103 protein-coding genes, 2 tRNA genes and 1 pseudogene (1 of these 106 running past the window's edge) are annotated in these 115,343 nt (G+C 35.1%); 67 read left to right on the top strand and 39 right to left on the bottom strand.

Features of this window, described 5'->3' with window-relative positions; all coding sequences use genetic code 11:
• From FJ651_RS09300 to FJ651_RS09285, 4 genes are all read left to right on the top strand, one after another.
• Positions 1-700, top strand: partial view of a pectin acetylesterase-family hydrolase gene (locus tag FJ651_RS09300; protein WP_140990242.1) — the 3' portion only. Its footprint begins 413 nt before the window's first position; only the last 700 of its 1,113 coding nucleotides appear in the window; the start codon falls outside the window, past its left edge; it ends in the stop codon at positions 698-700.
• A 42-nt stretch (positions 701-742) separates the two neighbouring features.
• Complete coding sequence (locus FJ651_RS09295) at positions 743-1,810, top strand: T9SS type A sorting domain-containing protein (protein ID WP_140990241.1); 1,068 nt, start codon at positions 743-745, stop codon at positions 1,808-1,810.
• Between the two features lie 207 nt (positions 1,811-2,017).
• Positions 2,018-3,184: a cadherin domain-containing protein gene (locus FJ651_RS09290; RefSeq protein WP_140990240.1), complete on the top strand. Its 1,167-nt coding sequence runs from the start codon at positions 2,018-2,020 to the stop codon at positions 3,182-3,184.
• A 5-nt stretch (positions 3,185-3,189) separates the two neighbouring features.
• On the top strand, positions 3,190-3,981 hold the full coding sequence (locus FJ651_RS09285; RefSeq protein ID WP_140990239.1) for a sterol desaturase family protein: 792 nt from the start codon (positions 3,190-3,192) through the stop codon (positions 3,979-3,981).
• A 149-nt stretch (positions 3,982-4,130) separates the two neighbouring features.
• Here the strand turns inward: FJ651_RS09285 and mnmE are convergent, their stop codons facing one another.
• Positions 4,131-5,519: a tRNA uridine-5-carboxymethylaminomethyl(34) synthesis GTPase MnmE gene (gene mnmE, locus FJ651_RS09280; RefSeq protein ID WP_140990238.1), complete on the bottom strand. Its 1,389-nt coding sequence runs from the start codon at positions 5,517-5,519 to the stop codon at positions 4,131-4,133.
• 139 nt (positions 5,520-5,658) lie between these two features.
• Between mnmE and FJ651_RS09275 the strand changes: the two genes are divergently transcribed.
• Positions 5,659-6,810, top strand: coding sequence for a TlpA disulfide reductase family protein (locus FJ651_RS09275; RefSeq protein ID WP_140990237.1), 1,152 nt, complete (start codon positions 5,659-5,661; stop codon positions 6,808-6,810).
• A 53-nt stretch (positions 6,811-6,863) separates the two neighbouring features.
• On the opposite strand, the gene FJ651_RS09270 is transcribed toward FJ651_RS09275, so the two are convergent.
• A complete protein-coding gene (locus FJ651_RS09270) occupies positions 6,864-7,514 on the bottom strand; it encodes a rhomboid family intramembrane serine protease (RefSeq protein WP_140990236.1) in 651 nt (216 codons plus the stop codon).
• 57 nt (positions 7,515-7,571) lie between these two features.
• Between FJ651_RS09270 and FJ651_RS09265 the strand changes: the two genes are divergently transcribed.
• Positions 7,572-8,462: a lysophospholipid acyltransferase family protein gene (locus FJ651_RS09265; protein WP_140990235.1), complete on the top strand. Its 891-nt coding sequence runs from the start codon at positions 7,572-7,574 to the stop codon at positions 8,460-8,462.
• Positions 8,463-8,468: 6 nt separating this feature from the next.
• Here FJ651_RS09265 and FJ651_RS09260 read toward each other — a convergent pair whose 3' ends face one another.
• Both FJ651_RS09260 and glmM read right to left on the bottom strand, forming a co-directional pair.
• Entirely contained in the window at positions 8,469-9,974 is a 1,506-nt protein-coding gene (locus tag FJ651_RS09260) for an aminotransferase class V-fold PLP-dependent enzyme (protein ID WP_140990234.1), read from the bottom strand.
• A 23-nt stretch (positions 9,975-9,997) separates the two neighbouring features.
• On the bottom strand, positions 9,998-11,386 hold the full coding sequence (gene glmM, locus FJ651_RS09255) for a phosphoglucosamine mutase (RefSeq protein ID WP_140990233.1): 1,389 nt from the start codon (positions 11,384-11,386) through the stop codon (positions 9,998-10,000).
• 205 nt (positions 11,387-11,591) lie between these two features.
• Between glmM and FJ651_RS09250 the strand changes: the two genes are divergently transcribed.
• The 5 genes from FJ651_RS09250 (at position 11,592) to FJ651_RS09230 (ending at position 18,786) form a co-directional block, all read left to right on the top strand.
• On the top strand, positions 11,592-12,212 hold the full coding sequence (locus tag FJ651_RS09250; protein ID WP_140990232.1) for an acyl carrier protein phosphodiesterase: 621 nt from the start codon (positions 11,592-11,594) through the stop codon (positions 12,210-12,212).
• A complete protein-coding gene (ggt, locus tag FJ651_RS09245) occupies positions 12,209-13,924 on the top strand; it encodes a gamma-glutamyltransferase (RefSeq protein WP_140990231.1) in 1,716 nt (571 codons plus the stop codon). The genes FJ651_RS09250 and ggt overlap by 4 nt, the downstream gene beginning before the upstream one ends.
• A 216-nt stretch (positions 13,925-14,140) precedes the next feature.
• Positions 14,141-17,377, top strand: a complete 3,237-nt coding sequence (locus FJ651_RS09240) for a S41 family peptidase (protein ID WP_140990230.1) — start codon at positions 14,141-14,143, stop codon at positions 17,375-17,377.
• Between the two features lie 8 nt (positions 17,378-17,385).
• The gene (locus FJ651_RS09235; protein WP_140990229.1) at positions 17,386-18,099 is read left to right on the top strand and encodes a hypothetical protein; all 714 of its coding nucleotides are present in this window, start codon (positions 17,386-17,388) and stop codon (positions 18,097-18,099) included.
• Between the two features lie 12 nt (positions 18,100-18,111).
• A complete protein-coding gene (locus tag FJ651_RS09230) occupies positions 18,112-18,786 on the top strand; it encodes a M24 family metallopeptidase (protein WP_140990228.1) in 675 nt (224 codons plus the stop codon).
• Positions 18,787-18,905: 119 nt separating this feature from the next.
• On the opposite strand, the gene pckA is transcribed toward FJ651_RS09230, so the two are convergent.
• Positions 18,906-20,507 (bottom strand): phosphoenolpyruvate carboxykinase (ATP), encoded by a 1,602-nt coding sequence (gene pckA, locus FJ651_RS09225; RefSeq protein WP_140990227.1) that lies wholly within the window; start codon positions 20,505-20,507, stop codon positions 18,906-18,908.
• Positions 20,508-20,714: 207 nt separating this feature from the next.
• Between pckA and FJ651_RS09220 the strand changes: the two genes are divergently transcribed.
• The 8 genes from FJ651_RS09220 (at position 20,715) to FJ651_RS09185 (ending at position 29,461) form a co-directional block, all read left to right on the top strand.
• Positions 20,715-21,458, top strand: coding sequence for a DUF2490 domain-containing protein (locus FJ651_RS09220; RefSeq protein ID WP_140990226.1), 744 nt, complete (start codon positions 20,715-20,717; stop codon positions 21,456-21,458).
• Between the two features lie 11 nt (positions 21,459-21,469).
• On the top strand, positions 21,470-22,894 hold the full coding sequence (locus FJ651_RS09215; RefSeq protein ID WP_140990225.1) for an SLC13 family permease: 1,425 nt from the start codon (positions 21,470-21,472) through the stop codon (positions 22,892-22,894).
• An 11-nt stretch (positions 22,895-22,905) separates the two neighbouring features.
• Positions 22,906-25,623, top strand: coding sequence for a cation-translocating P-type ATPase (locus FJ651_RS09210; protein ID WP_140990224.1), 2,718 nt, complete (start codon positions 22,906-22,908; stop codon positions 25,621-25,623).
• Positions 25,624-25,711: 88 nt separating this feature from the next.
• Positions 25,712-26,368 (top strand): hypothetical protein, encoded by a 657-nt coding sequence (locus tag FJ651_RS09205; RefSeq protein WP_140990223.1) that lies wholly within the window; start codon positions 25,712-25,714, stop codon positions 26,366-26,368.
• A complete protein-coding gene (locus tag FJ651_RS09200) occupies positions 26,358-27,413 on the top strand; it encodes a sensor histidine kinase (protein WP_140990222.1) in 1,056 nt (351 codons plus the stop codon). The genes FJ651_RS09205 and FJ651_RS09200 overlap by 11 nt, the downstream gene beginning before the upstream one ends.
• Positions 27,414-28,109, top strand: coding sequence for a LytR/AlgR family response regulator transcription factor (locus FJ651_RS09195; protein ID WP_140990221.1), 696 nt, complete (start codon positions 27,414-27,416; stop codon positions 28,107-28,109).
• 30 nt (positions 28,110-28,139) lie between these two features.
• A complete protein-coding gene (locus tag FJ651_RS09190; RefSeq protein WP_140990220.1) occupies positions 28,140-28,622 on the top strand; it encodes a hypothetical protein in 483 nt (160 codons plus the stop codon).
• A 71-nt stretch (positions 28,623-28,693) separates the two neighbouring features.
• Entirely contained in the window at positions 28,694-29,461 is a 768-nt protein-coding gene (locus FJ651_RS09185) for a hypothetical protein (RefSeq protein ID WP_140990219.1), read from the top strand.
• Positions 29,462-29,519: 58 nt separating this feature from the next.
• Here the strand turns inward: FJ651_RS09185 and FJ651_RS09180 are convergent, their stop codons facing one another.
• Both FJ651_RS09180 and holA read right to left on the bottom strand, forming a co-directional pair.
• Complete coding sequence (locus FJ651_RS09180; RefSeq protein WP_246085341.1) at positions 29,520-29,822, bottom strand: cupin domain-containing protein; 303 nt, start codon at positions 29,820-29,822, stop codon at positions 29,520-29,522.
• Positions 29,823-29,888: 66 nt separating this feature from the next.
• Positions 29,889-30,893, bottom strand: a complete 1,005-nt coding sequence (gene holA, locus FJ651_RS09175) for a DNA polymerase III subunit delta (RefSeq protein ID WP_140990218.1) — start codon at positions 30,891-30,893, stop codon at positions 29,889-29,891.
• A 105-nt stretch (positions 30,894-30,998) separates the two neighbouring features.
• Between holA and FJ651_RS09170 the strand changes: the two genes are divergently transcribed.
• From FJ651_RS09170 to FJ651_RS09160, 3 genes are all read left to right on the top strand, one after another.
• Positions 30,999-31,448, top strand: a complete 450-nt coding sequence (locus FJ651_RS09170; RefSeq protein ID WP_140990217.1) for a type I restriction enzyme HsdR N-terminal domain-containing protein — start codon at positions 30,999-31,001, stop codon at positions 31,446-31,448.
• Between the two features lie 9 nt (positions 31,449-31,457).
• The gene (locus tag FJ651_RS09165; RefSeq protein ID WP_140990216.1) at positions 31,458-32,447 is read left to right on the top strand and encodes a glycosyltransferase family 2 protein; all 990 of its coding nucleotides are present in this window, start codon (positions 31,458-31,460) and stop codon (positions 32,445-32,447) included.
• A 93-nt stretch (positions 32,448-32,540) separates the two neighbouring features.
• Positions 32,541-33,401, top strand: coding sequence for an OmpA/MotB family protein (locus FJ651_RS09160; protein ID WP_140990215.1), 861 nt, complete (start codon positions 32,541-32,543; stop codon positions 33,399-33,401).
• Between the two features lie 73 nt (positions 33,402-33,474).
• On the opposite strand, the gene FJ651_RS09155 is transcribed toward FJ651_RS09160, so the two are convergent.
• Both FJ651_RS09155 and FJ651_RS09150 read right to left on the bottom strand, forming a co-directional pair.
• On the bottom strand, positions 33,475-34,095 hold the full coding sequence (locus FJ651_RS09155) for an L-threonylcarbamoyladenylate synthase (protein WP_140990214.1): 621 nt from the start codon (positions 34,093-34,095) through the stop codon (positions 33,475-33,477).
• A 2-nt stretch (positions 34,096-34,097) separates the two neighbouring features.
• Positions 34,098-36,416 (bottom strand): ATP-dependent helicase, encoded by a 2,319-nt coding sequence (locus FJ651_RS09150; RefSeq protein WP_140990213.1) that lies wholly within the window; start codon positions 36,414-36,416, stop codon positions 34,098-34,100.
• A 150-nt stretch (positions 36,417-36,566) separates the two neighbouring features.
• Between FJ651_RS09150 and FJ651_RS09145 the strand changes: the two genes are divergently transcribed.
• Together FJ651_RS09145 and FJ651_RS09140 are read left to right on the top strand one after the other, a co-directional pair.
• The gene (locus FJ651_RS09145) at positions 36,567-37,835 is read left to right on the top strand and encodes an amidohydrolase (RefSeq protein WP_140990212.1); all 1,269 of its coding nucleotides are present in this window, start codon (positions 36,567-36,569) and stop codon (positions 37,833-37,835) included.
• Positions 37,836-37,887: 52 nt separating this feature from the next.
• Complete coding sequence (locus FJ651_RS09140) at positions 37,888-38,409, top strand: DUF7935 family protein (RefSeq protein WP_140990211.1); 522 nt, start codon at positions 37,888-37,890, stop codon at positions 38,407-38,409.
• A gap of 2 nt (positions 38,410-38,411) precedes the next feature.
• Here FJ651_RS09140 and FJ651_RS09135 read toward each other — a convergent pair whose 3' ends face one another.
• Together FJ651_RS09135 and FJ651_RS09130 are read right to left on the bottom strand one after the other, a co-directional pair.
• A complete protein-coding gene (locus FJ651_RS09135; RefSeq protein ID WP_140990210.1) occupies positions 38,412-39,317 on the bottom strand; it encodes a patatin-like phospholipase family protein in 906 nt (301 codons plus the stop codon).
• A 12-nt stretch (positions 39,318-39,329) separates the two neighbouring features.
• Complete coding sequence (locus FJ651_RS09130; RefSeq protein WP_140990209.1) at positions 39,330-41,321, bottom strand: M1 family metallopeptidase; 1,992 nt, start codon at positions 41,319-41,321, stop codon at positions 39,330-39,332.
• 116 nt (positions 41,322-41,437) lie between these two features.
• Between FJ651_RS09130 and recG the strand changes: the two genes are divergently transcribed.
• A complete protein-coding gene (gene recG / locus FJ651_RS09125; RefSeq protein ID WP_140990208.1) occupies positions 41,438-43,579 on the top strand; it encodes an ATP-dependent DNA helicase RecG in 2,142 nt (713 codons plus the stop codon).
• 1 nt (position 43,580) lies between these two features.
• On the opposite strand, the gene FJ651_RS09120 is transcribed toward recG, so the two are convergent.
• Positions 43,581-44,792, bottom strand: coding sequence for a peroxiredoxin family protein (locus tag FJ651_RS09120; RefSeq protein WP_140990207.1), 1,212 nt, complete (start codon positions 44,790-44,792; stop codon positions 43,581-43,583).
• 117 nt (positions 44,793-44,909) lie between these two features.
• Between FJ651_RS09120 and pheT the strand changes: the two genes are divergently transcribed.
• The 7 genes from pheT (at position 44,910) to ribB (ending at position 54,520) form a co-directional block, all read left to right on the top strand.
• Positions 44,910-47,336 carry a phenylalanine--tRNA ligase subunit beta gene (gene pheT / locus FJ651_RS09115; RefSeq protein ID WP_140990206.1) on the top strand — a complete coding sequence of 809 codons (2,427 nt, stop codon included), beginning with the start codon at positions 44,910-44,912 and terminating at the stop codon, positions 47,334-47,336.
• Positions 47,337-47,352: 16 nt separating this feature from the next.
• Positions 47,353-47,850, top strand: coding sequence for a thiol peroxidase (gene tpx, locus FJ651_RS09110; RefSeq protein ID WP_140990205.1), 498 nt, complete (start codon positions 47,353-47,355; stop codon positions 47,848-47,850).
• Between the two features lie 12 nt (positions 47,851-47,862).
• Complete coding sequence (locus tag FJ651_RS09105) at positions 47,863-48,231, top strand: diacylglycerol kinase (RefSeq protein ID WP_140990473.1); 369 nt, start codon at positions 47,863-47,865, stop codon at positions 48,229-48,231.
• A gap of 64 nt (positions 48,232-48,295) precedes the next feature.
• Entirely contained in the window at positions 48,296-50,677 is a 2,382-nt protein-coding gene (locus tag FJ651_RS09100; protein WP_140990204.1) for a DNA translocase FtsK, read from the top strand.
• Positions 50,678-50,687: 10 nt separating this feature from the next.
• Positions 50,688-51,329, top strand: coding sequence for a LolA family protein (locus FJ651_RS09095; protein ID WP_140990203.1), 642 nt, complete (start codon positions 50,688-50,690; stop codon positions 51,327-51,329).
• Positions 51,330-51,370: 41 nt separating this feature from the next.
• Positions 51,371-53,344, top strand: a complete 1,974-nt coding sequence (locus FJ651_RS09090) for an LptF/LptG family permease (protein ID WP_140990202.1) — start codon at positions 51,371-51,373, stop codon at positions 53,342-53,344.
• A 27-nt stretch (positions 53,345-53,371) separates the two neighbouring features.
• Positions 53,372-54,520 carry a 3,4-dihydroxy-2-butanone-4-phosphate synthase gene (ribB, locus tag FJ651_RS09085; RefSeq protein ID WP_140990201.1) on the top strand — a complete coding sequence of 383 codons (1,149 nt, stop codon included), beginning with the start codon at positions 53,372-53,374 and terminating at the stop codon, positions 54,518-54,520.
• Here the strand turns inward: ribB and FJ651_RS09080 are convergent.
• On the bottom strand, positions 54,517-55,710 hold the full coding sequence (locus tag FJ651_RS09080) for a DegT/DnrJ/EryC1/StrS family aminotransferase (protein ID WP_140990200.1): 1,194 nt from the start codon (positions 55,708-55,710) through the stop codon (positions 54,517-54,519). The two genes, ribB and FJ651_RS09080, sit on opposite strands and share 4 nt — an antisense overlap.
• A gap of 12 nt (positions 55,711-55,722) precedes the next feature.
• Positions 55,723-56,352, bottom strand: coding sequence for an NAD(P)H-dependent oxidoreductase (locus FJ651_RS09075; protein WP_140990199.1), 630 nt, complete (start codon positions 56,350-56,352; stop codon positions 55,723-55,725).
• 236 nt (positions 56,353-56,588) lie between these two features.
• On the opposite strand from FJ651_RS09075, the gene FJ651_RS09070 reads away from it, so the two are divergent.
• Positions 56,589-56,676 (top strand) — tRNA-Ser (locus FJ651_RS09070).
• Between the two features lie 220 nt (positions 56,677-56,896).
• Here FJ651_RS09070 and FJ651_RS09065 read toward each other — a convergent pair.
• The 20 genes and pseudogenes from FJ651_RS09065 to FJ651_RS08970 form a co-directional block, all read right to left on the bottom strand.
• Positions 56,897-57,889 (bottom strand): phospholipase D-like domain-containing protein, encoded by a 993-nt coding sequence (locus FJ651_RS09065; protein WP_140990198.1) that lies wholly within the window; start codon positions 57,887-57,889, stop codon positions 56,897-56,899.
• A gap of 107 nt (positions 57,890-57,996) precedes the next feature.
• A complete protein-coding gene (locus FJ651_RS09060; RefSeq protein ID WP_140990197.1) occupies positions 57,997-59,502 on the bottom strand; it encodes a nucleotidyltransferase domain-containing protein in 1,506 nt (501 codons plus the stop codon).
• A gap of 16 nt (positions 59,503-59,518) precedes the next feature.
• Entirely contained in the window at positions 59,519-60,535 is a 1,017-nt protein-coding gene (locus tag FJ651_RS09055; protein WP_140990196.1) for a CBASS cGAMP-activated phospholipase, read from the bottom strand.
• Positions 60,536-60,553: 18 nt separating this feature from the next.
• On the bottom strand, positions 60,554-63,796 hold the full coding sequence (locus FJ651_RS09050) for an Eco57I restriction-modification methylase domain-containing protein (protein ID WP_140990195.1): 3,243 nt from the start codon (positions 63,794-63,796) through the stop codon (positions 60,554-60,556).
• 897 nt (positions 63,797-64,693) lie between these two features.
• On the bottom strand, positions 64,694-65,287 hold the full coding sequence (locus FJ651_RS09045; RefSeq protein ID WP_140990194.1) for a hypothetical protein: 594 nt from the start codon (positions 65,285-65,287) through the stop codon (positions 64,694-64,696).
• A gap of 12 nt (positions 65,288-65,299) precedes the next feature.
• Positions 65,300-65,569: a hypothetical protein gene (locus tag FJ651_RS09040; protein ID WP_216746113.1), complete on the bottom strand. Its 270-nt coding sequence runs from the start codon at positions 65,567-65,569 to the stop codon at positions 65,300-65,302.
• A 29-nt stretch (positions 65,570-65,598) separates the two neighbouring features.
• Positions 65,599-65,793, bottom strand: coding sequence for a hypothetical protein (locus tag FJ651_RS09035; RefSeq protein ID WP_140990192.1), 195 nt, complete (start codon positions 65,791-65,793; stop codon positions 65,599-65,601).
• A complete protein-coding gene (locus FJ651_RS09030) occupies positions 65,774-66,121 on the bottom strand; it encodes a hypothetical protein (RefSeq protein ID WP_140990191.1) in 348 nt (115 codons plus the stop codon). The genes FJ651_RS09035 and FJ651_RS09030 overlap by 20 nt, the downstream gene beginning before the upstream one ends.
• 263 nt (positions 66,122-66,384) lie before the next feature.
• A complete protein-coding gene (locus FJ651_RS09025; RefSeq protein ID WP_140990190.1) occupies positions 66,385-67,386 on the bottom strand; it encodes a DUF262 domain-containing protein in 1,002 nt (333 codons plus the stop codon).
• Positions 67,387-67,499: 113 nt separating this feature from the next.
• The gene (locus tag FJ651_RS09020) at positions 67,500-68,246 is read right to left on the bottom strand and encodes a HEPN domain-containing protein (RefSeq protein ID WP_140990189.1); all 747 of its coding nucleotides are present in this window, start codon (positions 68,244-68,246) and stop codon (positions 67,500-67,502) included.
• Positions 68,247-68,595: 349 nt separating this feature from the next.
• A complete protein-coding gene (locus FJ651_RS09015) occupies positions 68,596-68,994 on the bottom strand; it encodes a hypothetical protein (RefSeq protein ID WP_140990188.1) in 399 nt (132 codons plus the stop codon).
• A 1,202-nt stretch (positions 68,995-70,196) separates the two neighbouring features.
• Positions 70,197-74,576 carry an AAA domain-containing protein gene (locus FJ651_RS09010; protein ID WP_140990187.1) on the bottom strand — a complete coding sequence of 1,460 codons (4,380 nt, stop codon included), beginning with the start codon at positions 74,574-74,576 and terminating at the stop codon, positions 70,197-70,199.
• 106 nt (positions 74,577-74,682) lie between these two features.
• The gene (locus FJ651_RS09005) at positions 74,683-75,648 is read right to left on the bottom strand and encodes a DUF6371 domain-containing protein (protein WP_140990186.1); all 966 of its coding nucleotides are present in this window, start codon (positions 75,646-75,648) and stop codon (positions 74,683-74,685) included.
• Between the two features lie 218 nt (positions 75,649-75,866).
• Positions 75,867-77,180, bottom strand: coding sequence for a DUF3987 domain-containing protein (locus tag FJ651_RS09000; protein WP_140990185.1), 1,314 nt, complete (start codon positions 77,178-77,180; stop codon positions 75,867-75,869).
• Positions 77,181-77,255: 75 nt separating this feature from the next.
• Positions 77,256-77,453, bottom strand: coding sequence for a hypothetical protein (locus FJ651_RS08995; protein WP_140990184.1), 198 nt, complete (start codon positions 77,451-77,453; stop codon positions 77,256-77,258).
• 60 nt (positions 77,454-77,513) lie between these two features.
• Positions 77,514-77,801, bottom strand: coding sequence for a helix-turn-helix domain-containing protein (locus FJ651_RS08990; protein WP_140990183.1), 288 nt, complete (start codon positions 77,799-77,801; stop codon positions 77,514-77,516).
• Between the two features lie 86 nt (positions 77,802-77,887).
• A complete protein-coding gene (locus FJ651_RS08985; protein WP_140990182.1) occupies positions 77,888-78,934 on the bottom strand; it encodes a hypothetical protein in 1,047 nt (348 codons plus the stop codon).
• A gap of 52 nt (positions 78,935-78,986) precedes the next feature.
• Positions 78,987-80,246: a tyrosine-type recombinase/integrase gene (locus tag FJ651_RS08980; protein ID WP_140990181.1), complete on the bottom strand. Its 1,260-nt coding sequence runs from the start codon at positions 80,244-80,246 to the stop codon at positions 78,987-78,989.
• A gap of 811 nt (positions 80,247-81,057) precedes the next feature.
• Positions 81,058-81,354 (bottom strand): Hsp70 family protein, encoded by a 297-nt coding sequence (locus FJ651_RS08975; RefSeq protein WP_140990180.1) that lies wholly within the window; start codon positions 81,352-81,354, stop codon positions 81,058-81,060.
• Positions 81,355-81,369: 15 nt separating this feature from the next.
• A pseudogene (locus tag FJ651_RS08970) lies at positions 81,370-81,936 on the bottom strand (phospholipase D-like domain-containing protein); the annotation flags it as partial.
• A 306-nt stretch (positions 81,937-82,242) separates the two neighbouring features.
• Here FJ651_RS08970 and FJ651_RS08965 point away from each other — a divergent pair.
• The 27 genes from FJ651_RS08965 (at position 82,243) to FJ651_RS08835 (ending at position 103,607) form a co-directional block, all read left to right on the top strand.
• Positions 82,243-82,446 carry a dodecin family protein gene (locus FJ651_RS08965; RefSeq protein WP_140990178.1) on the top strand — a complete coding sequence of 68 codons (204 nt, stop codon included), beginning with the start codon at positions 82,243-82,245 and terminating at the stop codon, positions 82,444-82,446.
• Positions 82,447-82,631: 185 nt separating this feature from the next.
• Positions 82,632-83,789, top strand: a complete 1,158-nt coding sequence (locus FJ651_RS08960; protein WP_140990177.1) for a baeRF7 domain-containing protein — start codon at positions 82,632-82,634, stop codon at positions 83,787-83,789.
• A 307-nt stretch (positions 83,790-84,096) separates the two neighbouring features.
• Positions 84,097-84,561 (top strand): hypothetical protein, encoded by a 465-nt coding sequence (locus tag FJ651_RS08955; RefSeq protein WP_140990176.1) that lies wholly within the window; start codon positions 84,097-84,099, stop codon positions 84,559-84,561.
• An 86-nt stretch (positions 84,562-84,647) separates the two neighbouring features.
• Complete coding sequence (gene proC / locus FJ651_RS08950) at positions 84,648-85,448, top strand: pyrroline-5-carboxylate reductase (protein ID WP_140990175.1); 801 nt, start codon at positions 84,648-84,650, stop codon at positions 85,446-85,448.
• 31 nt (positions 85,449-85,479) lie between these two features.
• Complete coding sequence (locus FJ651_RS08945) at positions 85,480-85,872, top strand: DUF2721 domain-containing protein (protein ID WP_140990174.1); 393 nt, start codon at positions 85,480-85,482, stop codon at positions 85,870-85,872.
• A 70-nt stretch (positions 85,873-85,942) separates the two neighbouring features.
• Complete coding sequence (locus FJ651_RS08940) at positions 85,943-86,287, top strand: DoxX family protein (RefSeq protein ID WP_140990173.1); 345 nt, start codon at positions 85,943-85,945, stop codon at positions 86,285-86,287.
• A gap of 2 nt (positions 86,288-86,289) precedes the next feature.
• Positions 86,290-86,634: a DoxX family protein gene (locus FJ651_RS08935; RefSeq protein ID WP_140990172.1), complete on the top strand. Its 345-nt coding sequence runs from the start codon at positions 86,290-86,292 to the stop codon at positions 86,632-86,634.
• Between the two features lie 31 nt (positions 86,635-86,665).
• On the top strand, positions 86,666-87,598 hold the full coding sequence (locus FJ651_RS08930) for a mechanosensitive ion channel family protein (protein WP_246085340.1): 933 nt from the start codon (positions 86,666-86,668) through the stop codon (positions 87,596-87,598).
• Between the two features lie 199 nt (positions 87,599-87,797).
• Positions 87,798-88,703: a hypothetical protein gene (locus FJ651_RS08925; protein ID WP_317130884.1), complete on the top strand. Its 906-nt coding sequence runs from the start codon at positions 87,798-87,800 to the stop codon at positions 88,701-88,703.
• A gap of 127 nt (positions 88,704-88,830) precedes the next feature.
• On the top strand, positions 88,831-89,487 hold the full coding sequence (locus FJ651_RS08920; protein ID WP_140990171.1) for a TetR family transcriptional regulator C-terminal domain-containing protein: 657 nt from the start codon (positions 88,831-88,833) through the stop codon (positions 89,485-89,487).
• 15 nt (positions 89,488-89,502) lie between these two features.
• Complete coding sequence (locus FJ651_RS08915) at positions 89,503-90,825, top strand: ABC1 kinase family protein (protein WP_140990170.1); 1,323 nt, start codon at positions 89,503-89,505, stop codon at positions 90,823-90,825.
• Entirely contained in the window at positions 90,812-91,450 is a 639-nt protein-coding gene (locus tag FJ651_RS08910; protein WP_140990169.1) for a flavin reductase family protein, read from the top strand. Before FJ651_RS08915 ends, FJ651_RS08910 begins: the two co-directional genes overlap by 14 nt.
• 124 nt (positions 91,451-91,574) lie before the next feature.
• Positions 91,575-93,002, top strand: a complete 1,428-nt coding sequence (locus FJ651_RS08905) for an SDR family oxidoreductase (RefSeq protein WP_140990168.1) — start codon at positions 91,575-91,577, stop codon at positions 93,000-93,002.
• Positions 92,999-93,130: a DUF2256 domain-containing protein gene (locus tag FJ651_RS08900; protein WP_140990167.1), complete on the top strand. Its 132-nt coding sequence runs from the start codon at positions 92,999-93,001 to the stop codon at positions 93,128-93,130. Before FJ651_RS08905 ends, FJ651_RS08900 begins: the two co-directional genes overlap by 4 nt.
• Entirely contained in the window at positions 93,112-94,419 is a 1,308-nt protein-coding gene (locus tag FJ651_RS08895) for a DASH family cryptochrome (RefSeq protein ID WP_140990166.1), read from the top strand. Before FJ651_RS08900 ends, FJ651_RS08895 begins: the two co-directional genes overlap by 19 nt.
• 63 nt (positions 94,420-94,482) lie before the next feature.
• On the top strand, positions 94,483-95,307 hold the full coding sequence (locus tag FJ651_RS08890) for a KilA-N domain-containing protein (protein ID WP_140990165.1): 825 nt from the start codon (positions 94,483-94,485) through the stop codon (positions 95,305-95,307).
• The gene (locus tag FJ651_RS08885) at positions 95,304-96,791 is read left to right on the top strand and encodes a cryptochrome/photolyase family protein (RefSeq protein WP_140990164.1); all 1,488 of its coding nucleotides are present in this window, start codon (positions 95,304-95,306) and stop codon (positions 96,789-96,791) included. Before FJ651_RS08890 ends, FJ651_RS08885 begins: the two co-directional genes overlap by 4 nt.
• Positions 96,781-98,271 (top strand): cryptochrome/deoxyribodipyrimidine photo-lyase family protein, encoded by a 1,491-nt coding sequence (locus tag FJ651_RS08880; protein WP_140990163.1) that lies wholly within the window; start codon positions 96,781-96,783, stop codon positions 98,269-98,271. The genes FJ651_RS08885 and FJ651_RS08880 overlap by 11 nt, the downstream gene beginning before the upstream one ends.
• Positions 98,272-98,380: 109 nt before the next feature.
• Positions 98,381-98,809, top strand: a complete 429-nt coding sequence (locus FJ651_RS08875; RefSeq protein ID WP_140990162.1) for a hypothetical protein — start codon at positions 98,381-98,383, stop codon at positions 98,807-98,809.
• Positions 98,806-99,081 (top strand): TIGR03643 family protein, encoded by a 276-nt coding sequence (locus FJ651_RS08870; protein ID WP_140990161.1) that lies wholly within the window; start codon positions 98,806-98,808, stop codon positions 99,079-99,081. The genes FJ651_RS08875 and FJ651_RS08870 overlap by 4 nt, the downstream gene beginning before the upstream one ends.
• Before the next feature lie 55 nt (positions 99,082-99,136).
• Positions 99,137-99,838: a GTP cyclohydrolase I FolE gene (gene folE, locus FJ651_RS08865; protein ID WP_140990160.1), complete on the top strand. Its 702-nt coding sequence runs from the start codon at positions 99,137-99,139 to the stop codon at positions 99,836-99,838.
• Positions 99,839-99,841: 3 nt separating this feature from the next.
• A complete protein-coding gene (locus tag FJ651_RS08860; protein WP_140990159.1) occupies positions 99,842-100,066 on the top strand; it encodes a hypothetical protein in 225 nt (74 codons plus the stop codon).
• Between the two features lie 73 nt (positions 100,067-100,139).
• Positions 100,140-100,823, top strand: a complete 684-nt coding sequence (locus FJ651_RS08855) for an SDR family NAD(P)-dependent oxidoreductase (RefSeq protein ID WP_140990158.1) — start codon at positions 100,140-100,142, stop codon at positions 100,821-100,823.
• Positions 100,824-100,826: 3 nt separating this feature from the next.
• A complete protein-coding gene (locus FJ651_RS08850; RefSeq protein ID WP_140990157.1) occupies positions 100,827-101,366 on the top strand; it encodes a glutathione peroxidase in 540 nt (179 codons plus the stop codon).
• Positions 101,363-101,824, top strand: a complete 462-nt coding sequence (locus FJ651_RS08845; protein WP_140990156.1) for a TspO/MBR family protein — start codon at positions 101,363-101,365, stop codon at positions 101,822-101,824. Before FJ651_RS08850 ends, FJ651_RS08845 begins: the two co-directional genes overlap by 4 nt.
• 4 nt (positions 101,825-101,828) lie before the next feature.
• Positions 101,829-102,299: an SRPBCC family protein gene (locus FJ651_RS08840; protein ID WP_140990155.1), complete on the top strand. Its 471-nt coding sequence runs from the start codon at positions 101,829-101,831 to the stop codon at positions 102,297-102,299.
• Positions 102,300-102,308: 9 nt separating this feature from the next.
• Positions 102,309-103,607, top strand: coding sequence for a cryptochrome/photolyase family protein (locus tag FJ651_RS08835; protein ID WP_140990154.1), 1,299 nt, complete (start codon positions 102,309-102,311; stop codon positions 103,605-103,607).
• 162 nt (positions 103,608-103,769) lie between these two features.
• On the opposite strand, the gene murA is transcribed toward FJ651_RS08835, so the two are convergent.
• The 3 genes from murA to FJ651_RS08820 form a co-directional block, all read right to left on the bottom strand.
• Positions 103,770-105,077 carry a UDP-N-acetylglucosamine 1-carboxyvinyltransferase gene (murA, locus tag FJ651_RS08830; RefSeq protein WP_140990153.1) on the bottom strand — a complete coding sequence of 436 codons (1,308 nt, stop codon included), beginning with the start codon at positions 105,075-105,077 and terminating at the stop codon, positions 103,770-103,772.
• A 5-nt stretch (positions 105,078-105,082) separates the two neighbouring features.
• Positions 105,083-105,721, bottom strand: coding sequence for a DUF4290 domain-containing protein (locus FJ651_RS08825; RefSeq protein ID WP_140990152.1), 639 nt, complete (start codon positions 105,719-105,721; stop codon positions 105,083-105,085).
• Between the two features lie 78 nt (positions 105,722-105,799).
• Positions 105,800-106,093, bottom strand: a complete 294-nt coding sequence (locus FJ651_RS08820; protein ID WP_140990151.1) for a DUF493 family protein — start codon at positions 106,091-106,093, stop codon at positions 105,800-105,802.
• A gap of 91 nt (positions 106,094-106,184) precedes the next feature.
• On the opposite strand from FJ651_RS08820, the gene FJ651_RS08815 reads away from it, so the two are divergent.
• The 5 genes from FJ651_RS08815 to FJ651_RS08795 all read left to right on the top strand — a co-directional run bounded on the left by FJ651_RS08815 (position 106,185) and on the right by FJ651_RS08795 (position 110,725).
• Positions 106,185-106,730: an AAA family ATPase gene (locus FJ651_RS08815; protein ID WP_140990150.1), complete on the top strand. Its 546-nt coding sequence runs from the start codon at positions 106,185-106,187 to the stop codon at positions 106,728-106,730.
• Positions 106,727-108,628 (top strand): RecQ family ATP-dependent DNA helicase, encoded by a 1,902-nt coding sequence (locus FJ651_RS08810; protein WP_140990149.1) that lies wholly within the window; start codon positions 106,727-106,729, stop codon positions 108,626-108,628. Before FJ651_RS08815 ends, FJ651_RS08810 begins: the two co-directional genes overlap by 4 nt.
• A gap of 2 nt (positions 108,629-108,630) precedes the next feature.
• Positions 108,631-109,584, top strand: a complete 954-nt coding sequence (gene fmt / locus FJ651_RS08805) for a methionyl-tRNA formyltransferase (RefSeq protein WP_140990148.1) — start codon at positions 108,631-108,633, stop codon at positions 109,582-109,584.
• Positions 109,585-109,773: 189 nt separating this feature from the next.
• Positions 109,774-110,046, top strand: a complete 273-nt coding sequence (locus tag FJ651_RS08800; RefSeq protein WP_140990147.1) for an HU family DNA-binding protein — start codon at positions 109,774-109,776, stop codon at positions 110,044-110,046.
• Positions 110,047-110,164: 118 nt separating this feature from the next.
• Positions 110,165-110,725 (top strand): YqgE/AlgH family protein, encoded by a 561-nt coding sequence (locus tag FJ651_RS08795; RefSeq protein WP_140990146.1) that lies wholly within the window; start codon positions 110,165-110,167, stop codon positions 110,723-110,725.
• Here FJ651_RS08795 and FJ651_RS08790 read toward each other — a convergent pair.
• Together FJ651_RS08790 and FJ651_RS08785 are read right to left on the bottom strand one after the other, a co-directional pair.
• Complete coding sequence (locus FJ651_RS08790; protein ID WP_140990145.1) at positions 110,722-111,570, bottom strand: aminotransferase class IV; 849 nt, start codon at positions 111,568-111,570, stop codon at positions 110,722-110,724. The two genes, FJ651_RS08795 and FJ651_RS08790, sit on opposite strands and share 4 nt — an antisense overlap.
• Before the next feature lie 56 nt (positions 111,571-111,626).
• Positions 111,627-112,019, bottom strand: a complete 393-nt coding sequence (locus FJ651_RS08785; protein ID WP_140990144.1) for an START-like domain-containing protein — start codon at positions 112,017-112,019, stop codon at positions 111,627-111,629.
• 126 nt (positions 112,020-112,145) lie between these two features.
• Between FJ651_RS08785 and FJ651_RS08780 the strand changes: the two genes are divergently transcribed.
• A tRNA-Met gene (locus FJ651_RS08780) sits at positions 112,146-112,219 on the top strand.
• 471 nt (positions 112,220-112,690) lie between these two features.
• A partial coding sequence (locus tag FJ651_RS08775) for an HYR-like domain-containing protein (RefSeq protein ID WP_449406380.1) occupies positions 112,691-115,343 on the top strand: 2,653 nt, incomplete at its 3' end.

The following is a 115,343-nucleotide window of genomic DNA, read 5'->3' as shown; positions in this document are numbered from 1 at the left end:
CCCTACTTCAAATTTCAATTTGGGTTATGTACCCTACTGTGATGGCAGCGCTATGATAGGAGATGTCGATGTTGATAGCAATGGAGATGGTATTGACGACCGCTTTTTTAGAGGGGTTCAAAATTTGTCAGCCTCTTTAGATGTGATTGCAGATAGATACCCGATGCCAGACAAAATAGTGCTTGCAGGAAATAGCGCCGGTGGTTTTGCTGTTCATCACGCTTTGCCTTTGGTTAGAAAGTTATACCCCGATGTAGCTATAGATGTCATCAACGATTCTGGCACAGGAATTATCAACCCTAGTGGCTGGCTAATGAATTTGGATTATTGGAATGGCGGTTCGTTTTATCCTAATAGCTGCACCGATTGCATTGGGACGGATGGTAATCTTACCGAATACCATAAATACCAGTTGCTACAAGACCCCAATATAAGAATGGCTTACATCAGCTCTAAGCAAGACGATACTTTTGCACAACTAACACAAGGCGGTGGTGCAGCATTTGAAGAGCAATTGCTTGCAGCTGCCAATGAATTAAAAAGCGAATTTCCAGAGCGTTTTAACAGTTTAATTCCTAATGGAACAGACCATACATTTATTATCAGAGATTACATTTTTGAGGTTAGTAATACCAATGTACGCTCTTGGATTAGTGATATGATTAATAATAATAATAATTGGATTTCAGTAACTGAATGAATTCACTTTAAAATGGTAAACAATTGAATAAACTATAATCCTATGAAATTCAAACTTATAACATCATCAGTAGTAGTATTTGTCGCATTTTCTAATTTTGCTTCATCACAAGAAAATAATGCTCTTGTATCAGCCTTTTTTGGCCTTGATAGCTCAATGCCATTTCAAGCAAATTTTCTTTGCCCTGGAGCACAAGGGATGGATGGAATGCCGGTAAATTTCAAATACCCTATTGATGCAAGTAGTTTATCAGCTTCTGATTTTGAAGTCGTGGATAGCCTTGGCAACATAAACATACCTTTGTGTGCTGTTTTAGCACCAGCGAATGAAAACGGAGAAAATCGAACAGTACTTTTAATAGGTGAGTTTGGCACTGCTGTTACCAATCCACCCAGAGAGGTAAGAGTTGTAGATGATTTATTTACTGCCGAAACTTTAGAAGGTGAGTCGGCCTGTTCAGAAATCATAAACCTGAATGGAATCTCTACCACAAATGTAGTTCCGCTTGCTGATGGGCCAAGTTTGTTTTTTGCTCAAAGATTAGATGGCAGTCTGAATGAATGCACTACAGGCGTTCAAACGATACAAGTAGCTTGGAATGGTGGCATCACACCCCACATAAGTGGTGATACAGAAGCTGACTTATTTCAATACTATATTGGTTATACTGAAGAAAGTTCAGGAGCCCTTATTCCGCATGTACCTATTTCGATAGCTGATATAAATGACAACGACAACTTCCACCAACTATGTTTTTCCACGAGTGATGAAATTGTTAAAATTTCAATGATGGCTAACACAGTCCAAGACCCAAACCAAGATCCAAATCTTTATAGTGAAATAGATGTTACTTATTGCAGCCCTTTGAGTGTAGGAGCAACTATTTTCGAAAAAAGGTATGAAATTTATCCAAATCCGTTCTCCCAAGAAATTTTTATAAAAAACCTACTTGGTGATGAATACTTCATCATTTATGACTCTTTAGGAAGAAGTATTATTGAAGGTAAATGTTTTGAAACCGTAAGAATACCTGAAACAAAATCAGGGATATACTATTTAACTATCGGAAATAATACAAATCAGGCAACTTACAAGTTGATTAAAAAATAATTGCTTTCAACAATGGTCATAATGAATGCAAGTAAAAGTGTTGCAAGGGGAATAAATACATTAAATAAATTAAAAGCAAAACAGCTGAAAAAAAATCTTTTGAAAGCTGAAATAATAACCAAAAAAGAGTCAATCTTATTCAGTATAGTATAAGTTTTAGTCTTTATTACAAAAAATACATTTATCACAATTTTAAAAATTTGAATTATGAAAAAATATAAGATAGCATTTTTAATAGTATTATCACTTCTGCTGATGAATTGCTCAGAAGATGATTCAACAAATACTGCTCCTTCAATTACAAGCCAGACCTTTAACATTCCGGAAGACACTCCAATAGGTACAATTATTGGCACAATTGAAGCTTCTGATAGCGATGGCGACCAGTTAACTTTCAATGTTTTATCTGGTAATATCGATGATACTTTCACAGTTGATAGCTCTACGGGAGAAATTACGCTCATTGGAATGCTAGAATTTGACAATGTCGATTCTTATGTGTTTGAAATCGAGGTAACAGATGGACAACTGAACTCCAGCAGCACCATAACTATACAGATAATAGAGGGTATCGAAACAGGTCTTAAAGAGAAAACAATTATGCACGATGGTATAGAAAGAAAATATCTACTCTACCTCCCTGAAGATTATACCGGTAACGAAGCTTTACCACTCGTGTTTAGCCTACACGGTGCTGGTGGTTCAAAAGAAAGTCAATATGCGTTGAGTGAATTTAACCTATTAGCTGAAAGTGAAAATTTTATTTTGGTTACACCTGAAGCTTTAGCTGTAGTAGGCAATATCAGAATTTGGAACCAACAAAGTTCTCCAAATGCCGCTGATGATGTGGGTTATATTGACGCACTCATAGATGAAGTGAGCTCAGATTATAATGTTGATTTAGACAGAATTTACATAGCAGGTTCGTCAAACGGGGCATTCATGGCTTTAGAAATAGCTTGCAAATTAAGCGAGAAGATTGCTGCAGTAGCCGCGGTAAAAGGCTATATGTCACCGGAACAAATCGCAAATTGCAACCCAACCACCCCAACGGCCATTATTCAAATGCACGGCACTAATGATCCGCTTGTAACTTACGAAAGTGTAGAGGTCACTATTCAGTTTTGGAATACTTTTAATAACACCAATTCTACCGCAATCGTATCTACGCGCCCAGATTTAGACCCCAATAATGGCAATGTCACCAACTCCTATCTCTACTCCGATGGCACAAATGGCTTTGAGGTTGAACATTTAGAAGTTATAAATGGTGTTCACGATTGGTTTGGCGAGCCGGGCACTAATTACGATATAAATGCCAGTGAAGAAGCTTGGATATTTTTTAAAAAATTTAATATTAACGGAAAAATATAAAAACAATGGATACAAAATTAGAATTACTTTTAGGTGGTATTGTTTTAATGGCATTAATAGCAGAAATCATTTGGTCAAGTCTAAAACAAAAAAATGTTTTTAATTTAAATGAAAGCCTAGGAAATTTTGCAATCTTTATTGGAAACAATATCATGAAACCTATTTCCCTTGGGTGGAAGTATTTGGTATTTGGATGGGTGGAGCAATTTCAGTTTTTTACAATTCCTACCAATGTATTTACAATTGTACTAACATTTTTTGTGGCCGAGTTTGGTTTTTACTGGTACCACAGGCTAAGTCACGAAACACCAATTTTATGGACCATGCATCACACCCACCATTCAGGTATGCAGATGAATTTATCTACAGCTGTAAGGCTTAACTGGCTTGGTGCATTTGTGAGTCCTTTATTTTATTTACCGTTTGTGCTTTTAGGCTTTTCAGCAGAAGTTTTGATTATTTGTATTTCTCTAGGGCTGTTTTTTCAGTATTTTTTACATACCGAAACCATAGGCAAATTGGGTGTTTTTGAAGGAAAAATATTCAATACACCATCGGCACATCGAGTACACCACGGTTCTAACGAGATTTATATTGATAAAAATTACGGTGGTACCCTAATTATTTTCGATAGAATTTTTGGCACCTATCAACCCGAAACCGAAAAGGTAAACTATGGAGTTACTACCGGATTCTTCAGCAATAACCCAATCAAATTAAATTTTCTTCCCATTTATCTGTATATAAAAGGGAATTGGAGACGAGAGAAACAACGTAATAATGAACAAAATCATTAAGTTTTGTGTTATTTTATAAACTCAATTTATTAACAATTAGTTTAAAATAGAAATATTAAAGGAAGAGATTGATGATCTTGTTTTTCCCTTATTATAAATTCAAAATAATTCTACCATTATTTATTACCGTTTGACTTAGATTATGCAAGTTACTTCCCGATACAAAAATTAGCAAAAATATTACCAAGCAACTCATCGTTAGATACTTGACCTGTTATTTCACCAAAATAATACAAGGCCTGCCTGATGTCTATAGCCATTAAATCGCCCGAAAGTCCGGATTCGAGTCCGTGCCTGACCTTTAAAATTTCTTCAAGGGCTTTTAACAAAGCATCGTAATGGCGCGTATTCGTAACTATAGTTTCATTATTGCGCAAGGCACCACTATTAATCATGGTCAATAACTTATTGGTTAGTTGTTCCACACCAAATCCGGTTTTAGCCGACAGTAACAACACATCGGGAATTGTTTTATTGATCTCGGCTAGTTCGGTATCGGTTAAAACATCTATTTTATTGGCAATGGTAATTAATGGTTTTTGCGGATATTTGTTTCTGATTTTTGCCAGTTCTATGGCTACGTCGTCTAATTTTGCCTTGGCAGTACTGCCGTCAAACAGATAAATAACTACTTGCGCCTGCTCTATTTTTTCAAAGGTTTTTTTAATACCAATACTTTCAACAACATCTTTGGTTTCTCTAATTCCGGCGGTGTCAATAAATCTAAAACCCATCCCGCCAATGGTTATTTCGTCTTCAACCGTATCGCGAGTGGTTCCGGCAATTTCAGACACTATGGCGCGTTCTTCATTTAACAACGCGTTTAATAAGGTTGATTTCCCCACGTTCGGTTCGCCCACAATCGCTACCGGAATGCCGTTTTTAATGACGTTTCCTACAGCAAACGAATCGATTAATCGTTTCAAAACCTGCTCAATTCGTTCCAATAAGATTTTAAACTGGGAGCGGTCGGCAAATTCAACATCTTCTTCAGAAAAGTCCAGTTCGAGTTCAATTAGAGATGCAAAATTGAGTAATTCCTCGCGCAGCATGGCAATTTCATTAGAAAATCCACCACGCATTTGCTGCATGGCAATTTGGTGTGAGGCCTCGTTTTCGCTGGCGATTAAATCTGCCACAGCTTCGGCCTGACTTAAATCTAACTTTCCGTTCAAAAAAGCGCGTAAGGTAAATTCGCCTGCATTGGCCATTTTACATCCTTTTTTTAAGAACAGTTGAATAATTTCTTGCTGAATGTACAAACTACCATGGCAGGATATTTCAATGACATCTTCGCCCGTGTAAGAATTTGGATTTTTAAAGATGCTTACTAAAACTTCGTCTATAATTCTGTTGTTGTCAACAATATGACCTAAATGAATGGTATGCGTTTTTTGTTCAGACAAATTCTTTCCTGAAACCGATTTAAAATGCGTTGCGGCCATCTCTATGGCTTTTGGTCCGGAAAGTCTAATCACTGCAATAGCACCGGCACCCGAAGGCGTTGCCAAGGCAATGATAGTTTCGTCTAAAATCATAGGTTTTATTTTTTTACAAAAGTATGGCAAAATTAAGGATAGATTTAATTTTGTTATCAGAACATGCCTTTAACAGCATTTTAAAGAGCATTATGTTCGAGTTATGTATATTTGCACAACCTAAAAAGCGATCACAATTATGAAACAAATTTTTATTATCAGTCTTGTTGTTTTAAGTCTGTTTTCTTGCAAAGAAGAACCAAAACCCGAAGGATACGTTATAAATGGTACAGCAACAGACGTTTACAATGGCATAAGAGTTTTTCTACAAACTTCAAATGAACAAGGAAGACCAGTTGATAAAGATACCGCCATTGTAATGGATGGAAAATTTAAATTTGAAGGAAAATTAGAAAATCCCGAAATGCTTTACATCAAGGTCAACAGCGTTACAGGTAACCTTCCAATCATACTTGAAAATGCCGTTGTAAGTATAGATATTAACAAACAAAATATTGCAAAATCTGAAGTAAAAGGTTCTAAAAGTCACGATGACTATGTGGCATTTATCGAAGGTAGAAACAAAGCTCAAATGGATGTGCAATCCTTGAGTGTAAAACTTGACGAAGCTAAATTTTTAAAAGACCAACCTAATATTGAATATTATAACGAAGAATTAAACAAAGCTGTAGATAACAACACAAATTTTGCGGCCGACTTTGTAAAATCACATCCCGACAGCTATGTAAGTTTGTTTATTGTTGATGCCCAAACCAATTTGAGAGATGTTGATCTGGAACTTTATCAAAATGCCTTTAATAGTTTATCGAACGAACTTAAAAACAGTGAATACGGAAAGAACGTACAAACCAAAATGGACCAAGTACGCGAATTTCAAGAAAAATCTCAACGCTTAGCCATCGGCCAAAAAGCTCCCGATTTTACCGCTCCCGATCCAAATGGTAAGCCCGTTTCTTTATACGACATCAAGGGAAAGGTAACCATTATTGATTTCTGGGCGGCCTGGTGCGGACCATGCAGACGAGAGAATCCAAACGTAGTTAAAGTATATGAGCAATTTCACGATAAAGGATTAGAAATTATTGGCATTTCATTAGATGGTACACCAACTCAACCCGATGCAAAAGCCGCCTGGCTTAAGGCTGTTGAAGACGATCAATTAACCTGGCACCATGTTTCTAGTTTGCAATATTTTAATGACCCGGTTGCAAAAATGTACGATATTAATGCCATTCCTGCTACTTTCATTATTGACGAAGAAGGTACCATTATAGCGAAAAATTTAAGAGGTATAGCATTAGAAAGAAAAATTGCCGAATTATTAAACTAAGCAATTTAAAGTGTTACATTATAAAGCTGTTAGATAAATCTGGCAGCTTTTTTTTAGAGCTTACCGGTTTTATGCATAAAGAATAAAATACCAATAGGCAAAGCTAATAAAAGCACCATCAGTAAATTGGTTTGCAATAAAATTGGGAACATCAACAATGTGGCAACATAACCACCTACAGCGCCACCAAAATGAGCGTCGTGACCAATATTTCCAATACTCTTTTTTATACCGTAAATAGAATACAGTAAATAACCTATTCCAAATACATAAGCGGGAATTGGAATGGGTATTAAAAAGAAATACAAACTCATATCGGGTCTCAATAGTATGGCCGAGTAAAGCACGCCCGTTATCGCACCGCTGGCACCAACAGCCGTGTAGTTATATTCATCTTTATGAAAATAATAACTCAACAAACTACCTAAAATTAAGCTTACAATATAAATAATGATAAATCTAAAATCGCCCAAATAGGCTATCACTACAGGAGCAAAAAAATAAAGCGTGAACATATTAAAAAATAAATGCAATGTATTAACATGCAAAAATCCCGAACTGAACATTCTAAATTTATCACCACCTTTAATGGAACCAATGTGAAATTTATAACGATCAAAAAAATTAAGGTCGCCTAAACCTTTATAGGTAATGATAACGTTAGCCGCAATGATGATAATAGTTATAAAACTGAAACTTGCCATAAAAAACCTGTATTGAAAGTTTAAATTATATCTTTACAGCGCAAATGTAACCATTCTATGCAACTTATTGCTTACCTCATAGTGTATCCTATTTTATGGCTGGTTTCTATACTGCCATTCAGATTGCTATATGCATTTTCTGACCTGCTTTATTTTTTTATTTACAAGGTTTTTGGCTACCGAACTAAAACTGTTAAACAAAATCTTAAACTGGTATTTCCTGAAAAGTCTGACAAAGAATTAAAGGCTATTATGTCTAAATTCTATCATCATTTATGCGATATGATTTTGGAAGCCATTAAATCAATGACTATTTCAAAAGCAGAACTAATTGAACGCTATAAATTTTCAAACATCGAAGTCATCAACGAAATTGAAAATCATGAAAGAAGTATTGTCTTAATGTGTGGCCATTACGGAAGTTGGGAATGGATTTTCATCCTTCAGCATTACATAACCCACAAGGGGTTTGCCATATACAAACAATTAGCGAATAACTATTTCGATAAACTGGCCAAGCGTATTCGTGCCAAACATGACACTTTTTTAATTACCACGAAGGAAGCCTTTAAGATTTTGGCAGAGTCTCAGGCTAACGGCGAATTAAGTATTACAGGGTTTGCCTCAGACCAATCACCAAAAGCCAATAAAGCCTTTCACTGGCAAGATTTTATGGGTATTAAAGTACCGGTTCATGTTGGAGCCGAAGTGATTGCTAAAAAATATGATATGAGCGTGGTGTTTTTCGACGTAAAACGAATAAAACGAGGTTATTACGAAACCACTTTTAAAAAAATAACCGATACCCCAAATAATTTTAAAGACTACGAAATCACCGATACCTTTTTAAAATTGGTAGAACAACAAATCAAGGAAGCTCCTGAATACTATTTATGGACGCACAAGCGCTGGAAACACAGAGATAAAGTTCCGACAGAATTTAAATAATGTTATTTAAAGGTCAAACCAGCTTTCAACGTCATTATCTGATTTCCTCAAAGGGTGGTAATTTTTAAAAATAAACTCATTACTTTCTCTATCATAATGATAGTCTTCTTTCCAAACTTGATGATGTTTTGATAATTCAATAATGGCATTACAAACAAATTCAATTTCAGCATTGGTAGTTGTTGGATGGATAGACATCCTAATCCAACCCGGCTTTCTAACCAAATCGCCAATGGTAATTTCGTTGGTAAGTTCGTGAGAGGTGTCGTAATCAACATGTAACAGATAATGACCATAGGTACCGGCACAACTACAACCACCTCGGGTTTGAATACCAAATTTATCATTGAGCAATTTCACGCCTAAATTGTAATGTAAATCATCTATGTAAAACGAAATAACTCCTAACCTATCCTCATGCTGGTCTGCGAGAATATGAATATTTTTGTATGGTTTTAACCTTTTAAAACAGTAGTTAACCAATTCGTGTTCGCGTTTTAAGATGTTATCAACACCCATTTGCTCTTTTAAATTAATAGCAAGTGCTGTTTTAATAGTTTGTAAAAAACCTGGTGTGCCACCATCTTCGCGTTCTTCTATATTATCAATATATTTATGTTCACCCCAAGGATTGGTCCAGCTAACGGTACCACCACCCGGACAATCGGGAATCATATTCTTGTACAATTTTTTATTGAACACCAAAACGCCGCTAGTTCCGGGGCCACCTAAAAATTTGTGAGGCGAAAAGTAAACCGCATCTAAATACGCTTCTTCATCTTCAGGATGCATATTGATGTTGACATAAGGTGCTGAACAGGCAAAATCCACAAAACACACGCCATTGTAGCGGTGGATTAATCTGGCAATGTCGTAATAAGGTGTTTCTATGCCCGTCACGTTGGAACCTGCAATAACAGCTGCAATTTTTAGCGGACGGCTTTTGTATTGCTCCAATAACTTTTGAAGATTTCTTAAACTGAACAAACCTTCCTTTCCCGGGGGAATCACCTCAACCGTTGCCATAGTTTCTAACCATGACGTATGGTTGGAATGGTGTTCCATGTGAGACACAAACACAACCGGCTTTAACTCATCAGGTACATTGGTGAAGGCTTTTAAATTTTCAGGAATTTTTAAACCTAAAATTCGCTGGAATTTGTTGACCACTGTGGTCATTCCACTACCCGATACAATTAAAACGTCATCTTCACTGGCGTTGACATGTTTCTTTATAATATGTTTTGCTTTGTGATATGCGCGGGTCATGGCCGTTCCGGAAACGGTAGTTTCGGTATGGGTATTTGCCACAAACGGACCAAATTGGTTTAAGAGTTTTTCTTCAATAGGACGGTACAGTCTGCCAGAAGCTGTCCAGTCTGTATAAACAATAGGCATTTTGCCATAAGGAGAAGTAAAGGTTTGATCAATACCAACAATATGCTTCCTGAACTTTGAAAAATAGGTTTCCAGTTCTCTTGAAAGTGGCGGAGCGTCAATAACAGACTTCATAGTTGGCAATTTTTACAAAGTTATTAAATATTTGCTACGGCTTTGATCTTTGCAATTATTTGTTCTGCCAAATCATCAGCTTGTTGTTGGCTTGGTGCTTCGGTATAAATTCTGATAATAGGTTCTGTATTGCTTTTTCTAAGGTGAACCCAACTATTTTCAAAGTTAATTTTAACACCATCGATGGTTGAAATATCTTCTGTTTTGTATTGTTCGGCAATAGCTTCTAAAATACCATCGACATCTAATCCTTCGGTGAGTTCAATTTTGTTTTTACTCATGTAGTATTGCGGATAGCTTTGTTTTAAGGCACTCACCGACAATTGTTTTTCGGCTAACAAACTCAAGAATAGCGCCACACCAACCAAGGCATCTCTGCCGTAATGCAATTCAGGATAGATAATACCACCATTTCCTTCGCCACCAATAACCGCATTGGTTTGTTTCATTAGCGCCACCACATTCACCTCGCCAACAGCACTGGCCTGATAGCTGCCACCGTGTTTTTCGGTAATATCTTTTAAAGCTCTGGTAGAACTCATATTGCTCACTGTATTCCCGGGAGTGATTCCTAAAACATAGTCGGCACAAGCCACAAGTGTATATTCTTCACCAAACATGTCGCCATTTTCATCAATAAAAGCCAAGCGGTCTACATCGGGGTCAACCACGATTCCAAAATCGGCTTTATGATTAATAACAGCTTGAGACAAATCGGTTAAATGTTCTTTTAAAGGCTCGGGATTATGAGGAAAATGCCCGGTTGGGTCGCAGTATAATTTAACCGCTTCAACTCCTAGCCTTTCTAAAAGTAATGGAATTGCAATGCCTCCCGTAGAATTAACACCATCAACAACAACTTTAAATTTTGCTTTTTTTATGTCGTCGGTATTGACTGTTTTGAGCTTTAGTACTTCATCGATATGTAAATCTATATAAGCATCATTTCGGGTTATTTTACCCAAATGATCAACCTCTGCAAAATTGATTGAATTACCTGAGGCAATCTCAAGAATGCGTTCGCCTTCTTCAGCATTTAAAAATTCGCCTTTAGCATTAAGTAATTTTAGTGCATTCCATTGTTTTGGATTATGACTGGCGGTTAGAATAATGCCACCATCGGCATGTTCCATAGGTACGGCAATTTCAACAGTTGGCGTGGTGGATAATCCCAAGTCAATCACGTGAATTCCCATGCCAACCAGCGTTTGCATCACTAAAGCCTGTATCATTTCACCTGAAATCCTGGCGTCTCTGCCAACCACAACCCTGTAGTTTTCTTTATTGCGTTGTTCTTTTATCCATGTGCCATAAGCCGCAGCAAATGTAACCGCGTCAATAGGTGTAAGATTATGGCCAACGGCACCTCCAATGGTACCTCTAATTCCTGAAATTGATTTAATAAGTGTCATGAATTGATTTTTTATCTTCTATAACTTAATTGATAGCAAAGTTAAGCTTATCTTTTGTAAATCCACGTGAAGATTGATTCAAGTGAAAAAACATCATAATATAAGTTACAGATCATCATAAAATTAGAGCGTTTCTTTTAAATTTCAATCTTACGAAGCTGCAAAAACTTCAATAATATTAATCAAAATAACTTATTTTTATAGAATGAATTTTCTGTCTCATATTTACCTTTCGGGCAATAACAACTTAATTAAAATTGGAAATTTGGTGGCCGATGGCATACATGGTAAATCTTATCTCAATTATCCCGAAGCGATGCAGATTGGCATTTTGCATCATCGGGAAATAGATACTTTTACAGACGCCCATCCCCTATTTAGACAATGTACAAAGAGGTTGCACTACAAATACAGCCATTACAGTGGTATTGTGATTGATATTTATTTTGACCATTTTTTGGCTAAAAACTGGTCTCAATATCACGACCTACCCTTAGAAATATTCGTAAATGATTTTTATGAGATGATTCAAAAGCATGAAGAAATTTTACCTGAAAAATTTAGGCGACTTCTACCCTTTATGGTTGCTCAAAATTGGTTGCTAAGTTATGCCTCCATAGAAGGTATTCAAGAAGTCTTTAATGGTATGCACCGACGAACCAAACAGCAAGCCGCATTAAACGAAGCTGTAACAGAACTTAAGCTATATTATAAAGCATTTGAAGCTGATTTTAAATTGTTTTTTGAAGATTTAAAAGTATTCAGCCAGATAAAATTGAACGAACTCATTTCGAACTATCAACTTAAATCTAATTTTGGTTTATGAGGCATTTTTTAAAAATAGGAGGCTTAACAATTTTACTGGGAATTACACTAGTTGCTTGTAAAAAAGAGAATGCGCATCAAATTTTAGAAGAAACCAAACGCGGCGTCATCACCCAAAAAGCCATGGTTGTTAGTGCCCGCGAAGAAGCCTCGAAAATAGGAGTTGCTATCATGCAACAAGGCGGTAATGCTTTTGATGCCATGATGGCCACTGAAATGGCACTGGCGGTATGCTACCCATTTGCAGGAAATTTAGGCGGTGGCGGTTTTTTGGTTTACAGACTGGCCGATGGCACTAAAGGCAGTTTAGACTACCGAGAAAAAGCGCCAATAGCAGCCACAAAAGATATGTACTTAGATGCCAATGGTAATGTGATACCGGGAAAAAGTACCCTAGGTGCCATGGCGGTTGGTGTGCCCGGAACTGTTGCAGGCATCTTTGAAGCTCATGAAAAATTCGGTAATTTAGATGTTAAAACTATTTTACAACCGGTTATTGAACTGGCACAGAAAGGCTTTGTAGTTACGTCAGACCAAGCAATACAATTTAATAGCTTGGACAGCTTGTTCACCGCCGTTAACGGTCAAACCATTCTTTATAATAAAACGGTTAAAACAGGTGACACCCTTAAAAACATGGCCTTGTCTAACACACTTAAGCGCATTGTTATCAACGGAAAACGTGAATTTTATGAAGGTGAAACAGCTGATTCACTCATTGCATTTCTCCAAAGAAAAGGCGGTATTATAACACATGAAGATTTAAAGCGATACGAGCCCGTTTGGCGAGATCCAATCACTTTTCAGTATAAAGATTACGGCGTTACCTCAATGGCACCGCCATCGTCTGGTGGCATTACCTTAGCGCAAATTATGGGAATGTTGCAGCATTTCGATTTAAAAGAATTTGATCATAATTCGCTTAAATATATTCAAGTGCTGGTTGAGGCCGAAAGACGCGCCTACGCCGACAGAAATTATTATCTCGGTGATCCTGATTTTGTAGAAATTCCGTCCAACTATCTTTTAAGTGATGTTTATTTATTAGATAGAATATCCGATTTTAGTTTTGAATCGGCCACTTCTTCAGAATCTGTTCAAAAAGGAAATATCCAAATTTATGAAAGTGATGAAACAACCCACTACTCTATTGTTGATCCGTTTGGCAATGCCATTGCAGTAACTACCACACTTAATGGTGCTTATGGCAGCAAATTATTCAGCAGTGAATTGGGATTTTTTCTAAATAATGAAATGGACGATTTTAGCAGCAAACCCGGAGAACCCAATATGTTTGGTCTTATTGGCGCCGAAGCTAATAGCATTATGCCCGAAAAACGAATGCTCAGTTCGATGACACCGACCATTGTTGAAAAAGATGGGGCATTATTCATGACACTGGGCACACCCGGTGGGTCAACCATTATTACATCTGTTTTACAAACAATATTAAACGTGATTGAATTTGATATGACCATGCAAGAAGCTGTGAATGCACCTAGGTTTCACCATCAATGGTTACCGGATGAAATTCGGTTGGAATCTGATAAATTCAATGACAAATTAAAAGCTAATTTAGAGGTTCTAGGCTACAAACTCAGTGAAGAACCTAATCTTATCTTAGGAAGCGTGAATGGTGTTTTAATATTAGAAAACGGCTCTCTTGAAGGTGGTTCAGACCAACGACGTGGTGACAAAGCCGTTGGATTTTAGAAACTGAACTAAGAGAAGAGAGAAGAGAAAAGAGAGAAGAGAGGAGAATGGGAAGATATTAGAAGTAAAAAATAGAAAATGAAAATGAAAAATTATCTAGAAATTTTTTTTAATCTATTATAATCAAGCACTTAAAATTATCTAACATTTAAGTCAAACACGAAATTAAAACCATAAAATTAATAACTCAATACCCAATAACTAAATAACTAAAATATGAAAATTATCACAACCTTAATCCTTGCCTGCTACAGTTTAGTCTCTGTGTCGCAGGGCACACAGCTTTTAAGACAGCCAACCATCTCAAACGATGAAGTTGTTTTTGTTTATGCCAACGATTTATGGAAAACATCGATTAACGGCGGAAATGCCATTAGACTAACCAGCAATGACGGTTATGAGCAAAATCCGCATTTCTCACCAGATGGAAAATGGATTGCTTTTACCGCCGAATACGACGGTAATGTAGATGTATATGTAATGCCTTCAGAAGGCGGAGAACCCAAAAGACTCACCTATCACCCCGATGGCGACTACGTTCAAGGATGGACACCCAATGGTGAAATTTTATTCAGATCGGGTCGAGACAGCAAACCCACACAAACTACCAAGTTTTACACCGTAAATCCTAAAGGCAGTTTCCCAAAAGTGATAGATTTAGAGCGCGCTGCTTATGGCGACATATCAGAAGACGGCAAATACATTGCCTACACGCCTATTATGAGTTGGGATGCAGAATGGCGCAACTATCGTGGTGGCCAGGCCATGCCTATTTGGATTGTTGATTTAAAAACAAAAGAGTTAATTACCACGCCTCAAAAAGATAAGGAAAGACACTTAGACCCTGTTTGGTTAGATGGCGATGTTTACTATTTATCTGAACGCGATTACACCAGCAATATCTGGCGCTTCAATGTGAAAACCAAAACCGAAGAGCAAATTACCTTTCACAAAAAATTTGATGTTAAAAGTCTTGATGCTCACAACGACAAAATAATTTACGAACAAGGTGGCTATTTGCATGTAATTGACATTGCTACTAAAACAACCAAACAACTGGACATTAATGTTGCAGGAGATCTCAGTTTTTCAAGACCACGCTGGGAGAATGTTACTGCTAATAATCTCATCAACGGAAACATCTCGCCAACAGGCAAACGTGCTCTATTTGAATATCGCGGAGAAATTTTTAGCATTCCTAAAAAAGACGGTAGCTGGATAAATTTAACCAACAGCCCCGGCTCAGCCGATAGATATCCTGTTTGGTCACCCAAAGGCGATAAAATAGCTTGGTTTTCAGATACAGGTGGCGAATATCAACTATCAATTGCCGATCAAAACGGACAAAACCAAATACAAATACCACTGCCTAATCCCACTTTTTATTTTAGACCCGATTGGTCGCCTGATGGTAAACATTTAGCTTTTACAGATACCGATTACAATATCTGGATAGTTAATTTAGAAACTAAAAAAGTTACAAAAGCCGACACAGATCGCTACGCACATCCCAATCGCAGCATGAATCCGGTTTGGTCGCCCGATTCTCAATGGATTGCCTACGCCAAACAGTTAGACAGTCATTTTAAAGCAGTTTTTGTTTACAATATTAATACTAATAAAAGCCATCAAATTACAGACGGCATGGCCGATGTTATTAGTCCGGTATGGGATGAAAGCGGCGACTATATTTACACACTTGGAAGCACCAATTATGGTTTATCAACCGGTTGGCTTGACATGAGTTCTTACGATCCTAAAACAGTGCGCAGTTTATACGCCATTGTTTTGAGTAAAACAGGGAAAGCACCAAACCTGCCAAAAAATGATATGGAAGCCGCAGATGAATCTGAAAAAGACAAGAAAAAAGACGAAAAAGATACAGCTGTTAACGTAAAAATTGATGTAAACGGAATTTTAGACCGCGTGATTCCACTAAAATTAGAAGCCAGAGAATACATGGCGCTGGCGGCAGGTCCAAAGCATAAAGTTTTTGTGGCCGAACAAGTACCTAACGAACGCAACTTGCTGTTGCATAGTTACGATGTAGCTGAAGAAAAAGCCACAGAATTCGCTAAAGGTGTACAAAGTATGACTACCAGTGCCGATCGAAAAAATATACTTTTAAAACAAAATGGGAGTTGGTTAATTGTCGACACAAAGGCAAGCCCGAAACCCGGCGATGGTAAATTAGACACTAACTTAAAAATGCTGGTAGACCCAAAAGCCGAATACCACCAAATGTTTAAAGAAGGTTGGCGCTTTATGAGAGATTTTCTGTATGTCAATAATGTACACGGCGCTCCGTGGGATAAGGTTTACGAATGGTATGCTCCCTGGATTGACCATGTACGTCACCGAACAGACCTCAACTATGTTATTGATATTATGAGTGGCGAAGTAGCCATTGGCCACTCTTATGTTTCTGGTGGCGATATGCCAAATTTAGAACGCGTACAGGTTGGGTTATTGGGTTGTGATTACGAGACAAAAAACAACCACTACCAAATTTCAAAAATTTACGGTGGTGAACGTTGGAATCCTAATATTGAAGCACCTTTGGGTTTACCGGGAATTGATGTTAAAGAAGGTGATTACATTTTAGCAGTCAACGGAAAAAGTTTTACGGCCGAGCAAAATATTTATCACTTATTTGAACAAACTGCAGGCAGAACCACACAAATAACAGTCAATAGTAAACCCAATCTAATCGACTCCCGAGTTATAACGGTTAAGCCTGTAAGCAATGAACGTGGGTTGAGAACTATTGACTGGGTTGAAGGTAATCGTCGACGAGTTGATGAACTTTCAAAAGGACAATTAGCTTACGTGTATGTACCAAATACTTCCAACCCTGGTTTTACCTCATTCAATCGCTATTACTTTGCACAACAAGATAAAAAAGGTGTGATTGTAGACGAGAGAAACAATGGCGGTGGTTCGGCAGCCGATTATATGATTGATATTATGAGTAGAGAATTGTTTGGTTATTTTAACAGCAGAACCGAAGGTAACAGACCATGGACAACACCAATGGCAGGCATTTGGGGCCCGAAAGTAATGCTTATCAACGAACGTGCCGGCTCAGGTGGCGATTTGTTACCCTATATGTTTAAGGCCAAAAATTTAGGTCCGTTAATCGGAACCAGAACCTGGGGCGGTTTGGTTGGAACCTGGGATACGCCACCATTATTAGATGGCGGGAGAATGGTAGCACCACGAGGCGGATTTTACGATGCATACGGCAACTGGGCTGTTGAAGCCGAAGGGGTTGCTCCTGACATTGAAGTGATTCAGCATCCAAAATTAACTTCAGAAGGCCGAGACCCGCAACTGGAACGCGGTGTGGAAGAAGCCTTAAGATTGTTAAAAGAAAATCCGTTTCAATTAAAACCCGAACCGGCACCACCAATTAGATGGAAACGCCCGGCGGGTTACGACAAAGAAGATTAATTTTTATAATGAAGTTTAAGAAAATACTTAAAATAACAGCGGGCGTGGTGGTGTTTTTAACGTTGCCATCACTCCTGCTGTTTGCGTTTTTATACTTTAAATACAATGAGCCAATACCATCAGGTGAAACAGGTAGAGAAGCAGACTTACTGGCTGAAAAAATGTTGAATGCTCTAAATTATGAAGCATACCAAAACACGAATTATGTTGAATTTAGCTTTAAAAATATGCACCACTACAAATGGAATAAAGCAGAAAATAAGTGCGAAGTGATTTGGAAAGACTTCAAAGTAAATCTCAATTTAAACACACCTCAACAATCTGAAGTATTTGTAGCTAATAATCTTTACAAAGGAAAAGACAGAGAAAAACTCATCAATAAAGCTTTGAGTTATTTTAACAACGATTCGTTCTGGTTGGTAGCCCCTTACAAAGTTTTTGACCAAGGAACCGAACGACGGGCGGTAACCACAGACGAAGGTAAACAAGCACTTTTAATTACTTACACCAGTGGCGGCAGCACTCCCGGCGATAGTTATCTATGGCATTTAAATAACGAAGGAGTACCAGAGAGCTTTCAAATGTGGGTTTCTATTTTGCCAATTGGCGGATTGGAAGCGTCTTGGAATAATTGGACTACTTGCGAAACCAATGCTCAGTTACCTACTTTTCATAAAATGCTGATTTTAGGTATAGAACTTGAAAATATCACTTGTAAATAATGTAAATTAAGAATGACCGAAACACTCAAAAATTTAATAGTAGCCGAAAAAAAAGCTACACAGCTCTTTTCAGAAATAGAAAATAAAAAAATCATTTCGGCCGGTAAAACCGAAAAGCAAGTTAATACCGAAATCTTTGATCTGGCCTTAGAAATGTTTGGCATCAAAAAGTATTGGCATAAGCGAATTGTTAGAGCCGGTGAAAACACTTTAAGACCTTACGATGACAATCCGCCGGATTTGATTATTCAGGAAAATGACATTGTTTTTTTAGATTTTGGACCCATTTTTGAGGATTGGGAAGCCGATTTTGGAAGAACATTTGTCATAGGTAACGACCCTTATAAAATAAAACTCAAAAACGATATTGAAACCGCCTGGTACGAAGTTAAAGACTGGTTTGAACAACAAAAAGAACTGACTGCATCTCAATTTTTTCATCACATAACAGCAACAGCCAACAAATACGGTTGGGAGTATGGTGGACCCATAGGCGGTCATTTAATAGGGCAATTTCCTCATGAACGTATTGAACCCAATAGTTATTTATTGTACATTCATCCGGAAAATCATAACAGCATGTTCGCTTTAGATAAGGATGGTAAGAAGCGTCACTGGATATTAGAAATACACTTTGTAGACAGAGAGAAAAAAATTGGTGGATTTTTTGAGCAGTTATTGACTTAAATTATCTCAAATATAAAAACATATCTTAATATTAATATAAAAATAGCTTTAAGAGATTAACCAACAACAAATAAAAGAAGCCGCAATGTGCGGCTTCTTCAATTTTAAAAAGATATTAATTACAACTGTGGGCCGGCAGAAACAAGTTTTTTACCTTCTTCGGTATCCGTATATTGTTCAAAGTTTGAGATATACTTCGCTGACAGACTTTTTGCCTTACTTTCCCAATCAGAGACGTTTTTGTAAGTGGTTCGCGGATCTAAAATATCGCTCACTCCTTCCAGTTTTTTTGGAATTGTCAGGTTTAAATATGGAATGTGCATGGTTTCTTCCTTATCAATATCGCCTGTTAATATGGCATCAATGATAGCTCGAGTATCCTTCAAGGAAATACGTTTTCCTGTACCATTCCATCCAGTATTAACCAGATAGGCTTTGGCATTGTGTTCTTTCATTTTACCTATCAATGTTTTTGAATACATGGTTGGGTGCAGCGATAAGAAAGCTTCGCCAAATGCCGGAGAAAATGATGGTTGTGGTTCTGTAATGCCACGCTCTGTACCCGCTAATTTAGAAGTATAACCGCACAAGAAGTGATATTGCGCTTGTTCATCGTTTAAAATGGAAACAGGAGGCAAAACGCCAAAAGCATCGGCTGATAAGTAAATAATTTTATTAGCGTGACCGGCTTTAGAAGGTAATACAATTTTATTGATATGATAAATAGGATAAGATACTCTCGAGTTTTCTGTAATAGAGTGATCAAAGAAATCTACTTCACCATATTCGTTTACCACGACATTTTCCAATAAGGCGTTGCGTTGAATGGCGCGATAAATATCGGGCTCATTTTCTTCGGTTAAATCAATAACTTTCGCGTAGCAACCACCTTCGTAATTAAAAACACCATGATCATCCCAGCCGTGTTCATCATCACCTATTAAATATCGTTTTGGATCGGCAGACAAAGTGGTTTTACCTGTGCCCGATAATCCAAAGAACAAGGCCACATCACCCTCTTCACCCACGTTCGCTGAACAGTGCATTGAGGCAATTCCTCTTAAAGGTAAATAGTAATTCATCATAGAGAACATACCCTTTTTCATTTCGCCTCCGTACCAACTTCCTCCAATGACTTGAATTCTTTCGGTGAGGTTAAATACTACAAAATTTTCAGAATGAAGTCCGTGTTCTCTCCAATTAGGATTGGTTGTTTTAGAGCCATTCATAACGATAAAATCTGGTGTTCCAAAGTTTTCCAATTCATAATGAGACGGGCGTATAAACATATTTGTAACAAAATGCGCTTGCCATGCCACTTCCATCACAAATCTTACTTTTAATCTGGTATCGGCATTGGTGCCACAAAAAGCATCAACAACATATAATTTTTTAGAAGCAGACAATTGATCTAGCACTAATTTTTTCAAATCATCATATACCTCCTTAGTTGTTGGTTTATTAACATTTCCGTCCCAGTGAATGGTATTTTTCGAGACATCATCCATAACTATAAATCTATCTTTAGGCGAACGTCCTGTAAATACGCCCGTTTTAACAGCCACAGCTCCCAAATCGGTTTGTGCACCTTTTTCAAAACCCTGACATCTGGATGACATTTCGGCTTTGTACAGTTCTTCATAACTTGGATTGTATGATACCTCATGGTAACCTGTAATTCCCATGTCGTGCAACTCTTGGATAACTCTGATATTTTTCATGTTAGTAAATTTAAATGTTTGTATTATAACAACTCAAAGGTCTAAAAAGTTTAGTATTTAATAACTGACAATAGTCATGTTTAGAAGACAATTTTTCACTATAACGATTTCGTAAAAAACGTTTATTTTCAAATGCTTACATGACATATATCACTTTTTTATCAGCGAGTTTATAAGTACCTTTGTGGGTATATTTAATTTCACTAAATGAAACTAATTTACCGACTAATATTATTCTTATTAATAGGTAGTTTTACGCATCATCTTTCTTCTCAAGAAGATTTTATCTACGAAAATCAGGTTTGGGTGGGTTATCTTACCAGTTCTAGGGTGAGCGATAGAATTTCAATTTGGAACGACGCTCATTTTGTACCTGAAAGTTTTTTGATTGTTAGAACAGGCGTTACTTACCATTTTAACTATAGTGAAAAAGTGAAAGGAAGTAGTACATTAGGCTTTGCCAGATTATGGCTTTACAGTCAAAATGATATTACACCAACCCGTAATGAATATCGGCCATGGGGACAAACAACAGCCTCGTTTAATCTTAATAAATTTACAATTACTAACAGGTTTAGATACGATGCCAGATTTAGACAAGAAATTGAAGATAATGTTTTGCTGGACAGTTATGAGTTTAACTGGCGTTTACGATACTTCTTAATGGCGAAATATCCTCTTATTGTTAATGATGAAAAAAACACAGAATGGTATGCTTACAGCTTTAATGAGATTTTATTCGACACCGGCCGAAATGTCACCAACGGTTTTAGATTAAACCAAAACAGATTTACCGTTGGTATCGGATATAAATTTGATAACCTAAGAATTCAATTGGGTTATTTAAATATGATAAAAAATCCACCTGTTGATGGCAGTAAAGTTTGGGCAAACACCGCCATGTTAATGGTTTTTCATAACTTCGATTTTAGAAACAACAAAAAACAATAACTTAATTTATCATGTCAGATTCGAGATCCTATTCGTTATCAAAATATACCAAAAAAATAGAGCGACAAACCAAAACCATTTTTTTCTTAGCCACTTTGGTATTATCGTTTTTTCTTGTCTATGTATTGAGAGATGAAAGCTTTACTTCGACTCAGGATTACACGCTATTTTTGCTCTTTATGGCGATTGGTTTATGGATCACAGAAGCTATACCGCCGTTTGCAGTTGGGATATTAATTATTGGATTTTTGGTCTTTTCAATGGGATCAAACCCTGATATTGACGTTACACAATACGTACAAACCTGGTCTGACGGCGTTATATGGTTATTTTTGGGTGGATTTTTTCTGGCAGAAGGTATGAGAAAAACACAATTAGACGAATCATTGTTGAAATTTATACTACCAAAATTAGGTGGTAACTCCAAAAATGTTCTTCTGGGTTTAATGATGGTGACCGCTGCACTATCAATGCTTATGAGTAATACCGCTACAACCTCTATGATTTTAGCCTCTATTGCGCCGCTTATATTAACACTTGGAAAAGATTCGCCTTTGATAAAAGCCCTGATTATTGGTGTACCGGCAGCAGCGTCTATTGGTGGCATGGGTACAATTATTGGTTCTGCTCCAAATGCCATTGCTGTAGGTGCGCTGGAAGGAATTGGAATTAGAATTTCATTTATTGAATGGATGATTATTGGTATGCCGGCGGCTTTGTTATTGGTGTATTTATTTTACAAATTACTGGTTAAAAAATATCAGCTTAAAACCCAACAGATTTCCCTGGATTTTCTCGAAACCGAAGTCGTACCGCTAACTCAAGAAGACAAAATCAAAAAAAATATTGTACTGGTGGTATTGGTTGGAACACTCACGTTGTGGCTAACATCTCAATGGACAGGTATTCCTGTTGCTGTTGTATCAGGAGTTCCTATTGTCTTGTTAACCATGCTAGGAATTATAGATTCAGAGGATGTTAGAAGGTTACCTTGGGACACACTAATGTTGGTTGCCGGTGGTTTATCTCTTGGATTAGCCATTAAAGAACAAGGTATTGCAGAATATTTTGTACAAAGCATCAATCATTTTGAACTAAATTACTACGTAATGATTGTTATATTTGGTTATGTGTCGGTTGTTTTATCCAACTTTATGAGCAACACGGCAGCAACCACTATTTTGGTGCCTGTTGGTATTTCACTGGTTAGTATTATTCCAGGTGCTAATGTGGCCTTTTTACCCGTTGTAATTGGGTTATCTGCCTCTTGTGCCTTATTGCTTCCGGTTTCAACACCGCCAAATGCGGTAGCTTTTAGTATGGGTATTGTTGGACAAAAAGAATTTTTCCCTGGTGGATTGTTTATTGGATTACTGGGCCCATTAATATTAATTTTATATACCATTTTAAGTTTTAGCTTGTTCAATTTTGGATAAAATAACTGCACATGGGTTCTCAAAATATCAAAAATAATTTATGGCATAGTTTAGAAGTCAACGAGATTTTTAAATTACTAAATTCTGATATAAAAGGACTTACAACTGAGAAAGCCTCGTCAATTTTAGAAGAACACGGTTTTAATAAATTACCTCAAGGAAAAAAGATTTCCCTACTCAACATAATCTTTCATCAGCTTTTAAACCCGCTTATCTTCATTCTAATTGCTGCAGCCATTGCGTCTGTATTGATTGGAGAAGCTAAGGATGCTATTTTTATTTTGTTGGTGATTTTAATCAACAGCATTCTTGGAACTTATCAAGAATACAATGCCGAAAAAAGTGCTTCTGCCCTTCAAAATTTATTGAAGATCAAAAGTCTTGTAAAAAGAGACCATAAAATAATTGAAATTGATTCTGAAAATATTGTAATTGGGGATATTGTTTATCTTGAGTCCGGTGCAAAAATTCCAGCCGACCTAAGACTAATCGATACCCGTAATCTGGAAATTGATGAAAGTTTTTTAACAGGTGAATCGTTAAGCGCTATTAAAGGTACCAAGATTTTAAACCAAGATATGGCATTGCAAGAGCGCAGTAACATGGCCTACGCAGGTGCAACCGTTATGTCTGGTCGCGGAATGGGGATAGTGGTTGCAACAGGCATACATACCGAAGTAGGCAAAATTGCAAAAAATGTCTCTACAGGTGAATCAGCAAAAGCACCGTTGATATTAAGAATGGAGAAATTCACCAAAAGAATCAGCATTTTTATCATTGGCTTAAGTATTATTCTGGCGGTTTTTCTTCGAATGCAGGGCTTAGATTTTACATCTATCTTCTTTTTCGTAGTAGCCCTTGCTGTTTCAGCAATTCCTGAAGGTCTTCCTGTGGCACTAACCGTAGCATTATCAATTGCTACCAAACGCATGGCCAAACGCAATGTCATTGTTAGAAAACTAACCTCGGTTGAAAGTTTGGGTAGTTGCACGGTTATAGCCAGTGATAAAACAGGTACGCTCACTGTTAATCAACAAACAGCTAAAAAAGTAGTGTTACCTGATAAAAGTTCATTTCAGGTTTCGGGTGAAGGTTATAACGGTGAAGGTTTTGTAAGTGACGAAAACAGCCATCAAAAAATTACTCACCAACAGCACCAGGGACTTCACCAACTAGCATTGATAGGGTGTTTGGCAAATGAAGCTGAATTATCTCAATTCAATGGAGAATGGAAACACCAAGGAGACGCCATGGATGTGGCCTTTTTAGGGTTGGCATATAAATTAAAAATTGATATTGAAGCGTTAAAAGATGACAACCTTATTATTGATAAAATCGCTTATGAATCTGAATTAAAATATGCCGCTGCATTTTACAGAAAAGATGATCAAATTTTTATAGGAATGAAAGGAGCAGTTGAAACATTATTGGACTACTGCGAATATCAACAGGAAAATGGCGTCAAACAACCCATCAACACATCTTCAATACTCAAACAAACCGAAGAACTGGCTTCTCAAGGTTACCGGGTTTTGGCGGTTGCTAATGGCAAATGTTCAAACTATCAATCAAAAAATAATTACAATAAAGATGATATTCCACCACTTACCCTTTTAGGTCTGGTATGCTTTATTGACCCCTTGCGAAAAGAATCTAAGGAATCTATTGAAATCTGCAAAAAAGCAGGTATCAAAGTTATAATGATCACCGGTGATCATCCTGAAACTGCTAACGCTATTTCAAAAGAGTTGGGAATCAACAGTTCTACCGGTATGATTGTTACCGGAGACATGTTAACCAATGCAGGAAAAAATACCGGCAAGGCTTATCAAAAACTAGTTTTAAATGCTTCAGTTTTCGCCAGAGTATCACCTATTCAAAAATTGGAAATTGTAGAAGTGCTTATTAATAACGGCGAATTTGTAGCCGTCACAGGCGATGGCGTTAACGATGCACCGGCTCTCAAGCGCGCCAATTTAGGCGTTGCAATGGGCTCAGGCACCGATGTAGCCAAAGAAGTGGGCAATATGATTGTGGTTGATGATAATTTTAGCTCCATAGTAGCAGGTGTTGAAGAAGGAAGGTTTGCCTATGACAACGTGCGAAAAGTGATTTTTTTACTAATTTCAACCGGCGCTGCAGAAGTAATATTGTTTATTTTGTCTATTTTATTCGGATTACCTTTACCTCTTTTAGCAGTACAATTACTTTGGCTTAATCTGGTAACTAATGGTATCCAGGATGTAGCACTTGCTTTTGAAGCCGGCGAAAAAGGCGCCATGCAAAAAAAACCGCGTAGCCCAAAAGAAATGATTTTCAACAAAACCATGATTAGCCAAATCCTTGTTTCAAGTTTCACCATTGGAATAATAGTATTTGGACTATGGTTTACTCTCATAAATTACAGTAGTTTAAGCGAAGCATCCAGCCGAAACCTGATTTTGCTTCTTATGGTATTTATGCAGAATTTTCACGCCCTAAATTCCAGATCAGAGGTGACCTCGGCTTTCAAAATACCCATTAAGAGCAATGTTATTTTAATTGTTGGTATTATGGGTGCTCAGGCCATTCATGTTTTAAGTATGCATCTTCCGTTTATGCAAGATATTTTGAGAACTGAACCCGTTAATATTACTACATGGACAACGGTACTATTGCTGGCTGTGCCCATAATAATTGTGATGGAAAGTTATAAAGCGATCAAAAATAGATTTTATAAAAATATTTAACAGGAGCTAAACCGTGTTTGTCGAAAATAATTTTTTTGTCATAAAGTAAGCTTGTAAGTTTGACTTGATAAATTTTAAAACACCAGTTATGAAAGTTACAAAACACGTCATGTTATTGGCGCTAATATTAGTAATGCAATCTTGTATAGTTAAATCTATTCAGCCTTTTTACACAAGTGACGTCATTAGTTTTGATTCGTCACTATTAGGAAATTTTACCGATAACAAAAATGGTAGTTGGGAAATACTCTCTTTTAAAGAAGCTTTTGAAAAAGATAATAATGATGCTAAAAAATATTCTAAACAAGATATCGAAGCTCTAAAAAAATATAACCAGGCATATGTTGTTAATCAGAATAAAAACGGAAAAGAAGCTACTTTCTTAGCAGTGCCATTTAAGGTAGAAAACCATGTTTTTATAGATTTTACGCCTATCGCGTATGATGATAGCGATAGTAATGCTTTGGCACTTCAGCATTTGTTAAAAACACATTCAGTTGCCAAACTTAACAAACAAAAAGATGGCGTTATTGAATTGCAATGGCTAGACGAAAAACCCATAGAAGAACTTCTTTCAAAAGAACAACTAAAACTCAAACACGAAAGAGTTGGTGTTGACGAAACACTAGTCTTAACAGCTTCATCTCAAGAATTGTATCAGTTTTTAGTAAAGTTTGTTAAAAGCGATTTAGAAAACAAATGGAGCGATTCTGAAACCTATAAACTAGCTCCGGTTGATCTTTAATATTCAGCCATACCTCATTAAATTTAAGCACCACAATCCGTTTGTGTTTAACATCTTCTTGTGGTGCTTAATCTATGTAGTTCTGTTATTTATTTTCACAAAAAACGAGGCTGCGTTAAAAGTTGATTACCTCTACACATTGGCCTATACTATTGCTTTAGTTATACCCATCAGCATTAATTTATACGCGCTAATTCCACCATTTCTTAAAAGAGAGCGCTACTTGTTATATCTTATGTCTCTTATAAGTCTAGTTGTTCTATATGTTTTTTGTTTTGAATGGTTTTTTGACGCCATTATTAATAATCTCTTTAAAAATTATTTCTTCATTTCGTATCACATCAATACGTCATTTACAGTTATTTTAATAACATCTATATTTATTAGCACTTTAATTAAATTAGCCGAAGATTGGTTTTATTTCAACCAAGCACAAAACAAGCTAATAAAAGATGCGCATCAAATCACACAATCGCAATTAACAGCTTTGCGTGCGCAGATTAATCCGCATTTTTTATTTAACGCACTTAATGTTATCTATGCCATGTCTCTCGAGCAGCGCAGCGATACAAAGGACGCGGTTTTGCAATTATCCGATATTTTGAGGTACGTTATTTATGATGCTAACACTAATAACGTAACTCTAAAACAAGAGCTTGAACTAATTAACAATTACATTGCCTTTCAAAAAAACCGAAATGCTCCAGACTTAAACATAACATTTACGAGTCAAATTGAAAATGCTAACATTCCAATTTATCCAATGTTATTATTGCCATTACTTGAAAATGCTTATAAGCACGGTGGCACCAATCTAAAAGGTATTAACTTTATCACAATCTCACTTGATCAAAAAGAAAATTCTGTTCAATTTCAAATAGAAAATAGCGTAATTTCAGCATTTAAAAATCATGAAACTAAAGACAAGGGTGTTGGTTTAAAGAATACTATAGATAATTTAAACATGATTTACCCCAATAAACACAGTATTAAAATAGAAAAAGATTCCCTTTTCTATAAAGTGAAATTACTAATAACAGTTTAAATGACTAACAAACCCATAAAATGTATCATTGTAGATGATGAACCGGCAGCGCAGGCCGTTATGAAACATTTTATTGGAATGGTAGACTTTGTTGAAATAAAAGCCATTTGCTTTAACGCGAACGAGGCCAAAATAGCACTCAAGACTCATCCCGATACCAATCTCATATTTTTAGATATTAATATGCCGGGCGAATCCGGGTTAAACTTTTATAAACAACTTGATAATCCACCCGAGTTAATTCTTACCACTGCATATCCGCAATACGCCGTAGAAGCTTTTGAAATTAATGCCACAGATTATTTATTAAAACCTATTGCTTTTGAGCGTTTTATGAGCGCATTAGATAAAGTTTCAGACAAAATCGCTACACCAGAAACCAAATTAGCGCAACATATTATTATAAAATCTAATAAAGTAATTCATCAAGTCAATTTAGAAGAACTTCAAATGGTTGAGGCTTTTGGAGATTACATTAAAATTCATACATCAGAAAAGATAATCGTCTCCAATAATACACTAACCAACTTCTTAAATCAATTACCGGACTATTTCCTAAGATGCCACAAATCTTTTGTTGTCAACAAAAATTTGATTAACCTTGTTGAAGGAAACACAATTTCAATTAACCATCTAAAGATACCCATTGGTCAAACCTATAAAACTAAATTTATAGAGAGACTACAACCATCTTAAAATAATTAAATTACTTATTTATCAGCAATCTTGAAAACCGAAAGCATCGTCAAAATTAGAAAAGAACTCCAGTTTCAATCACGTGAAGAGCTGTTAGAACTCTGTCTAAGACTTGCAAAGTACAAAACCGAAAACAAAGCACTACTCACCTATTTGTTATTCGAGTCTCATAATGAAGATGCCTACATTAATGCTGTAAAAGAAAATTTGGAAGAGATTTTCATTAGCATGAATACAGACAGTTATCATTACATGAAAAAAACTATCAGGAAAATATTGAGGCAAATTCGCACCTTTTCAAAATACTCTAATAAAATAGAAACCGAAGTCGAATTGCTACTCTTTTTCTGCGACCAATTGAATGAGCTTGAACCATCAATTCATAAAAATACTACCTTAAGAAATCTCTACGAACGACAAATTGTAGCACTTGAGAAAAAAATAGAGGTACTTCATGAAGATTTACAATACGAATATGTAACACAAATTCAGCTACTTAAAAATTTTTATTAATTTTTTTTATTTCTTAGGGTAGGAGTTTTAAGACCTGTCTTGTTTCATAATAAATCATTAAAAACAAAATTATGAAACCTTTAAAATCTCACCTAAATTTATTTTTTGCAATTTTAATTACATCTTTTGCTTTAACGTCTTGCTCAAACGACAATGACGACAATAATTTTGAGACTGCGGCACTCGCTATCAAAACTAAGGCGGTGACTAGTTTTAACGGACTAGGCAGAAGCACAAATGCTATTGTTGATGTAACTAAGTTTAAAATCAACATCAAAGAAATTGAACTTGAATTTGATGATGATTTTTGTGACGACGACGATGACGACGACGATGACAATAACTTTGATTGTAGCCAATTCAACGGTTTTTACGATGGTGATGACGAGATAGAGTTAAGAGGTCCGTTTGAAGTTGATGTACTTACAGGTGTAAATACTATTACCACTGTTGAGGTACCTCAAAATGTAGTTTTTGAAGAAATAGAATTTGAATTCGACCGAAATACCAATCCATCGAGTGATTTATTTGGGAAAACCATTCTTATTGAAGGTACAATTAATGATGTTCCTTTCGTTTTCTGGCATAATTTTGAAGTGGAAATTGAAATTGATTACGAAGACAGCAATCAAACCTTAGATATTTCAAATGGTTTTAACAGCGTGATCATCGAATTTAATCTGGCAGGATTGTTCAGCACTGTAAATCTTTCAAATGCCACTGATAACAACGGAGACGGTATTATTGAAATAAGCCCAAGCGACAACGATGGTAACAGAAATTTAGCCAATCAAATTAAAGAACGCATAAAAGACTACGCCGACTTATTAGATGATTAATAGCAAATTATTAGTTAGTTAGCAAAAAACCTGCTTGCCTTGTGTAAGCAGGTTTTTTTTATTTGTGCTCTGTTATTAGAAAGATAGCTGTACTATCGCCAATATTTAAAACTTCGTGCTGAGTTACTTCTTGATTTGAAAAAGCTGTTCCAGTTTTTACTTCAACTGTTCTGGTTCCCTTGTCATCTTTTATTTTAAATGTACCACCACTAAGTGCAAAACCAAAATGCGGCTGATGTCTGTGCCATTCGTGACCTACATTGGGCGGAAATGTGCATTTTAAAACTCGAATGTCATCATCTTCATGAACCACTTCACAAACCTTCTCACCTTTCCAACCCGCTTCCAACGGATCAGGCAAATTAGGTTTTTGATTACAAGTAAGTAATATGACAGCAAAACAGCAAAAAATCAAAATTCTCATCACTTATCTAAAAATTTTAACCAAAAGCTCTTTAAGTAAATCGCCCTGAGGAATATTATTAGCACCTACACCTTTTCCTTTTACATCAAATTCTCTTAAAACGCTAATAACTTCGCTTACTTTTTTCATTGGAAAGTTATGGGCTGCTGTTATATAATCGTTTACAAAGTAAGGATTTACCTTTAAAGCCAACGCTACCGAACGCGGAGTTTTATCTTGTAGACCATGAAGTTGTAACAACTGAGAAAAAAAGGCAAACAACAAAGAAACAGTTACCACAAACGGATTGTCTTTTGGATTGTTGGCAAAGTAATTAACAATTTTAAATGCCCTTAGCTCATTGCGTTCCCCAATGGCTTTGCGTAGCTCAAAATTGTTATAGTCTTTACTTACCCCAATGTTTTGCTCAATATGTTCTGGAGTTATTTGGGTACCTTCGGGCAATACTATTTGCAATTTATTAAGCTCGTTACTTATTTTGCTCAAATCTGTGCCTAAAAATTCTACCAACATTTGAGACGCTTTAGGCACAATGGTATAGTTTTTAGATTGTAGCACTCGCCTAATCCAGTCGGGTACTTTATTTTCATACAGCGGTTTACTTTCAAAAATGAGTCCGTTTTTCGAAATTGCTTTATATAATGCTTTGCGTTTATCAATGGTTTTATATTTATAATTAAGTACTAAAACCGTTGATGGCTGTGGGTTTGTAGCGTAATCGGATAATTTTTCAATAGTTCTTGACAGTTCTTGAGCTTCTTTAACAATAATAACTTGCCTTTCGGCCATCATAGGAAAGCGCTTCGCATTACTTACAATGGTTTCAATATCTGCATCATAGCCATACAAAACCATTTGATTAAAACCTTTTTCGGTTTCGTCTAAAATATTGTTCTCAATGTATTCCGAAATTTTATCAATATAATAAGGCTCTTCACCCATTAAAAAATAAATGGGTTTAATGCTACCTTGTTGAATATCGGTTACCAGTTGTTTAACTTCGTCCAAAGCTTAATTTATTCTAGGTTTTGTAAGGTGTGAAAGTAATTAATACAATAAGACTTTGCGTTTTAAATTTAGTAGTTTAAATTTGAATCTTAAACCGCTTAAAAGTTGCAACAACTTAATTTCCCATCGTATTCCTTCCGATTCAAAAATAAAGAAAATAAGCCAGCTATTTTTGATGATATACGTAAAAAATTTGTGATACTCCAACCTGAAGAATGGGTGCGTCAGCATTGTCTTCAATTTTTAATGAACGAGAAAAAATATCCTAAATCTCATATCAATGTTGAGAAAAAATTAACCATTAACCAACTTACCAAACGTTATGATATTGTGGTTTTTAATACCGATGGCAGCATATTTTTAATTGTGGAGTGCAAAGCTCCAAACATAACCATCAATCAGCAGGTATTCGACCAAATTGCCCGCTATAACCTGAGTTTAAACGCCACATATTTAATGGTAACCAACGGTTTAAATCACTATTATTGCGAAATGGATTTAGCAAACGAACGCTACAATTTTTTAGAATCCTTACCAAATTACAACAACCTTTAAAATTAATTAGTGAAAATAGCAATAGCCATATTAAACTGGAACGGAATCAAGCTTTTAAAACAGTTTCTGCCTTCGGTTGTTGAACACAGTACCAATGCTGATATTTATGTGATTGATAATGCATCTTCTGACGATTCTGTAATTTACGTAATTTCAAATTTTCCATCGGTTCAAATCATCAAACTAGAAGATAATTATGGCTATGCCGGTGGATACAATCATGGTTTAAAGCAAATCAAAGCCGATATCTTCTGTTTGCTAAACAACGATGTTGAAGTGACGCCTAACTGGATTCAACCCATTTTAAATCAATTCAAAAAAGATAATACTATTGCCGTAATTCAGCCTAAAATTTTGGATTACACCCACAAAACACAATTTGAATATGCCGGAGCTGCGGGTGGATTTATCGATAAATTTGGTTATCCCTATTGTCGTGGGCGCATTTTCACGGCGATTGAAAACAATCATGGTCAATTTAACGATACCTCAGAAATTTTTTGGGCATCGGGCGCTTGCTTTTTTATAAGAAGTGAAGTTTTTAAATCTCATCATGGTTTTGATGAAAGTTTTTTTGCACACATGGAAGAAATAGATTTGTGCTGGCGTCTTTTTAACAATAACCAAAAGGTTTATTATGTTGGCGAATCTTCGGTTTATCATCTTGGCGGTGGTACCTTGCAAAATATCAATCCGAAAAAAACCTACTTAAACTTTAGAAACAGCTTATATACTTTGGTAAAAAATGCTGATAGAAATATATTCTTTCTTATTCTTTCTAGGTTGATTTTAGATGGTTTAGCAGCTATGAGATTTTTAGTTAAGCTTCAATTTGCCCACATTAATGCTATTCTAAGAGCACATCTTAGTTTTTATGTCAAATTACCACAGCTTTTTAGATGGAGAAAAAAAAATATACAAAAATCTAACTATTTCAAAATTAAATCTATAGTTTGGAAATACTTTGTTTTAAATCAAAAAACATATCACCGTTTATAATATTGTTAATGTTTTTATTAAACCTTGCGATTACGGCATATTTTTTGTATAATTTTGTAGCTGTAAACAACTAAATTAATCATTTATCCAATTATGAAAAAACTAATGTTATTGAGCCTGGTTTCTATGTTTGTTTTGGGGTCTTGCGTCTCTAAAAAAGAATATGCAGCACTCGAAGCCAAACACAAAGAAACACAAGACTTGTTAAATTCGGCAACTGTTAAATTAAATACTTGCTTGGCCGATGCCGCTGCGGCAAACGCAAGAGTTGAAGGTTTAAAAGACCAATTAGCCGATTTGCGTAAATCCAATCAGGATTTAATCGACACCAAAGGTAATTTAACTACCTTAACTCAAAAAGGTGCTGAAAACCTTGAAAAATCTCTTGAAAGCTTAAGAGAAAAAGACATCAAAATCACCAGATTGCAAGATGCTTTAACTAAAAAAGACAGCGTTACTCTAGCTGTTGTAACTGCGTTAAAGAAGGAAGTTGGTCTTGACGATCCGGACATTGAAATTAACGTTGAAAAAGGCGTTGTATTTATCTCTATAGCCGATAAATTGTTATTCCAAAGCGGAAGCTACAACGTAACCAACCGTGCAAAAGAAATTCTTGGCAAAGTGGCTAAAGTAGTTAACAGCCGTCCTAATTTTGAAGCAATGGTAGAAGCACATACAGATAATGTGCCTTACAAGCGTGATGTATTGTTAGACAACTGGGATTTGAGTGTGAAACGCGCCACTTCGGTTGTTAGAGTTTTAGAAAGTTTAGGCGTCAACCCACAGCAATTAATTGCCGCCGGTAGATCTGAATATCAGCCATTGATGCCTAACGATACTGCACAGAACCGTGCCGCTAACAGACGTACACGCATTGTGGTATTACCAAAAATCGATCAGTTCTACGAAATGATTGAGGAAGAAATGAAAGAATTATCGGCTGGGAACGATTAGTCATAGCCTTTAAAATAAAAAACCCAATCTTTACGGATTGGGTTTTTTTATTTATATATTTTTAAAAAAAATCTCAGAATATCTCTAAACTTCCCTTTCCTTCTCTTACTATTTCTGGTGGACTAACAGATAAATCAATAACAGTTGATGCCTCGTTATCTCCATAACCGCCATCAATTACCAAATCAACCAAATTATCCCATTTTTCAAGAATTAACTCAGGATCTGTGGTGTATTCTAATATTTCATCTTCATCTCTAATGGAAGTTGAGACTAAAGGGTTGCCTAGTTGCTTTACAATCTCTAAGGTAATGTTGTTATCAGGTATTCTAATACCAACCGTTTTACGTTTTTTAAAAGGATGTGGTAACGTTTTGGCGCCCGGTAAAATAAAAGTATACGGTCCGGGAAGCGCCCGTTTTAAAATTTTAAAAGTTGAAGTATCTATTTGTTTTACGTAATCACTTAAATCACTTAAGCTGTAACAAATAAAAGAGAAATTGCTTTTTTCTAGTTTGACGCCTTTAATTCTCGCTATACGCTCTAAAGCTTTGATGTTGGTAATATCACAGCCCAAGCCGTAAACCGTATCAGTTGGATAAATAACCAAACCACCTTGTCTTAATACCTCTACCACTCGGGCAACTTGCTTAGGATTGGGATTTTCGTTATATAGTTTAATAAACTCTGCCATAATTATCCAATGATATCAAGTTTTGCAAACTTTAGCAGGAGTTTTTTAACGCCGCCGTGCTCAAAATTAATTTCGGCTTTTGTATCGGTACCTTTACCTTCAATACTCAAAACCTTGCCTTTACCAAACCTAAGATGCGACACAATATTACCCTCAATCAGTTTATTATCAAACAAATTAGTAGTTCCACTTTCTGAAGAAGCTTTAGATATGGGCTTTAGGTTTTTAGGGGCAACAAATTTTGGTGGTGCAGGTTCTTTTTTTCTAACTTGAGGTTTTTTAAATCGTACCACATCAGGCTCAACATCGCCAAAAATATCGGCACTTAACATAGGGTTAAATCGCTGTTCCTGAATTGGTGTGATAATATCTAAATATTGTTGGTCTATTTCTTCTATAAATCGGCTTGGTTCGGCATCGATTAATTTTCCCCAACGATAGCGCGACAAGGTATAGGTAAGATATGCCTGTACTTCGGCTCTGGTTAAGGCCACGTAAAACAAACGGCGCTCTTCTTCAAGTTCGGCTCGTGTATTCATACTCATGGCGCTGGGGAATAAATCTTCTTCTAAACCTACAATAAATACGTAAGGAAACTCTAATCCTTTGGCTAAGTGAATGGTCATTAGCGCCACCCGATCGTCGTTGGTATCTTCCTGGTCTAAGTCGGTTGCAAGCGCTACATCCTCTAAAAATTCTGCCAACGAACCTGTGGTATCGGCTATTTCTTTTTGACCTTCAACAAAATCTCTGATACCGTTGAGTAACTCTTCTAAGTTTTCAACCCTTGCAACACCTTCGGGCGTGGCATCTTTTTTAAATTCTCTAATAACACCCGATGTTTTTGCCACATGTTCGGCGAGTTCAAAAGCATCTGCCGTTTGATTCATCACTTGAAAACTCTGAATCATGATTACAAAATCATTCAACTTGGCTTTTGTACCTGCATTTAATCCAATTTCGGTTAAATTAGAACCGGTTAAAACTTCAAAAATGGTTTTGTTTTGCTGGTTGGCAGCAATGATAAGTCTATCGATTGTGGTTTGCCCGATACCACGCGCCGGAAAATTAATCACGCGCTTTAAGGCTTCTTCATCAGCCGGATTGATGATTAATCGCAAATACGACAGTAAATCTTTAATTTCCTTGCGTTGATAAAATGACAATCCGCCATAAATTCTATAAGGAATATCACGTTTTCTTAGCGCGTCTTCCAAAGCCCTTGATTGGGCATTGGTTCGGTATAAAATAGCGAAGTCTTTGTTGTTGCGCTGCTCGTTCATCTTCATTTCAAAAATAGTGCTGGCAACAAATCTGCCTTCATCACCATCGGTTAACGAACGATTTACTTTTATTTTATTTCCGGAGTCATTGGCTGTCCAAACAACTTTATCAATTTTACTTTTGTTATGTGAAATAATGCTATTAGCAGCATTGACAATAGTTTTTGTCGATCTGTAATTTTGCTCTAATCTATATAATTCTGCATCGGAATAGTCTCGTTGAAAGTTGAGAATATTGTTAATATTGGCGCCTCTAAAAGCATAAATACTTTGGGCATCATCTCCAACCACGCAAATATTGTGAAATCTATCGGCCAAAGCTCTCACTATTAAATACTGAGAGTGATTGGTGTCTTGATACTCGTCTACCAAGATATATCTAAATCGGTCTTGATATTTCGCCAGCACGTCGGGAAATCTGGTTAGCAATTCATTGGTTTTAAGCAATAAATCATCAAAATCCATAGCACCAGCCTTAAAGCATCGGTCTACGTAATTTTTGTAGACTTCTCCCATTTTGGGCCTTTTTGCCATGGCATCGGCCTCAACCAACTCAGGATTATTAAAATAAGCCCTAACGGTAATTAAACTGTTTTTGAATGATGAAATTCTAGATCTGATTTGTTTTGTTTTATAAACATCTTTATCGAGATTCATCTCTTTAATAACACTAGCTATAAGCCTTTCAGAATCTTGCGTGTCATAAATAGTAAAATTGCTGGGGTAACCTAATCTATCTGATTCGATTCTTAAAATTTTAGCAAAAACCGAATGAAATGTGCCCATCCATAAATTTTTGGCTTCACTTTCACCAACGATTTGAGCAATTCTGGCTTTCATTTCTTTGGCTGCCTTATTGGTAAAGGTTAAGGCCAAAATATTAAACGGGTCAATGCCCTTACTCATTAAATAAGCTATTCTAAAGGTCAAAACCCGTGTTTTACCCGAACCTGCGCCGGCAATTACCATTAATGGCCCATCTACATGAGTAGTTGGTGCCAATTGTGCATCGTTCAACTGACTGAGATATTTCTCCAAAACTTTAATGAAATTTTAAACCGTGAAATTAACCAAACCATAGCTTTTAGCACAACAGTTTTATGAATAATTATGAACAATTCAAGCATTGTACACTGCAATAAAGCATAATTTGAATATATTTATCAAATTAACCAACAACCCTAAAAAATGAAAAAAGTACTGGTTTTGATTTTAGCTATTGGTGCGTTTGGCTTTTCGCAAAGTCAACTCCAAAATGATATTTCTAACATTGAAAAGAAAGTCATTGAATGGCGCAGGTATTTTCATCAAAATCCTGAATTATCAAACAGAGAATATAAAACCGCCGAAAAAATTGCCGAACATCTTCGCGATTTAGGCTTAGAAGTGGAGACAGGCATTGCAAAAACCGGAGTTGTTGGCATTTTAAAGGGAGAAAACCCCGGGAAAGTAGTTGCATTAAGAGCCGATATTGATGCCTTACCTGTAACTGAGCGCAATAATTTACCATTTAAATCTGAAGTTGTAACCGAATTTTTAGGAACGAAGACCGGCGTTATGCACGCTTGCGGTCACGATACGCATATCGCCATTTTAATGGGTGTTGCCGAAGTGATGTCTAAACACAAAGACAAAATCAACGGTACTATAAAATTTATTTTTCAACCTGCTGAGGAAGGTCCGCCACCGGGTGAGGAAGGCGGTGCAAGACTGATGGTTAAAGAAGGTGTACTGGAAAATCCTAAAGTAGATGCCATTTTTGGACTGCACATCAATTCTGAAACGCCTGTTGGTATCATTAGGTACAAAACGGGTGGTATTATGGCCTCGGTAGAGCGATTTGTAATTAATGTAAAAGGCAAACAAACTCACGGTTCGCAACCTTGGTCGGGCGTTGACCCTATATTGATTTCTGCTAAAATTATTGACGGATTGCAAACTATCATAAGCCGTGAGGCCAAATTAACCAATGAAGCTGCCGTTATTACCGTTGGAAAAATTACAGCCGGTACAAGGTTTAATATCATTCCCGAATCTGCCGAAATGATTGGCACTGTAAGAACCCTGGATCCCCAAATGCGCAGTTTAATTGAAAGACGCATGACCGAAATGGTGACCACCTTGGCAAAAGCTTACGGTGGCGAGGCCGAAATTACCTTTCAAAATAACGCAGCTATCACCTATAACGATCCTGATTTGGTTGAAAAAATGTTGCCTTCGCTACAAAAAGTAGCAGGCGAAGAAAATGTTCAATTAACCAAAGCCACTACCGGCGGTGAAGATTTTTCGTTTTTTCAGGAAGTAGTTCCGGGATTTTACTTTTTCCTTGGCGGAATGGCTTCAGGAACTCAAGAATCGTACCCACATCACACACCCGATTTTTATATTGATGAAAGCGGATTAATACTGGGTGTAGAATCATTTGTTCGGCTAACGATGGATTATCTCAACAACTAGAAATTTTTTATTACAGAAGAAATTTTTATTATTGCGTAACCAAATTAATATCATGGATACAGAAAAATTATTCGACTTAGCCTTGTATGCCATTCCTGCCATTATTACCGGAGGTATTGCTTACTACTTTTTTAAACAACATATAGAAAACGAATACCAGCGTAGACGCTATCAATTACAAAGGGAAATTCAAAAAGAAGCCTTTCCTATTCGACTTCAAGCTTACGAACGTATGGCGCTTTTTCTCGAGCGAATTACACCGTCTAAATTATTGATTAGAGTTACTCCTACCAGCTCAAATAAAGAAAGTTACGAGTCTTTACTTATAGCGACGATTGAACAAGAATTTGAGCATAACTTATCACAGCAAATCTATGTAACAGACGATTGCTGGAGTATTATCACTGCTGCGAAAAACGCTACTATTCAGTTAATAAGAAAAGCAGCTATGCTCGAAAAAACTGATACTGCCAACAAATTACGCGAAGTGGTTTTAACCGAGTTAATGGACAAACAAGCACCAAGTAGCGCAGCTTTATCATTTATTAAAAAAGAAGTTAGCGAACTTTGGTAAAGTTATTCTAAATCGCTCTTTTGAGTTTGTTGATCTTTTGTTCTTGCGTAATGATAACCTTGTTGCCACCAGGTAGTCATACTATCTTTATTGAAAATTAAAGAATTGGTAGTTAACACCGTTGGTGTGTAGTAGAAATTAATAATGGCATTATTATGACTGGCTACAAATTTACCAATTCTAATGTTTTGATGCTCAATTCTATCTAGCATAAAGGCAAACATATTGGTCATTAATGAAAACGCATTGATTGAAGGCATTCGGTTGATATAGGTAACTTCGGTTTGTAAAATAATGGCATCAACTTCGGTTGCACCGCGTTTGATGGCTTCTTCTATTGGAACCATGGAACCCATTCCGCCGTCGGCATATTCACAACCCCCTTTCTTGACCAAGGACATAAACGGTGTATAATTACAGCTAATCCAAATCCAATCGCAATAATCTTCGTAAGTACAGTCTTTTAAACTTTTATATTCAACCTGATTTAGCGATAAATTAGAAACCGTAATCACCACGTCTTTACCTGAATTTTTTAAATCTTCAAAGCACGATTCGCTTAGTGAGTCTTTAATAAGCGCTCTTAAATTGTAGCTTTCACCAAATGTTTTACTTCCCTTTAAAATATTAAGAAGCACATTGAAATGATTAATACCAACTGTAATGGTGCCATGTTTATGCCTGGTTACGAAAGGACAAGAACTGAATATAGATTTTTGATTAACACTGGTATAAATAGATTTAATCTCTTCAATTTTACTCATGGCCAAATGAGACACCAATAAACTTCCTGTAGAAGTACCTACATACATGTCGTACCGGTGTTTTTTATCTTCAATTAAATATTGAGCTACGCCACCTGCAAATGCACCTTTGCTTCCTCCACCTGAAATTACCAAAGCTTTCATAATGTGTTAATTTTATTCCTTGTCTTCTAAATACGGTTTTAAGGCTTTGTTGTTTTTTAGATTTTTTATTAAGTCTCTAACGGTTGTTCTAAATCTCCAATTGGGATGATTATTAGCTGACTTTAAATTTTGAAGCGCCGCTTCATTCCAGTAACCAATGGCGTTCAAATAGCCAAAAGCCGCTTCACGTGTTTCAAAATGATATTGATCTGAACTAAAACCGACTAATTCATCGAGATATTCTTGCTGATATTCAGCATCGTAATTAACTGTATTTAAATTTAAAACCAACCAAAGTAATCTGATGTTATAGTTGTTATTACCTTTTAGCCTTTTTGTTTTATCAAGATATTTTGCTCGATCTTCGGGAAAATTCATCCATAATTTATACAAAGCTTGTTCAATTATGATGTAAGACTCGTCATCTAAAAGCGATTCAAAATTAGGTTTTAATTCTAATGCTATCGTGTTGAGTCGTGTAACAATGCTCAACCTTACTTCGTGGGATTCCTTAAAATGCTCCGGCTTTATCAATTCAGGCATTTGTGCAACTAGTTTAGCTTTGATCTTTGGATGCAGAGGCATCGACAAATATTCGCTGCATTTAGACTGAAATACTTCGCAATCAATTAATTCAAAATCTAAAATTAATGTGCTTTGTGATTTTAAAACGTCAAGTACTTGTTCGTAATCAAAACTGTTTTCATTCAGCCATTTATTGAAAAATTCCTCTAAATTCTCAGATGTCATTACGTCAACCTCTTTTATAAAATCGTTACTATCAGCTGAATTAAATGCATATTTATTTAAATAATTTGCAACAGCTTGCTTAAAAGCATTATCACCTATTTTTGATTTCAGCAGATGTAACACTATGGCGCCCTTTTGATAAAAGGTTAAGCTACTAGCCTTCTTGTCTAATAACGGCGTTGCCAATTCGCCTTCTTGTTGAATTTTTAGTTGTTTGGCATATTGGTAGAGTTGCCAATAAAAATAATCTTCACCAAAAACTTCGCGTTCAGCTAATAAGGCATAATAAGTAGCGAATCCTTCCTGAAGCCAGTGGTGCTTACCCGATTTTGCAGTCACTAAATTTCCAAACCACTGGTGCGCTAGTTCGTGAGCATTAACGTTAACGTAATTTCGGTCTAAAAATTCGCGTTCGTCCACTACAAATCTATCTGAAAATATGGTTAATGTGGTATTCTCCATACCGGCATACAGAAAATCATGAACCGGTACTTGTTTGTAATTTTGCCAGGGATATTTAACTCCAATTTCAGACTCTAAAAAATAAAACATTTGTTTGCTGTAGCGATACGTAGACTCAAATTTTAGAGAATCTTCGGGGTAATAATAGAATTCTAACGGGATACCACTCGTGGAGGTTTCAGTCTTTTTGAGATATTTTCCTATTGCCAGAGCTACAAGGTAACTCGACATTGGACTTTTCATTTTGTAAAAATAATCTGTCTTACCATCCTTCCCGGGAATTTTTGAAGTCAAATCACCATTAGAAATGAGTTCGTAATTCGAATCTGTTGTAAAAACAAAATTAAATATCAGCTTTTCATTGACATCGTCAAAACTAGGTAACCAGTGGCTTGTATATTTACCTTGACCTTGCGACCAAACATTAAAATGGTCTTCCTTTTTAAAAAAATAAAGTGTTTGTTTGGGTTGTGTTGAATAACTGATTAAAAGGGTGTTATCAACTGACGGTTGCATTTGATTTACAATATATATTTGGCTATTATTGTATTCAAAATCAACCGGTTTTTTATTCAAAATTACTTTGTGAATGTGCATTTTATGCGCATCAATCTTAAGCGTATCAATCTTGTTTTTTACATCAAAGGTATAACCGATACTGCCGCTAACACCAGCGGAATCTAAATCTATATGCAATATTGCCGACGCCGTTTTAAAATCAATATCAAGAGTTTGCTGGCCAAATGAAAATTGAGCATAAAACACTAACAGCATTAAGAAAGTATTTCTCATAAATACAGATAAAACAAGCATTAAGCCAAAGTACAAATTTTATGGCTTTTAATTAAAATTGAATAATCCTTTAATTACAGATTCCTGCGTCCGATAGAATTTGGTAAATTCGCTTTATGAGTGTGAATTTGCAAACTCCCATAGATTATTTAAAAGGCGTTGGCCCAAATCGCGCAGAATTACTGCGTAAGGAATTGGGTATTCACACGTATCAGGACCTTATCAACCTCTTCCCAAACCGGTACATAGACCGCACCAAATATTACAAAATCAATCAAATAGAACAAAATAGTTCTGAAATTCAAATTATTGGTGTTATAACTAACCTTCAGGAAGTTTCTCAAAAAAGAGGCAAAAGACTGGTGGCAACCTTCAAGGATGACACCGAAACCATGGAGCTGGTTTGGTTTAGAGGTATTAAATGGATTAAAGAAAGTATTAAGCTTAATACGCCTTATGTAATTTTCGGAAGAACCAATTGGTTTAACGGTATTTACAATATGCCGCATCCTGAAATGGAATTACAGCAAGAACACGATAAAAGTTTACGCACAGCCATGCAGGCTGTTTATCCATCAACCGAAAACCTATCTAATAAAGGTATCACCAATCGGGTAGTTTCAAAAATTATGCAGCAATTGTTTTTAGAAACCAAGGCAAAGTTTGAAGAAACACTCCCAACCGAGCTATTAAATTCTCAAGGTTTAATTTCAAAATCTGAAGCGCTTTTAAATATTCATTTTCCAAAAAATCAAAACCTACTTTCTCGGGCTGAATTTCGTTTAAAATTTGAAGAGTTATTTTACATTCAGCTGCAATTAATTTTAAAAAATATCATTCATAAAAACCGAATTAAAGGTCATCCGTTTACGCAAGTTGGCAACTATTTTAACGACTTCTTTCAACATCATTTACCATTTGAATTAACCAATGCGCAAAAGCGAGTTATTAAAGAAATCAGGAAAGATTTGGGCAGTAACGCACAAATGAATCGGTTACTGCAAGGCGATGTTGGTTCGGGCAAGACCATTGTGGCGTTTATGTCAATGTTAATGGCACTTGACAACGGTTTTCAAGCCTGTTTAATGGCACCGACTGAAATTTTGTCAGTTCAACACTACAACGGATTAAGTGATTGGTGTAAAAAATTGAATATCAGAATTTCATTACTTACTGGCTCAACTAAAACTTCAGATAGAAAAATAATTCATGAACAACTCGAAAATGGCCAATTACAGATCTTAGTTGGCACACACGCCTTGCTTGAAGACAAGGTACAATTTAACAATTTAGGCTTCGCCATTGTAGATGAGCAACATCGTTTTGGTGTGGCACAACGCGCCAAACTTTGGAAAAAAGGTCCATCACGATCAGTGCAAGAAGATCGAGACAACAAACCTTCTACTCCACCACATATATTAATCATGACGGCCACACCTATTCCGCGAACCTTGGCCATGAGTGTTTATGGCGATTTGGATTTATCGGTGATTGATGAGCTACCTGCAGGTAGAAAACCTATTAAAACGGTTCATAGGTTTGATAACAATCGTCTCAAGGTGTTTAAATTTTTAAAAGATGAAATCGCAATAGGCCGTCAGGTATACGTAGTGTATCCGCTTATTCAGGAAAGTGCCAAAATGGATTACAAAGATTTGATGGATGGCTACGAAAGTATTTCGAGAGAATTTCCAATGCCGCAATATCAAATATCTATTGTACACGGCCAAATGAAGCCCGCCGATAAAGACTATGAAATGCAACGCTTTATTAAGGGTGAAACCCAGATTATGGTTGCCACGACAGTTATTGAAGTAGGCGTAAACGTTCCAAACGCCAGCGTCATGGTGATTGAAAGCGCCGAAAGGTTTGGCTTATCGCAATTACACCAGCTTAGAGGACGTGTTGGTCGAGGTGCAGAACAAAGTTATTGTATTTTAATGACTAGCCACAAGCTAAGTAACGACAGTAAAACAAGATTGGAAACCATGTGCAGAACCAACGACGGTTTCGAAATTGCCGAAGTAGATTTAAAACTTCGTGGACCCGGCGATATGATGGGTACCCAGCAAAGTGGCGTATTACAGTTAAAAATAGCCGATATTATTAAAGATCAGGATTTATTAAAACATGCCAGATTTTGCGCACATCAAATACTTAAAGACGATCCAGCATTAAAAAAATCCGAGCACTACCCTATTTTAAAAACCTATCGTGCGTTGAGCAAATACAAAAATATCTGGAATTATATTTCTTAAGTTACTCGACAGCTAACTCAGCTAGAAAAGACTCAAATTCATTTTTAAATTCGGTAAACTTATCGCCTGTTGCCGGACCGTTGAATCCGGTTAGTATTTTTCTAACATTCTTCTTTTTATCAATAATAATCATCGTTGGGTAGCTCATTACCTCACTTAGCATAGGTAATTTTTGCTGCGCCGACTTTTTATTTATACCTCCGTATTGTGCCAACAAAATTGGATACTTTAAATTTAACCTGTTTTGCAATTTATTAATTTTCTCAAATGCTTGCTCAGGAGTTTTATCATGCTCAAAAGCCAAAGCAACAAATTCAACATTATCTGATTTTCTATTATTGGTATAATCGGAAAAATATCGGCTTTCATCTAAACAATTAGGGCACCAGGTTCCCATTAATTGAACTACTACTACTTTATCTTTAAATAAATCATCGCTTAAGGAAACGATATTGCCATTAGCATTAGGGAAACTAAAATCTACAGTGTTATAATCATCGTTTAATTGAACTAAACTATAAGCGTCAGGCAATTCATAATTAGGATTAATCCTGGCAGTAAAAGGCTCTTTCCAATGATTTCCTGAGTAAAAATAACCGTTCATAGTACTATCGGTCACCTTCGCTTTAAAGTAAAAAGCGTGAGCACCATCAAAAGCCGATAATTTCAAAGTATCGCCATCTAAAACACCATCTAAAAATCTGTAATCGCCTGTGGTAGTTCTAAAAGTTCCGGTAACATGATTGTTTTGTTGATAAAAAATACCTTTAGCAATATAAGCATCATCAGTACCTTCGCTAAAAATGGTCTCCCAAACACCTTCAATATTGGTATTGGTTGCATTTTCTGCAAAAAATCTCACCGAATTATTAAACTCTGCACTAAATGGCACCACGCGTTCAACCGATTCTTTTATAAAAACTCCATTTAACTCATTACTTTCAATTTTAGCAACCAAAACACCTTCAAAAACAGGGAATTTTATAAATACTGAATCGTTTTTGTAACTAATGTCATTGATTTCAATACGTTCTTCTGCATTAAAAATAATTACTGTAGAATCTGACTTTACTTCAAAGTTAAAGGGTAATATCTCATTATCCTGAAGCTCCAAAACACCTCTATAAATGCCGTCTTGAAGTTTTATGGTTTGTTTCTCTTGTTTGCAATTCAACAATAATAGAAACGAAATAAGCGTAAGAAAATATTTCATATATAGCATCTTTTGGGCAAAGTTAGTGATATAGCATTAAACATCTATAAAAAACACATTTAGCATTTACTTAACGGCATTGATTTGTTATCTTTGCGCGGCAATTAATCATTGAACATGAAAATTTCATACAACTGGCTAAAGCAGTTTATAAATATCAATTGGCCTGCAGAAAAGACTGGCGAATTATTAACAGATTTAGGTCTGGAAATTGAAGGTATTGAAACATTTGAATCTGTAAAAGGCGGATTAAAAGGCGTTGTGGTAGGCGAAGTTTTAACATGCCAGCAACACCCAAATGCCGACAGACTAAAAGTAACAACTGTTGATATTGGTGACAAACAACCGCTTCAAATTGTTTGTGGCGCTCCAAATGTGGCGGTCGGACAAAAAGTGCCTGTGGCCACCATAGGCACTACCCTTTACACGTTCGAAGGTGAAGCCTGGACGATCAATAAAGGAAAAATAAGAGGTGAAGTTAGTGAAGGTATGATTTGTGCCGAAGACGAACTTGGTTTGGGAACATCTCATGAAGGTATTATGGTTTTAGATGCTGCTTTAAAACCGGGAACCTCTTGTGCCGAATTATTTAAAATTGAAAACGATCAGGTTTTTGAAATTGGTCTCACACCCAACCGCGCCGACGCCATGAGTCATTATGGCGCTGCCCGAGATTTAAAGGCCGGACTGTTACAAAAAGAAATTCAGTTGGAACTTATCACGCCATCCGTGAGCGCTTTTCATGTTGAGAATCGGTCTCTAAAAATTGATATCGACGTTAAAGACATTGAGCGTTGTCCGCGCTATTGCGGCTTAACCATTAGCGGTTTAAAAGTAGCCGAATCGCCACAGTGGTTGCAAAACAGACTCAAAGCAATAGGTTCAAAACCCATTAACAATGTGGTTGATGTTACTAATTATGTGTTACACGAATTAGGGCAACCATTACACGCTTTCGATGCTTCAAAAATTAAAGGCACTAAAGTGGTAGTGAAAACACTAAAACAGGGCACTAAATTTATAACTTTAGATGGTATAGAACGTGAACTTCACGAAGAAGACCTCATGATTTGTGATACCGATAAACCTATGTGTATTGCCGGTGTTTTTGGCGGAATAGAATCGGGCGTTACAGCAGAAACTAATTCGGTGTTTTTAGAAAGCGCCTATTTTAATCCTGTTAGCATTAGAAAAACAGCTAAGCGTCACGGCTTAAGCACAGACGCCTCATTTAGATTTGAAAGAGGTATTGATCCAAATATTACCGAATACGCACTAAAACGAGCGGCATTGTTGATTGTTGAAGTTGCCGGTGGAAAAATTTCAAGCGATGCACTCGACTATTATCCTAAAAAAATAGAAGATTGCCAGGTGAGACTCAATTTTGAAAACACCAAAAATTTAATTGGTGAAGAATTACCCAAAGAAACGATCAAATCTATTTTAGCGTCGTTAGAAATTAAAGTAAATAACGTTACCGAAACCGGATTAGGGCTTACAATTCCGGCTTACAGAAATGATGTTACGAGAGAAGCCGATGTGATTGAGGAAATTCTTAGAGTGTACGGCTATAACAACATTAAAACCAGCGAAAAACTTAATGCTTCTGTGAGCAGCGCTTCAAAATACGAAGACTACAAACTACAACAGATTATTGGAAATCAGTTGGTTTCTCAAGGTTTTTATGAGATCATGACCAACTCATTAACACATGAAAAACATGTAGGCTTTGACGAAAATTTAAAAGCAGAGCATAATGTTCATATTTTAAATCCGTTGAGTGCTGAGCTAGGAATTTTAAGACAATCGCTTTTATTTTCCGGATTAGAAGCAGTTGAGCACAATTTGAACAGAAAGCAAGCCGATTTAAAATTATTTGAATTTGGAAAAACTTATCACAAGTTTACCGATAACTATTCAGAATACAAGCATTTAGGATTATTTGTTACCGGTAATAAAACCGCTGAAAGCTGGACAAATCCCGGTAAACCAAGCGATTTTTTCTATTTTAAAGGTATCATTGAAGGTGTGCTAACCAGATTGGGAATTTTAAATATACAGTCAATACCAACAACAGCTAGTGTGTTTTCTGAAGGTTTGGCGTTAACACTAAACAGGCAAACAATCGTAGAGTTCGGTTTGGTAAAACCATCAGTTTTAAAACAGTTTGGAATCACAACCAATGTGCTTTATGCCGATTTTAACTGGGATATTTTATTAAAATTAGCACAAGACAATCAGATTTTGTTCAAAGCCATTCCCAAATATCCTGAAGTAAGAAGAGATTTTGCGCTGCTTTTAGATAAGGCGGTAAATTTTGAATCTGTTTATAATTTGGCGTTTAAAACGGAGAAAGAACTGCTAAAGAAGGTCAATTTATTTGATGTATACGAAGGTAAAAACCTTCCGGAAGGCAAAAAAAGTTACGCAGTGAGTTTTACCATTCAAGATGAGCGCAAAACTTTAACAGATAAGCAAATAGATAAAATAATGAATAAACTAAAATCTAATTTTGAAGAAGAATTAGGTGCAGAATTAAGATAAATAAAAACACAAAATTATGGCTACAGTAACACTTAAAGGCAATGCAATCAACACTAAAGGCAGTTTACCTGCTGTTGGAACCAAAGCACCCAATTTTAAATTAACGGGAACCGATTTATCAGAAAAAAGTTTAAACGATTTTAAAGGACACAAGCTGGTTTTAAACGTTTTTCCAAGTATCGATACCGGCACTTGCGCACAATCGGTGAGAACTTTTAACGAAAAAGCCTCATCATTAAATAACACCAAAGTTTTGTGTATATCTAAAGACTTACCATTTGCTATGGCTCGTTTTTGCGGCGCCGAAGGTTTAGAAAATGTGGTGAGCCTTTCAGACTTTAGAGATGGAAATTTTGGCGATACCTACGGTTTAACCTTTATTGACGGTCCGCTACAAGCACTGCACTCCAGATGCGTTGTTGTTATTGACGAAAATGGCAATGTTACGCATACCGAACAAGTGGGTGAAATTGTTGACGAACCCAATTACGAGGCAGCATTAGCGGCTCTGTAAGCTCGAACAATGATGTCTGAAAAGGAATCCTTTTTTAAAAACCGACTCAAAAGTGTTGGTTTTGCATTTAAAGGATTGGTTATTCTCATTAAAACCGAAAACAGTATTAAACTCCAGCTGGGCATTGCTATTTTAGTAACGCTTGCCGGAGTTTATTTTAATATCTCCAAAACCGAATGGCTGTTTCAAATTGCCATGATTGGTTTGGTAATGAGTGTTGAAGGATTAAATACAGCAGTTGAACATTTGGCAGATTTTATTCATCCCGAGCACCACCAAAAAATTGGTCTTATTAAAGATGTTGCAGCCGGTGCTGTTTTTATTGCGTCCATTATGGCCGTGATTACAGCAATAATCATTTACTTTCCTAAGATTTTTTAAACACAATCTAACATTAGGATAACCGTTAGTAATTTGTATTTTTGTTAAATAATGAATGGTTTAAATGGCTAAAAAAACCGGTACAAAAAAAGAGACATCTGCATCAAAATTTAAGCTTCCAAGTTTTAAGTTATCCAGTCAACAGAAACTTATATTTGGAAGTTTGTTTATGCTGCTTGGTGCCTTGATGTTTATCTCTTTTTTATCTTATTTATTTACAAATAAAATAGATCAAAGTATTGTAAATGAGTTTCCAAACCGCACTCCTGAAGCTCAAAACTGGACCAGTCTGCTCGGGGCATGGATTAGCGACATATTCATCACTAAAGGTTTTGGTATTGCCGCATTTATAATTGCCGGTTTGATAATTTTAACGGGGATTTACATTGCACTCGATATTAACAAAAGTAAACTTAGAAGTCATTGGATTTGGGGATTATTAACCGTGGTATGGCTATCTACATTTTTTGGTTTTTTTGCTCATCACATAGGATTTCTTGGTGGTGTTATAGGTTACGAAAGCAATCAATTACTCCAAGATTACACTGGTAAAATAGGAACTGTTTTTATTTTACTTTTCGGACTTATTGTGTTTGCAGCCATAAAGTTAAAATTCACGGCAGAAACGTTTGTCAATTGGTTCAAACGCAGTAAAAGGGCCATTTCAGAAGATTTTAAAAATAATGAAGAAGAAACCGTTGTTGCCTTTGACAATAATTTAAGTGATGAGGCACAGCAAATTAAAGAGGCATATTTAAAAAATAACACCGAAGAAGACACCAATTTCGACCTTGAACCCGAAATTAAAGTTGCCAAACCTAAAACAGAAACAGCTAAAAATGAAGGCAACGACAACGAACTTTCTATCGAAATTGAAGCCATAAAAGAAGAAACATCAGAAACCGATAATCTTGCCAGTAAGCTGGTTGAAGATTTTGGGCAGTTTGATCCAACACTTGAACTTAGCAATTTTAAATTTCCACCCATTGATTTGCTAAAGAAGTATGATACCGAAGGTATTACCATCAATCAAGACGAACTGGAGGAAAACAAAAATAAAATTGTTGAAACGCTCAGCAATTACAAAATAGGCATTGATAGCATCAAAGCAACCATTGGTCCAACGGTAACGCTTTACGAAATAGTTCCGGAAGCCGGTGTTAGAATTTCCAAGATTAAAAATCTGGAAGATGATATTGCCTTATCGCTTTCGGCTTTAGGTATTAGAATTATTGCGCCAATTCCCGGAAAAGGCACCATTGGTATTGAAGTCCCAAACAAAAAACCCACCATTGTTTCGATGCGCTCGGTAATTGCCTCTCAAAAATTTCAGAAGTCAGATATGGCTTTACCCATAGCGTTGGGTAAAACCATAAGCAACGAGACTTTTGTGGTAGATTTAGCAAAAATGCCGCACATGTTGATGGCCGGTGCAACCGGACAAGGAAAATCGGTTGGGCTAAATGCCGTACTTACCTCGTTAATATACAAGAAACATCCTGCCGAAGTTAAATTCGTTCTTGTGGATCCTAAAAAAGTAGAATTAACACTTTACAATAAAATCGAAAGACATTACTTAGCCAAGTTACCCGATAGCGAAGAAGCTATTATCACAGATAATAATAAGGTTATCAACACCTTAAATTCGTTATGCATAGAAATGGATAACCGCTACGAAATGCTTAAAAACGCTTCTTGCAGAAATATTGCCGAATACAATGCCAAATTTAAAGCCCGAAAACTCAACCCTAACGATGGTCATGCCTTTTTACCTTATATAGTGTTGGTTGTTGATGAGTTTGCCGACCTAATCATGACAGCAGGTAAGGAAGTAGAAACGCCCATAGCTCGTTTGGCGCAGCTGGCACGGGCCATTGGTATTCATTTAATAATTGCCACGCAAAGACCTTCGGTAAACGTGATTACCGGTATTATAAAAGCCAACTTCCCTGCGCGAATAGCTTTTAGAGTAACTTCTAAAATAGATTCAAGAACTATATTAGACAATTCAGGAGCAGATCAACTAATAGGACGTGGAGATATGCTTTTCACCCAGGGTAATGACATGATAAGACTACAATGTGCATTTGTTGACACTCCTGAAATAGAAGAAATTACCGACTTTATTGGCTCACAAAAAGCCTATCCTGATGCTCATTTATTACCAGAGTATGTAGGCGAGGAAAGTGGCACAAGTCTTGATATAGATATAGCCGACCGAGATCAGTTGTTTAGAGAAGCAGCCGAAATTATTGTTACTGCACAGCAAGGTTCGGCTTCCTTATTACAACGTAAGTTGAAACTAGGTTACAATCGTGCCGGCCGCATCATCGATCAACTTGAAGCTGCTGGCATAGTAGGACCGTTTGAAGGAAGCAAAGCCAGACAAGTGCTCTTTACAGATCTCGCATCGTTACATCAATTTTTAGACAATGAAACTGCATAATAAAAACACAATGAAAATAACAACGTACATCATCATAGGTTTGATGTGGATTACATTACCGGCTCAAAATGCCGATAAAGCTGAAGCTTTGCTTAAGGAAGTGAGCACAAAAATTAAAACCTATAAAAATATTTCCATTGATTTTAAGTACGCACTTAACAACCAAAGCGAAAATATTTCTCAGGAAACTCGTGGTAGTGTTGTTCTTGAAGGTGAAAAATACGTTTTAAATATTTTAGGCGCTACAAGAATATTTGATGGCAAAACGCTGTATACGATAAGTCCGGATGACGAGGAAGTTACCATTTCAAGTAATAATTCTGATGATGAAGGTACTATCACACCCAACAAAATGTTGTCGTTTTACACCGATGGCTACAGTTATGCCATGGATATTGTTCAAAACATTAGTGGCCGAAAAATTCAATATGTAAAATTAACTCCAATAGACAGTAATTCGGATATCAGTTATATTTTATTGGGAATTGATGCCAATACCAAACACATTTACAACCTCATTGAAATTGGTAAAAACGGTACAAGAACAACCTTAACCGTTAATTCTTTAAAAACTAACGAAGCTTTACCAAAAAACCTCTTTAGCTTTGACAAAGAAAAGTACAAAGGCTATTTTATCAATAAAATTGACTAACCTGCGTTACATTCTTTTAACGTTATAAACTTAAATCAAAAGTGAAAATATTAGATAGGTATATTTTAACCACCTATTTGAAAACCTTTTTTAGTGTTTTCATTATTTTAATGTTCATTTTTGTACTTCAAACCATTTGGTTATATATCACAGAATTGGCCGGGAAAGACCTCGATCTGATTGTGGTGGCAAAATTTCTCGTTTATTTTACACCAAAAATGGTGCCTCTGGTACTCCCGCTAACGGTCTTGCTATCGTCTATTATGGTGTTTGGCAGTTTTGCAGAAAACTATGAGTTTGCAGCAATGAAATCAACCGGTATTTCATTACAGCGTGCCATGAGAAGCCTTACTTTCTTCACCATCGGACTTGCTATTTTAGCTTTTTATTTTGCTGATAAGGTGATTCCTTGGTCTGAATTTGAATCTTATAATTTACGGAGAAACATCGCCAAAGTAAAACCTGCCATGGCTATAGCTTCAGGTCAATTTAATGAAATTGGCGATATCAATATTTATGTCGAAAGTAAATCAGGTGATAGAGGTCAGTACCTCCACAATGTAGTAATTCACAAACAAAAAACTTCCAGAAGAGGAAATTACACTGCAATTATATCAAAGGATGGTGAACTAATTAGTAGCGAAGATTCTAATATTCTTCAACTTGAATTAAAAGATGGTCATTATTACGAAGAACTCCTCAACGAACGAAGCGGTAGAAAACAAAATCAGCCACATGCTAAAAGTGCTTTCGATACTTATATTATTAATGTAGATTTAGAAGGTTTAAACAATGTAGATCTTGAGGAAAAATCATTTACAGATAGATATAACATGCTAGATGTAAAAGGTTTAAGATACACCATTGATAGTTTGTATGAAGTAAAAAGTTCTGATAAGAAATCGCTTGCTAATACAATGTACAACCGAAGTACCGCAGCAGCCCTACCTACCAACATTAACCCAAAAGACACCATACTTTATAGTGGACCGGTTTTAGATTTATTTGAAACCAAAGCAAAGGTGCAAATTTTAAATCTGGTTGATAATACACTAAATACTTCAATACAGATTTTAGAAAGTACCGGCAAAACTTTTGCCGGTAAAGACAAATGGTTAAACGACCATATCATTGCATTGCATGATAAATACGCTTTGGGATTTGCGTGTATCATTTTGTTCTTTGTTGGCGCACCATTAGGTGCTTTAATTAGAAAAGGCGGTATTGGTTTGCCTATGGTTATTGCCATTGTGTTGTTTTTAACCTATCACTTTTTAGGAATTTTCGCTAAGAACAGCGCAAAAAATGGCACACTCAATCCTTTAATTGGTAGTTGGGTGTCAACTTTGGTGATGTTACCATTAAGTGTTTATCTTACCTCAAGAGCCACGAAAGATCGTGGTTTATTTGAATTTGACACCATTACAGAACCCATTAAAAAGCTATTTGGTTTCGGTAATAAATTAGAAAATATCGAATTAGATGGTGAAAGTTTAAATTATCTAAAAAATTATAAAAGTCACCAACTCATTGAAATTTTAGAAGACCAAAGTAACACAGCCACAACCGATAAAAAACTTATTACGCTCAAATTACTGGAATTGAAGAAAGATGCGTTTGAGGAATATAAAATTAAAACTTCAAGTGAAAATCCATCTTTTAAATCGTTACTTTACAATTACAGTCAATACAAAGATTATACCAAGCCAGCAATGGCGGGATACTTCACAGGTTTGGTGTTAACAGTTTTACATTTTGTGTTTAATAATAACAAATTACCTGAGTTGGCATTGGCATCAAAAGATCTGGCCTTTGTAGCTTTTGGTTTCTTTTTACTCTATTATGTAGTTTCAAATATTTTTAGAGGTAAATTCTACCAACTCGCCAAACAAAAGCATAAATCAAGATTTTTACTCTTATTATTCGGCCTAATTCTCTGTCCTTTGGTATTGTATTTTAGTAATTATCAAATGAAAACCGACTTTGATCGCAACTTTATAAAAAGTATAAAATAAGGCCTATCTTTGCGCCAAATTTAGGGTATGAGTACAATTAGCAGTCAAACAGAAATTAAGCTAAACACCATTGAAGAAGCCATTACAGCTATTAAAAATGGTGAAGTCATCATTGTAGTTGACGATGAAAACCGTGAAAACGAAGGCGATTTTCTGGCAGCTGCCGAAACAGTTACTCCCGAAATGATCAATTTTATGGCCATGCATGGACGCGGCTTGATTTGCGCGCCTCTTTCTGAAAAACGCTGTAAAGAATTGGATTTGCACATGATGGTGCACAACAATACCGACCCTATGGAAACTGCATTTACAGTGTCGGTAGATTTGAGGGGAAATGGGGTTACCACCGGTATTTCGGCATCAGACAGGGCTAAAACCATCAAAGCCTTAACCGATGAAAACACCAGACCATTTGAATTAGCGAGACCCGGACATATTTTTCCTTTAGTTGCAAAAGAAGGTGGCGTTTTAAGACGTACCGGCCATACCGAGGCTGCCATTGATTTTGCAAGGCTCGCCGGATTTAAACCTGCCGGGGTTATTGTTGAAATCATGAATGAAGACGGTACTATGGCTAGATTACCTCAGCTAATGAAAGTAGCCAAAAAATTCAACCTCAAAATTGTTTCAATTGAAGATTTAGTGGCCTACAGAATGCGGCACGATTCGCTTATTGAAAAAAAGGAAGACTTCAATATGGAGACCCGTTTTGGGAATTTCAGATTAAGAGCCTATCAACAAACCACCAATAATCAAATACACATTGCACTTTCTAAAGGCGAATGGACCTCAACCGAACCTGTATTAACTCGCGTAAATGCAACATTAGTTAACAACGATATACTGGGTACATTAACCAACAATGCCCATGAAAAGTTAGACGATATGTTTAAGGTTATTAGCGATGCCAAAAAAGGTGCTATCATTTTCATTAACCAGCAACCTGAATCGGTTAATTTGCTTAAACGCCTTCAAATATTAAAAGAGCAACAAACCGAAGGAAAACTCATTAAAGCACCGCGAATTGAAATGGATGCCAAAGATTTTGGTATTGGTGCTCAAATTTTGCACGACTTGAATATTCACAAATTGCGACTTATATCTAATTCGCAACAAACGAAGCGTGTTGGTATGATTGGTTACGGTTTGGAGATTGTGGAATATGTTAATTATTAAATAGATTTTATAATAATTCCAGCCATTTTCTCAGCACGCTCCTGCACCTGAGATTCTGTCCATCCAAGTTTTATTAAACACGATAAATTTCTTCCAATAAAATCATCTGATTGTTTAAACTCTTGCTGGTTTAACTTGGCTAAACCGGCTGTCAGTTCTGATGAAAGAGGAAACAAACTTTTGGCTTCCAGTAAATGTTGCCATCTGCGCACATAATGCCAATTGTTATCGTAGTAATGAAAACAAGCATCAATACCTTCAGTTTTAAAAGCGGCTGCCACTTTTCTTGTAATTTCCAGTGAAGGCAGAAAGAAATTGATAAAGGCGTAACTTTCTTCACCACCTGCAGGAACAGTTCTAAATATCACTTCAGGGATCTTTGAAAGTTCATTTCTAATAATGGTATAGTGCTTTTTTTGAAGCTGAATAAACTCGTCGAATCTTTTAAATTGTGCCAAACCTACTGCAGCATTCAGTTCAGAAATTCTGTAATTATAACCCAGATAAGGATGTTCTTCTGCCCCTCTGTCGTTTCCTTGATGATCATGACCATGATCGGAATACTGATCAGCTAATTTGGCATAGTTAACGTTATTTGTAATAACAGCACCACCTTCGCCGCAAGTAAATGTCTTCACAAAATCGAATGAAAAGGTACCGGCATCGCCAATACTACCCAAATATTTGCCTTTGTAAGTACCACCAATGGCCTGGCAGGCATCTTCAACAAGTTTTAAATTATGTTTGACACAAATGTCACGCAAGGCATCTAAATTCGCCATACTCCCACACATGTGTACCGGCATTACCGCTTTAGTCTTGGTTGTAATGGCTGCTTCAACCGCTTTCGGATCTAAAGTAAGTGTGTCGTCTATATCAACTAATACCGGAATGGCACCCAAGGCGATCACGGCTTCAAAACTCGCCACAAAAGTGAAGGTTGGCATGATGACCTCATCTCCTGCTCCAACGCCACAAACAGCCAAAGCCACCGTAACTGCTGCCGTACCGCTGCTAAGTAACTGAGCGTGTTTTACCTTTAATTTTTCTTGAAGAAGCACCTCGAGTTCTTTGGCTTTCCAATGCCCGTTGCGCATACCGTCAAAACCATAACGCATTAAAACGCCGTTTTGAAGCACGTCGTTAACTTCATGTCGTTCTTGATCTCCAAATAATTCAAATCCGGGCATAGAAATATTTTTTTAAAGTTCTAAAATTACCTCGTTTAATGGTTTTCTAACTTTCTTTAACGATGCAAACATATCGTTTTCGGCTCTAAATCCAACAGGCAGTAATAGTACCGACTTAAGGTTGAAATCATTCAAATTTAAAATTCTGTCTACTTCTGAAGGAATAAAACCCTCCATCGGACAACTGTCTATGCTTTCAAAAGCGCAAACCGTCATTAAATTTCCCAGCGCAATATACGCCTGACGAATGGTCCATTCTTCCCTATTGGCCTCACTCATATTTTGTATTACACCTTTAAGCTGATTTTTATAAGGCTCCAAAATTTCATTGGGCGTTTGGCGCTCTTGGTGAAGTTGTTTGTAATAACTATCTACATCATCTCCAGATACTTCATTTTGAATGCAAATCACCAACAAATGCGAAGCATCTACCACTTGCTTTTGATTGTAGGCTGCCGGCAAAATATCGTTTCTCTTTTGAGAATCTTCCAACACAATCAATTTCATAGTTTGCAATCCGTAAGAGGTTGCAGTTAGGTTAAACGCTTCCTTTAAAGTATTGATTTGGCTATAACTAAGTTTTTTGGTGGTATCAAACTTTTTTGTGGCATAGCGCCATTTTAATTTATCTATAGTATTCACAGCTAATTTTTATGAGCAAAATTACGATATAGGCATGCATTTACCCAAAATAAAATCTATCTATTTTATTAAAAACAAATGATTTATTGATGTTTTAATCTGAATTTTAACCACTTAAAATTCAATATAATTTTTAATCTATTTTATTTGAAAGTACTAAAAAGGGTTTTATATTTGCACCCGCCTGCGCACCGACAGAAGTCAGCGCCTTGGCGGGCAAGCCCGCTAGGTGTTTTGGAGAAATGGCAGAGTGGTCGAATGCGGCAGTCTTGAAAACTGTTGAGGGTCACACCTCCGGGGGTTCGAATCCCTCTTTCTCCGCCAAAAAACCCTGTATACATTGATATACAGGGTTTTATTTTTATGGTTGACATTTTGGTTGACATTTTTAACGAAATAATGTATGCTTTTTTCCAATTATCCTATTTCTGAATTTCTTTATTCAATTAATTAGATATTACCATGGGGTTATACATTTAATAAAAATAAAATGCTTCAACAATGTTGTTTGATTTTGACATTAAAACATTATTAAACTTTGGAGCTATTCCGGTTCTTCCTCAAGTAGCGATGTTATTTCTTTGTTGATTCTCTGTCCCACACCATTATCTAATGAAAACTTTTCCATGCTTAAGATTCCATTTAAATCAATCGTAAAGTAATATTTAATCTTAGCCTGTCCCGCCGGTTTTTTAGGTAGTCCTCTAATAGTCATTCTAGCAAACTCGGTATTTTGACTTGCATAAGGTTTTTCCCCATAATGGATTGTTGCAGTTGAGCTTGTTTGATTATCCACACTCGTCTGAACAATTTCAGTTTTCGTTACTGGAATAAAAGTACCCTTTGGAACAATCACTAAATATTTATTATGTTGAAGACTTGAACCAATCGAATACTTTAACTTGCGTCGTCTTGTTAATTTAAGATCAAACGCTGTCTTTTGAACTTCAATGTTCCCAGGAGCTATCTGAAATGCACTTTCTATTATCTCTTTACGTCCTGTTGCTTTTGCTTCAAACACAATATCGTTAGCTAAGTAGTCCCGTGCTCTCAATAGGTTAAATTCGTCAACTTCAAACTTTGTTAGTTGTCGAATTTTTTCAACCCTTTTCGTCATAGATTTAAGTCTTTCAAACTCTGAGATAAAGGCATCAATAGTATCATTTTCATTCTTAATTAGAAGAATATTTTCTCTATTTCGATCCTCAGCGTAATAAGTCCAATTATAGGAACCATTAATTAGTGTTTTTTTATCAATAACACAAAACTTATTATGCATCGGATTGAAGGTGTCAGAAAAATAAAAGTCCCCTCCGCAATCAATAAAGCTTTGAAAGTCTAGTCCAAATTCACGATTGTTAATATAATCGTTATGAATTATCAACTCAACTTTTAGTCCTTGAGATAGTTTTGCCATTAATTTTTGAAACAAGGTCTGGTTTGTAAACCAATAAATAGCAACAATTATACTTTCATTCGCTTCATCGAGCTCCTTTAAAATTGTCTGTCTTATGTTTTCAAAATGTGCTTTTACCATTTCTAGTCGTTTTCGTTACAAATGGATTCATTTATAATAATTACTTGTTAGAATTAATATCATTTAATCAAAAAAAAATTAGGTTTTTAGTCAGCTAACAGCAGTATCTAATTTAAAATGAAAGCATTATTGTACAATCTTATTATAGGCCACTCTAAAATATTTTCATAATGAAACTCTTTCATACACGCCCTTATCATCTGCTGATTAGCAGTACCAAGCAAGAGATTACAACATAAAACAAAGGAAGCTGAATGACTATTTCTTCTTAAAATATTCAAAATATCCGCTTTTGCTTTATCAGAAAATGACTTTCCTCTATGACTAAAAATTTGGTAATAATTCACTTTAGCGACATCTTTCCCTTCTCCTTCATTTGCTTTATGATAAAATCTTTCGGCTAATTCTATAACTGGTTCCCATTCAGTTTTACCCTCAATTCCTAAATGAATTAACTCTAACAATTCCCGATTACCAGAAGAAAATAGACCCAAACCCTTTTCAAATAGATCATAGGTTTCTTTAATTAAAATTCTATCGACTTTTTCCCCAATCCCAAATGACTTAGTTTTTAGGTTTAAACTATCTGAAAGCCCACTTTTCTTAAAACTATTCATGTCTCTTTTTAATTGATGACACCATTCAAAAAATGCATTTGCCAATTTTGGTTCCATATTCCAACGGTCTGCAAAATTTTCTTTTTCACTTTCGGGTCTACCATAGTCAACAGGGTTTGGTATTTGCCATTTACCGTTTGAATAATCAAGTATGTTGTCATTATTTAAATAACCATTTTTTATTAAAAATTCATTTCGACTTAACGTGTAATTTATAAACTCATCTATTATCTGTATAATATTACTTTCAGAATTATATACTTGTGTAGTAATCGTTGTTATTATTATTGAAATTGGTTTAAAATCTTTATCAATAAAATGGACATCTCTATGTCGCTTCATTATTTGAATTGAGCGTTGTAAGGAAGTTCTAAATAACTGTTTAGGAACATCTTCCTTGCTTTCATATAATTCTCTATTTGCATTGAAAATTGTACTTCTTTGTGACTCAATAAAGCTAGAAGAATAAATATTTTTTGATTTAAACCATAAATAATATCCTTTTGGATTACTGGTAGACCAACTATAAATGTTTTTCTCTTTGTGAGTAATATCTATATTATGTAATGCTCCTACATTAGATTTTAAAGCTGGTAAAATATCAATATGAAAACCTGGTCTATTATTTTCAGTAGCATATTCAATTGTCCAACACCTTTTTCCTTCTTCATCTAGCATTCTTTCATAATCACTGTTTTCTTTTAATCTATCACCTATATCATTCTTTAAAACTTCGGAGGATTTGAATTGATTATATTTTGTTAACTCACACACTTGGTCGATGTCAAAATTCCCGTCTTTATCTTTATAATAAGGTCTGACAACAGTACCAAGTCTAAATGATCCTTGCAGGTATACATCTGGCAAATAACCTGACCGATATATCCCATTATCTAACCAAGTTTTAACTGCATTAAATCTTTCCTGCGCTATTTTGAAATCAGAGGGAGATATATCGAGATACTGTGCTACTTGTAATAATATTTGATTACTCATAAAATTTAATTTATAATCAATAAAAATGTCTTTTTAAAATCTCAGTTTTTTTATATTGATACTCAATTGAAGCTAATTCGGCAAAATTTGAAATTAATTTCATATCATATTCGTCCATTTCCAAAAGACTATCTTCGGTCAATTCAACATCTACTCTATCATAGACAAAATTCTCTTTTTCTCTTCTATCAATTCCTTCATGTAACAAGCTTATATAATTAGCCACTAGTTGAGATTGGCTTTGCATAAACAATTCGATGAGTCTTTTTCTATTATTCTTGCCCATCCAATAGTATAAACCCCAATTTTTTCTAAAATTAATATCTGTAAACTTTTTATAACCAGTACCAATTGAAAAAATTTCCAAATCAGAAATATCAACATTAAATGCTTTTATTGCTTCGAGAAACGCAACTAATGCTGGGTTATTGGCCATTACTCCTCCATCTACTTTGTTAATAAATGATTTATTAATATTATCCAAGTCAAGATAATTACTAGAATAAGGATTAAAATAAGTTGGGGCAGCCGCAGTTGCCATAGCTACCTTATAAGCAGGTATGTGAAAATCTCGATTGAAAGCCTCGTGGTATGGTGTTTTTAATACACTTGGATTTCCTCTAACTAGGTCATAAATTGGAATACATACATCGGTTTTGCAGTCCTTTAATCTAGGATCAACTCCACGGTTATATTCTTTAAATTTATTCTTTATCAAATTCTCTAAAAAATCACTTTTATGTGAAGCAAAAAATAGTTGCTTAATAAAACTTTTTTTCTTTCCAAAAATGCTTTTGGCATTATTCAAGTACAACTCATAAATTTCCTTTACTGGTATTCCAAAAGAAAGAGCTAATGCAATTATTCCACCGGTTGATGTTCCCGTAATTAAATCAAAGTGTTGATATATTTTAGTTTTTCCGTCCTTTCTTTTTTCAAGTTCAGATTCAATTAGCATTAATAGATATGCAGGGAAAACACCTCTTATACCACCTCCATCTATTGATAATATTTTGAATTTCTTAGTATTCAACTAATATGTTTTATTTGATTAACTATTCTCTACAATCTCTCGTTCTTCCTGGGTTAACCCATACAAATCATAAACCATATCATCAATGGCCTTTTCTGTTTGCGCAATTTGCGCGCGCAGTTCTTGCGCTTTTTTCTTGTTGTCTTCAAATAATTCTAACCACTCAAACTCGTCTTTTTTACTCAAAGCAACGCCGCCGGATTTTTTAATTGCTTTGTTTAACTCTGTGATGAATTCTGAAAATTCTAAGCCATACCAGGTTTCTAGTTTTTTACTGAAGTCAACCACATTCAATGTAGATTCTATATAGAATAAAAACTTATTTGTGTCGTTATACAGTTGCGTACACAGTGTTAATTGAGTTTTTGATTTTTCTTCTAAGTAAGTGCGAATATTCTTATCAATATCTTTTGGAATAGGAGTCTTTTCAAGATAAACTTTTTGAATATTTAATCTACCACCGTTCTTTGGGTCTCCCAAGGCCGTACAGGTATTAGATAGAAAAAACCAAACAACGCGAGAATTTAAAATACTCAATAGGTAATAATCCTCTATTGGTATAAAAAAAATAGTTTTGTTTAAATAAACTTTGTTTAAATCCAATGTAAACCGAGATTCTTTAGCAATTTCTGGGTAAATAATTTTAGGTTTTTCAAACTCATTAAAGTAGCTTATTGAATCTTGAATCTCGTACCACCGATAATCACCTTTTTTTCTGCCAACTTTATCCGTATTCTTAGTCTTAGGGACCAACTTGTCGTAAAACTCTTGTAAGTGTTTTTTAATAGCTGGATATCTCTCAATATCTGTTCCTCTCCTAGTAAATATTATGTATTTATTTTTGCTCCTAAGGTGGTAATTTCGGACATCATCCCCGTCAACGAATGGTTTTATAATTTCCTTTGATTTATTGTCTTGGTCAATTAGCTTTGATTTAGTGACTTCATTAATAATGAACGCTTCATTAAACCCTGTTAAAATACCCCTATAAAAAGGTACTTCTAAATAATTTTTAAGCTCAACTCCTACCATGGAGATTTTCTTTAACAAATCACCTTCGTTTTCAGGTATAAGTCTCCAGTCTGATAATTTAAATACTTCTGTTGATACGATTATACCGTCATTTTTTAAAGCTATGTCAATATCAAGATTTTTTAAGCTTTGTATTTTCACGAATTTTGAAGGTGCTGAAGGTGAAATATTCCTAATTATAGATATAAAGGGAAACGTCGCAGCATCAGAAAAAACAGGTAATTCACCAAAGTCAATAAGTTTATCAATCCAGTATTTATTACCGATTATTTCTCTTAAATTTTTGCCATAAGTGACACTTACAAATTTGTTTGGTGTTATATAACCCATAAATCCGTTATATTTAAGAATCAACAGCCCTTTCTCAATAAAATAAACGTAAAGATCCGCTGTGCTTTGAAAAACCAAATAATTATCTGCTAAATAATCTTTATATTCAGTGATTAATTCGTGTCTAACATAAGGCGGATTCCCAATCACCACATCAAAGCCACCTTTTGTAAAGATTTGAGGAAATTCTTGTTGCCAGTTAAAAGCCTTGTCGCCGGCTACTTTTTTATCGTCTATTAAGCTGTTACCGCATTTAATATTGCTGCTTAAATCGTTGAGCTTTCGGCGTGGTTGTGCAGTGCGCAGCCATAGAGACAATTTGGCTATTTCTACGCTTTCTTCGTTTAAATCTACGCCATAAATATTGTTTTCTAAAATGGTGTTTTCAATATCGCTTAATATCAAACCGCCACCTAAAACCTTGGCTTTTAATTCGTCTATATATCTATGCTCCTTAATTAAAAAGTCTAACGCCTGGTTTAAAAATGCGCCGCTGCCACACGCCGGATCGCAGATGGTAATTTGCAACAACCAGTTACGGTAATCATCTAATATTTGTAACAGTGCTTTTTTGGTGTTGGTTTGCGTGCCCTTTTTAACTTCAAAATAGGCCTCTTCTTTAAAACCTAAGGTCTCTTTTTTTTCCTGGCATAACTTGCCAACGGTGTTTTCTACTATGTATTTGGTAATGTATTTGGGGGTGTAAAAAACGCCATCTTTTTTACGCTTGCTGGTTTGCTTATCGAACTGGCCGCCTTCAATTTCGGCATTAACACTTTCTATTTCGTTTAGTGAGTTTTCAAAAATATGGCCTAAAATATTGACATCTACTTGAGAGCTAAAATCGTATTTGGCTAATTGGTAAGTGTGTTTATATAGCAGTTGATCGTCTATCTCAAGGTTATCGAGAATGGTATCGGGTTTAAACAAGCCGCCGTTGTAGGCATAAATTTCGGCCCTGGACCCGGTGCCTTTTCTGCCGGTATCTAAAAAGTGAAAATACTGTTTAAACAAGTTGTATAATGGCCGCTCGTCTCCAAAGTCAACATCGGCTTTCCACTTATCTAATATTTGAATGGTGGAGTTGGGCGGCAACAGATCGCGGTCTTCAGCAAAAAATATAAACAGAAAACGGTCTATAAGCTTTTGTGACTTTTTAAATAGCGATAGTTTAACGTTTTTCTCTATGGATATTACTTCATCTTGCGCATTATTGTTTAATTGCGCCGCGTCTGCTTTTAATCTTTTGGCATTGCGCTTAACCAGGTCTCTAAACAGCTCGCGTTTAAATACAGAATAATCTTTGTAAAACTGTTTGGTGATGTGTTCTTCTTCAACCAACGAAGCTTCTTTAATGCTAAGCGGTAAATTATTGAGCAAATTGTTTTTGTGAAGACATAAATGCAGCAGCGCAAATTCTTCGGGTGCCAATTGAAAGAGGTTAAACTCTAAAAATTCGGTGGCATCGTTGATATAAAAGCGCAGTTTTTCGAAGTTGGAAGTAATTACGTAAACGCACCCTTTTTGATTGGCCTTATAATCGAAGGCCTGTTTGCGTATGCTTTCTAAATCTTTGGTTCCGGTGCCTTTTAGCTCAATCACACCAATGGCTTTGTTATCTTTTAAAATGGCTCCATCTGCTTTGCCGGCTCCTTTTTGGTTTTTAAACTCAGTTGTCAAATTAAATTCAGGATGCGGATTAAGCGTATAGCCCAGAATATTTACAAACAGTTCATCTAAAAACTTGGCCTGGTACTGTTCTTCTTTAGAGTTTTTAATGTTTTCCTGAATGGTGATGTTATGAAAATAGGCTGCGTACTTTTTATAGAGTTGCGCAATTGCGCCATGATCTTGTTGCGCTAAATGAGACTTTAATACGGATGTTTGAAATAGAGGCATTTATGGTTTCTTTGCGTTATGGGCGCGCAAATTGCGTATATATAATGCAACTGCGCGCGCTTTAATCTTATTGAATCAATATTAATGAGTTAAAAATAAATAAATGATTTGAGAAATAAGATTGTAAAACAACGTGTTGCGCGCTTTTTTCTGAAAAATTATTAACAATAGCGCGTTAGAGTTTTTTTTGCGCGGTTTTTAAAAGGAAATTACTTTGGAATATTGCGCGATTAAAAAAGTGCGCGCCAAAAGTATAGAGTAGTGTTAATCCTTGGTTTTATTAGGGTTTTGCAATGTTGTTGCGCGGTTTTGCGCAATTACGCCGCGCAATTATGGCGCAATAATTTAGCGCAATAAGTAATTAAGAAAAATGTTTTATATTTGCTTTAGCTTAAACCGTCTGACTTACCGGAATTGTACCGGATAGTAACGGGTTTAAGTTTAAAAAGCTCCGAAAAGTGTTGGGCAAGTGTGTCCGGCAAATCTTCCCGGAGCTTTTTTAATATTTGCTAACCTGGCTAAGATTAATAAACTTTCAGGTTAATGCTGCAATTAGCTTGAAATTAGAAAAACTTTCTTACTGCTAATTGGGGGTTATTAAAAATTTACCTGTGCAGTGGAAAGTTTTTTGTTTAGTTGAAGAGAGCTTTTATTGCTTCAGGTGAATTTTTAGTATATAGTCTGAACGTTCAATCTATTGATCGTAGTTTTTTTGTATAGTTTTATCTGTAAAGTCTGTTCTTTTTCCTTTTAAGTATCCCAGTTTTGAGTGGGTTCAATAAAAACTATGTTTCAGTAGTGGTTGTCAAATTTGGGGATAATCCAAACATGCCCTTGTTTATATTAAACGACTTTGTAACAATTTTCTATATATTGTTGCAACACACCTTTTACCCGCTATTCTTTTATTATACACTTAAATAAATAATCATTCAAGCCATTAATAATATACCTAAATGCAATCAAAAAATTTATGGATTTTTCAACGTCCACAGTTTCCATAAATTTTGAATATTCAATAAAATCCTTATTTATGTGACCTGCAACATTGTTTCTTATGTTTTTGATATCTCTATCGAATTTGATGCCCTTTTTAAATGTCTTTAATTCTCTAAAATATTTGTTAAGCTCGTTTTTCAATTCGACATATTGATTTGAGTACTTATTTAGTGTTTTGTTAAATTCATCAATACTTTTTATAGCCTCGTATATAATCAAAATTCCATTCTTCAAGAGTTGCTTCTTTTCCAATTCATGAGTAGAATAATACAAACCTTTTAAAATCAAAGAAGTTTCCAATTGCGCAATGGTTATTATGCAATGAGCATTCGAAATATCAGGATCAATGAACGCCTTCTCGTTCAAATTATGATTGTCAACAAACTCATTTATCTCTTTCCCTAAAAAAGAAATTTTCTTCAGATATTCTAAATGTACTAAACATTCCGCGATATCGTTTTCAAGACTTTCTAATTTAATAGGTATTTCCATTAAATGGTAATGTTAATTAGCCCAAGTACTGCTCTTAGGTTTTTTACCTTTTTTTGCTTTTTGAACGATATTCGTTGTTTTACTTGTCTCAAGCGTAATATCAATATCATCGAAGTAAACTACCCATCTTTCATTATTGGTACCTGTTAAAGTTTCGGGACTTGAATTGCTGTATTCATAAGCGATATCAAAAACATTCATTCCAGCTAAAGAGGATACTTCCATAACTTTTCCGTTAGCAGTAGTGAACTTTTCAGATTCGCAGCTTGTCAATAAAATCAAACTAAAAAGTAAAATTAAATTCCTAAATTTCATATCAAAATATTTTTCTCAAATGGGTGGTAACGCTTTGCGGCTTTACGACGATGCGGATTTCGTAGCTCAAAACTGTCCAAATAGCACAAAAGTTGATGCGACGTAGAATGTTCAAATAACACACGAACCGGCCATTGTGCCGAACGCCTGTTACCGGCTACCTTTACATTTTTAACCGTTGGAAATGTCATTCAAAATAATTTTAGTCGCAATTATATACTTGGCAATATTAGCTCTCGGTTGTCGAGTAGTTGAAGCGAGAAATGCACCTGCTGTAATTCTTGGATTTCCACCGTAGAGGTTGGTCAATAAAGTGTAGTATTCTCTTTTAGTAATTGCTGATTTATGTGCAATGTGATTTCTAACTATCCGCATTTCGTCTATTAAATTCGAGTGCACCTGAATTTGTAAAAAAAAGGAATCTGTAATGTCCAATACATTTTGAATGCTTTTTTGTATAAGATTATCCTTAGTCCATCTATGGTATGGTAGTGGATTTCTTCTTCCATAGGATAACATTTGTGTATTTGCATCTTGTAGGCTCCTGCATATCGTATGAACACGTGGCCTACTTCCATTTCTGTAAACAGCACCACAAGCGAATTTGAAAGCAAACTCTGATATCGAATGCTCCAATATTGAAAACAGTCTTAGCATAACAACTTCGCTAATCATATGTTGATACTTTGCTTCAAGATTTCTAGAGCTTTGTATGTAATTATTTAGAAGAGCGATATCATTACGACTGTTATTTAAGGTCGTTATAACATTGACTCTTGGCACTATTCGATGAATGATTTTATATAATTAGCTCTTACTTTTCTGTTTGGTAGGGATTGCGTTGTTGCGGAACAAGCATTATAAAAATTTATATCTTCTTTAGGTCTGTCGGAAACTGGAGTATCCGAATTAAACCTATTATCGATTTCCGCTAATCCTTTTTCTATTTTACTAATATTTGGTTTTTTTATTTCGTCTAACACAAGTAACAATGAGAAGAAAATTGGAGGACGATTAAAAATAGTTTGTTTTATCGAAGATGGATTCAACGATACACAAATGTCAAAAATATTGTCAAGTCTGTTACTTAAACGATCAATGTTTTCCAAATTTTCATCATAATCCTTATAGTACTTCGTAACTTTTGCTGCACTGTAGGCCGTAAGACCATCCATTAAGTTAATAACGACATCAGAAACGAATTGAACTTCATTCATTCTTGCAATATCGTTACCTGTAAAAATTCCATACTCCTTCCAAAACTCGGTTCTTTTGACAGCTTGTTTAACACTAAATTGTTTAAACTCTCCGCTAAATTGTGCATTTCGTTTTTCCTGTGAATTTAGTGTTTTTGCAACAGAATTGATTCTTGCAAAAATATCTATAACGTCTGCATCTGTTGCGCCAAGAAGGAAGCCCACAGGAATTGCGGTAAGTAAAAAATTCTGTTTTTGAGTTTTATTTAACTCACTAAACTTAATTAGTTTATTGCTTTCCGGATGCCTTGCTGTAAATTCATTATTACAAAAACTAATTATAGCTCGCGTCCTTTGTTGCCCATCTACAACTTCCTTGATGCTTATTCCTTTGTCTAGGTCAAGTGAATGTCGGATATATAGTGATGGTATTGGTTTCTTTTCAAAAATCGTATTTATCAAGTAAGATTTTTGTCCTTGATTCCAAACAGACCTTCTTTGATACCAAGGAGTTGTATTTAGTTCTCCTTTATCTTCAAGATTAATTATATCTTGAATGACCATTGATTGATATTCTACTCTATCCATTTTGATTAATTTCTTTATTTCAAATTTACAATTTTATCGTCACTTAAGGTTGCCGGTAACGTGTTTGTATATTAAACCACGATTTTTTACAGACGTTGTTGGCAAATGGCTTTTCATTCCAAGTAGTTATTCAATTTTATGTAATGTTCAGTTAAAAAGTCGTCTATTTTAGCAGCTAATTTTCTCAAAAACGCATTGGCTTCTTTTACTTTCCTTAAATCTAATTTTGGATGATCTCCGTGAGCTATATCATTTCTAAGTTGTCTATAATTACTGAATTGTGATTTTTCTAAATCTGTAATTTCAATTTTAAAATGAGATATTAGAAAATCTGGGATTTCATTGGCTTTTAGATTTTGTATCGTTTTGTATAAGTTGTTGAACGCTACAATTTTTAAAAGTTCGTCAGGGGTTATATATCCGTTTGTTTTGAGTTCGAAAGAATACTTTTCATATCGTTGATGATGTTTTTTGTTATAAGTTCCTATTAAGGCTCTTTTTGGTTTTGTGTTCGTATTATTCTTCAGACTGTTTTCAAGAGTGGCTTTGTCAGGTATAGATGTGTTTAAATCAAATATTTCTTTTAAAACAGAACCGAAATAATTTTCAAAAAAGGAGAATGAACTAAGAAACAAATATGTCGCAAGCTTTTCTTTATATCCTTTTGCTTGAGCTCTCAATTCTGTTGTGGAGTTAATTGTAAAATAGTCAGGTGTTGGTAATTGATTTATAGTCCCTTTATCCAGTAAAGTCATTTGTAGTTTTAAGGCAGGAACCGAATGACAAACAACCACAGCGAAGTCAAACGTTTCTTGTACTTGTCTTTGTAGTGTGTTAAAAGCGTTGGTTCTTACAATCATATTTTTTTATATGTGAAGGATGTTGGAATCGAACCAACCTAACAGGCAGTAACATAAATTCTTTCAAAAAAATTACGTCATTGCCTGCGCATCACCTTGATGCTAATCCTTCTTTTTTCAGCTTGTTTTTAACTTGAATATATCATAAAGTTTATCAATGGTTTTGTTCCAACTTTACAGGATATTCCCGTGTTAGTATAATATCTTTTTTCAAATATAATCAAAATCATAAAAAACTCTAACAACCAACTGTTTAAAAAGTTATTTTTAATCATATGACATTTAAAAAATTTAAAAATACGGAAGTTGTTTTATAGATTTTTACGGGATTCCGTAAGATCTTGCAGAACTACAACTTAATTATTTCTATTTGCTTCGGTGTATAAACCGTAATTTGAGCTTGTCCTTTGTAAAGGACCACTTCACCGGTAATGGCCAGCAGTTGATTGTTGTATTCTTGCAGGTTGGCGCCTTCCCAGCTAAGAATATTTTTTTTCCAAATTACGGCTGTAAAATGGTGGTTGGGGTATTTACCACCCATGTTAATGTATGTGGGTTGTCCATTAATACTTTCAACGGTACTTACCTGAGCCACATAACCGCAAACAGTTATGTTTTGCCCAACATAATCTTTAGCATTGTAAACCGTAGCAGTGCATTTGTTAGTAGATTGCTCAGATTCTATCGGGCTTTGTGCCGTAGCTATTAAACTAAGCATAACTGCTGTTACTGTGATAAACCGTTTCATACCCTATTGGTTCTTTCTTGCAAGTTAGCAATTTTTAAAGTTAACCGCTTGCCGAACTTAAAAAGTGCGCTTATTAGGTGCAGAGTATTATTAATTCACACATTTATTGGAGTTTTGCAATCTTCCCGCGCAATTTTGTGCAACACATAATATTGCAGATGGGTTGCGTTATCTCATTTGCGTTTACATTTGCAAGGTTGCGCAACTTAAAAAGTGCAATCTTAAAGTGTAGGGTATTGTTAATGCCTATATTTATTAGATTTTTACAATGTTGGTATCCAGTTTTGCGCAATATCACAGCGTAATTTTAATACAAACAGCGCGTAATAAGGTTGCATTAATGTTGCAATTAAAAGAGTGCGCAACCCTAGTATAGAGTAGTGTTGATCCATGTGTCTATTGGTTTTATGTAATGTTGGCAAGCAGTTTTGCGCAGTTGCGTAACTTAATTTTAACGCAAATAGCATTCAACAATGTCGGCTAATGATGCAACTAACCTAAAATTAGAAAAACTTTCCACTGCGCAGGTAAATTACTCGTAATTTACTGGTATTTTACTGGTATTTTACTGGTATTTTACCTTCGCCGTGCAATTATAGCGCATTAATTTAGTGCATACAGTAATTAAGAAAGTTTTTAATATTTGCTAACCTGGCTAAGATTAATAAACCTTCAGGTTAATGCTGCAACTAACCTGAAATTAGAAAAACTTTCCTCGGCGTAGGTAAATTACTGGTAATTTACCTGCGCAGTCCAATTATAACGTATTAATTTAGTGCATACAGTAATTAAGAAAGTTTTTAATATTTGCTAACCTGGCTAAGATTAATAAACCTTCAGGTTAATGCTGCAACTAACCTGAAATTAGAAAAACTTTCTTACTACGAATTGGGGTTAACAATAATTTACCGGCGTAGGAGAAAGTTTTTCACTTTTATAATTATTCTATAGTAAGGTAATAGAGATATTTAAGTTTTTCAATCTCCCTTTTTGTGTTTATGAGGTTTTAAGGATGGTGTATTTCTCGGTGTCTCTTTGTTATCTCTTTGCCGTCTGTCTGGCTTACCTGTTGATTTTGCTATCCTTTTAGGCCCTGGTTTTATTCCCATAATTTTAAAATATTTAGTTATTTTTTTTAAAATATTAATTTTCAGTGTTTAACAAATTTCAAACTTTCTAATATTTTAACTTTAAATGAAAATTCAATTTAAAATTTCCAAAATTTTTACATAATTATCCAAATTTCCAATTTTAACAGTATCCCCAACGCTCCTGCCTTTTAAAGCTATTGCCAGAGGTGATTTTATATTAATTTTTTGTACGCCATCATTTTTAAAAGGATTTAAAATAATCTGATCAACCAGTTGAACTTTTAAATCTTTATCTAAATTGATGTACTTGATTTTTACTTTAGAATTGAGTTCAATTTTAGGTTTATCGTTCTCATGAAATATAAGATCAAGTTCGCCAAATGAATTAACCTTTTCTTTGCTATCATTCGCGAAAACTGGACTGGAATTTCCTATTTTGTCTTCAACGCGCACAATATTATCAGTAAAAGCTTGGCTTGTACTTGATCTATCTTCGATTTGTAAATGAATTTGGCTTTCTACTCCTTTAATAAATTCAACTAATTTTCGTGTTTCGGCTTTTGAATTTCTCCACCAATTGGTACTCCAGATTCTATGGAACACAAAACCATGACCTTCCAATATTTTTTGCCTATGTCTATCATATAAGTAAGCTTCTTGACTAGAGTGATAATCTGCACCGTCACATTCAATTGCAATTGGCGGAATCCCCGGTTTATTTGAGTTGTAGACGAGATCAATTCTAAAACCGGCAAACTTTAGTTGAGGGGTGATTTTAGATTCATCAAAATGTTCTTTTAAAGCCTCAAAAACTTCTTCCTCGAATGGAGATTCTAAATCTGCATTAAAACTATCGATTGAGGTTGTCTTAGTTGAATTTTCAGCTAGATTGTTTAAGATAGCTAATCTTCCTTCTTCATCTTGTTCACTAACTGCTTTTGCATATGCTAAATATGCATAAAATACAGCTCTTCTATTATTTGACCCTTCGGTTATTAAATGTTCCTTATAATTCAAAAACACCTCTTGAGGAATAGATGAACAAACGTATATTTTATATTTTGCACGAGTAATAATAACGTTAAGAAGTTTGTATCCTTTTGAATGATTTATAGAACCAAATCTTTGGGCAAACTTTCCGTCTTTATTTATACCATAGGTTGTTGATAGAATAATAACGTCTCTTTCGTCTCCCTGAATGTTTTCTAAATTTTTAACAAAGAATCCATTATCCTCAAACTCTTGAATTTTATCATTAAAATCCTTAAAACTATCAAACTTTCTTCTTTCATTAATTTTACTAAGAATTAGATTTCGCTGATTTATGTTGAATGTGGCAACTCCAACTGATGGGTATTTACCATTTGGCATTTTTGAAATGTTATTTTCAATAATAGAAAGAACCATTTCTGCCTCTGCGTCATTAGAATTATCTGAATATGTACCGTTTACTTGAACGAATTTAATAGGATTGTAATCGAAACCATTTGGGAGTGGTTTAAGTCTTTGATTATAAAAAGCAAAATTCGAATAGTCAATTAAATAAGGATGCCTAGATCTATAATGAAAGTCTAAGTGCCTTTTATCAAAACCCAATTCAGAGGCAAAATCTAATAAAGATTCACAGTCTAATAAGGAATTACTTGCATTACTTTTAATTTTTTCAATCTCATCCTCAAAATCATCCTCATCTTCTATTGTTCCGTCAAAAATCTTACTGAAATAATTTGAAGGTGGCATTTGATGCTCATCACCTGCAATTATAATTTGTTTACCCTTTAAAAGGGCCGGCAAATTATCTTCAAGTTTCAATTGACTTGCCTCATCAAACATTACAATATGAAAATACTTGTTTTTACCTTTAAATAAATTACTGGCAACATCTGGAGTAGTTAGAATAACAGGGAAAAATGTGGTAAACAAATCAATATCAAATTTTACTATTTCTCTAAGGGAAAGTCTTCTGTACTTGGAACTAGCTCGTTTATTGTATAAATTTTCGACTGATAAACTTGGGTTACGGCGATCGAATTCTCGCGTTGCGTCTATTTGTTGAGAATACCAATATTCTGTAATGTATCTAATTTGTTCAGTCTTCAAATTCTTGAGAGAATGATTTAGTTCAATATGGTCATTATCATCTGTGGGCAAATCCATATTAGCATTACTAATCAGTAGCAAGTCAAAATAATTAATTAAAAATATTTTACGCCAATCATCTTGTTGCAACAACTGATTAATAACCATTCTTTCATCTGAAGAAATAGAATTGTAATATTGAAACCACTTGAATTCTTTTGAAAACAGGTCTTCATTATATTCGAAATAGTGATTTTTTATTGCAATCAAATTGTTAATCGATGTAAGAAACTCCTGGTGTTTTTCAGGTATTTCATCTTTTACCCATTCATCTGCAATCAATTTTGATTTTAAGTCATTCAAAGTCTGTTTTAGCTTATGATAAGATGCTGTAGCATACTTATCAATCAAATTTGAAAAGAAATTCAATTCAGAATATTCATTTTCAATTTTATTCTGAAATTGTAATTCTTCGCTGCCAATTTTTGTTGAATAATCATCGAGTTTTTTCTTCTTTTCTGCAATCGAATTACAAGCTCCAACATTTTGAAAATCGTCAAATGTTTCAGATATACTAACTAGTTCAGAATAGTTCTTTTCAAAAGCTAATTGGGCTGAAATCAACTCTTTTTTATTCTTTGAAAATATTGCCGAAATTTTATAAAACACGCCTGATGTCTTCCTCTCATCAAAAAAATCGGGTGAGCCTTGATATTCACGAAGTATATTACCTAAAGATTTTAAATATTTATCAATGACCCTTTTTTGTTGTGCATACTCCTTCCTTCTGATCTCAAAATACTCTAATCTTAATTTATTCCAGTTGTCAATTATTTTCGTTAAAAAATCCTCGTATTTTTTGAAGTCTTCTTTAATCCTTCTTTCAACCACAAACGGATTTTCACCTACCAATTTTTCACTATTTAAAAAAGACAATTCATTATATGGTTGATATTCCTGGTAAAGCGTTTGACCTTGCCTAATTAATTCAAGCCATCTATTCAACTCGTCTGTTTCGAACTGAAACAATTCACTATTTAAATTGAGTTTATAATCTTCTGAAAACCCTTTAAGCTGAGACAAGAATGCCCCTACTATATTCGTCCAATTGCTATTTCCAAGTAATTTTTCATCTAATTTTTGATGTCTTTTATTTATGGCATCTATTAGAGATTTAGATTTCTTAATTATATTATCAAGAGTTTCTTTGGAGTGCGTATATCGGTATTTTCTATAAGCTGAGTTATCTATTCTATCTCGTACAGAATCAACGGCAAGCCTTCTATCTTTGACTATATCTTTAATTAAGATAGTTTGAAAATTTAAACCTCTTTCATTTAGAGAGTTGCTCAAAACCTCTAAAGCCGTTCGCTTTTCACATACAACAATAGTTTTTTTCTTATTCTCAAGTGCATTAACCAAAATTGCAGTTAAGGACTGACTTTTTCCTGTTCCCGGTGGTCCTTGAATTAAAATATTTCGAGAGTGATTTAGTGAATGTAAAATACCTTGCTGAGAAGGATCTGTTTCGACAGATGAAATTGGTTGAAAGTAATATTCATCAATATCTTCCAAATCTATTGTGTCACCAGCTAGTTCTAATAACTCATTGTAATCGTTTATTATATTCTGTTTTTGAACCTCAAAAATTGAAAATATACCGCCAAAGTCAATAAAAGAATTATTTGAAGTTAAAGGCAAGGACTCATAATGTTTTTTATCACCTATTGGTGTGATCTGATTTAATTTTCTTTCAAACGTTGATTTTAAATCTGAAGGCGTTGATGTATTTATAGAATCGATAAGATTAAAACATATATCTATCAGCTCATTTTTATCTATAATACCATCTTCTAAATGTTCTTCTGATATTTGATTAATTTCAATTTTTGAATCATTTTGTAAGTGATTAATTAGAACTTCATTAATGTAAATGGGATCATCTTCATTTCTTTGAACTTCCCAAGTATTAAAATCTTTTGTTCTTTTAATTCTTAATGACCATATTAACACTGGTGCTACGGTCAACTTATTATCAGTTTGATCACGTCTAATTAAAATTGGAAAACCAAAGCCAAAAGTGTTAATACCTTTTTCTGACTCAATAGCATCAGTTTGATTTATTAAATTTTCGAAAGATTTCGTGATTTTAACTAATTGCACTTGGTCATCCTCAAAGAGACTATTAAGGTCTGGAACATTATCCTTCCAACTGATTTTGAACTTCAGAGGTAACTGTGTTAGTAAGGCATCTACAAAATTTTGGGGTAAATTTTTGTCGATATGAGATAATCTTGTTAGGTCAAATTTATATCTAGACCGACCTGGAATAGCATTTAAATGTACTCCTCTTCTGCTACCAACTTTTAGTCTATTTTGTAATTCAAGAAGAAATTTTTCGGTTAACTCCATTCTCTGTAGTTTTTTGAACCTCCAAAATATCGAGAATTTTTTAATCTACATTACGGTTTTCCGCATTTTGTTGATTTTTTTGAGATTAAGGATAATATGAACGGTTTTAGAGCAACGAGTTAAATATGGGATTTTCCTGGTTTCTAAATATATCTTCAAGGTCACAGTTATAAAGTCCTAGCTTCTTTAAGTTTTCATCATCGATGCCTGAAACCAAATTCCATATTTTGAGATTAAATCCTTGGTGATTCAGCAAGTCAATCCTTTTCTGTATTGCATTTACTGCGTTTTCACTGAAATCTGGTACAATTAATACCTTTTCAAATCCCTTTAATACCTCTCCTTTAGATTCAGTTAGTCCGTTAAGACCACCATAAGCAAGCCAAGTGTAGTGATTAGGAAATAAAATTGCACCTACAATTGCTGTTTTTTCACTTTCAACTAAAATTACTACTTGAGATTTGCAACCTTTAATAAGAAGATGCTCACCAAATAAACATGAATAATAACCACTGTCATTTGTATATGGAACTTTGAAGTTATTTGTTCGCTTGCCGTTTTCATTGTAATATGATATCTTAAGTTTTTGAACGTTGTTATTAATATTAATTGACCAAAACATGGTGCCACCATCTGTATATGTGCCTATAGCATACATTTCTTTAACTTCATCTATCTTATCATCACCATAATTTTTTCTAAGGTATCTTAATAAGTTATTTTCTGGCTCAACATAAAAGTGTTTCCAAATTTCGTTTTCATTTATAAATTTTTGCACCGGTAGTTCTTGTTGTTTTGGAACAAGCGAAGTAGTTTCAATATCTAATGATTTAAATCTTTTCTCAAATTTTCGTAATTCATTATTCCATATGAATTCATTATTGTTTCCGTCAACCCATATCGGTAGTGGAGCCGTAGTTTTTCCGCAAGAGAAACAATAACCGAATTTTTTGCCAAAATTTTCGGAGTGCTGAAACGCTCCGTTTTTATTAACTTTACCACAACATGGGGTGATGAGATTATAGTCTCGTTTTTTTGCAAAGATCATTTTTTGTTCTACTTTTTTTTTCATTGTAACAATTGTTTTATGTAAGAAACATGAAACTGGAAACTTTTAATTAATGGTTGTATTATAAACGTTTACAGTATCTTAACCTTATTTTTAGTTTATTGTTTGGTTTCCTAATTTTTTTGGTTGAGATTGGCTTGGAAACTTTTATTTTAATCTAAAGCTGCGGAAAGTATTGATTTTACTAGTGTTTTACTTATTTAATTAAAAGTTTCCAGTTTCTAGTTTCCATCTTTTATTTGTTTAGCATACAATTTTGATATATAGCTCTTCGAAAGCCCGGTAAGCTTGACAATCTCAGTTTGTGAAACCTCATTATTTACTGCTTTTTTAATAACTTCAGTGATGAACTTTTTGTTGTCAAAATTGTTTTTCCTCTTTTCTAGCACAATTTTAAAGTGAGTATAATAATATTCGTTGATTAGTATTGCCAGCTCTACTGTGTATGCGGAAATCTTGTCCTGATAGGCATCGTTTTGAGACTTTATCATTAAGTGACACAATAATACCAACTTGTGAATAGAAATTAACATTTTTGAAATATATTCACACTCGACATTAATTTCGCGCTGTATTTTATCTAAAAGAGACTGTGAATACTTATGTATCTTAGAATAAGCGGCTTTTTCAAAATTAATAAAAAGCTCTTCTTGGGTTTCTTCAATACTTCTTCTGTATTTCAATAGGTTAGTTAAAGAATTCTTATAATTTTCCATCACACTAACAGGTATTTCTAAAGTGGAAATTTTGGAATTATTTGTTAGCTTGGTTGTAAATAAAAATCGATCTATCAAACCGCTTTCAAGGTTTCCATTGGCAAACATTTTAGGGATGAATTCATCTTGAATTGATCCTAGCAGGTAAGGACAAGATTTTTTAATCCTATAACTGTCTGCTGTTTTTCTGGCAATGTCAACATGACTATTCGTGTTGCCTTGTAGAAGAAATGTTCTCCATGCGGTTCCATCGCTACTGTTTTTATTTGCCATTTGGTCAAAGAGGTAGTATAGTTCGTCAATAAAAATTCCAATTGAATAAGGATTTTGATAATGAATATGGGTTACGGCTTGAATAGTGGCGTTTTGTACCAACAATTGTTTTCGTTTTATTTTTTTAGATTCTTCTATAAATGAATTATCGTCTTCATCATCTGGTTTTGATTTGATGTATAAATCATATTCGTTATCGTCGTAGGTGTTCAATGGATCGCATGCGAGCTTCATTGCCGGAGATTTTACATCTCCACGACTACCAATAATTACAAAATATAAATTTGTATAATTTATGTAAGAAAGGCACTTTGTTTTAAAGGCCAATCCGCTGGCATTTCCAAAAGCAAACAAAATTGAGCTTAGCAAATATTCTTTGGGTATTCTTTTATGGTCAAACCCTTCCTGAATTAGCTCACTTATTGATGGAGGAAGCTTTGATATAATATCATTGAGCTGGATTAAGGCAATTTCCTTATTTGAATAAATCCTTTCTTCAATCTTATTTTGGATTTTATCAATTGTTTGATTTTTTGTATCTTGCATAATGTTTTATTTTCGCTTGGTGGTGTTAATAGCATAAAACCATAAAACATTGTGGTGATGCTTTAGGGTTGTTTTTTAAATTTGATTTGAGTCTGTATAAATTTTCATGTAGCGATTAACTGTTGCTGAATGAAATTCTTTAATTTGTTTGATTAAAATCGGCAACACAACTTTATGTATAGGGTGACGCTGTGCATCAAAATTCCAATTACCGACAAATTTTTTATAAACTATTTGCCGCGAATTTGCATGATTTATATTTGGTTCTGTCATTATTGCTATTTTAACTTATAATATCCTTTTAACCTTGTATCTACGGAGAGAAACAAGGTTTTATCGCTTATATTTTAGGGATTTTACTTCTTTGAGTATTGCTTCCAAATCTTCTCTTTTTATGAGAAGTTTACGTCCAGTCTTTGCTGCCGGTATGATACCTTTTTTAATGTAGAGATAAATTGTTTGAGTGGTGAGATTTAATTCTCTAGCTGCCTCTTCCGGTGAGATTTTTTCACTTTTTTTGTCATCGAAAAGTTCGTCTAATTTTTTTTCGATGTCATGAACTTTTTTGAATAAAGTTTCGAATTTTTCTTTGTCGATTTCTTGTAATACGATTCCTTTCATGGCTAAAATTTATATTTGAATGGAAAAGTATTACCAAGCGATATTAAGACATGAGATTATAAGAATATTCCTGTATTACTTTTAAATTAACATTTAAATAGATCTCGTAACAATTTTATTACAGAATGGGCCAACAAATGTTCATTCAATTCATTATTGGAAAATTTATCTGCCTCCTCATACTCTTTGATAAGTGCAGAAAACCTTGAATAGGAAGGAGTATTTGGGAAGGTATTATGCATTAGTTTTCTTAAATTTTGATTATTAAAATAAAACCTTATATCCTTATCTACAAGATGCTTGTACTTTTTTCTCAAATAAAAGGCAATAGCAACAGCCATTTGTTTAGAATTCAGTCTATGTCCATAATCAAAATTTTCATGGATAATTAATGACTCATTTATAAAAGAAGCTTTTTTTAATTCTTTAATGAATTCATTAAAATTATTTTCACCTATTAATTCTTGTAGGCATTTTAATTCTCTTGGAGAGTGACCTTTATCATTTAAGTAACTTTGCTGTTCTCTTATAAATGCCAAAACTTTGGATGCAATAAAAAACTTTTTCCAAAGTTTTAATACTCCATCTATCTTAGGATATGTCGAACTTGTGTTTGTTTCATTAGAAAAAATTAATTGAATTAGATCAAAATTTCCTTCTTTCAAATACATTTCTATCATTGTTTCAGCAACATCAATTTGCATCAAAATATACGATTGCCAAGAAGAAGGGTAAAATTTTATACTTGAAAAATTTGAATCGTAACTTGCAAACCATAAATCTGAAGGGAGTGTATCAAAATAATATTGATTTAAAAACTTTATTTTATCATGTTTAGAAAAAATCCCATTTAATTTATAGCTAATCATCGATATTTCATAGGCAGCAGAAATATTCTCTTCAATTATTTCTTTTATATAAAAATAGATCTCCTTTGTAACTGATTTACAAATTCTATATTCAGAATCATTTAGATGTAGAAATGAAATTAAGTTATACTTATCATTTGAACCTGCTTCTGATCTAGGTTTAATAATATTATTCTTAATCATTTTTTGGATTATTAAATCAAGCTCTGCGCTTGTTTGATAATTATTTCGATCCAAAATTCCTTTATATTTTAAATGCTTCAAAACTTACCTTTTTAATAATTTCTGTTCATTGGCTTGAATCTTTAATAGAGCACTATGCTTTTTTTAGAACTGGGATTTCAACCGTCTTAAATGTATCAATTACAGCATCTTTTGTTGTATCATCATTAACACTATAGTAAGATTCAATAATTTTAATATCCTTATGTCCGGTAATGGCCATGATGGATTTAATAGGCACCTTGTTATTGCGCATGAGAGTTATAAAAGTGCGGCGCGCAGTATGAGTTGAAATGCGATCAAAAAAGTTCTTAGTAATTGTGGTTTGCTCTTTGTTTTTAGTTTTTGTAAACTCAACTTCACGATTATATTCCATTTCCTTTAATAAGTTCTTGATATATTCATTTTGTTTTTGATTTGAAATGAGTGGTAAATTGTTTTTATACTTTCGAAGAATAAATTTAGCAGCATCAGTTAACGGGATTTTTCTATCTTTTTTTGTGCTATCCTTTTCTTCCTTCAAAATGAGATAATCTTTATAGACAGTTCTGGGGCTTATTCTAAATAATTCATTGTATCGCATACCAGTAAAACATTGAAATATAAAAATATCTCTTACTCTTTCTAGTTTCGTCGAGCTACATTTATGAGATATAATTTCGTTTAACTGATCTAAAGAAAGTGCTTCCTGTCTAGTAATAACTTTTTTTGGAGTTTTAAATTTCCGAAAATCATCTCTAAAACTGATTCTCTGTTCTAATGACCAATTTAAAAAGGTTTTTAATAAGCCTACATTTCTAGCAACGGTGTTAGAATAATGATTCCTGGTTGTATAACAAAACTCTAAAAATTTATTATAAAATTTTTCATTTATGGTATTAAATGATATTTTATAATTTTCCTTCTCTTCGAAATCTTCAAGTAAAGTTTTTAAATAATCATATCTTTTTTTGGTAGATGGCTTCCACTCTCTTAGTCCTTTCTTTTGATTGATAAATTCTTCAAAGACTTGATAGAATTGATTTTTATCGATTGCAAATTTCTTAAACTCCTTGTTGAATTCATTTTTAAGATCTGAAGCCGTGAAGGTTTGTTCCATAAGTTTGAATCTCTCAACAACCTTATAAAATACACTTGAATACCTATTCAATTGTTCCAATATGCTTACTACATCGGGAGCAACATTTCTACCTGATTTGTATGGCATTTTTTCAGTTGCATTCCAATACTTTGGTTCAATGACTTCACCTGTGGAATAGACAAATTTTTTAGCTTCATCCTTAAAGTAACAGGTAAAGAGGATTAATGTCTTTTCATTAGATTTGGGTTTTTTCAGAAAAAAAGTATGTTTCATAGATTTTTATTTCAGTGTCTCTTAAAATTTAATTCAATATCTAGTTGACATTTTGGTTGACAATTTGGTTGACATTTTAATCAATTTTAAATATATGTCAAATATATATTAAAATATATAACTACCAACATATCAGTTAAAAAAGTGAGTTTTAAACAATAATAAATTATGTTTATTTCAAGTAAGTTCGATAACCTCTTTCTCCGCCACAATCAAATGCTTCGCAACGTAGTTGCGGAGCATTTTTTGTTTCGCGTAAAATCAAGCTTGCTTGAAATTTGGAGCGAAACAAAAAATGCTATCAGGGCGATAGCCCGAAGCATTTGATTGTGGTATTGGATTCTCTCTCGGGGATCAACGCAGTTAATCACACTAAAACAAAAGGCTTCTGACAGCAAAACAAAAAATGCATTGAGGGCGATAGCCCAAAGCATTTGATTGTGGTATTGGATTCCCTCTTAAGGATCAACGCAGTTAATCCCTCTTCCTCCGTCAAAAAGTCCTTTATATGTTGATATACAGTGCTTTATTTTTTGATTTGACATTTTGGTTTACATTTTGGTTTACATTTTGGTTTACATTTTGGTTTACATTTTTAACGAAATAATGTACACTTTTTCTATTATACTATTTCGGAACTTCTTAAATAAAGGACCTATAAAAAACAATACAATACTAAAATTATGACTCTATTCGTTTAATAAAAATCAAAACTTCAACATGGAAGTTTAATTTTAACTTTTATTATTGTGTTTTGGTAAAGCTAATCCGTTTCTTCTTCAAGTAGCGGTGTTATTTCTTTGTTGATTATCTATCTTACACCATTATCTAATGAAAATTTTTCCATTCTTAAGATTCCATTTATGTCAATGGTGAAGTGATATTTAATCTTAGCCTGTCCTGCCGGTTTTTTAGTAAGTCCTCTAATAGTCATTCTAGCAAACTCGATGTTTTGCCGTGCATAAGGTTTTTCCCCATAATGGATTGTTGCAGTTGAGCTTGTTTGATTATCCACACTCGTCTGAACAATTTCAGTTTTCGTTACTGGAATAAAAGTACCCTTTGGAACGATCACTAAATATTTATTATGTTGAAGACTTGAACCAATCGAATACTTTAACTTTCATCGTCTTGTTAATTTAAGATCAAACGCTGTCTTTTGAACTGCAATGTTCCCGGGAGCTATTTGAAATGCACTTTCTATTATCTCTTTACGTCCTGTTGCTTTGGATTCAAACACAATGTCGTATGCTAAGTAGTCCCGCGCTCTTAGTAAGTTAAATTCGTCAACTTCAAACTTTGTTAATGGTCGAATTTTTTCAACCCTTTTAGTCATAGATTTGAGTCTTTCAAACTCTGAGATAAAAGCATCAATAGTTTCTTTTTCATCCTTAATCAGAAGAATATTTTCTCTATTTCGGTCCTCCGCGTAGTAAGTCCAATTGTATGAACCATTGATTAGTGTTTTATTATCAATAACACAAAACATATTATGCATCTTGAACACAAAACTTATTATGCATCGGGTTGAAGGTGTCAGAAAATAAAAGTCTCCTCCGCAATCAATAAAGCCTTGAAAGTTTAGTCCAGATTCACGGTTGTTAATATAATCGTTGTGAATTATCAACTCGACTTTTAGTCCTTGAGAGCGTTTTGTTATTAATTTTTGAAACAATGTTTGGTTCGTAAACCAAAAACGGCAACAACTATATTTTCAGTCGCACAATCAAGCTACTCTAAAATGGTTTGTCTTATGTTTTCAAAATGTGCTTTTACCATTACTAGTCATATTTGGTATAAATTGATGTCTTTCTATCAAGTACTATTTAAAGTTGATAATAATTTCTTTCTTTTAAGCAGTTCTGTTTTTGGGGAAGCTTACAATATGATAAACCTTTTAAAGTGATGCTAAAAGTTTCAAAAACTGATAAAGATCATTTTATAAGACATAATTAATCACTATTATGCTTTCATATTAATATTAAATCAATAAATTATGTCAGTATTAAAAGTAATAGAAATCTTAGGAAATTCTACAATAAGTTTTGATGACGCAGTTAAAAACGTTGTTAAAGAAGCATCCAAAACAGTAAAAAATATCAAGTCTGTTTATGTAAAAGATATGCAGGCAACTGTTGACAACAATCAGGTAACCCAGTTCAGAGTGACTACGAAAGTTAGTTTTGGTATAACCGATTAGTTAAGACAAGGATTTCAACAAGGTAAATACTTTACTAATTTACCTTGTGAAATCCTTTTGTTCTAAAGTATTTAAGGGTAGAATAATTTTTATGGCAATACTAATAGACAGTATTTTTAGTAAACCAGAGCATGGTTTACTGTGGCTACCCATATAATAAATAATAATTTTAAAAAACAAACATCATGTCATTACTATATAAAAAAGACATTGAAGAATTAAATAAGGTCAATGCAGAAAATTGTATTTCTTTATTTGTTCCTACGCATAGAGCAGGTGAAGAAGTATTGAATCATAAAGATGTGTTAGCTTTAAAAACACAAGTAAAACAAGTGAAACATAAGTTGTCAAAAAAAGGACTTCAGGATTTGGATATCAGTAAAATGTTAGTTCCTGTAGAAAAATTAATAGATGATAGTCGGTTTTGGAGTAATCAATCTGATGGTTTGGCAATTTTTTTAACCGATAGTTTTTTTAGAAAATATACGCTTCCTATATATTTTAAAGAATTTAACGCTGTTGCAGATTCCTTTTATTTAAAACCATTGATGCCTATGTTTGTTGGTAATGGGACTTTTTATTTGATGACGCTTCAATTAGAAACTGTAAAATTATATGAATGCACCAAATATAGTTTTACCGAGATTGTCATCGATGATTTAATACCTAAAAACTTACAAGAAAGGGTAGGCTATGATTATGAGGAAAAGAATCTTCAATTTAGAACGCAACAAGGAGGTAAAGGTCAGGCCATATTTCATGGTCAAGAAGGTGCCACAGGAAAAGACAAAAAAGAAATTAAGGCCTATTTTAGAGCCATAAATGATGGCCTCCGAACAATTTTAAGTAATGAAGACAGCCCATTACTTATTGTTACTCAAGAGTATCTTTTTTCCATTTACAAAGAGATTAATACGTATCAGAATCTAGTAAAGCAATATGTTAAAGTTGATTTTGATGCTATTGACATTTTTGACATTCATGAGATGGCATGGGAAAAAATGGCTCCAACATTTGACCAAGCCAGAAAGGATAAAATAGCACATTTTTTAGCAGATCAAGGCACAGGTAAAACGGCTGTTGAAATTAAAGCCATATTGCCAGCAGCTTTTGATGGAAAAATTGAGACTTTATTTTGTGAAAATATGGCTGATATTTATGGTACTTACAAAAAAGAAAATGGGACTATAACGCTTTCTGTAAGTGAGGACAATGACGATTCAATTTCATTAATGAATGTAGCTGCAATACAAACATTTTTAAAGGGTGGAGACGTTTATTTACTAGATAAGGAAGATATGCCGAATCCAAATTCAAAAATCAACGCATTGTTTAGGTATTAAAAACAAAATCATTAATGAAATTAATAATTTTAAAAAAACAGAAATAATTGTAATAATATTAATTATTACGTTTTAAGATTTTTTACGCGATTAAGTAAAATGGTGACGTTAATATTTTTTATTAACTCATAGTTTGAAATTGAAGAAACCTAGTCAATTACCCAAAGCATTTGAATATGGTATTCGATTCCACAACCGAGATGAAGACAGTTAATGCGATGATATCCAATGAAATGAAAATCTATAACGCAATGGGTTATAAATCTTTAAAATTCCTTAATTTTATCGTTATCATTCATTTAAAGTCATGAAACTATTAATTTTAATCCTTTCAATAGCATTCTTTTTTCAATCTTGTAAAAATCACACCAAAAAAGACAGCCAAACCACACAACAACCTTCAACTGATACTGTACTTCAAATTGAAAATTTCACCATATGGCCGGAAGAAGTCATGGGTTGCTCATGCTATTCATCAAAAAATAAAGAAGATTTTAGAAGCCAACGCTATCTGGTGATTGACGATTATTTTAGTAAAGCGCTTATTAAAGTCAACGGCAAAACTGAAACTTTAAATCTGGTGTCTAATGACACCTTAAACTCAAAAAAAGAGCGCCTAAAAATTTGGAAGAATGACAATTTTGAACTACGTGTTGAAACTTATGAAATAGATGCTATCGATGAGATTTGGGTTCACGAAGGGATACTTAAATTAACTTCGAATAACGAACAAACATTTGAAACAGCTATATTTGGCCACTGCGGATGCTAAATAATTAAACTTATAAGTACTTTTAATTAGGTCATTAGTTTATTTTTACAATTTAAATTGTAAATCAGCATTTTAAAAACATTGTTATGAACATTCTAATCATCGGTGGCGGAAATATGGGCTTAACCTATGCCAAGGCTTTTATCAACTCTCATGTGGTAACGCCTGAGCATTTAATGATTTTGGAAAAAGATAATCCTGATAAAATTAACGAGCTTAAACAGCTAAAAATAGCCGAAATCATTACCGATTATAAAGCCATTAAAAAAGCTGAGTTAATTATTCTGGCCGTTAAACCTCAAGATGTTCCCAAATTGTTTGCCGAAATTGTGGGTCACATCGAAGCAGATCAGGTGGTGTTGAGTATTATGGCGGGTATCACTATTAAAACCATTAAAGATAATTTAAAAGTTGATAAAATTATTAGAGCCATGCCTAACCTGCCGGCACAAATTGGTCACGGTATGACGGCTTTTACCTGCACCGATGCTATTTCGAGGCTTGAAGAACAATGGGTTCAAAACTTGCTGCAAACCACCGGAAAGACTTTGAATGTTGCCAATGAAACACTCATCGATGCAGTCACGGCGATTTCGGGATCAGGACCTGCATATATTTATTACTTTATGGATGCTATGATTCAATCGGCTATCGATATGGGCATCAAACCCGTTGAGGCCGAAATGCTGGTAAAACAGACCTTCTCAGGTGCTTTACACCTCTACCGACAAAGCAGCCACAATTGCCAAGAGTGGATACAAAAAGTAGCCTCTAAAGGTGGTACTACCGAAGCCGCTGTGAAACACTTTAACGAAAAAAATTTAAATAATATTATTGTTGGTGGTGCAAATGCCGCCTTTAAAAGAGCACAAGAATTGGGTAAATAACCTATTTTTGCTGTAAATTACAAAAGGCTGAATGGAAATATCACTTACAACCCCGGCATTATTATTTCCTGCAATTTCATTATTGCTTTTGGCTTATACTAATAGATTTTTAACACTAGCCACCTTAATAAGAACATTACACAAACAGTTTAAAGATGGTGCCGACCCAAATATTAAAGCGCAAATTGCTAATTTAAGAAAACGTGTTAATCTCATAAAAAACATGCAGTTAACAGGTATTGCTTCACTCCTGCTTTGTGTGGTAAGTATGTTTGCTATTTACGAAAATTGGCAGGTTTTTGGAAGTATCGTTTTTGGGGTTTCGTTAGTGCTATTGATGATTTCACTTATTTTTTCAATCATTGAAATTCAAATAAGTGTTAAAGCACTTAATATTCATTTAATTGATATCGAAAAAGAATAAAATGAGCGTTTCCATTCTTAATAGTAATAATGTTTGTACCTTTATTACAAACTAAATAACACCCTATATAATGAATCAATTAGTAATAGCTGCCCAAATTGCAGTGGCGGTCTCAGTGGCTTTCGTTTGGATTTTTAGAATTCATAATGTTATAAAAGAATTTAATCAGTTCAAACTAAACGATATTACCCGAAGTTTTGTTGGCTTCGCTAAAACATCGCTTGCAACCTTATTAATTGTAGGTATTTGGTATGATTCTTTGGTATTGGCTTCTGCTGTATTAATGGGTTTGTTTATGGTAGCTGCACAGTATTTTCACTTTAAAGCCGGTAACCCTTTTAAACAGCGTTTACCTTCATTAATTTTGCTGCTACTCTGTATTTTTATCGCTGTTAGTTCAGCTGATATCATCTAAATATGAACCTATACACATTTTGTGTTTTCTTTTCGGGCTTATCGTTCTTGGGTTACGGGATTTCGTATTTCACCGGAACACATATGAAAAGCGAGTTTAAACGCTTTCAATTAGAAAAATTAGGGTTGTTGGTGGTAATTTTGGAAATTTCAGGCGGACTCGGATTAATCATCGGATTTTGGCTTTCCAAACCGTTAGTCTTAGCAGCTTCAGGAGGATTGGCATTGCTAATGTTGCTCGGGTTAATTGTGCGTCTTAGATTAAATGACAGCCTATGGATCTCGCTTCCTGCTTTGTTTTTTATGTGTTTAAACGCTTATATTTTTTGGGTTGTACTCGGGATTTAATTACAATTTAATATCTTTAAACACTAACTTTATGTATAACTTGTCAATACCAATAGCTATGCTAATGTTCAAAGATTTCGATATAAAAAGGGCTTTCGAAAAAATACTTGATAAACTTTATGGCTGGGGTGAAGATATCTTATTAGCAACCCCTAACTTCCTGTTAGCCATTGTTGTTTTTGTGTTGTTCTGGTACGCTGGCAAATACTTTGGACATTTTATCAAAAAAGTTCTGCTAAAAAAGGTTGGTCAAGAATCCATCAAAGCAATTTTAGCCCGAACCGCCTTTATAGTTACTGTATTGGTTGGTTTCTTTACCGCACTAGCCATATTAGATTTAGACAAAGTACTCACCTCAGTACTTGCCGGTGCCGGTGTGGTTGGTTTAGCCATTGGTCTGGCACTACAGGGTACCTTACATAATACATTTTCGGGGTTTATTTTGTCGTTTTTACCCAATATTCAAATTGGCGATTGGATTGTTACCAATAATCACGAGGGAAGAGTTATAGACATCAACCTGAGAAGTGTAACCATTATGGAGGCCGATAATAATGCTGTGGTAATTCCCAATTCTAAAATAATTGATGCGCCTTTTAAAAATTTTACCGGTACCAAACGCTCAAGAATAACTATAAGTTGCGGCGTTGGCTATGAAAGCGATTTAGAACTTGTGAAAAAAGTTACTACCAAAGCCATAGCCGAACTATTTAAACAAGAAAAAAACGAAGAAATTGAGTTCTTCTACACCGCTTTTGGCGATAGTTCCATTAATTATCTCATCAGATTTTGGACGCCCATTAAAGACCGAAAAGATATTTTAGACGCTCAAAGTAAAGGTATTATGGCCATTAAAGCTGCTTACAACGCTAATAACATCAATATTCCGTTCCCTATCAGAACTTTAGATTTTGGTAAAAATAAGTTTAGAGCCGAAACACTCCATATTAAAAATATGGAATGACGTTTTTAAAAGTCGATCTATAATGTTATTTACCTAAATTAGAAAATATTCAATTAAATTATATATCTTCGAACAGTAATATTAAAAGAAACTGATTAGAAATTATGCTTTCAAATCAGGCAATTAAAAAAATTCCAATCAACCAACTTCTCATCAATCAATGCAAAAACAGCCAATATCATCGGGCTTAACATGCATTATGAAAAACACCAAATTACTGAGTTATTTATTTAATAAATTCCTCTCTGTCGATACAAAAGAAAAACTGGAACGGGTTATACTGGTTTTAGCTATTGTATCTTTTTTAATCCACTTACTACTTATCTATTTCGTGAATATTGGCGTGTTAACTGTAAGTGCCGAAATTACACTTTTTAAAAACCCGATTGCCGCTATCTATACGCCGTTTTCATTCATACTTATCTACGAAGTGTATTTACTGGTATTCTACATGCCAAAATCGGTTACCACTTATGTTAGTAAGCAATATGAAATCATTACACTTATTGTAATAAGACGACTGTTTAAAGATTTCTCCGATTTAGAACTCACAAAAGACTGGCTTGAGATTAAAGGAGATTTACAATTTACTTATGATATACTTTTGGCGATACTCATTTTCTTTATCATTTACCTTTTCAAAAAAAATATCCAAAAACAATCCCTAAGCGACAAAGACAAAAACTTAACCAAACTTAATATCGAATATTTCATCAATTTAAAAAAGTTAATTGCTGTTACATTGGTGCCTGTAATCATTATCTTAGCTGCTTATTCACTGTTTGGATGGCTGTCTGGCATTAACTGGAATGACGATTTAAATCTTGGTTCATTCGTTAAAATCAACAATATTTTCTTCGAAGAATTTTTTACTGTTTTAATAATTGTAGATGTTTTACTATTACTCATTTCGTTTTTTTACACCGATAGTTTTCATAAAGTTATTCGCAATTCAGGTTTTATTATTTCAACCATATTGTTGCGATTATCGTTTTCTGCGGAAGGACTACTCAACAATATTTTAATCCTATCGTCTATTGTCTTTGGTTTACTTATATTATTGGTTCACAATAAATATGAAACCATAAAACCATCCGAAGAATAAGGTCGTCAAACACATTGAACGGCATTAAGAGCCCTATCGACAACAGTGTTAAAGTTCAACTAATATTGTTTAACTTTTAAATTAATTCTTTAAACATTTTGTACCTTTACACTTTAAAATAATCATCATGGCCAAGAAAAAAACTATTACGGAAAACAACCTTATCGATTTTTACATGGATTACGTGTTAGAGCATGGTAAATCACCACATTCGGTTTATAAATTTGCTAAAGACAATAACTTTGAAGAAGCATTATTTTACAATCATTTTGGCAATTTCAAAGCATTAGAGCAAAAGATTTTCACAGCGTTTTTTCACAACGCATTAAACTTGCTTGCTACTAACGAAGATTACCAATCTTTTGATGCCAGAAACAAGTTACTAAGTTTTTACTACACGTTTTTCGAGATTTTAACTGCCAACCGCAGTTACGTTATTCATGCACTAAACAGCGAGGATAAGCCATTAAATGCTATTAAGTCCTTGTCAAAACTCAAATCTGAATTTTCAGACTATATTAAAAGTCTTGAAATTGAAACCTTCAATATTGATCAAGAACAAATCGAAAAAATACAACAGCGTACCATTGTTGAAACAGCTTGGTTACAGTTATTAGTAACCATCAAGTTTTGGATGGATGACACCTCAGCCGGATTTGAAAAAACCGATATTTTCATAGAAAAATCGCTTAAAACCAGTTTCGACGTTATCAATACGCAGCCCCTTAAAAGTGTGATTGACTTTGGAAAATTTCTTTTCAAAGAAAGAATGCAAATGAACTAATTAAATAAAATCCTATTGAAAACCTTAAATAGTATACCTACATCAAAAATTCAACGCGCTACAAAACTGGTTCAAACCGGTGCAAAAGTGGGCGTAAACTATATTAAATACTACGGTGATAAAATCACCAAAACCGAAGTTGAAGCGAAACAACGTCTCAACGAAAATAATGCCGAAGACATTTACGATGGCTTAAAGCAATTAAAAGGCAGCGCTTTAAAAGTAGCGCAAATGCTAAGCATGGAAAAAAGCATTTTGCCGCAAGCTTATGTTGAAAAATTCTCATTAGCGCAATTTTCAGTACCTCCATTATCGCCACCTCTGGTTGTAAAAACATTTAAAAATTACTTTGGTAAACACCCAAACGAACTGTTTGATCAATTCAACACCACATCGGTAAATGCCGCCAGTATTGGTCAGGTACATTTAGCTGAAAAGGATGGGAAAAAACTTGCTGTGAAAATTCAATATCCGGGTGTAGCCAATAGTATCGCATCAGATTTGGCTTTGGTAAAGCCAATTGCTATTAAAATGTTTAATATCAAAGGAAAAGATTCTGATAAGTACTTTAAAGAAGTTGAAGATAAGTTGGTTGAAGAAACCAATTACATTTTAGAAGTACAACAAAGTAAAGAGGTTGCCAACGCCTGCAGTCACATTCCAAATTTACGTTTTCCTAAGTATTACGAAGAGTTATCTTCAGATCGAATTATCACGATGGATTACATGCAAGGCGAACACTTATCTGAATTTGTAAAGCACAACACCAGTCAGGAAATGTCTAACCAGTTAGGTCAAGCGCTTTGGGATTTTTACATGTACCAAATTCACGTATTGAGAAAGGTGCACGCCGATCCGCATCCCGGAAATTTTTTAATTTCTAAAGACGGTGAATTAATCGCACTAGATTTTGGCTGTATGAAAATCATTCCCGACGATTTCTATGTGCCTTATTTTGAATTAGCCAGAAAAGACAGCATTGAAAATAAAGCGTTTTTCATGCAAAAGCTTTATGAACTTGAAATTTTAAGAACAGACGATAGCCCTGAGGAAATTAAGTTCTTCTCTGCCCTATTCCACGATTTGTTGAGTTTGTTTACACAGCCATTTCACAATGAAACTTTCGATTTTTCAGACCACACCTTTTTTGATAAAATTGGTGAATTAAGTGAGCGTTACACGAAAAGCACCGAATTGAGAAAAATGAATGGCAATCGTGGTTCTAAACATTTTATCTACATGAATAGAACGTTTTTTGGACTCTATAATTTAATGTTCGATTTAAAAGCTCAGAACGTACAAATCAATAATTTTCACAAACTGAATGAAGCAGTTTAACAGTGACGATATAGATCAACTGCATCACTTATACCGTATCAACCTTATTAACAGTTGCTCAGGTTATAAGTCGGCTAACCTTATAGGCACAAAATCTCAGGATGGTTACAGCAATGTGGCAGTGTTTAGCTCAGTAACGCATTTGGGATCAAATCCCGGCTTACTGGGCTTCTTTTTAAGACCAACGACCGTCATGCGTCATACTTACGACAATATTAAATCAACAGGGTTCTTCACCATCAATCATATTCACGAAAATATTTTAGAAGAGGCACATCACACCTCGGCCAAATATGCCAAAGAGGTATCTGAATTTGACGTTACCGCTTTAAACCAAATTTATCGCGACAATTTTCACGCACCTTTTGTTGGTGGTTGTCCGGTGCAACTGGCCATGGAATTTGTAGAAGAACATCCCATTCCTGCTAATAATACCATTTTGGTAGTTGGAAAAATTGTACATTTATACGTAGATGAAGATCTGTTACACAACGACGGTTTTATAGATTTGTCAAAAGCAAAAGTAGCAGCCATTAATGGCTTAGATGCTTATGCAGTACCTAATGCGCATTTAAGACTTGAGTATCAAAGACCGAAAGACGGTTATGCACGACGGGAGGATTAAGGTGACTACTGCCATTAAATTCTTTGCGATCTTCGCGACTTAGCGGTAAAAAACACAAATATAATTAGATGTCAAAGTACCGTGATTTATTGAATAAAGGATAGATACCAAATATAACCAACCAATGAGAATATTAGTAACAGGAGCAACTGGATATATTGGCAAAAGAATTATTCCGCTTTTGTTACAAGAAGGTCATACCGTAATTTGTGCGGTAAGAGACATTCCAAGAGTAAAACAATTATTTAAAGACCAAGAAGATATTGAATTAGTTGAGGCCGACTTTTTAAAAGCCGATACGCTAAAGAACCTTCCAAAAGATATTGATGCCGCTTATTATCTCATTCATTCTATGAGTAATTCGGCTAAGGAATTTCATGTACTGGAAGAAAAATGCGCATTCAATTTTAAACGTTATGCCGAAAGCACTCGGGTAAAACAAGTTATTTATTTAAGCGGCATTACCAATGATACCAAACTCTCAAAGCACCTGCTGTCGAGGAAAAATGTAGAAGAGCAATTACAGTCTCATCACTATGCCTTAACTGTTTTTAAAGCCGGTATTATAGTCGGTTCTGGTAGTGCATCGTTTGAAATCATCAGGGATTTGGTTGAAAAATTACCATTTATGATTGCTCCAAAATGGCTTAACACCAAAACACAACCCATTGGCGTTAGGGATGTTTTAAGCTTTTTAACCAAAGCCCTTGGCAGAGAAGACCTATACAACCAAAGTTATGATATTTTTGGCCCCAACGTTCTTACCTACAAAGAAATGCTGCTTCAGTTTGCTGAAACACGCGGCTTAAAACGCTATATTTTAACAGTTCCGGTAATGACACCGAGGTTATCCTCGTACTGGCTGTATTTTGTAACCTCAACTTCGTACAAACTGGCGGCTTCACTTGTAAATAGCATGGGTGTTGAAGTGATTGGAAACCCAAGTGATATCAATTCAAAATTGGAAATTGAACCCATGTCTTACAAAAAAGCGGTAAGTCTGGCCTTCGTAAAAATAGAACAGAATAGTATTATTTCCAGCTGGAAGGATTCTTACATCAGCAGCGGAAAGTTAAAAAATTACGTTCATACCTTTATCAATGTTCCTACTTACGGTTGTTTTAAAGATTTTAAATCCAGACCTGTTAAAAACACCAATAAAGTCATTGATAAAATTTGGGCAATTGGTGGCGATACCGGTTGGTATTACGGAACTTTTCTGTGGAAAATTCGCGGATTCATGGACCAGTTTTTTGGTGGCACAGGTTTACGTAGAGGAAGAAGACATCCAAACGAACTAAATGCAGGAGATGCTCTAGACTTCTGGCGAGTTATTTACGCCAATAAGGAAAAACAAAAATTATTGCTCTACGCTGAAATGAAATTACCGGGAGAAGCCTGGCTGGAGTTTAAAATAGAAGATAACATATTATATCAAACCGCCACATTTAGACCTAAGGGATTGGCTGGACGACTTTATTGGTATGCTGTAACGCCTTTTCATTGGTTTGTTTTTGATGGTATGATCAATGCTATCGTAAAAGAAAAATGATTAAGAAACAACAGCTTCCACAGAAAATATGTCCCGTATGTCATCGACCTTTTTCATGGCGCAAAAAATGGGAGAACAATTGGGAAGAAGTTAAATATTGCAGTGAAAAATGCAGAAGAAACAAATAAAACATCTGGTTTGGTTTAGAAATGATTTAAGGATAAATGACAACGAGGTTTTAACCGAAGCAGCGCACAACACTCATAGTTTATTAGCCGTATACTGTATCGATCCCAGGCAATTTGAAACTGACCCATTCGGATTTAAAAAAACCGAAAACTTTAGAGCAAAGTTCTTATTGGAAACCCTGGTTAACCTGAAACACAATTTAAAAACTCAAGGTGTTTCTCTATTGGTTTTTCTCGACAAACCCGAAGATATTATTCCCGAACTGTGCGAAGCATATGGTATTGAAAGCATTTTCTTCCAAAAAGAGTGGACTTTTGAGGAACGAGAAGTTGAAAATCAACTACAAAAACAACTCCAATCTCACGTAACACTAGTTAGTTTGTTTAACCAGTTTTTATATCAACCAGATGATATTAAAATGGATTTTCAGGAAATTCCGAATGGGTTCACCGTTTTTAGAAAGCATGTTGAAAAACAAAGTACAGTGCGTCCTGCAGTTGAAACACCAATGTTTTCAAAAGACAATTTAATCGAAAATGATGCTGATATTCCTTCTTTGGAAGACTTGGGTTTCGAAGATTTTGAAACACATCCCAACTCGGCTTTTCCATTTAAAGGCGGCGAAACCGAAGCTATCAATCGATTAAATGATTATTTTTTTCAAACCAAAAAGTTAGGGGTTTACAAAAAAACTCGTAACGGACTTATTGGCACAGATTACAGTTCAAAATTTTCGGCATGGTTGGCCAATGGCAGTATATCGGCTAGAACTATTTTTTGGAATGTAAAGCGTTTTGAAAAAGAACATTTTAAAAACGATTCTACTTATTGGCTCATTTTTGAGTTAATCTGGCGCGACTATTTTAAATACGTGTCGCTTAAGCATGGCGATGACATCTTTAAATTGGGAGGTATTTTAAACGTTAATTACGATTGGTACCATCACGAAAAAGACATTAACAACTGGATTAACGGCCAAACAAAAGAACCATTTGTCAACGCCAATATGCTAGAGTTAAAACATACCGGTTGGATGAGCAATCGCGGTCGACAAAACGTAGCTTCGTACTTTGCCAAAACACTCAAGTTAGATTGGCGCATTGGTGCCGCCTATTTTGAATCGCTCCTACTCGACTACGATGTTCACAGTAATTATGGCAACTGGATGTATGTAGCCGGCGTTGGGAACGACCCGCGAGACCGCGTTTTTAATGTGCAACTTCAAGCCAATAACTACGACCCGCATGGGAAGTATCAGCGTATTTGGTTACAAGAAACTTTGTTTTGAAGTAATTGACAATTAATAATTAAACAAGGTTTTTTAAATTTACTATTCTTAAAAATAGTATTCATGACAAAAAATAAAAATATTACAGTTAAAGGAACAGAAATTAGAATTTACAAAGGAGCGGTAGACGACTATATATCGCTCACAGACATTGCCAAATATAAAGATTCAGCACAAACCGATGACATTATTAAAAACTGGTTACGCAACAGAAACACTATAGAATTACTTGGTTTTTGGGAACAGATGTATAATCCCAATTTTAAACCCGTCGAATTCGACGGGTTTAGAAAACAAGCAGGTCTCAATAGCTTTGTTCTTACACCAAAACGTTGGATTGAAACCACAAATGCTATTGGTATTATATCAAAATCAGGCAGATATGGTGGTACTTTCGCTCATAAAGATATTGCATTTGAGTTTGCCTCATGGATTTCTATAGAATTCAAATTATATGTAATTAAAGAATTTCAACGCCTCAAACAAGAAGAAAACAACCGCCAAAAACTTGACTGGAATTTACAACGCACATTAGCCAAAGTAAACTATACTATTCATACTGATGCAATTAAAGAAAGACTAATTCCAGAGAGACTTACTGCCAAACAGACCTCATTAGTATATGCATCAGAAGCCGATTTACTAAACATGGCACTATTTGGAAAAACAGCTGCTGAATGGCGAATTAGAAACTCTGAAGCTAAAGGTAACATTCGCGATGAAGCTACATTAGAGCAATTGGTAGTTCTTTCAAACTTAGAAAGCATTAACGCTGTCTTAATTCGTCAAGGAATTTCACCGACTGAACGTTTACAACAATTAAACAATATTGCTATTACCCAAATGACTTCATTGGTTCAAAATGCAAACTTGAAAAAACTAAAATGACAATAGCTAACCTCATCTTTCCACATCAATTATTTAAAGAGTCGCCTTTGTTTAAGGCTGAAGGCGACCTGTATTTGGTTGAAGTGGATTTGTTTTTCACACAGTATAAGTTTCATAAGCAAAAAATCGCATTCCACCGAAGCAGTATGAAACAATATGAAGCATTTTTGAAAGAAAAGGGTATAAAAACGCACTACATTGAGGCTGTTTCAGAACTTTCGGATGTGCGGCTTTTATTACGAAATTTGAAGGAATATGGCCTTGAACAAATCAACTACATAGATCCAACCGACGATTGGTTGAGCAGGCGATTAATTTCAGCAGCTGCAAAAAATGAAATAATTTTAAACAAGTTTGAAAATCCGTTGTTTATCAACACTACTGCAGATTTATCAGGTTTTTTCCAACCCAAAAAAAAGAAATTTTTTCAAACAGCCTTTTACAAAGACGAGCGCCTACGATTGGTTTTATTGATAACTGCAAATTCACAACCCGAAGGCGGTAAATGGACTTATGATGACGAAAACCGTAAAAAATATCCTGCCAAACAGACGCCGCCAAATATAGAATTTCCTGAGGTTGACAGCCATTATGAAGAAGCCGTTAATTATGTGGATCAATATTTTAGTAGTCATTTTGGCAAAATTGGCAAAACGCCTTTATATCCCACCAATTTTAGTACAGCACAAGACTGGTTTGATCAATTTTTAAAACATCGTTTTAAAGAATTTGGTCCTTATGAAGATGCCATCGTTAAAGAAGAAATTATCCTCAATCACAGTTTACTGTCACCATTGATCAACGTTGGCTTGTTAAGCCCAAAATACGTGGTAGAAACGACCATTGAATTTGCTGAAAAGCACAATATTCCTCTAAATTCTACTGAAGGATTTGTAAGGCAAATTATTGGATGGCGCGAATTTATAAGAGGTATCTATGAGGTGAAAGGTCGGGAAGAACGCACTAAGAATTTCTGGAACTTTAAACGCAAAATTCCAAAGTCATTTTACGATGGCTCCACTGGAATTGAACCCGTTGACGACAGTATTAAAAAAGTACTTAAAACAGGTTACACACATCACATTGAACGATTAATGATACTCGGCAATTTTATGCTGTTGTGCGAATTTGATCCTGACGAAGTGTACCGATGGTTTATGGAAATGTACATTGATGCCTATGACTGGGTAATGGTGCCTAATGTTTATGGCATGAGCCAGTTTGCCGATGGCGGACTCATGTCTACCAAACCTTATATAAGTGGTAGCAATTATGTTATAAAAATGAGTAATTATAAAAAAGGAGCTTGGCAAGATGTTTGGGACGGTTTATTCTGGAACTTTATGGATAAAAACCGTGAATTTTTCCTGAGCAATCCCAGATTGGGCATGTTGATAAGAACTTTTGATAAAATGTCTAAAGACAAGCAGTTGAATCACCTAAATAATGCGCAAAGATTTCTAAAAACATTAGATGAACAGTAGCAAACAAAACATATCACTAGTTTGGCTGAAGAGAGACTTAAGATTGCATGATAATGAGGCTGTTTACAATGCCTTGCAATCTGGTAACAAGGTTTTGCTGTTGTATGCTTTTGAAGACATGCTACTTAACGACGAACATTACAGCCAACGTCACTGGGATTTTGTTGAAGAGTCTTTACGCGATTTAAACGAACGACTTAAAGTTCATAACAGTAAAATACTGGTGGTGAAGAGCGATGTCATGGCAGCCATCAATCAGCTACTTCAATTTTATAAAATAGATGCAGTATATTCACACCAGGAAACCGGTATTAAAGTAACCTACGACAGAGACAAAGCCTTTGAGCGTTATTGTAAAAACAGTTTAATCACCTGGCATCAAAATATTAATAATGGTGTTGTTAGAGGTTTAAAAAACCGCGTTCAATGGTTCGAAAGTTGGGACGATTACATGAGTAAACCTCAAATAGAATTTCATCCAAAACCTGAACAATTACTACCAATTTCACAGGTCGAACAACTTGAAAACTATTTCTATATACCTAATTTAACTACTAACAGTGCATCTCCATTTCAAAAAGGCGGTACTACTACAGGATTAAAATATGCAAAAAGTTTTTTTGACGAGCGACATAAAAATTACATGTTTCATATTTCAAAACCTGAACTGGCACGCAGAAGTTGCAGCAGGCTTTCACCCTATTTAGCTTGGGGCAATTTAAGCGTTAGGCAAGTGTATCAGCATGCGCAGGCGACCAAAAATCGAGACAACGCCAGACACATCGCTGCATTTGCCTCAAGATTGCGTTGGCAAGCACATTTTATTCAAAAGTTTGAAATGGAGTGCAGTATGGAATTTGTAAGTATCAACAAAGCCTATCAGAAACTTAAGAAAAGTATTTCGCTTCAATATCAAGAAGCTTGGCGAGAAGGCCAAACCGGTTTTCCATTGGTAGATGCCAGCATGCGATGTTTAAAGGAAACAGGTTATCTCAATTTTAGAATGCGCGCATTAGTGGTGTCATTCTTTACCCATTGCCTATGGCAACCATGGCAGGACGCTTCAAAACATTTATCGCGCATGTTTTTAGATTTTGAACCCGGCATTCACTATCCACAGTTACAAATGCAGGCCGGCGAAACTGGCATTAACACCTTGCGCATTTATAATCCCATTAAAAATAGTCAGGAGCACGACGCCGAAGCAGAATTTATTAAACGTTGGGTGCCGGAGTTAAAAAATCTGCCCATTGCCTTTATCCACGAGCCTTATTTGTTAACGCCATTAGAAGAAAAACTCTTCAATTTTACTTTAGGTGAAGACTATCCAAAACCCATTGTAAACCTTCAAAAAACAAGAAAAAAAGCTTCGGATGTGCTTTGGAACATGCAAAAACAAAACGATGTTAAAACAGAAAGTCTTCGGATTTTAAAAAAGCACACACTGTCAAATCGAAGCAGAATGTTGAAAAGTGATTAAATATTCATTTTTATTTCTAATCCAATCAAAAAAATCAAACTGTTAATTATTGTTTAATCTTTCCGTTTAAACATTAAACATTTTTTATCTTTGAGTAGAAATTAAAATAATGGTTCTAGATACAACTTACAACAACAAGGAACACGATAATTTAATTAACGATATCGTAGGGAGACCTTATTCATTTATTCAGTCGATTAAAATGGGTGGTACAGGCTCGAAACGCATGATGATTGAAGAGGTTAGTCCGAATTTTCAATCATACATGAACACTGTTTCCGATATCAATTATGGCAATATTGAAATGAGACCTAATGGTGTTCTATTACATATTAATAAAGGTTTAAAAAATTTCACCTGGGTTATTCCATTTTATCAACTGGTAATTTATAAAACCAACGGAGCCAGTATTCACGCGCAAGGCAGATTCGTGAGGTTTAGAAATAACAAATTGTTCAAAGAAAACAAAAGTTTTTTCAGTAAGTTGTTAGATGCAAAGGTTAATTACGACTTACAATACGAGATGCCTCATATATGAAGCATTTAAATCCAGAACAAATTGATCGGATAATTGAAATGGCATGGGAAGATCGCACACCCTTCGATGCTATTTTACTTCAGTTTAATTTGAAAGAACAAGAAGTTATTAACTTAATGCGGCGTGAAATGAAACCGGGCAGTTTCAAATTATGGCGAAAAAGAGTTAGCGGAAGAAAAACAAAACATGCAAAACTTAGAAATTTTACCGAAGGTAGATTTAAGTGTAGCAGACAAAAGAGTATATCAAACAACTCCATTTCAAAACGATGAATCGTGCTTTGCTTTAAGATTGGAGTCCTTAAAGACAGCACACAAAAAAGACACTATGAACACAGAAAAATTAGTAGTACCAAAAAAAGTAAACGGCAGTAAATTAAATGGATTTTCACTAGAGGAAATTGGTGATGATCACCTTTACACCGGGTTAGAAACTCCCATGAAAGCTGACGCTTTTAAAATGTCTGATGCCGAAAAAAAAGAACGTATCTCCATACTGTTTAGAGAAATTATGGAAGTTATGGGCTTAGATCTTAACGATGATTCACTGCAAGGCACTCCAGACCGCGTTGCCAAAATGTATATCGACGAAATTTTCTCTGGATTAAATCCAAAGAATAAACCGAAAGTGGCGCTATTCGATAATAAATATCAGTACAATCAAATGCTGGTAGAAAAGAATATCACTTTCTATTCTAATTGCGAACATCACTTTGTGCCGATTATTGGAAAAGCACATGTGGCTTATATTTCTTCGGGTAAAGTGATTGGTTTATCTAAGTTAAACCGAATTGTACAATTCTATGCTAAGCGTCCGCAAGTACAAGAACGTTTAACCAATCAAATTGGGACAGATTTACAGGAAATTTTAGGCACAAAAGATGTTGCGGTTATCATCGATGCCAAACACCTTTGTGTGTCGTCAAGAGGCATTAAAGACGATACTTCAGCAACGGTTACCACATTCTATGGTGGTGCATTTAACAATGCTGAAAAAATAAGAGAATTGCAAAGTTATATAAATGATTAAGTTATGGAACTAATTGCTAAAGCTCAAGAGTTTGAGCAAAGAAAGTTTAAGTTTAAAACTACCAGCGACCGCATTGTGGCTGCCAGAGAAGCAAAAGATTTAATTTTGAGCTTAAACGAAATTTACAAGAAAAAGAAAGATCAAAAAATAATGGACCTGATGAAACGTCTGACAGCGGTAAAACAAAAAATCGAAAAAAGGCTCAAAGGTGTTCCATTAAACGCTTAAAAATCAAAGCCAAAGTCTTTCTCTACGAAACCTTTGGCTTTTTTTAAAATTATAAACAACTAAATTATAACAAATGCAAACGTACATAGTAATTGGCGGCAGCAAAGGTATTGGAAATGCCATCGTCAAGTCGCTTTTAACCGAACATAAAGTCGTAAATATCAGCCGAACTGAACCTTCAGAAAGTCACGTAAACTTAACGCACTATACCTGTGATGTTTTATCAGATGAGTTACCCGAAATTTCAGAAGCAGACGGTTTGGTTTATGCACCGGGAAGTATCAATTTAAAACCTATCAACCGTTTGAGTGTTGAAGATTTTCAAAGTGATTTTAACATCAATGTGATTGGAGCTGTTAAGGCTATTCAGCAATATTTACCGGTATTAAAAAACGGTCATAACCCATCTATTTTACTTTTTAGTACAGTAGCAGCGAAATTAGGGATGCCTTTTCACGCCAGTGTAGCGGCGGCTAAATCGGCCGTTGAAGGTTTAACCAAATCATTGGGAGCTGAACTGGCACCAACCATAAGAGTTAACGCTATTGCGCCAACTGTAACCAATACCGACTTGGCTTCTAAGTTACTGCGCAACGACAAAATGATTGAAAACATGAACGAGCGCCACCCAATGAAAACCTTCCTACAACCGGAAAACGTTGCCGATATGGCATACTTTTTACTATCAGACAAAGCTTCGAAAATATCGGGACAGATTTTCGAGTTAGATTGCGGTATCGTAAGTTTTAAATTATAGATTATGAACCCATTTAAAATATTTGCCAATACTTTGTTTCAAAACAATAACTCACCCGAAACTCCACCTAAATCGCCTTTTTACGATGTTGAAATAAACAGTCTTCAAGGACAAGCGATTCAGCTTTCAGAATTTAAAGGAAAATTCATCCTCATTGTTAACGTAGCCTCTAAATGCGGATTCACCCCGCAATACAAAGATTTAGAAAAACTATATCAAACCTATCAAGACAAGTTGGTGGTCATTGGCGCACCTTGCAATCAATTTGGCAATCAGGAACCGGGCAGTGCCGGTGATATTCAAGAATTTTGCGAGCGTAACTACGGTGTTTCATTTATCATTACCGAAAAACTCGATGTAAAAGGCAGTAATCAGCACCCGCTTTACAAATGGCTCACCAATAAATATCTAAATGGTAAAAAAGATAGTAGTGTTAAGTGGAATTTTCATAAATTTTTGATCAATCCAGAAGGAAATTTGGTAGATTCGTATGGTTCAATGACGAACCCTATGAGTTCAAAAATAACAAAACACTTAAAATGAAATTTGGCTACTTAATAATTCTCTTTCTTATTTTAAATTTTGGAGGTCTAGCCATCGGAAGTTGGTTGATGGGAGAAGGTCCAAGCTCAAATTGGTACCTCAATCTTAATAAAGCACCATGGACACCGCCGGGATGGGTTTTTGGCGCAGCGTGGACGCTCATCATGATTTGTTTCTCGTTGTACTTGGCCTACTTTTTTAAAGCCGAAATTAATAACTTTAAAATCGGTTTATTCGTCGTTTTATGGCTGTTGAATGTCAGTTGGAATTATATCTTTTTTAATCAATACCAAATACTTACTGCTTTAGTCGTAATTATTGCTTTAACGCTGGTCATTTTGTTTTTAAGCCTTTTTTATATATCTGAGTTTAAATACAAACAATTGCTTTTAGCACCTTACGCCATTTGGTTAATAATTGCCTGCTCATTGAACGCTTACGCTTACTTTTATAATTAATAAAATGTCTTTATACTGTTTACACGCCACCCAAAAATTACCTATCAGCTTGGAAGAAGCCTGGGAGTTTTTATCAAATCCGGCAAATCTCAAGGTCATTACTCCTGAATATATGACCTTCAAAATCATTTCTGGAGCAGACAGACCAATGTATGCCGGACAAATGATTGAATACATTGTAACACCGCTTTTGGGTATCAAAACCAGTTGGGTAAGCGAAATCACCCATGTTGAAGCTCTCAAATATTTTGTTGACGAGCAGCGCTTTGGTCCTTATGCTTTGTGGCATCATCAGCATTTTATAAAAGAAATTGAAGGCGGCGTTGAAATGGAAGACTTGGTGCATTACAAGATACCTTTCGGATTCTTAGGAAAGTTGGTACATCCTTTTTTAGTGAAACCAAAATTAGAAGAAATATTCAATTACAGAACACAAGCCCTTGAAGCTAAATTTGGAAAATACACTTTAAAATAACGATTTAGAATGCAGGAAATCAATATTTTTTGGTTCAGAAGAGATTTAAGACTTGAGGACAACGCCGGATTATTTCATGCCTTCAATGAAAAATTACCGGTCTTGCCCATTTTTATTTTTGATGAAGATATTCTTAACAAGCTACCCAAAAACGATAGTAGAGTAAATTTTATTCACGATACACTTTCAAACATTAACAACCAACTTAAAAAACACACTAGTGGTATATCTATTTTCCATGGAAAACCGTTAGATGTTTTTAATAGATTAGTTCATCAATATGCTGTTAAAACAGTATTTACCAACCGAGATTACGAACCCTACGCGACCGAGCGTGACAACTCAATTTCTGAATTTCTTAAGTCAAGAAACATAGCTTTTAAAACGTTTAAAGACCAGGTGATTTTTGAAAAAAATGAGGTTGTGAAAAACGATGGCAAACCTTACGTTGTTTACACGCCATACTCCAGAAAATGGCTTGAATTATTTAGTGCAGACCACGTTAAACCTTTTAATTCTGAAGGTTTATTAAATCATTGTTTTAAAGATGACAATTTACCTTTTTTAAGTCTTAGCGATATTGGGTTCGTACCGTCTCCAATTAAGGTCGCTAACTTCCAAATTGATAATTCACTTATCGACGATTACGAAGCCACACGAAATTTCCCGGCTAAAGACGAAACCTCGCGTGTTGGTCCGCATTTGAGATTTGGAACTGTTAGTGTGAGAAGATTGGTGGAAAAAGCATCGATACGACAAAACCAAACCTATTTAAAAGAATTGATTTGGCGAGAATTTTTTATGCAGATATTATGGCATTTTCCAAATACATCTCATAAAAGTTTCAAACCCCAATACGACAGGATTGAATGGCGTAACAACGAAGAAGAATTCAAAAAATGGTGTGATGGCAATACCGGTTATCCGTTAGTAGATGCCGGAATGCGACAACTCAACGAAACAGGTTTTATGCATAATCGCGTAAGGATGTTAGTTGGAAGCTTTTTATGTAAACATTTGTTAATTGACTGGCGTTGGGGTGAAGCCTACTTCGCCGAAAAATTACACGATTACGAAATGGCCAGTAATGTTGGTAACTGGCAATGGGTTGCAGGTTGTGGTGTAGATGCTGCGCCTTACTTCAGAATTTTTAATCCAACTACACAAATCGATAAATTCGATAAAGAACACAAATACATCAATAAGTGGGTAAAAAACTTGAACAGTTTAGACTATCCAACACCCATTGTAGACCATAAAATGGCACGGGAACGATGTTTACAAGTTTACAAAACTGCAGTTTCTTAAATTTTTTCTAAAATATTTTAGAACTCACACAATAAAGAAATAATACTATCGTTAGAGGTTTAATGTAGTTGCGTATTATTTGAGAAGTTCTTTGCAGCTACACCATGTAACCATTCCATAAACAAGTTTGAAAAGCTCTGAAAATCAGAGCTTTTCTGATGTCTATATCCGTTCTATTTTGGCGCCAATGGCCCGTAAACGCTCATCAATACGCTCGTAGCCACGATCTATTTGTTCAATATTGTGAATAATAGAAGTGCCTTTTGCAGATAGTGCTGCAATCAATAACGATATTCCGGCTCTAATATCGGGCGAGGTCATGGTAGTGGCTTTTAACTGCGATTTAAAGTTATGCCCGATAACCGTAGCACGGTGCGGATCGCATAAAATAATTTTAGCCCCCATATCTATTAATTTATCCACAAAGAACAATCTGCTTTCAAACATTTTTTGATGCACCAGTACTTCACCTTCGGCTTGGGTGGCTATTACCAAAACTATACTTAATAAATCCGGCGTAAATCCCGGCCATGGCGCATCGGCAACGGTTAAAATAGATCCGTCAATAAACTTCTGAATTTTATAACCGTTGGCATGTGCGGGAACATGAATGTCGTCTCCTTTCTGCTCAACGGTGATGCCTAGTTTTCTGAAAACATTGGGTATTTGACCTAAATCTTTCCAGCTAACATCTTTAATGGTCAATTCACTTTTGGTCATGGCTGCCAATCCAATCCAGCTGCCAATTTCTATCATGTCGGGTAGCATCGTGTGAGTGGTACCGCCCAACTTTTCAACACCTTCAATAATTAGCAAGTTAGAACCAACGCCCTTTATTTCGGCGCCCATTCTTATGAGCATATTACAAAGTTGCTGTAAATAAGGTTCGCATGCCGCATTATAAATGGTTGTGGTGCCTTTGGCCAAAACAGCCGCCATTACAATATTGGCGGTTCCGGTTACCGAAGCTTCATCGAGTAACATATAAGTGCCCGTGAGTTGCTTGGCTTCTACCCCGTAAAAGTGTTCTTCCCGGTTGTATCTAAAACTGGCACCCAATCTAATAAAACCTTCAAAGTGGGTATCTAATCTGCGTCGGCCTATTTTGTCTCCTCCGGGTTTAGGAATGTAACCCTTACCGAATCTTGCTAATAACGGACCAACAATCATAATAGAACCGCGTAAACTGCCACCGTCTATTTTAAATTGTTCAGACTCCAGATATTCTAAATTGATGTCATCTGCCTGAAAAGAATAAGCATTAGCTCCTACCGAAGCTACTTTTACGCCTAACTTTTGAAGAAGCGCAATTAGTTTATTAACATCAACTATATCAGGGATGTTGTGGATGGTTACCTTTTGGTCGGTAAGTAAAACAGCACACAAAATTTGTAGTGCTTCATTTTTGGCGCCTTGCGGTTTGATACTACCTTTTAATTGATGCCCGCCTTCAATTTTAAACGTTCCCATAAATTTTAATAGCGCTTTCGGTTGGTGCGATTAGTGTGTTGTGTTCTTTTACTTTTCTTGGTGTATTTTTTTCTGGTTTTTAACAGGCTGTTGGCATCGCTTAAATCGTCAAAAGAAGATTTAAGGGTTAATTGATTGTTAGACAACTCTGCTAAATGCGCTAAGATTACATCGTCTTCAACGGTATCTTTATTCCAGTTTAAAAAGCACTTTTTCATGTGGTTGGCTATGGTGTAAACCAAAGCGTCCTTTAAATCGCCTTCTTCCCAGGTAATGGCCACGTCTATCATTGTTTTAATATTGTTTCCGTAAAAACGATATTTAGGATGATTTTGCGGATATGGCAACCGTTCAGGTCTGCGAAATAATTCTTCTCTATCGGGAATTGGATATGGCGAATCTACATCCAAATCAAAATCGGCTATGATAAACAGCTGATCCCATAATTTATGCTGAAAATCTGGCACGTCTCTTAAATGCGGCTGTAAATTGCCCATCACGGCAATAATTGACTTTGCCACCTTGTTGCGCTCTTCACGAGATTCGATGGCTTTGGCGTAATTAATCATCTTCTGGAGATGTCTGCCGTATTCGGGAATGATTAAATGTTCGCGCTCTGTATTGTATTCTAAATTGTCTGTCAAAATAATTTAATTGATGATTTACTATGAAGTTTTACTATTGTTTGCAAAGTAAAAATATTTGTGTTCGAAACCAAACATTTATAACGAAATAACACCTTCTACCTTTTCTGCTACTTGTTTGTACTTATCTATCACGGCATCAGGATCTTTCATTTTCACATTAATAGAAAGACTGGTATAATTGCCCTTTTTTGAGGGTTTAGTTTCAATTACAGCACCTAAATTATCAAATATGGTATTGATTTGATTCACTTTTACCGCATCAGATTTAATGATGAATTTAAACAAGTACGGCGAAGGCCACATAGAAGTATCCTGAAGTTGTTTTTTTAGTTTTTCGTAAAATGCGTCTTCTTGTTGGTTGTCGCTCATTTTTCGGGAATTTTTATGTTTACAAAGATACATTAATTCACATTTTTAATTTCGTTTAATAATTACGATTTTTACACCTAATTTAGATTTCTTGCAGACAAAAAAAATTGTAATTACAGGTGGTCCCGGAACCGGAAAGTCTTCGGTGATCAATGAATTGATCAAAAGAGGCTTCTTTTGTTTAGAAGAAATTTCGCGACAAATCACTAGGGAAGCTAGAAAAGATGGCACCGAACAGCTATTTTTAACAAATCCGTTATTGTTTAGCGAAAAAATTATCAATGCCAGACAGCAACAGTATTTACAGGCCACAAATAGCAATTTACCTTTAGTGTTTTTTGATCGAGGCATGCCCGATGTGTTGGCCTATATGGATTTTATTGGAGATAGATACCCATCTGCATTTAATGATATTTGCCTCAATCATTATTACGACGAAGTATTTGTACTAGCGCCCTGGAAAGAAATTTTTAAAAGCGATGCCGAGCGATATGAAAACTTTGAACAGGCTATACAAATTCACGATTATTTGTTACAGACCTATCAAAAATTCAATTACAAATTAATCGATGTGCCATTTGCACCGGTTAATGCGCGTGTAGACTATATTTTAAATGAGGTTGAAAATCTAAAATGAGTCACCCCATCAACATATTAGAGCGTTACTGGCAACATACTTCTTTCAGACCATTTCAGGAAGACATTATCGAAGCGGTTTTAAACAATAACGATGTATTGGCCATACTGCCAACCGGCGGTGGTAAATCGGTTTGTTTTCAAATTCCGGCGCTGATTAAACCCGGAATATGTATTGTGATTTCACCATTAGTGGCCTTAATGAAAGATCAGGTAAACGATTTAAAATCAAAAGGTATCAAAGCCATGGCCATCACCGGTGGTATTAGTTACAACGATTTAGATACCATGCTCGACAATTGTATTTATGGCAACTACAAATTTTTGTATTTGTCTCCCGAAAGACTTCAGCAAAGCCTTGTAAAAGAAAGGATTCAGCAAATGAACGTCAATTTAATAGCCGTAGACGAAGCGCATTGCATTTCGCAATGGGGACACGACTTTAGGCCAGCTTATAAGCACATTCGCACCTTAAGAGAATTACAACCAAGCGTTAACGTTATTGCCTTAACTGCTACGGCCAAGTCAATTGTTGCTAATGAAATTATTAGCGATTTAGATATGTTAGATGCACAAGTGTTTAAGGCATCTTTTGAACGCCAAAATATTGCATACCACAATGTTTTTACAGAAGACAAGTATTACCATTTAGAACGCATTTTAAAACAGGAACCAGGCGCGGGCATTATCTATGTTAGAAGTCGAAGAGCCAGCGTTGAAATATCTCATTTTTTAAACACCTGTGGATTTAAAAGTTCGTTTTTTCACGGTGGATTAACCAAAGACGAAAAGCAAAACCGACTCACAAACTGGTTAAACGATACCACTCCGATGATGGTAGCTACCACAGCTTTTGGCATGGGTATCAACAAAGCCAATGTGCGCACCATCATTCATTTTAACCTACCCGAAAGTATAGAAAGTTACTATCAGGAATCAGGTAGGGCCGGCAGAGATGGCAAAGCATCTTCGGCGTATATTTTGATAAAAAAAGACGACGATGCACATCTAAAAAAGCAATTTTTAAGCAATCTTCCCGATACCAACTTTTTAAAGTTAGCTTACAAAAAGCTGAATAATTATTTCGGAATTGCCTATGGCGAAGGTCAGGAAACCTCGCATTATTTTAACTTTTTAGAGTTTTGTAACACCTATCAACTTCCAACCGAGGTGACCTTTAACGCTTTTAAAATATTCGATAAACACAGTATTATTAGTTTTAATCAGGAATTTAATCACCAATGTAAAGTACAGGTAATAGTTACCAGTAATGCTGTTTTTTCATATCTGCAAAAACAACCACAGCAATCGCTTGTACTAAAAGCTTTATTAAGAACCTATGGCGGTATTTTTGATTTTGATACACAAATAAATCCGGGTTTAATTGCTAAAAAAATAGAATTAAGTCAAGATGCCTTATTGAAGCATTTAAGTATTTTAGAAAAAGACGGTATCATTAATTTAACCCAGCAAAAAACAGATGCCGAAATCACTTTTTTAGTACCTCGTGAAGATGATATCACCATTAATATGATTGCTAAGGACGTTGAAGCCCAGCACAATGTTAAACGAGAACAGATAGAAGCTGTTATTAGTTATGTGTTTAATCAAAGTGAATGTTTAAATCTTCAACTCTTGGCCTATTTTGGCGAAAAGGAAACGAAAACTTGTGGGAAATGTTCGGTTTGCTTGCAAAAAATAACGGCTAGGGATACATCACAACCTTTAGAAGTGCTCAAAGAAATTACGGTTTTGCTCAAAGGCGAATCGCTAAGTTCTAGAGCTATTTCAACCCGGTTAAATTATTCAAATCAAATCATAATTAATGCCTTACGCCTTGGTTTGGAGTTAAATTTATTAACCATCACTTCAGAAAACACGTATCAAATAATTAAATAACCATGACCAAAAGAGATTTACGTATTGTTTTTATGGGCACGCCCGATTTTGCACTGGCAAGTCTTAAAGCCTTAATCGATGCCGGTTATAACATTGTTGGTGTTATTACGGCACCCGACAAACCGGCGGGACGAGGCCAAAAACTACAGCAATCTGCCGTAAAGGTTTATGCGGTTGAAAAAGGGTTAGAAGTTTTACAACCTATCAATCTTAAAGACGAGGTGTTTTTAAACACACTCCGTAGTTTAAAGGCCAATTTACAAATTGTAGTGGCTTTTAGAATGCTGCCTGAGGCTGTTTGGCGCATGCCGCAATACGGTACTTTTAATTTACATGCGTCGTTGTTACCCCAATACAGAGGTGCTGCACCCATACATTGGGCCATTATAAATGGTGAAACAAAAACCGGTGTCACCACTTTTTTCATAGATGAAAAAATTGATACAGGCGCTATTATCGCATCAAAAAGTGTAAACATTGCACCCGATGAAACGGTTGGGATGCTGCACGATCAACTAATGACCTTGGGTAGCCAATTAGTCCTTGAAACCGTTGAACTCATTGAAAATAATAAAGTTCAAACTACCATTCAGCCTGCATCGGCAGAATTAAAAACAGCTTACAAACTCAATAAAGACAATTGTAAAATTGACTGGGAAGCCGATATTGATACCATATATAACAAAATACGCGGATTAAATCCGTTTCCATCGGCCTGGACTACCTTGCACAACTCTGATGAGAAACTGGATATTAAAATTTTTGATATTGAAAAAGAATTAACACAGCATCAAAAAACTATTGGTACTGTTCTTACAAATAAGTCTAATTTAAAAATTGCGGTTAAAGGCGGTTACATCATCATCAAAACCATTCAATTTCCAGGAAAGAAAAAAATGGACGTTCAGGCATTGCTAAACGGCTATAAATTCTATGATGAAGCTTTCGTTCGCTAAGTGCTGATTTCATTGTGGTTTTATAGAATTTCGATGAAATGCACTTCTTTATTAACATTTCTTTAAAGTTATTAACAAATATTCGAAAAACCCTTGTTATTACTTGTATAGCAACATTTTCCGTATAAATTTGTAGATGTTTAAACATCAACGTTTACATCAACATTTTAATAACTAAAATTTAAGTTTATGAACAAAACAGATTTAATCAATGGAATGGCAGAGCATGCAGGTATCACTAAAGCCGCTGCCAAAAAAGCATTAGATGCGCTTTTAATTGACATAGAAGGTGCGCTTCAAAAAGGTAACCGTGTTTCTTTAGTAGGTTTCGGTTCTTGGTCGGTTTCTAAAAGAGCTGCCAGAGAAGGAAGAAATCCACAAACCGGAAAAACCATCAAGATTAAAGCTAAAAATGTTGTGAAATTTAAAGCGGGAGCTGATTTAACTAACGCTATTAACTAATAAGCATTTAAAGAATAATTCAAAAGCCTGCTTTAAAAGCGGGCTTTTTTGTTTACTTTCAGAATAATTTATTGGTTTTTAAAAAAATAAGTTTTAAATTTAGTTAAAATCTATCGTTATGAGTTCAGTCAGAATTATAAAAGGAGATTTACTTATTGCAGAACCCGCTATCTTGGGTGATGTCACCTTTAACAGATCGGTGATTATTCTGGCCGATACCAATCCCACAGGTGCCATAGGTTTTATATTAAATAAACCATTAGACTTTACGCTGAAAGATGTTTTAAAAAATACGTCTTCAGATTTTATCATTTACAATGGCGGACCGGTAGAACAAGACAATCTTTATTTTATTCATAACAAGCCCAATTTAATACCCGATAGTATTGAAATATCTAAAGGTATGTACTGGGGTGGCGATTTTGACACTACTTTGGCATTGATCAACAGCCACAGTTTGACTAAACACGATATCAGATTCTTTTTAGGTTATTCAGGCTGGGAAGAAAATCAGCTTAAAGATGAAATTGATGCCAATACCTGGCTGGTAACACCTAACATTTACGAATCAAAACTTATTGAAAGTTGCGACAGCGGTATCTGGAAACAGAAAATGCTGGAATTAGACGAACGCTACAGTATTTGGTCTAATGCACCGGAACATCCCAGTTACAATTAAGTCTGTAAGCCCAATTGGCTGTTTAAAAGTGTTACTATTTCCCTTGAAATTTCATTAGCATATCCCTTTTTACGATAGTTGGTGATGGGTACAATCCCTTGTATCACGTTGGTGTAAAAAAGTTCATCTGCTTTTTGAAGTTCAAAAGTTGAAATAGATTCTTCCGCAACTGTATAGGTATCATGATTTTTAAGCAAACTTAAAATTTGCTTTCTTAAAATACCGTTGAGACAACCATCAAATAAGGGTGGTGTTTTAATAGTAGTGCCTTCAATTAAAAAAACATTACCGTTTAAACATTCTACCACATTTTTAGCGTTGTTTAAAAGTAAACAGTTATCCAAATCGTTTTCCTGAGCGTAGATACTTCCCAAAATTTGAATCATTTTATTGGCCGATTTTAAGGTAGACAGTAAACTTTCGTTCACAAAAAAATCTTTAAACAAATCAACCCGGCAGGTTTTTGCTTCGTCAATACTATAACTATCTGAATTCAGTAAAAAAGCCGAAATGCTGTAGTTAATCTTTTTATTGGTAGGTAAATAATTACCACCTTCTCCCCTGTCTATAGTCAATCTTACACGTGCCGATTTTTTATCCAGTCCGTTGGCCTGAAGGGTTTTAAAAATTTCTTCCTGAAGAAATTCCATGGTAAAGGTCATAGGTATTTCCATTCTCAATATACGCATGGAAGCCATTAATCTAAAGTAGTGATCTTCCCAAAACTGTGGTGTACCGTTTATGCATTTAATAGTTTCGAAGAGACCATCCCCAAATTTGTAAGCTCTGTTTTCTATTGAAAGTAATGCCTGATTTGGCTGAATTGTACCGTTAAAATTCACCATAAAAAATCCCGATTTAAAAATCGGGACAAATATAATTTATAAAAAAGCCAATGCTGTTAAGCCGAGCCTAAAACTTGTTTTAAATCTGAAATTTGGTTGGTCCAAAGCATCTTGGATTCGTCTATTTCGTCTTCATCGGCATAGTCTGTTACGATGAGAGAGACATCTTTGGTAATTTCATCTACCTGAATTCTTATTTCAAAATAATAAGCATGGCCTTCTTCTTCATCAAAGAGCCATCTAAATTTGACGCGTTCACCCGACTTTTTGCTGAGCAACTTGGCTTGTTCTTCGCTGTCGTCCCAGAAGAAAGTAAAGATTTCACCTCTGGAATTAACATTATCAGAAAACCACTCCGATAACCCCGAAGGTGTTGATAAATACTGATATAACAGTTGTGGTGAGGCTTGAATTGGAAATTCAATTTCAAATTTTATTTTTTCTTCCATACACTTTTTCATTAAAGTGCTCAATATATACATTAATTGTTGAGTTTAAAACTTATTTTAAAAAATTATTTTAAAGAGTGATGTTTGTAAGCATTAAATTTGTTGCTATATTTGCAACCCTAAAATGGCGAGGTAGCTCAGCTGGTTAGAGCGTCGGATTCATAACCCGGAGGTCGCGGGATCGTGCCCCGCTCTCGCTACAGTTAAAAACCCTGATAAAAATTTCAGGGTTTTTTTGTGCCCTAATTTCAAGTTTCCTTTAAAAATATTAAAATATCTAACACCCGACAGTAAAATAAAATTTAGTGTGTTTGCAAGATGTAAAGCTTCCCATTTTAGATGTACTACGAGCTAAATCTCAAACCAAATATTGCATAATCTTCCCTATGTGAAGGCTTCTAGTAATGTGCTTAATTCATCGTCAAAAGGCTACACTTCAACTATGCTTTATAAGAATTTTCCTGTAAGAATTTTCCATTATAAATGCCTGAAAATATGATTATTACACCTCGTAGTTTATTTAGGTATTTTAACGATTATTTTAATCAAAAGACTGAATTAGATTTACTTTTGACCTATCCCTTATACGATTATTAATAGCACTTAATTAATCCATTGTACTAGCAACCTAAATAAATTGGGTTGCTTAAAACGTTTAAATGGTTTTCAATATGAGGAATAAAATTACTTTTTTAGCATTACTTCTAATTACAGGATTGGTGGTTGCAGCAACCTCCGGTTTATTTAAAGAACTTATAGATTTAGAGAATAACTCCGGTTTCCGTTACATTAGTCATGTATTACAACCCAAAACTGATAACGATTCCGGCAATAATCCTTTTGCGGAAGACGACAAGCTAAGTGAATATGCCGGTAACGCGGTTAATACCGGTAATCCTGAGACTAAAATGGGCCCGGCAGAGGTTAATTATAACGAACTCCTCACTCCGATTGATGAGGCTGAGGATGGGAATTTTGAAAGAGGTGAAGACGCTGGTTTGTTAGCAGGAGATTCTGGGATTTTCGAAAGTTATATTATTCTTGATACAGGTTCTGGAAATCAATTCTATGACTTACAGGCAGCGACTGCTAATCCTGATTTTACAGCGTTTTCAAGTACATTTTCACAGTCAAATCAACTAATTTTAAAAGGTGCTCAAAATAAGACATTCAAATGCAATGGTGACGACATACTAAATGGTTGGCTTAACTATCGTATTTATCTTCAAACTAATACCAGCCCTCCATCATTTAATTCAATTAATTTGCCATTCAAAGAAAATATCGTCGGGGCTGGTGATGGATGTCAAGACCAAGAATGGGAATTAAGTGATGGAACCAATGACTTAAGAAATGGCTTACCTTCAGGAGATTATTACTTGGAGGTTTACACGCATGCAGACTTTACATATGAAGATCCACCAGGTACTACTGTAGTTCCTGACTTTCCACATACAGCAAACAACGGTGGAAATAACTATAGAGCTACTTTTAGAGCTGATAATCCGCCTGTGGCAGTTTGTCAAGACAGAACAATTACACTTGATGCCTCAGGAAATGTTAATATTGTTGCTGAAGATATAGATAATGGAAGTTCTGATGATTTTGACACTCCTACATTAAGTATCGATATAACCTCATTCAATTGTAGCAATCTCGGACCTAATACTGTAACACTAACTGTTACTGATTCTTTAGGCCAAACGGATAGTTGTACTGCTGTTGTGACGGTGGTGGATGATTTGGCACCAATTGCGGATGTGGCTACACTTACTGATGTTACCGCACAGTGTGAAGTGACTGCTTTAACTGCTCCAACTGCTACTGATAATTGCGTTGGAACGGTAACAGCTACACATAATGCTACTTTACCGATAACTACACAAGGTACAACAGTTGTTACATGGACGCACAATGACGGTAACGGGAATACTTCAACTCAAACTCAGAACGTAGTTATTGATGATATTACAGCTCCAGTGGCTGATCTTGCTACTTTAAGTGACGTTACTGCCGAATGTGAGGTCACTGCTTTAACTCCTCCAACTGCCACGGATAACTGCGGTGGTGTGGTTACTGTTTCTCATAACGCTACTTTACCAATAACTACACAAGGTACAACTGTTGTTACATGGACTTATGAAGACGTAAACGGGAATACTTCGCAGCAAACTCAGAACGTAGTTATTGATGATATTACAGCTCCAGTAGCTGATCTTGCTACTTTAAGTGACGTTACTGCCGAATGTGAAGTCACTGCTTTAACTCCTCCAACTGCCACGGATAACTGCGGTGGTGTGGTTACTGTTTCTCATAACGCTACTTTACCAATAACTACACAAGGTACAACAGTTATTACATGGACGTATAATGACGGTAACGGGAATACTTCTACTCAAACTCAGAATGTGGTAATCGATGATACTACTGCCCCGGTTGCGGATGTGGCTACCTTACCTGATGCAACGGGAGAGTGTTCGGTTACTGTCACTGCTCCAACAGCTACTGATAACTGCGAAGGAACGATCACTGCAACGACTACTAATCCGTTAACTTATAGCGTACAGGGAACCTACACCATCACTTGGACTTACAATGATGGTAACGGGAATACATCAACACAAACACAAACAGTGATTGTTGATGATACCACTGCACCGGTTCCAGATGTGGCTACCTTACCTGATGCAACAGGAGAGTGTTCGGTTACTGTCACTGCTCCAACAGCTACTGATAACTGCGAAGGAACGATCACTGCAACGACTACTAATCCGTTAACTTATAGCGTACAGGGAACCTACACCATCACCTGGACTTACGATGATGGTAACGGGAATACATCAACACAAACACAAACAGTGATTGTTGATGATACCACTGCACCGGTTCCAGATGTGGCTACCTTACCTGATGCAACAGGAGAGTGTTCGGTTACTGTCACTGCTCCAACAGCTACTGATAACTGCGAAGGAACGATCACTGCAACGACTACTAATCCGTTAACTTATAGCGTACAGGGAACCTACACCATCACCTGGACTTACGATGATGGTAACGGGAATACATCAACACAAACACAAACAGTGATTGTTGATGATACCACTGCACCGGTTCCAGATGTGGCTACCTTACCTGATGCAACGGGAGAGTGTTCGGTTACTGTTACTGCGCCAACCGCTTCTGATAACTGCGAAGGAACTATCACTGCAACGACTACTAATCCGTTAACTTATAGCGTACAGGGAACCTACACCATCACTTGGACTTACAATGATGGTAACGGGAATACATCAACACAAACACAAACAGTGATTGTTGATGATA

This window comes from Paucihalobacter ruber, assembly GCF_006494535.1.
GTDB lineage: Bacteria > Bacteroidota > Bacteroidia > Flavobacteriales > Flavobacteriaceae > Paucihalobacter > Paucihalobacter ruber.
The sequence above is the reverse complement of the archived record's forward strand: the minus strand, read 5'-3'. Positions and strand labels throughout refer to the sequence as shown.

Excerpts from the sequence above, each read along its gene's own strand:
- FJ651_RS08875 (WP_140990162.1), top strand. The coding sequence starts at position 98,381 with ATGGTTCTAGATACAACTTACAACAACAAGGAACACGATAATTTAATT.
- FJ651_RS08860 (WP_140990159.1), top strand. The coding sequence starts at position 99,842 with ATGGAACTAATTGCTAAAGCTCAAGAGTTTGAGCAAAGAAAGTTTAAG.
- FJ651_RS09210 (WP_140990224.1), top strand. The coding sequence starts at position 22,906 with ATGGGTTCTCAAAATATCAAAAATAATTTATGGCATAGTTTAGAAGTC.
- FJ651_RS08940 (WP_140990173.1), top strand. The coding sequence starts at position 85,943 with ATGAATCAATTAGTAATAGCTGCCCAAATTGCAGTGGCGGTCTCAGTG.
- FJ651_RS08855 (WP_140990158.1), top strand. The coding sequence starts at position 100,140 with ATGCAAACGTACATAGTAATTGGCGGCAGCAAAGGTATTGGAAATGCC.
- FJ651_RS09030 (WP_140990191.1), bottom strand. The coding sequence starts at position 66,121 with ATGTTATCCTATGGAAGAAGAAATCCACTACCATACCATAGATGGACT.
- folE (WP_140990160.1), top strand. The coding sequence starts at position 99,137 with ATGAACACAGAAAAATTAGTAGTACCAAAAAAAGTAAACGGCAGTAAA.
- FJ651_RS09185 (WP_140990219.1), top strand. The coding sequence starts at position 28,694 with ATGAAACCTTTAAAATCTCACCTAAATTTATTTTTTGCAATTTTAATT.
- FJ651_RS09010 (WP_140990187.1), bottom strand. The coding sequence starts at position 74,576 with ATGGAGTTAACCGAAAAATTTCTTCTTGAATTACAAAATAGACTAAAA.
- FJ651_RS08990 (WP_140990183.1), bottom strand. The coding sequence starts at position 77,801 with ATGAAAGGAATCGTATTACAAGAAATCGACAAAGAAAAATTCGAAACT.
- FJ651_RS08925 (WP_317130884.1), top strand. The coding sequence starts at position 87,798 with ATGAAAAACACCAAATTACTGAGTTATTTATTTAATAAATTCCTCTCT.
- FJ651_RS09120 (WP_140990207.1), bottom strand. The coding sequence starts at position 44,792 with ATGAAATATTTTCTTACGCTTATTTCGTTTCTATTATTGTTGAATTGC.
- pheT (WP_140990206.1), top strand. The coding sequence starts at position 44,910 with ATGAAAATTTCATACAACTGGCTAAAGCAGTTTATAAATATCAATTGG.
- FJ651_RS08850 (WP_140990157.1), top strand. The coding sequence starts at position 100,827 with ATGAACCCATTTAAAATATTTGCCAATACTTTGTTTCAAAACAATAAC.
- FJ651_RS09035 (WP_140990192.1), bottom strand. The coding sequence starts at position 65,793 with ATGACATTTCCAACGGTTAAAAATGTAAAGGTAGCCGGTAACAGGCGT.
- FJ651_RS09100 (WP_140990204.1), top strand. The coding sequence starts at position 48,296 with ATGGCTAAAAAAACCGGTACAAAAAAAGAGACATCTGCATCAAAATTT.
- proC (WP_140990175.1), top strand. The coding sequence starts at position 84,648 with ATGAACATTCTAATCATCGGTGGCGGAAATATGGGCTTAACCTATGCC.
- mnmE (WP_140990238.1), bottom strand. The coding sequence starts at position 5,519 with ATGATTTTAGACGAAACTATCATTGCCTTGGCAACGCCTTCGGGTGCC.
- FJ651_RS09290 (WP_140990240.1), top strand. The coding sequence starts at position 2,018 with ATGAAAAAATATAAGATAGCATTTTTAATAGTATTATCACTTCTGCTG.
- FJ651_RS08810 (WP_140990149.1), top strand. The coding sequence starts at position 106,727 with ATGAGTCACCCCATCAACATATTAGAGCGTTACTGGCAACATACTTCT.
- FJ651_RS09005 (WP_140990186.1), bottom strand. The coding sequence starts at position 75,648 with ATGAAAAAAAAAGTAGAACAAAAAATGATCTTTGCAAAAAAACGAGAC.
- FJ651_RS09260 (WP_140990234.1), bottom strand. The coding sequence starts at position 9,974 with ATGAAGTCTGTTATTGACGCTCCGCCACTTTCAAGAGAACTGGAAACC.
- FJ651_RS08995 (WP_140990184.1), bottom strand. The coding sequence starts at position 77,453 with ATGACAGAACCAAATATAAATCATGCAAATTCGCGGCAAATAGTTTAT.
- FJ651_RS09205 (WP_140990223.1), top strand. The coding sequence starts at position 25,712 with ATGAAAGTTACAAAACACGTCATGTTATTGGCGCTAATATTAGTAATG.
- FJ651_RS09275 (WP_140990237.1), top strand. The coding sequence starts at position 5,659 with ATGAAACAAATTTTTATTATCAGTCTTGTTGTTTTAAGTCTGTTTTCT.
- FJ651_RS09230 (WP_140990228.1), top strand. The coding sequence starts at position 18,112 with ATGACCGAAACACTCAAAAATTTAATAGTAGCCGAAAAAAAAGCTACA.
- FJ651_RS09065 (WP_140990198.1), bottom strand. The coding sequence starts at position 57,889 with ATGGTAAAAGCACATTTTGAAAACATAAGACAGACAATTTTAAAGGAG.
- FJ651_RS09140 (WP_140990211.1), top strand. The coding sequence starts at position 37,888 with ATGGATACAGAAAAATTATTCGACTTAGCCTTGTATGCCATTCCTGCC.
- FJ651_RS09050 (WP_140990195.1), bottom strand. The coding sequence starts at position 63,796 with ATGCCTCTATTTCAAACATCCGTATTAAAGTCTCATTTAGCGCAACAA.
- tpx (WP_140990205.1), top strand. The coding sequence starts at position 47,353 with ATGGCTACAGTAACACTTAAAGGCAATGCAATCAACACTAAAGGCAGT.
- glmM (WP_140990233.1), bottom strand. The coding sequence starts at position 11,386 with ATGACACTTATTAAATCAATTTCAGGAATTAGAGGTACCATTGGAGGT.
- FJ651_RS08800 (WP_140990147.1), top strand. The coding sequence starts at position 109,774 with ATGAACAAAACAGATTTAATCAATGGAATGGCAGAGCATGCAGGTATC.
- FJ651_RS09235 (WP_140990229.1), top strand. The coding sequence starts at position 17,386 with ATGAAGTTTAAGAAAATACTTAAAATAACAGCGGGCGTGGTGGTGTTT.
- FJ651_RS08980 (WP_140990181.1), bottom strand. The coding sequence starts at position 80,246 with ATGAAACATACTTTTTTTCTGAAAAAACCCAAATCTAATGAAAAGACA.
- FJ651_RS09080 (WP_140990200.1), bottom strand. The coding sequence starts at position 55,710 with ATGCCCGGATTTGAATTATTTGGAGATCAAGAACGACATGAAGTTAAC.
- FJ651_RS09295 (WP_140990241.1), top strand. The coding sequence starts at position 743 with ATGAAATTCAAACTTATAACATCATCAGTAGTAGTATTTGTCGCATTT.
- FJ651_RS09250 (WP_140990232.1), top strand. The coding sequence starts at position 11,592 with ATGAATTTTCTGTCTCATATTTACCTTTCGGGCAATAACAACTTAATT.
- FJ651_RS09285 (WP_140990239.1), top strand. The coding sequence starts at position 3,190 with ATGGATACAAAATTAGAATTACTTTTAGGTGGTATTGTTTTAATGGCA.
- FJ651_RS09025 (WP_140990190.1), bottom strand. The coding sequence starts at position 67,386 with ATGGATAGAGTAGAATATCAATCAATGGTCATTCAAGATATAATTAAT.
- FJ651_RS09060 (WP_140990197.1), bottom strand. The coding sequence starts at position 59,502 with ATGAGTAATCAAATATTATTACAAGTAGCACAGTATCTCGATATATCT.
- FJ651_RS09145 (WP_140990212.1), top strand. The coding sequence starts at position 36,567 with ATGAAAAAAGTACTGGTTTTGATTTTAGCTATTGGTGCGTTTGGCTTT.
- FJ651_RS09130 (WP_140990209.1), bottom strand. The coding sequence starts at position 41,321 with ATGAGAAATACTTTCTTAATGCTGTTAGTGTTTTATGCTCAATTTTCA.
- FJ651_RS09160 (WP_140990215.1), top strand. The coding sequence starts at position 32,541 with ATGAAAAAACTAATGTTATTGAGCCTGGTTTCTATGTTTGTTTTGGGG.
- ribB (WP_140990201.1), top strand. The coding sequence starts at position 53,372 with ATGAGTACAATTAGCAGTCAAACAGAAATTAAGCTAAACACCATTGAA.
- FJ651_RS08955 (WP_140990176.1), top strand. The coding sequence starts at position 84,097 with ATGAAACTATTAATTTTAATCCTTTCAATAGCATTCTTTTTTCAATCT.
- FJ651_RS09265 (WP_140990235.1), top strand. The coding sequence starts at position 7,572 with ATGCAACTTATTGCTTACCTCATAGTGTATCCTATTTTATGGCTGGTT.
- FJ651_RS08895 (WP_140990166.1), top strand. The coding sequence starts at position 93,112 with ATGCAGAAGAAACAAATAAAACATCTGGTTTGGTTTAGAAATGATTTA.
- FJ651_RS08930 (WP_246085340.1), top strand. The coding sequence starts at position 86,666 with ATGTATAACTTGTCAATACCAATAGCTATGCTAATGTTCAAAGATTTC.
- FJ651_RS08920 (WP_140990171.1), top strand. The coding sequence starts at position 88,831 with ATGGCCAAGAAAAAAACTATTACGGAAAACAACCTTATCGATTTTTAC.
- FJ651_RS08845 (WP_140990156.1), top strand. The coding sequence starts at position 101,363 with ATGAAATTTGGCTACTTAATAATTCTCTTTCTTATTTTAAATTTTGGA.
- FJ651_RS08910 (WP_140990169.1), top strand. The coding sequence starts at position 90,812 with ATGAAGCAGTTTAACAGTGACGATATAGATCAACTGCATCACTTATAC.
- FJ651_RS08935 (WP_140990172.1), top strand. The coding sequence starts at position 86,290 with ATGAACCTATACACATTTTGTGTTTTCTTTTCGGGCTTATCGTTCTTG.
- ggt (WP_140990231.1), top strand. The coding sequence starts at position 12,209 with ATGAGGCATTTTTTAAAAATAGGAGGCTTAACAATTTTACTGGGAATT.
- FJ651_RS08905 (WP_140990168.1), top strand. The coding sequence starts at position 91,575 with ATGAGAATATTAGTAACAGGAGCAACTGGATATATTGGCAAAAGAATT.
- FJ651_RS08965 (WP_140990178.1), top strand. The coding sequence starts at position 82,243 with ATGTCAGTATTAAAAGTAATAGAAATCTTAGGAAATTCTACAATAAGT.
- fmt (WP_140990148.1), top strand. The coding sequence starts at position 108,631 with ATGACCAAAAGAGATTTACGTATTGTTTTTATGGGCACGCCCGATTTT.
- FJ651_RS08835 (WP_140990154.1), top strand. The coding sequence starts at position 102,309 with ATGCAGGAAATCAATATTTTTTGGTTCAGAAGAGATTTAAGACTTGAG.
- FJ651_RS08785 (WP_140990144.1), bottom strand. The coding sequence starts at position 112,019 with ATGGAAGAAAAAATAAAATTTGAAATTGAATTTCCAATTCAAGCCTCA.
- FJ651_RS09220 (WP_140990226.1), top strand. The coding sequence starts at position 20,715 with ATGAAACTAATTTACCGACTAATATTATTCTTATTAATAGGTAGTTTT.
- pckA (WP_140990227.1), bottom strand. The coding sequence starts at position 20,507 with ATGAAAAATATCAGAGTTATCCAAGAGTTGCACGACATGGGAATTACA.
- FJ651_RS09020 (WP_140990189.1), bottom strand. The coding sequence starts at position 68,246 with ATGATTGTAAGAACCAACGCTTTTAACACACTACAAAGACAAGTACAA.
- FJ651_RS09215 (WP_140990225.1), top strand. The coding sequence starts at position 21,470 with ATGTCAGATTCGAGATCCTATTCGTTATCAAAATATACCAAAAAAATA.
- FJ651_RS08790 (WP_140990145.1), bottom strand. The coding sequence starts at position 111,570 with ATGGTGAATTTTAACGGTACAATTCAGCCAAATCAGGCATTACTTTCA.
- FJ651_RS09135 (WP_140990210.1), bottom strand. The coding sequence starts at position 39,317 with ATGAAAGCTTTGGTAATTTCAGGTGGAGGAAGCAAAGGTGCATTTGCA.
- FJ651_RS09095 (WP_140990203.1), top strand. The coding sequence starts at position 50,688 with ATGAAAATAACAACGTACATCATCATAGGTTTGATGTGGATTACATTA.
- FJ651_RS08880 (WP_140990163.1), top strand. The coding sequence starts at position 96,781 with ATGAACAGTAGCAAACAAAACATATCACTAGTTTGGCTGAAGAGAGAC.
- FJ651_RS08840 (WP_140990155.1), top strand. The coding sequence starts at position 101,829 with ATGTCTTTATACTGTTTACACGCCACCCAAAAATTACCTATCAGCTTG.
- FJ651_RS09000 (WP_140990185.1), bottom strand. The coding sequence starts at position 77,180 with ATGCAAGATACAAAAAATCAAACAATTGATAAAATCCAAAATAAGATT.
- murA (WP_140990153.1), bottom strand. The coding sequence starts at position 105,077 with ATGGGAACGTTTAAAATTGAAGGCGGGCATCAATTAAAAGGTAGTATC.
- FJ651_RS09045 (WP_140990194.1), bottom strand. The coding sequence starts at position 65,287 with ATGGAAATACCTATTAAATTAGAAAGTCTTGAAAACGATATCGCGGAA.
- recG (WP_140990208.1), top strand. The coding sequence starts at position 41,438 with ATGAGTGTGAATTTGCAAACTCCCATAGATTATTTAAAAGGCGTTGGC.
- FJ651_RS09155 (WP_140990214.1), bottom strand. The coding sequence starts at position 34,095 with ATGGCAGAGTTTATTAAACTATATAACGAAAATCCCAATCCTAAGCAA.
- FJ651_RS09105 (WP_140990473.1), top strand. The coding sequence starts at position 47,863 with ATGTCTGAAAAGGAATCCTTTTTTAAAAACCGACTCAAAAGTGTTGGT.
- FJ651_RS08960 (WP_140990177.1), top strand. The coding sequence starts at position 82,632 with ATGTCATTACTATATAAAAAAGACATTGAAGAATTAAATAAGGTCAAT.
- FJ651_RS08885 (WP_140990164.1), top strand. The coding sequence starts at position 95,304 with ATGACAATAGCTAACCTCATCTTTCCACATCAATTATTTAAAGAGTCG.
- FJ651_RS09195 (WP_140990221.1), top strand. The coding sequence starts at position 27,414 with ATGACTAACAAACCCATAAAATGTATCATTGTAGATGATGAACCGGCA.
- FJ651_RS09240 (WP_140990230.1), top strand. The coding sequence starts at position 14,141 with ATGAAAATTATCACAACCTTAATCCTTGCCTGCTACAGTTTAGTCTCT.
- FJ651_RS08945 (WP_140990174.1), top strand. The coding sequence starts at position 85,480 with ATGGAAATATCACTTACAACCCCGGCATTATTATTTCCTGCAATTTCA.
- FJ651_RS08795 (WP_140990146.1), top strand. The coding sequence starts at position 110,165 with ATGAGTTCAGTCAGAATTATAAAAGGAGATTTACTTATTGCAGAACCC.
- FJ651_RS08900 (WP_140990167.1), top strand. The coding sequence starts at position 92,999 with ATGATTAAGAAACAACAGCTTCCACAGAAAATATGTCCCGTATGTCAT.
- FJ651_RS08870 (WP_140990161.1), top strand. The coding sequence starts at position 98,806 with ATGAAGCATTTAAATCCAGAACAAATTGATCGGATAATTGAAATGGCA.
- FJ651_RS09270 (WP_140990236.1), bottom strand. The coding sequence starts at position 7,514 with ATGGCAAGTTTCAGTTTTATAACTATTATCATCATTGCGGCTAACGTT.
- FJ651_RS08890 (WP_140990165.1), top strand. The coding sequence starts at position 94,483 with ATGACAAAAAATAAAAATATTACAGTTAAAGGAACAGAAATTAGAATT.
- FJ651_RS09015 (WP_140990188.1), bottom strand. The coding sequence starts at position 68,994 with ATGAAACGGTTTATCACAGTAACAGCAGTTATGCTTAGTTTAATAGCT.
- FJ651_RS08820 (WP_140990151.1), bottom strand. The coding sequence starts at position 106,093 with ATGAGCGACAACCAACAAGAAGACGCATTTTACGAAAAACTAAAAAAA.